Raw genomic sequence first — 115343 nt, 5'->3', positions numbered from 1 at the left:
AGGAGATCCCAGGATTGCGTACCGAGGAGCTCAAGCGCTTCAATCGCTGAAACAACGCATCTTAGATGATACGACTCTGTAGATAGGATGCCGGCCAAAACTCTCAGGTTAATAGGGTCGTCATCAACAACCAGAATACTCACGGGATGTTCGGTCGACAGTGATCTTGTTTGCATCCTCACCGAGACAGGTCTTTGCTTGTAGTCGGCGCTGGCTGCAATTTCGTTTAAGGTATCTCTCCCGACAAGAGGAAGGAAAACCGACTGTATACTGTTTTCTACGTCCATATCGGCAGACGGAAGTGTGAATTCAAACGTCGTTCCTATATGTTTCTCCGATATAACGGTGAGCTCTCCGCCATGAAGTTCAACGAGCTCCTTGCTAATGCTCAGCCCAAGTCCGATCCCCCTGGCGTCATTTAATCCTTGCTCACCCTGTTCATATGGAAGAAATATACGCTTGATGGTTTCTTGATCCATTCCAATGCCCGTATCCGTTACTTGGATAGTTACTCCGCTTCCCTCAGGATAAGCGGTTACCGTAATTTCCCCATTCTCCGTGTATTTGATCGCATTATGAACCAAGTTCAGTACAATTTGAAACAGCCGCTTTTCATCTGCGTGAACGGCAGGGAGCGAATTGGGAATATCAGCTTTTAACTGTACAGATGAACCTTCCATCATAAATTTTAATAGATCAAACACTCCGTTTACGACAGATATGAAAGAAGTTCTACTCGGATACAGCTGAATTCGCTTCTCTTTAAGGTGAGTGATATCCAAGAGATCATTTAACAAATGGGACATCTGGTAACTGACCTTAACCAGAAGATCTAGGTCTTCATTACTCTGTTTACTGAGTGTTTCTTTCTCACGTTCTGCAAGGCTTATCGCAATATTCGTGATTCCATGCAGTGGTGTACGCAGTTCATGAGAGGTATTGGCAAGAAATCGATTTTTCATCTGATCCGCCAGCTGCAGCTTATCGTTTAATTCACTGATTCGTTGGTTGTTACGAACATACCGCTTAAACCAATAGGCAGAAAACCCGATAATGGCCGCAAGTACATCGATTGGATAATAAACAGCAGGAAGTGCCGTATATCTACTAATAGCTCCCCAGATTGAGCTGGCCAACACGCCGCTGGCCGACAGGAGTAAGAAAATAGAATCTTCCTTGTTCTTTATAACCATTTGAATAAAGAGAAAAAGGGACGTTATCATCGGCAGTAAGTAAAAAACACTAAACACTTTGTACTCTACAATAAAATGAACCCATTGCACCGGTATGATAAAGATCAGAACGGTATACAACGCCAAAAGCACACTGAATGCGGTAAATAAGCCACTGTGTTTGGGAGAGGCAAAACGTCGACTCATTTTCAAGATAAAATAGGAAAGCCATGAATAAGAAAGTACGGATACTTTAACTTCCCATGTATAGTTTAATGGGAACACCTTCAGCAGAAGGGTATCGTTTGATGCTGCTACGGTTAAAGCAGCAGAGACAAGCAGCAGAAAAAAGTCAAGCAGGGACCACTGCCTCGGGTTGAATGAGTATATAATACAGCAATATAATCCGTGCAATATAAGGATGACAATCATGATGAGCTGGAAATCAACGGATGCCCCGTTTTCTTTCTGGATCGCCAAGTGGGACCCCAACTTGATCGGCTTAACGATTCCCCCAGCGTATGGGTGATCATAATTAGCCACTCGGATGAGTATATCCAGTTCATGGGTGTTTCGATCAGGCATATAATCGACGATAAACGAGCTTCGGTTTGGCAGGTAAGTCTGACCGGACTCACCAGTATTCCCCATGGATGCGATCGTTTCACCGTTGATATCCAAAGTGGCTGCAGATTGGATTTCTTGAACCCAGAGTGATATAGGGGCTGAGAGTGGACGATCCAGCAAAATGCGAAGCTGGTATGTTCCGAAGCCATATGAAGTTTTTGTTTCATCTCCCCATGCGTTTTTCCAGTCTCCCGGAACAGGCAAAAGGAGAGGCTTATCCGATTTCGCCATTTCGTGTTGTTTTGCAAACGTATCTGAATGGAAAATCCATTCTCCGTTGAGATTGATGGGTTTGGAACCCAATAAATCCCAGTCCCTCAAATCGAGAATACCATTAGATACTTGCGGCTGATCTGTTGGAGGGGCATAAGTCACAAGCCAATGCCAACGGATCCCAAGGAGTAACGACAAAAAAACAATAAATGTAACAACATACTGAATTAGCTTAGAAATTTGAGTTTTATCGAGTAGGGTTCTCACGTTCACGTTCCTTTAATAAATTCTTACTTTCCAATATAAGCAATATGGAAACGTCAGTACAGCCGTATATTGGTAATTTTAGAAGAGACAGAACTTTTACCTATGGAATCGTATGAATGATTCTAGCCTAATTGATCCAAATCTGAATGTTTAAATCATAGCGTAGCATATTGTAAGCAGGGCGGTAATACCTTAAATTTGATACATTATCACTGAAAAAAAGAAGTGATAGATCAAGTACATATTGTCGAGAGACAAGAACATAGTCCAATCGACGATTAGGCAAATATCTAATCATCATTTTAGCCGTTAATTCATTAAGCTAACGGGCAGAATACTTTAATACATTTTTAATGAGATGATGTAACTAATACGGCAAAATCACGTTTATTGTTTTAGAGTTAGGGGGCTTGTGATGCATCATAAAAAGATATTTATTATATTTGTTACGGGATTTGTAGCTTTACTAGTGGTGCTCATTTATTTAACTCCTTTTGTAGGAAAACTCGTAGCAAATACAAGATTTGAAGGATACGCTACGAGCGTAGGTATTAGAATTACAAAGAAATCGCCACCTCTTCCCAGTGTTACTTCGGGGCAAACCCAAATTCCAGTTATCCAGAGTAGTTATTGTTGGAGCAATTTAGGATGTGCAGATTATGCAGGGGGAAGAACAATGTTACAAGGGGTTACTCCTACTGTTATAACTCCTGAAGGAGACATTGCAGTTTCTTTTGCTTATAAACCGGCACCTAAACGTTTGAACATTCAGCAATTTTTCGACGATAAAACATTACAAATTCCTTTGAAAAATGACTCTTTTAATGCACCAAATGAACAAGGTACGTATTACTACGAGATTTCAGCCTTCTGGACAACCGATGATGGGAAATTTTCGCTGGGGGATACATCAGCAGTTTTTGTTATTGAAGTTAGATGATTAAACTAACGGGAAACGATAGCTCAATAAAAAACCAACAAAGCAGCTGACCAACGTGATCAGCTGCTTTTGTTCAACTACGGGTAAGATAGTTGAAGATTATTCGCGGTGAAACTTATCTCAAGTAGCGCGAACCATATTATTGCGATTTCACTACTAGGTTTGGTTCTTCCAAACCTAAAATATCCACAACAGTAGCTCCATCTCCTCTGTACAATGAGGAAGTAATCTGAAAGAAAAATGCTCAGTACCTTTTTTAGCTACAGGGATAATGGTCACAGACGTACAACCGTCGTCATGGACATACAGATATAGCACTGCTATAATGGACGTATGAACACATATGATAAAATATTGGCAGCTGCTCTTAAGGTACTCGAAGAGGAGGGCGGAGCCCAATTTTCGACGCGAGCTGTAACTTCGATCGCGCAGGTTACGGCTCCTACACTCTACCACCATTTCGGTAATGCCGATGGACTCCTGAGTGCAGCTATAGTGGAAGCGTTCAAGCAGTTATTTGAAAGCAAAATTGCCGCAGTGGAGTCCCCTATTCCAGAGATGGCACTTCGTCAGGGGTGGGATGACTATGTTCGCTTCGCGGCAGCCCGTCCTCGGATTTATGCGGCAATGATGGGGCGGTTACTCGAGGGCGCCCATATCGAGGCGGCAGATCAGTCGTACCAAGCACTGGTGCAAAATGTTCAAAGAGTTGCCGCCGAAGGAAAACTAGCTGTTTCAGCCGAAGCTGCGGCAGATCTGGTCTGGGCTTCTGCCAATACGGCCTCTTGGCTGTATGTGACGTCCCGAATTCGCAAGGTACCTCCCCCCCAGCCCGACGTCGTTGATCTCATTCGGGAAAGCGTAATGCAGATCATTTTGATCCAAAAGCCGGACGCCGGTTCAAAATGAGGGATCGATGACAGAGCCTGGAGACTCCAGACAAAGCCCCAATGTGGGCTTTGTTTTGTTTCATGGTAAAGATGAAGGACCACAAATCGTGGCACATAAGAGATCGCCTATCCAAGCAGGATGGCGATCTTTTTCATTTTCAGAGGAATTCGATGATCTCATTCCTCACGCCACGGTATCTCGTGAGCGTCGAAGTAAATCACGCTGCCCCCGCCATAAATGATGTTCAGGTCGCATGAGGACAACACTATACAAAAATATATAGCACCGCTATAGACAGTTTTGTATAGCGGTGCTATAATGGGCGTATAACAGTGCTATACAGTGATTCATAACTAATCAAACTCAGGAGGTTTACAATGCCATATAAAACTCAAGAATTGGTTGTCGTCACAGGTACTTCAAGTGGAATCGGCAGGGCTACCGCGGAGCAGCTCGCCGCTGAAGGATTTCATGTTTTGGCAGGGGTTCGTCGTCAGGAAGACGCCGACAAAATCAGACGCAAAAATATCGAGCCAGTAATCGTTGATGTTACCAATATAGACACACTAAGGGAGCTGGCCGAACGAGTGGAGCAAGATCCGCTAGGTCGCCCTTTGCGCGCCGTGGTCAACAATGCCGGCATAGCCGTTAATGCACCTCTAGAGATGGTTCCGCTCAATGAATTTCGCCGTCAGATCGAAGTCAGCGTGATCGGGCAGGTCGCGGTTATTCAGGCGCTTACTCCGGCCTTGCTGAATAGCGGCGGACGCATAGTCAATATCGGATCCGTTGGCGGCAAAATCTCTATGCCCGGTTTCGGAATTTATTCGGCTGCAAAGTACGCGATGGAAGCGATCAATGACAGTCTCCGCAGAGAGATGTCCTCGTTCGGACTCAAGGTCATCATGATTACTCCGGGTGGTGTCAGCACCAGCCTATCGGAGAAAGGGGTTACGACAGCCGATCGACTGTCCAAGTTGATGACGCCCGATCAGCACAGACGCCATGATCGTCTTTTTGATGCCGTGAAGGCTCAGGCTGAATCGTGGGCAGCGGTCGGAATCCCTCCTAAGAAAGTGGCAGATGTGGTTTCACGAGCCATCCACGCAAGTAAGCCACGCACCCGCTATACGGTCGGTCGCGATTCGGCACTGCTGACCCGACTGGTCCGTATTCTCCCAGACAAAGTCCTCGACCGGATGCTCCGCAGCCAGATGAAACTGCAGTAAAGGAAGAATGAAATATGCCACAAAACAAGTTTGAACATGCCATTATTGTAGGTGGATCTTTAGGTGGTCTAATGATGGGGTTTGCGTTATCTCGTTCTGGTTATACAGTTACCATTCTTGAACGTGCAGATTCATCCTTAAGAAATGGTGCTTTTATTCGTCTGCAAACAAAGCCTTATAGTAATAGTAAAATTGAACGAGAATTAAGACACTTGGCATCCAATGGTAACAACAATGTTGAAGCCTGGTCAGCCATTCAAGAACGTTTGCGCAATGCGGTTGCTAAAGAACCTGGTATTACCCTTCTGCACCATACACGTATTGTTAGTGTTGGGCAAAATGAATCATCTGCTTGGGCTACCAGTGAAGAGGAGCAGACCTTTAAAGGTGACTTTTTGATTGGCGCAGATGGATATCGCAGTATTGTCCGCCGCTATTTAAGCCCTGACAAACCATTTGCAGATTATGCTGGCTATTTGGTTTGGGTAGGGAAGGTGGACGAAGAACTGCTGCCAAAGAAAGACTGGAAAAAACGGCAACTTTCGAGCGCTTATTTCAACGATAGTGCTGCCGGTACATTGACAACTGCAGTGATGCCAGGGATAAAAGGGGGAATCAATCCTGGCCAGCGATGGATTGGCTTTTGCTGGTTTGATCATTCACATAATCATTTGCTGTCTGAATTAGGTGTATTAAAGGGCGGGATTGCCCAGCATTCCTTATACGGTGAAGCAATTCCGGATTCGCTACTAGAAGAACTATCACAAACCAGCCAAGCAAATTGGAATAAAGAAGATGATGCAATTTTGCAAATCGCGATTAAGGACCGCAGTTTAATCGGGGCACCTGTTAATGAATACATCCCTAATATATTGTCAAAAGGAAGAATAGCCATGATCGGCGATGCAGCTCATACCATGTCACCAATGACTGGCGCAGGCTTTAATGACTCACTTGATGATACAGTTGCCATTATGGACTCCATTAAACAGTATCCGAATTCGATAACACAAGCTTTGGGTGAATACCAAACACGTCGTTTAGATGTGGTTCGTCAAGATGTTCTTGGGGGCCAAGGCTTTAATCGTTCTTTTGGACGATTTTAACAGCATTTAACTAAGCCATTAATACACTGGAATTTCAAGCATAAACGGCGAATCCCCCATTTGAGAAAACGGTAAAGCAAAAAAATACGAAGTGTTTATAACTTAGGAGGAATTAGTATGAACGATACAAAGAACCCTTACGTTACTGTACTCTGGGAGGCGAGAGCTAAGGCAGGGAGAGAAGCCGAGATGAAGGCATTCATGACTGCTGCTGTCACCCCGTCGCGCAACGACCTTGGCAACATTGACTACGAGGCTCACGAGGTAGAAGGCCAGCCTGGTACATTCATCATCTACGAGCGCTGGGAAAACCGGGATGCCCTCAATCGGCACCTGAGCGCCCCCCGGATGCAGGAACTGGTGCCCCAGCTCTTAGAACTGATGGAGGGATCCATTGAGGAAGGGATTCGACTCCTGCAGCCGTTCCGCCCAGCGCAGTAAAACGCAGTACCGAGCGGAACTCATTAAGTTCTGCCGGAAAGCGTGAGAGGTATTTTCGTGAGCGGTTAAAGACTTTAGTGGAGGAGGCAAAACGTTGGCAACGATTGATGATTTTGCAGCACTAGATATTCGTGTCGGTACGATTAAGGAAGCGGAGTTTTTTGAAGAAGCTAAGATCCCTGCGATAAAGCTTAAGATTGATTTTGGACCGGAGATCGGGATGAAATCCTCAAGTGCACAAATAACTAAGCGTTACAAGGTTGAGGAAATTATAGGAAGGCAAATTATAGGAATCGTCAATTTTCCTCCTCGGCGTATTGCCGGATTCAAATCGGATGTATTAGTTTTGGGAGGAGTCCCTGAAAAAGGAGATGTTATTCTACTAAAGCCGGATACTGAAATAGCCAATGGCACTCCTATTGCGTAAAAATAAGGCTCTAAAAACGGCTCAACCTTAAAATCAGTGCTTGACGATTAGAGCAACAGGCGGTGCTATTTGCATTTCCAGAAGAATGCCGTTTTTGTAGCGGTTACGATTGTAGCCCAACAAGATGCTCAGACGTTTTCTGCTCTCACCATTTAGTGCATCCGCTGGAGGATTTAGCAAAAGATGTTGCCATTTCAAATGAGCTTTCGCCCATGATAATAGCGAATGCAGAACGTTTTTCGCACTGCCTGGCAGATCTCATTTATGGATCTGCCGCCATTCTACTATCAGGCAAGTTAGTTCAATCGTATCGAGAGTACCTCAAAATTGTTATTTGCCCATCAATTCGCTAAACTAACGGGCAGATTAGTGGAAAATACATTCAAATGAAATTACATACATACTAGTTGAATAGGAAAATATATATCCTGAATAAGGATATTTTTGACAATTATTAATCGCGAATGTCATGGAAAAGTGAGATAGTCAGAACTATTGTTGATAAGACACCTGCTGCAACAAAAGTATTATTCTCCTTTTATTATTCTCCTTTTATTATTCTCTTTGTTTTCTTCTGAAGATTTAATAATTTCTTGTGATAACACACTCCATATGACAATAGAGACGAAAGCCACGATTACAATCCACATATTATCACTTCCTGCTTAATACACAGAGCACTCCATACTTAATTTTTTGAAAGTAGAAAAACTATATCATAGGTTTCATATTCCAAATTAAATTTCATGTTTTCTTCATTTTTTGTCCATATGGATTCATTACGCTGATGGAGGATTTATTAGTATTTGCATACTAACGGACAGGATAGTTCCAATTTAATCCGTTAGCCATCTTAGATCCATAGATTAATCTCCCCCAGGTGAGGAGATGTAATTTAACAGGGTATTTCCTGAAAGGGAATTTATGGTACATTAAAAGTGGTTAAAATTTGAATTGTAGGAGACATGGTTAGTATGGAACATTTAGTAAAACCACCGAAAGCTGCTGTTTTTGGAGCTGCAAACGGGGTAATGTTCATGACTTTTTTTGGAGCGCTTTGGTCTGCAATTGGTATTATTGGTTCAAATAAACTGGGAGCTCCTTGGCTGCTTGTTCTTTCAGGTATTGTGACATTAACATTGCTAATCGGAGCTATTTCACTATTTGGGAAAGCACGTAACATGAACAATGTCACTGCAGAGAAAGAGAGGGAAAAGTGGAATAAAATTAATCGGAAATTCGGTATGATCTTTAGTTTAGAAGGTCTGGCAATATTGATTGCAAGTGTGCTTTGTAACTTATTCGATCACTTTGAAGTCTTTTTCCCGATCATGGCTATCATTGTTGGTATTCATTTTTTTCCTTTAGCTCGATTGTTTCGACAGAATTTTTATTATGGTACAGGTATAGTGCTCAGTATTCTAGGCATCATTTCTTTGTTTATACCACTGAATACCACTTTTGGCGATGTATCTCTAATTGCGAGGTCTACTTTTATCGGTTTCGGTTCTGCTTTGACGCTGTGGGTGACAGGTATCAGGATCTGGATAACCACGCTCAAGCAATTGAAGAATTAGAATAAGGATTTGCTCTACTGGATCAATTCTTTTCATGGAGTCCGCGAGACTCTTTCAGGGTACTTATCAAAATCCAAATCACAACGATTTCCATTCAATCAAAAGGGAATATTGCATAGAGCTTATTTGGCTAGAAGCTTTGGTTAAAAATCCAAATCTCGTCGTACCTGCCCCTGTAAGAAATCTTCAAGGTGATAGAGTGGTCTTGGACACCGATGCAGTAGATGTCAATATTGAGCAACTATCGTCTGATTGAGGAATTGATCAGATAATTACATTCGTATACAGACTGAAGCGATATCACAATTGGTAAACATTAGTTACGTACCAACCACCTAATCAATTAGGTGGTTTTTCTTTTGAATCTTCAATAAAAGATGGAATATTAATTTTAATAAAGACGGCTGGCAATAAATAGTTTTCCTTTTGTTGAGGTAATCGGTAGGATACTTTAATGCTAATCTGGATGTTTAGCATATTTATTGTACTAATGAATACCACGATGTTTTATGTAGCTATTCCTGGGATTACTGAAAGAACTTCAACACTCGTTTGTGGAGAAAAGACTGAATAAGAACAATGGCAGCAAGGAAGGTGCTCGTGCAAGGTTGTAATCATATAAATTTCAGTTGGAAATGATGATTTCACCCTGATGTAATGATTTGTAAAATAAGGATATTGAATAGAACAAGGAGAGGTTCCCATGACAAAACCAGATGTACCGCTTTATCCACAGACACCAGGGTATAGCCATAAAATCAATGATCCATTCTGGTCACATTATATAGAACTGGTCCGCAACGTGGTTGTTCCCTACCAATGGGAAGCGCTCAATGACCGTATCGAAGGAGCTGAACCAAGCCGGGCCATTCGGAATTTCCGCATCGCTGCAGGGGAAGAAGAGGGCGTTCATTATGGGATGGTATTTCAGGACAGCGATGTTGCAAAATGGATTGAAGCAGCAGCGTACCTGCTCTCTGCGAAGCCCGATCCGGAACTGGAAGTCCTCGTGGACTCCGTTGTTGAGACCATAGCACAGGCGCAGCAAGCTGATGGTTACTTGAACACCTACTTTACCTTGCGTGAACCTGGAGCGCGATGGACAAACCTCGCCGAATGCCATGAACTTTACTGTGCAGGACATATGATTGAGGCTGGTGTGGCGTACTATCATGCCACTGGCAAGCGCATGCTTCTGGATGTGGTTATTCGTCTGGCAGATCATATAGGCACCGTGTTTGGTACAGAGCCGGGACAATTGCCTGGTTATGATGGGCATCAGGAGATTGAACTTGCACTCTTTAAGCTGTATGAGACGACAAAGGAAGAGAAATATCTCGAACTAAGCCGTTATTTTCTGGATCAGCGGGGAGCGAGTCCGCATTTTTTTGTAGAGGAATGGGAACAAAGGGGCCGTACCGTACATTTTGGCGAGTTGGACATGGTGCATAAGCACAGCTACTCCCAGTCTCATCTCCCCATTAGGGAGCAGTCGACAGCTGAAGGCCATGCGGTTCGATTGGTGTACATGTGTGCGGCTATGGCAGATGTAGCTGCAAAGACGGGGGAAACATCACTGAAAGAAGCCTGTGAACGATTGTGGTGCAACACCGTGAGCAAGCGAATGTACATTACGGGAAGCATTGGCTCATCAGCAAAAGAAGAAGCATTTACAGGCGATTATGACCTGCCGGGAGATACGGCCTACGCAGAGACTTGTGCCTCGATTGGCCTGATCTTTTGGGCGAAGCGCATGCTTCAGATGAAGCCGGATAGCCGGTATGCGGACGTTATGGAGCGGGCTCTGTACAATACGGTGATTAGTGGAATGTCCTTGGATGGTCAACGCTTCTTCTATGTGAATCCGCTTGAAGTCGATCCGGAGATTCAACGTGTGAATCCTAATTATGCCCACGTGCGAACACGTAGGCAAGGGTGGTTTGGCTGTGCCTGCTGTCCGCCGAACATTGCACGATTACTGGCCTCATTGGATCAATACGTGTATACCCCAGTTGTGGAACAGGCTACGTTGTATGTGCAATTGTATATCGGCGGGGAAGGGGAATTCACACTGAAGGATAGAAAAGCAGCGCTAACTATGGCGTCTGACTATATCTCCACCGGAGAAGTGAAGCTGATCGTTCGGCCTGATTCCCTAGAGGGTATGGAGTTTACGATAGCTCTGAGAAAGCCGGACTGGTGCGAAATTCCCGAGCTGTGGATTAATGGGGAGAAGAAAGAACAGGATGGGTTTACTTTTGAATGCGGTTACATGAAGGTGACCCGTACGTGGAAAGCCGGTGATGAAATCAGGCTTCGCTTCCCTATGGAGTTGCTGCGGATGAAAGGACATGATCACATCAGAGCCACTTTCGGAAAAGTAGCCATACAGCGGGGACCGTTTATGTACTGTCTCGAAGAAGTCGACAATGGCCGAGGATTGCATCGCATTCAGCTGCCCCGGGACGCCCAGTTTCATATCGGTAGCGGGGATCAGATGCCTCTGGGGGTTCCGGCATTTACAACCATTGGGCAGCGAATAGTATCCTATGATGACTGGGGAACACAACTGTACCGCAGTGATGTTCACTGGGATGCCCAGCCTGCCAATCTTCGCTTCATTCCCTACTTCACTTGGGCCAATCGGGATGAAGGAGAAATGAGCGTTTGGATTCGGGAGTGCGAATAAGGGGATGACTACGAGGAATTTACCGTTCGAGGAACAGTAAAGCTGGCCACAGTAGATTACCAGTACTGCGGAACAGGAACCAGAAGCAGGGCAAGGTGAAGCTTAGGTTGAAAGGTACTTATTCATATAGGATAGACAAAAAAGGGAAAGCGTCCGATAGACCCAGAAGGCGTGTTACGGGATAACGCGATCTCTGGGGATCGGACGTTTTTTAATGTTCAGGGTATCCGTTCTGAATGAGTTGGTTTATTTTCTCTATTGGTGAACTTGCTGCGGAAGTTGGAAGGAGAGATGCCCTCTTTTTTGGAGAAACAGGAAGAGAAATAGGATACATGATTGAAGCCGATCTCTTCGGCGATACGAGCAACGGACCAGGCGGTTTGCAGCAGCAGCTTTTTGGCCTGTTCGATTCTGTAATGCAGCAGATATTCCATGGGTGTCATGCCATACACTTTCAGCATGCTGCGAGCGAGATAGTTTGGATGATAGTTGAGTTCCTTTTGCAGCAATGGATTGGAGATCGGTAGAGGGTAATTGTGGCGGATGTAGAGTTCAATTTTCTCGGCAATCCGAATGGCGGCAACGTCGGACAGTGAGGACAGCCCAAGGTCCAGATGCTGCATAAATTGCTGGAAAGTCGCCTGTCGTTTCCAGTTGCGCATGGACTGAGGCTCCTGATCAAGTTGAGAGAAATGCTCCAGCAGTTCCATGTCTTTGGTTGCAATGTGTATATGTTTGGGGATGAAGATGGAACAGACATCACAGTGGTTCAGATACGCGCTTACCTTATGTGTCTCGATTAGTTCGGCCTGATTGGCGAGGCATTCGTCCATGTTCGCAGACTCTCTCCAGCTGCCATAGGTTTGAAAATGAATCCAGATCATTTCCGTTTCCGCCTTACAGGCAGCGCTGCCGTAATGGTGTCCATCCGGCTTAAGGATCAATGCTTCTCCGTGCTTTAGAAGCCATTCTGTCCCGTTCTCGCTAATAGCGAGTGAACCACGTGTAACAACAATCAGGTCGAAGACACCGATGTCACTACGGCTGATGTGGTATTCACCGGCTTCGTAATAAGCACGTCCGCAATCAATAAAATAGGGAATGGGCGGGGTGATGAAATGTAGGATGGGCGAGTCCAAACCGGCACCTCCGAACAGGTTGAAATATTTAAAATTCATGTTGGCATCGAGCATTTATTTTTTATGATACAACAAGTAACATACTAAATAAAGCGCTTACGAAATTGGCAAGGGACAATTGCCATCTTGCAGGCCATGAACAGCTGGAAAAACTTTCTTTGGCCGCTCATTGTGCTGCGGACAACGGAGCAATTTACCTTGCCGATTGGGCTGGCTTCCTTCGTATCCCCACTGGGCAATCATTATGAGGAACTGATCTCAGGAGCCGTGCTTGCCATTGTACCCATCTTGATTCTGTTTCTGTTCTTTCAGCGCTACTTTATCTCAGGTCTCACGGTTGGCGGGGTGAAAGGTTAAAGTAAACTTCCTCTATATGACGAAATGGTTGCCCCAAGCTTCATTCATGTTTTTTGCCTCTGTCCTCGAACTAGGAGGTGGGGCATTCAATGATCATCTGAAGGGATGCTAAACGATGGTGGAGTAACGGTTACAGGATTCGATTATCCTAACAAACTACTTAGAGATTCTACTTTAAACGAAAGCATGAACGTCATTTTCAATTGATCGGTCAAAGGTATTTTGTAGAAGAGCTATACTTACCGGTTTAAGAGAATTAATCCCCTAATTGATATGATCACATGTATACAGGAGGTTATAATGACAATGATTTCGAAGAAGTGGAAGCCACTGATGATCGCGCTGCTGCTGACTTTTCCAAGTCTGCCGTTGCAGGTTAGCGCTTTGCCTGAGGTTGCGCCGTCTGCAGTAAAGACCGGTATCTCCAATGCCAGCCTGTCGGCCAAAGTCGGCGATTTAGGCCAGATTGAAGAGCTCTACATCAACAACAATCCTGCCAATAAACAGGGGGAGCCGATCAATTTCGTCCTCCCTAACACGACGTCACCGCAGAATGGTACCCAGCACCAGTGGATGGGTGAAATGATCTTCTCTTACCGTGTGGGTGCCGATGGACAATTCCCTGACAACAGGGAGGGCTTTGTAGAAGTTGATACCAATAAAACATTGGCTGCCGGGGGATCCACACAATATTCGACCATTAATCCTGATAACCCCTACATTAACAAGACAGCATCAGCAGACGGCAAGAAGGTAGAAGTCAACTTTATTGGACAGGACCTGAACTCTACAGACCAGCGGGTAATGAAGGGCTTCGATGTGAAATCCGTTTTTGATATGGAGACTAATGACGGTTCAATGCTTTGGGAAATTACGCTGAAGAACAAGAGCAATCAATATATTGAATTCGGGGATATCGGCTTGCCGATGCCTTGGAATAACAAATACCAGACCTTATCCGATACCTATGATGACCGTGTGACGGTGCATAATTTCGCAGGTGCTGACAGCGGGTACTCTTATGCTATCCGCACCAGTGGCGAGGGGAACTTTATGCTCTTCACCCCGGTACCGGAAAGCGGAGCTCGAATCGAGTATGTGGATTATTGGATGCATGAAGCGGGAGAGCGGCGTGCTGCAGATACCTTTAAGAACTGGACAGGGGACAGTGGCGGTTGGTATCCGGGGCTGAATGTGCTCTATATCCACTCCAAAGATATTCAAAAAACGGGACGCGGATACTTTACCGATGCTTCCAGCCTCGTCCTAGGACCGGATGAGTCCAAGACGTATAAGTTCAAATTCTCTGCCGTCCGTGGAGGCGACAATACGCCGCAGGAAAGCGCAAAAAGCCCAAATAACAGTTCGACCTCGATGGAGGATCGTGAAGCCAATCTCCGGTCCATCTTATATAAATCAGGCATGATTGATGCCGTAGCGGTGCCGGGCTTCCAGACAGCGATCAATATGCCTGTAAAGCTAGACCTGCACTATGACGACAGTATCGTTGATATACAGTCCATCGATATTCAGAATGTGGCAGAGAATGATCCGTTTGACGAAGCGCATATTCCGGATATCAAGCCTGGAAAGAGCAGAAAGGAAATGGTTGACAACTCGCGGAGCGGACGTGGACTCCCTGACGGGAACCCGGGTTACAACGAGTCGGTAGAGTTTGTAGAGACTACGATCGTCAATGGTGAACAGCATCATATCTATTCACTTCAGTTTGATTCGGTCGGCAACAACAGCGTGCGTATCGAATATAAGCTGAAGGACGGTAACGAATCGGTGGATAAATTCACACAATTTGAATTCAATGTTCTAGCCGAGCTGGATGCCATCTCGGATGCCCATTCCGAATTCATGGTTCAGCGAACACAGGATAAGAACCCGGAAAGTCCGACTTACGGTAACTATTTCGACTGGTATCTTTCAAGCGGCATCGATCTCAACATAAGTCATTGGGGAGATGACTGGAGCCATGACAACATCAACTTCATGACGATGAAGAACTATTTGGCCCCCAATCCCGATGAAATTCGCTCTATCGAGACATACCTGATCGACTTCATGTGGGAACGATACATGAAGAATACTCAGGATAGCTACATCGTTGCGAACTGGCTGAAAGATTCAGGAGCGTACACCGACAAAGATAAGCCTTATACACGTACGTTCTCCGAAATCATGGAAGCTACCGGATTCTTCAACATGTATCGGATTCAGAAGGCATATCCCAATCTGATCGAGTACCGGGAATCGCCTCAGTTTTATCTGGAGAAAGCTTATAACATCTACTATAAGCGTGTTTCCACCGGGGCCATCGGCTTCTATGGCGAGCAGCAAATCCCGGATATGATTGAAGCACTGAAGGAAGAGGGGATGCAGACCGAGTCAGCCAATCTGCAGAAGAAGTTCGCCCTCGACAAGGGACGGAATATGACGAGAGCCACTTATCCTTACGGCTCGGAATTTGAATATGATAATACTGGCGAAGAAGGGGCTTATGCAGCAGCGAAGGCGCTGCGCATGTACTATCCTGCAGACGCGCTTACAGGTGCAGCTGAGAGAAGTATGGAAATGGCCGACTGGAAAACACGTGCTATGCGCGGGATTCAACCTACATGGTTCCATTATTCCGTGCCCGTTTTCCGCGGCGGTGAAGGCTGGTGGAATTTCCAATATACTGCGTCTTTAGCAGGATACATTATGGATGACTGGCTAAGGTATGAGAATGATGGCAGATCGGTGGAGCAGAAGGCAACTGCGCAGCAGCGCAATTATGCCGCGAAGATTTCGAACTTTAACGCCGTCAATATGGGACAGATTTCGGCTAATTCAGTTGGCAGCACCTCCTGGAGATATTCGATGTATAAAGGAGGCACGGGTACTAAGGACGTATACGATGGCGGCTCACGCGTCATGAGTAACGGCTGGAATGATTTTTCGGGCGAATCGGAAGAAGGTCTCTATGGTTCCCTTCTCAGCATCAGCTCCGATATTGTTACAGATCCGATATTCGGGCTATTCGGTTATGGAGCGCTGGTGAGTGACGAAGGAGACAGCTACAACATTACGCCAAAAGACGGTTTCGGCAAGCGGATCAATCTGATCGATGAGAAAATCTATTTGGAGCTGGAAAGCGATAAAGTGGAAAGCGCGCAAATTCAAAAAGATGGTAAGGGTTTTACTCTCCAGCTCCTGAATCCCTCAGGGAAAGAGCATACTTCACGGATTTTGTTCGATGGAGTGGGGATGGAGAATGGATACTATTCCATGAAGCTGAATGGTGCAGCTGCCGGACAGTTCTATGTTCAGAATAATGAAGGCGTTGCCATGTTTCAGCTGGGTAGCGTGCAGCGTGCTGAATTGATTATTGAAAAGTCAGCCGGCGGTGAAAATGAAGCTCCGCAAATCACTGTAGATCTGGCGACACAACATCCACAGGCGTTACTTCCATTTATGCTGAATGGGATTGTAACCGATGATGGCGCGCCGGAAGGAACTCTGTCTTATCAATGGGAAGTGGTCAGCGCCCCGGAAGGCGGCAAGCTAACCTTTACTCATCCGAAAGCAAGCATTACACAGGCTACGGGTACCAAAGCAGGCTCTTATACGGTTAAGCTTAGCGCAAGTGATGGACAACTGACTGGATCCAGCCAGTTAATCTTCGAACTGGCTTCTCCGCCGGATAAACAGCCTCCATCAATTGGCCAAGTGACCGCGGTTCAGGATGTTGCCAATAACAGTATCGTAGTATTGTCCGGGGAGGCCATTCCTGACCCTGTGCATAGCGAGGCAGAAGAACCCCAGTTGAAGTACTCTTGGACCGTCAAGCAAAAGCCTGAAGGTTCAGCCGACATTTCATTTGTTGATGGTGACAAAGCAGCGGCCTATGCGCGTGTAAGCATGGCAGGCACCTACTCGTTTACGTTCAGTGCGGCAGACGGAGACAAGAAGGCCAGTAAGGATGTAACGATAGAGATCAAGGAAGATACAGTTGATGTTTACCGGGCACTCAGCGTAGTGACCAAAAAGGATACTGAACCAGAACTCCCCAGACAAATCTATATTCTGTCAGAGGACGGGTATCTTGAGCAGGAAATCGCTTGGGATGCTATTGATCCGGACCGCTATGCTAGTGCAGGCCAATTTGAAGCCAGGGGAAACGTCATTGGTAGTGTACTGGAGGTTCGGGCTACCGTATATGTCGTGAATACAGGACTGCAGAATGCAGCGCTGACGGCCAAAGCGTCCGCTAGCTTCTCTGGTGGCGACGGATATCCGGAAGCAATGAATAACGGCATTGAACCTAAGAGCTCTTCAGATTTCTCGCCGAACCGCGGTGCAACCAACAGTGCATGGCATAACTGGGGTAGAGAAGGAGATCCGGCATGGGTGACGTATGAATGGGATCAGCCATTCCTGGCTTCTTCCATGGATGTATATGTTTTTCAGGACAACGGCGGGAACTTCCGACCGAAGGATATGCAGCTTATGCTTCGCGGCGAAGATGGGAAATGGTACACCCCGCGGGCCATAAAGGGACTTGGCAATGAGCTTAATCGTTACAATACAACGACCTTTGAGCCTGCATATATCACAGGTGTCCGTATGGACATGAAGCCTTCGGTTAATGGCTCCGGTATTCTGGAGTGGAAGGTAAACGGCTATACCGGGGCGGTAGATAAGTCGGAACTGATCAAGGTCTATAATTATGTAAATACATTAAATGCCTTGAACTTTGCAGATCCTGGCCTTGCGCCAATTGAAGCGGCGAAGGCAGAAGCTTCTGCTGTGATCAAGAATATGAATGCCACAGACGGAGAAATAACCCTGGCGCTTGAGAAGCTGCTGACGGATTTGCGTCTACTCAATCCGAGAGACGGCAATATGGCCTTCCTCGCAAATGCTTCTTCCAGCTACACCTCCCCTTGGGAGAGTCTGGCGGCAGTGAATGACGGAAAGAAAGATGGCAACAACATCCCCCATTGGGGAACCTGGGGCCATGAAGGCGCAGAGGAGTGGGTGCAATATGAATGGCCGCAGGGTGCCTCTATCCGGAGTTCGAATCTGGTGATGTGGTCAGATGCCGGCGGGATCAAGCCTCCTACCCAAATGGTGTATTCCTACATCCCGGCGGATAGCGCTACTGATGAATGGGTAACAGCGGGAACGGTTACGGAAGGAATCAAAGTAGTTGAACATTCACCGGCAGAATCCTTCAATCCGTACACGTTTGATCCGGTGCTGAATGTAAAGGCAGTGCGGGTGACCCTGACCAAGCAATCACAGGCAGGCGATACCGGTGTCGGCCTATGGGAATGGGAAGTTCTCCGGGTAGGATCCACTCAAGATCGCGAGGCTCCAGTAACACCGGCCGGGGTGGCACCGTCCGTTCTCCATGGAGATGACGGCAAACTGATTGGTGTGACAACAGAAATGGAGTATAAGAAGGAAGGCGAAGAAGAATATACAGCAATTGCAGGAACTGAGGTTACAGGTCTCACCACCGGTAAATATTATGTCCGGTATATGAAGACCGGTTCGCTGAGTGCCAGCCTGGATAAGGAAGTCGTTATACCGGAAAGGCAGACACAGGAGCAGGCTGCACCAGATGCGAGTGGGTGGGTAATCTCACACGCCAATTCGGATACCGACATAAAAGGCAAAATTGAGGGTTTGAATGATACGATGGAATACCGGAAGCTGGGCGAAGAGGATTACACGCCTGTTAAAGGTTCAAGTATTAGCGATCTGGAGCCTGGCAGCTATCAGATCCGGTATGCAGCGACAGATAGCCTAAAGGCAAGTCCGCCCGTAACCGTGGACATTCACAATGAAGCCAAGGAAGACAGAGAGGCACCAACAGCGGAAGGACTCATCATTACACCGCCTACAACAGCAGGCGGAAATGATGGCAGAATCGAAAATGTGACTGCCGATATGGAGTACCGGATGGTGGATCAAGGTGGTTTCATGACGGTCAGTGGAACCAGCATTGAAGGCCTGAAGGCTGGCAGCTATGAGCTCCGGTACGCCGGAACGGATATGAGCAATCCAAGCCCTGCGATCCTGATCGTTGTGCCTGACGGAACCAAGCAGGAGCAGAATCCGCCGTCCAGTGCAGAGGTCAAGGGTGTAAATGTCAGTGCTGCTGGGGCCAAGGATGGTAAGATCACTGGTGTAAGTCCTGTAATGGAATACCGACAAGAGGGAGGAGACGCTGGCAGCTGGAATGCGATCACAGGCACAGAGGTTACAGGTCTTGGTAACGGAATCTACGAAGTGAGATATAAAGAAACGGCAACTCATTATGCGAGCCAATCCCTTACTGTCGTTATCAGTAATCCAGTCATCAATCCGAAGCCTACGGAAACACCGCCGTCAACGAATGCACCTGTGTCAGTCACTGCACCTTCACCGACTCCTGAAAACATTAAAGTCGAAGGGAATTTGATTAAGATTTTGGCAACAAAGGCGGATAACAAAACCGGTATAGCTAAAGGAGCACCCATCCAGCAGGAAGATCTTAATAAGGCTCTGGAGCATGCAAAGGCGAATAGCAGCAATGTTAGAACGCTCTTGGTGGAAATAACAAAAGCAGAGGGAGCAAATGCCTATGCAGTTGAGCTTCCTGCAGCTGCACTAACCTCAGATCATGGCAACATCAAGATAGAGATTAATACGGAATTTGGTACCATTACCGTACCTTCTAATTTGCTGAAGCATGCATCAGGTGCCAAAAGTGTGGAACTGGCACTTAGCCGACTAGATACTGCAAAGCTTCATTCAGAAGTAAAGTCCGTAACAATCAGCAGACCTGTTATTGCATTAACTGTCCACTTAGATGGAGTAGAAACGGTAGCCTTGAATGCACCGGCTGAAATCAGACTGCCCTATGCTCCAGGTGTTGAAGAATTGACCAATTCGAGTTACCTTACAGTTTCGTATGTGGCTGTAAACAGTACGTTTGTTCAGCTACTGAATGGCAAATACGACAGTGCTCTACAAGCCATGGTTTTTCCAGTGACAAACACAGGTGAATATGCAGTTGTTTATACGAAGAAGTTCTTCAATGATGTCATCAAGGATTCGTGGTACGCACCAGCGGTTGAAATAATGGCGTCCAAAGGATTCATCGACGGGACATCAGCAACAAGCTTTAGTCCCGGCCAAAAGGTCACAAGAGGTGAGTATCTAGCCTGGTTGGTAAGGACACTGGATCTCACAGCAGAGTTCAACACCACCTTCAGTGATATTGAGCGAACAGACCTCTATTATGAGGAAATCGGAATTGCCAAAGCACTCGGGATCGCCTTGGGCTCATACGGCAGCTTCCATCCGGAAAAGGAAATTGCTAGACAAGATTTGGCTGTGCTGACCATGCGTGCCTTGCGTGCAGTGGGAAAAACCGAGCAGAACGGTACAGCTGAGGATCTCAAGAGATTCACAGATGCCGTAAATGTAGCAAAATACGCTGTTGATGACATGGCAGCAATGGTTAAAATGGGTTTCATAAACGGGCGAAGCAATGTCACCTTGAGTCCTGCTGGGACAACAACCAGAGCAGAAGCTGCTCAGGTTCTGTATAAGATTTTCTCACAGCTATAATAAAAGAAAGCGGCCCTGATCCTGTATGAAACAGAATCAGGGCCATTTTCATATTGGAAAGTTGGTCACAGGTGAAAGCCATTAAACAGGTTTTTCACTTAACTTATTTAAAAAATTGAAAATAAACAGCGTAGATACCCAGTAACGATCTTTTTTGTCCTGGAATTTAAACTTCAGCTACATTTCTTTATCGATTTATATCTAGGCTCACACAATTTCAAAACAAAAAAATAGAGAACACGAAAGTATAAAAAGAAGGCAACTGAACATGGAATAAGCAAGAAATTCACAGCGGATTGAACTATAATGGGCGTGTTTACAATACATTCGCTGGAGGAGAGCTGACATTGAGAACATTTCAAAACCCCGTAATTTCAGGATTTTACCCTGATCCATCAGTCATACGGGTGGGAGAGGATTATTATCTGGTAACTTCAAGCTTTGAATATTTCCCTGGTGTACCTCTGTTTCACAGTAAGGATATGGTCAACTGGCGTCAACTTGGCCACATCCTGGATCGTCCTTCTCAATTGAATCTGGATCATATTGCTCCATCTATGGGAATCTGGGCACCTACCATCCGATATCATAAAGGGATCTTTTATATGATTACAACTTACGTTGATAATGATAAACAACAGCATAATTTCTATGTTACGGCTACTGATCCTGCCGGAGACTGGTCAGACCCTGTTTGGTTGAAAGATGCTCCTGGTATTGATCCATCCCTGTTCTTCGATGATGGCCCCGTTTATTATTCAGGCAACCGAGTACCCCCAAGCGGGCAGGAATATCCGAAACACATGGACATCTGGTTGCAGGAAATCGATCTGAGTGAAGGAAAGCTCATTGGAGAAAAGTATAGTATTTGGCAGGGTGCACTTAAGGTCGCACATGCGCAGGAAGGTGCTCATATATACAAGATTGGCGAATGGTATTACGTAACGGTTGCAGAAGGAGGAACCGGGCACACCCATGCGATTACTATAGCAAGGAGCCGGAACGTCAAGGGGCCTTACGAGGGGTACAAAGCTAATCCTATTTTGACACACAGGCATCTTGGAAGAGAGTTTCCAATTGTAAACGTGGGCCACGGGGAACTGGTGGAGACTCAGAATGGGGAATGGTGGATGTTTTGTCTTGCTTCCCGAACCGCTGGAGGTTATTACCGTAATCTTGGTCGGGAGACATTTCTTGCACCTGTGATTTGGGAAAATGAGTGGCCAGTAGTTAGTCCTGGTAAAGGAATGCTGGAGTTTGAGACGGTTGCCCCGAACCTACCGGAACATAAGTGGGATCTCCCCTCTGTAAGAGAGGATTTTAATGGCACAGAACTATCTCCTGTTTGGAATTTTCTTCGTACACCCCGTGGAGAGTTCTGGAGTCTAACTGAACGTCCAGGATATCTGCGTATGAAACTGAAGTCGGAACAGCTGTCTGAACAAGCTAATCCCGCCTTTATTGGACGACGCCAACAGCATTTAAGTTTTAAAGCTGCGGTAAGTCTTGTATTTGAGCCCCAAGCTGATGGTGAAGTGGCTGGCTTAGTGCTGCTGCACAACGCGAACTTTCATTTCCGCTTTGTGTTAGCGCGTGAAGGAGATAAGTATATTCTTCGGCTGATTGAGCGTTTTAAGGGAGAAGAAAGAGAGCTTGGTTTAGAAATATGTAATGGAGGCAGAGTTCAGCTGAAAGTGGAAGCCCACCATCAGGATCATAGCTTCTACTTCAGAACAGAAGAGTCAGATGGGTGGAAGGTGTTCTGCATGAATGTAGATGGAAGGCTGTTAAGCACTGATCTGGCTGGCGGTTTTACGGGGACTTACATTGGACTGTACGCTAGCTCTCAGGGTACTCATAGTACAGCGGTTGCCGACTTTGAATGGTTTGATTATGAGGGCTTAACTTAGGGTTCTTGATTGGTTTGAAACAGGCTTGCCTCCCTGACGAAATTTGATTTCTTTTCGATAATGTGAAGGGTTGTAACCCGTAACCCTCTTGAAGGTTTTGTTGAAGTGGGACAGATACTCGAACCCGACAATTGAGGCAATTTCCTGGATTTTGCTGTTCGATTGGGTAATGAGTCGTTTGGCCTGTAAAATTCGAATATGCACGACATACTCACGAAAATGAAAGCCTGTCAGTCTGTAAAATATGCGGCTCAAGTAGGATGGGCTGATGAAGAATTGTCTAGCCGTTTCTTCCAAAGTCAGTGGTTTCTGATAATGCTCGCGAATGTAAGTAGCTACATCGGTAACCAGGTGGTGCAGTGGGTGCTTAGTTCTGTCACTCTGTGTGCGAGGTTCTATACGTTGAAGCAGAATCATTAATTCAGCAAATAAGGTAAGAACGCTTGTTTCATAAAAAGGCCGACATTCCTTACATTCCTCAAGCATACGTAGCAAGAGGGTTTCTGCTTCATTCTGCTCGCGCAGCATTAACCGAAAAAGATGAAAGCCGCGCTGATTAAACCATTGCCTATCATCTTGAAGCGGGGTGGGCAGCAGTGCTGGATTATAGTTAACTAGAATTCGTTCAAATTCAGCAATTTCGGAGCTTGCGGTAGCGTGCATCTCATCAGATTGAATAAGAATGAGCTCTCCTTTTTGAAGGGTGACCACTTGACTATCTACAAAATAAATGCGTTCACCTTCTCTAAGGTAATACAGTTCAATGAAGGGATGACTGTGGGCACGAGGCATAGATGTCATGCCGGCACGTTTCATATGCTGGATGCTGAATTGTTCGTTAGCCACATGAAATTTCGGGTGGGAAGCGTTTACAATTTCCATAGCTACTCCTTCTCACTTCGTAGTTATCACCATTATAGTTTATTTCCAAAGCAAGTTGAAAGGAGTAATGTATGTTGATTACCGTGTCTGCAGAAAAAGATGGAGATTTCACCCGTCTCCAGGCTGCCCTGGATTCGATCTCTCAGAAGGATTACTCGGATGTGACGATTCGAATCAAGCCGGGCGTCTATCGAGAGAAAATTGTCATACCATCTGATGCGCCACCCATTCTATTGCTCGGCGAAGATCCAGAAGCCACCATTATAAGCTGGTCGGATAATGCCCACACATTGGATGAAGACGGGAAACCACTGGGAACATTCCGCTCGGGGACGATGAATATATTTTCCAAACAATTTACAGCCGAGAATATAACGATCCAAAATGCATCTGGACCAGGGACGGGGCAGGCTGTGGCAGCTTTTGTCGATGGAGACCAAGCTGTCTTTCGCAGAGTGCGCTTTCTTGGAGATCAGGATACGTTATATACGGGGCAAGGGAAGCAATATTATAACGATTGTTATATTGAGGGTGATGTTGACTATATATTTGGTCCGGCAACAGCCCTTTTTGACCGATGTCATCTTCATAACAAAAGATCAAGAGGATACATTACGGCAGCCTCCACGCCGGAAGGTACGTCATTTGGTTATGTTTTTCTGGATTGCCGGATTACAAGTGGAGAAGGAGTTCGTGATATGTATCTTGGACGGCCTTGGCGTCCTTATGGGCATGTTGCCTTCCTGCGAACCGTTATGGATGGTTCCATTACAGGGGAAGGCTGGCATAATTGGGGGGCACCGGATAGAGAGAAAACTTGCCGCTATGAGGAATACGAAAGTAGTGGTGCAGGCGCCAATCCTTCGGAACGAGTTTCTTGGTCGCGGCAACTGACATCCACTGAGGCGAGTAAGTATCAGATTTTGACCATTCTGGGCGGCTGGCATCCCGAAGGTTACTGAGGAGCGTTACCATTGAATTGGATGACAGGAGGATCACGAATATGACCAAGATGCACGAGGAAGTTGTAAGCATTTCCAGGAAAATTGCGGATACTATTTTAGGGCAGTGTAATGAAAAGGGAGAGCATGATTACGTATTGAAACGGTGGGCTTATGTACCCGGAATGCTGCTGATGGCAATGATGCGCACTGGGATTCAGTTTAACGAGCCTGCATATGCCGCGTTTGTAGAGCGCCACATGGACACCTTTATTCGGGAGGACGGTTCCATTCGCACCTACTCACTCGAAGAATACAATCTGGATCAGATCAATCAGGGAAAGAATCTGTTCTGGTTGCTCCAAGAAACAGGAGATGAGCGGTACGCCAAGGCTTCTCATTTGCTCGCCGCACAGCTTCTTAGTCAACCTCGAACGTCTGAAGGCGGATTCTGGCACAAAAAGGTTTATCCGTTTCAAATTTGGCTGGATGGTCTGTATATGGCATCCCCCTTTTTGGCGGAATATGCTAAGGTATTTGGACGTCCCGAGCTACTGGACGAGGTGGCTCATCAATTATTGCTCATTGAGCGTAAAACACGTGATCCGCTGACCGGTCTGCTCTACCACGGATGGGACGAATCCCGCGAACAGGAATGGGCAGACAGCCGCACGGGCTTGTCATCACAATTCTGGAGTCGGGCAGTGGGCTGGTACATGATGTCACTTGTAGACTGTCTTGATCATTTTCCGGTAACTCATCCGAAGCGTGGGACCATAATTGGTATCTTCCATCGTTTGTCCCTTGCCCTTCTTCAGGTTCAGGATAAAGAAACCGGGCTGTGGTATCAAGTACTGGATAAAGCCAACCGGAAGGGCAATTACATAGAGGCGTCCGGTTCATGCATGTTTGTGTATTCTCTGGCAAAAGGGCTTGGGCGTGGTTATCTGGAGAAAGGATTTGAAGATGCGACGCTTAGGGGGTATCAGGGCATCGAAGAATATCTAACAGAAGAAGATGCGCATGGTATACATCTGAAGCAAATATGCCACGGAGCGGGACTAAGCAAGGAGAGAAATGGCTCCTATGACTATTATATTTCAGAAGAAGTAGTTGAAGATGTACCTATGGGATTGGCTCCCTTTTTACTTGCTTCCCTTGAAGTGGAACGTTACGTCAACAGGAGGGAACTATGATACCAGAGCAAAAAATACAGTTTAATTTTTCGTCCACTCCGAAGGAAGGATACGTGTCTATGATCCCGGGAGAGAACGATACCATTCCGCGATATGATCATGTCAGAGGATTTGGATTTGTAGATCAAACATGTGCTATGCCTCCGCGTCAGGTCCATCTCGATTCCATTGTTGCTGCACAGGAAGGATACTTAATTCGCGAGGCTGAATTTAGGGAAGACGATGGAGAGCCGGTTGAACATCATAACCGTTACGGCCTCTGTTTTCGAGTGAAGGTTCCTCCGGGTGCATACAATGTTCAAGTGAGAACAACCTCTGACCAGGCTGATATGGTGATTGCGATTTCCGGAATGAATACTCAAGCGCTTCTGCAAACCGAATTCTGGGATGCAGCCAAGCTGATTACTAACCAAACGCGCATTCAAATAGATGATAGGCAGTGGAGCTATAATTACGTCAATGGGCGAGAATATATAGATATTGAAATAGAACCGAAGCGACTCAACTGTATTGTAGGCATTTCAGAAATTGTAATAACGAGAATTCCTCAGAAAGATCGCCCGGAGCATCAGCTGCCCACTGTTTTTACTTTAGGTGACTCCACAGTTAAATCATATATTTTCGAAGAAGCACCGATGAGTGGATGGGGTCAAGTATTTGATAACTTGTTTGATCCGTTACAAGTTCGCGTGATCAACTATTCTATGGGAGGACGTTCCTTTAAAAGCGCTTATACGGAGGGGCGGTTTAATGATATTCTGATGACTGCTGCGCACAAGATTACGTCTTAATCCAGTTCGGTCATAATGACGAGTCGATGGATGAAAACAGACGTTTTGGCAGAGGATCTACTGAGTCGATGTATCGAACATATTTACAGGAGATTTATATTCCTGCTATACGAGCACGAGGAATGATACCAATTCTGGTTACCCCGATGTCCCGTGTAGATGCAGCAGCTAAGTCCAGACATATTTACACGAATTCATTTAACAATCGAAAGTTCCCCCAAGTCATGCGTGAGATGGCTGCAAAGCTTGGGGTAACGCTCATTGACCTAAATAAGGAAAGCCTGCGTTATTACAATGAGATCGGTGTGGAAGCAACCACCGCGATATTTATGTCCATTGAAGAAGGGGAAACACCGGCAGCTAAAGTTCTCTATTATATGTGGGTGTTAGCACATCCTATAAACATGGAGAACGATATTTCGTGTCTTAAGACTCTGAAATCATGATGATCATATTTCCTAATATTTCCTAATAAAGAGGCTTTCCCAATGGGAGAAGCCTCTTTTTGGGTTATCTGCATACTTTAAGGTTTGCTTTGAGCAGTTGTGGTATCACTCTTCTTGAAATCAGGTGCCTGAGCGCGATTTCGATATTCTCCGGGAGTCATACCGTTTAGTTGTTTGAAGCGCCGGATGAAGCTTGACACGTTGTAATACCCCACTTCCTCTGCTACGGATGATAGCGGTTTCATAGTTGTCATCAGCAAATGCTGAGCTTTTTTCATACGTAATTCGGTCACGTATTCAAGTGGAGTTTGTCCAGTCTGTTCCTTAAACAATTGACTAAGATTGGGTAAAGCCATACCAAATGACTCAGACATTCCCTGAAGAGAAAATTCACATTGGTCAAAATGCCCCTCAATATATTGGGTGATCAAGTCGATGGATCGCGATGTTGGCTCTTTTGAGGGCGTTTCCTTATTTTGATTTTTAAATGCGACGGACAAATCCTGACTGATGGAATGAATCAATTTCTCGAATTCATCGATCGTTTCCAGGCGCTCCAGTACAAATATATCGGGATATTGGGCTGAATGTTGCTCGCTCATCCCCAGTCCAGTCCACATATCATTAACGGAACGAATAACATCGTAGCAGAGACTACGGGCTATGATTAAAGGTACCTGTTTTTGTCGGATAAAATCAGTAATGTTCGAGAGAGAACTTTGGATTTTATCCATCCTGCTTTTGCGTACAGCCCGCTGCAGGCTCTCCATCTCGGAGTGGGGGTAGGATTCCTGATGATTAAAGTTCATTGGTATTTCGTCATACCGAATGACCCGGTTAACACCTTGAATAAATCGATAATCCATGGCTGTCTGTGCTTCAAGGTAGGAACGGGGACTATCCGAAACCAAGGTTCGGGTACCGACTCCAAGAGTGACCGTCCCGCCTAATAATGCACGCAATCGATCTTGGTATTGATCCCAACAGGCATGCGTGTCTTCAGTAAGAGAATCCTGAATGAGCAGGAGAAATACATAACGACCCGAGTCAAAATGCTCAATCCCAAAAATGGGATGGGGACCAGGATAGCTTCGTTCCATTTCCTGAATGGTATGATTATTCATGGAATGTACATACTCGGCAGTTTCGATGATGATAACCTGGGTTTGTGCCTCATCTGTCAGATCTACAAAGTTGGCATCATATTTAGCGATTTCCGAAAAGGATTCAATCTCTCCCTTTAACAGCGCGAAAACCATTTGTTTTTTGACAGCAGGGGAGTGATTTTTCACACGGTTATCGAGATCTTTATTTTGATTAGCCAGGCTGGTTAGCGTATAACGTACGGTTTCAAGTTCATTCAGTGATTTCATCTTGTGGGGGAATAGGCGATGACTTTCCTTACGCAACATATGGATTGGTCTATAATTGGAACGCATGCTTATATAAATGATCCCCCCTCCGACAATCAAAATCGCTATAATTCCGTAGGTCAGCCAGTTTTGGGCATGATTCACTTTATCCATTACGACATCAATCGGAAGCAAAGTTGCATATTTCCATCCAGACTGTTCGGATTGCATGAGAAAAAGATAGTAGTTGGTCCCCTCCAATGTGATTTCCTGATAAGGGGCGTGAGTACCTTCCGTTATGAGCTTCGAAAAGGCTAGACGGGTGGGGCTGCCTTCTTTTGCCACAGACGTAACGAGTTGATTGTTCTGGTCAAAGATCCACATGGATCCTTCAGCTTTTTCATAGGTGGACATTAACTGATGAATGGATTTCTCATTTATCAAATAGACTATGGTTCCATAGGGTTTAGCTTGATTTGGAAACATGGGTTGAATCATTCTCAGATAACGTTCATGCGATTTTTCATCATAACCTGGCGAGAGCAGGGAAGCTGTTCTGGATTCCTGTAAATCTGTAATCATGGTTGATGCAGACCAATCTTCAAATTGATAAATTTGTTTGGAGATCATTGGCAATGAATACACACCACTGCTTGTAAAAACAGCAGGGTCCGACTTGAAATATACCCAGATTTCGTGAATAAACGGGCTCATCCGTTGATAACGTTTTAACTCACGCGTAATTCCCCAAGCTTTATATCCCCATTGGTCTGAAATCCGGTAAGGGTACAGGCTGTTATCTTCAATCAGCATTTGCCTCGTTGTATCTTCGATTCTACTTAATTGCTCGTCCATGGATTCCCGCATGTTATCCAGCGTATTCAGATTGCCGGCGATCACTTCCTCCTCCAGTTGGTTCACAAAGAAACTATAGACCAGCACCGCAATCAGCGTGATGGGAAGCAGAAGAAGGATGATGTAGGACAACAGGTATTTTATGAAGATTTTATAGGGATGGTTGTCGTTCATCTCGTTCAAGCCCCCTTGAAAGTGTATTGGTTCACTTGTTCAATGCTTTGCAAATTTTCGTGGCGAAGCTCGTAGCGGGCGAGCATGTTAGTGACAAGCAAGGTGATTAGCATTATTTTAGATGATTCTATTCCATACATCTACCTTTTTTTCCTTTTTCATTCAGACTGGTGATGGCAATAATGGTTGACAGGCAAATATTTCGGCTGTAATTAAACCAATTAGCTTGATTATAGAAACTGAAAAGCCTTATTTAGGCGATATCAAATAAGCTGCTTATAAATAAAGCACATAAATTTTGTGCATTGTAAGCCTTTTCAAGACTATGATAAGGTCGTTTTGCACTAAAGGTTTGAGCGGATTGAGCAGGGAAACCTGCTTCAATTCAATTTGCAAGTTTCCCTTTGCTAAATAAAAAAGAAAGAGGAGAAGTGAATGAAATTAAGATCTGAATCCATGATGTGGTATGATGCTCCTGCTCGTAACTGGGAGGAAGCGCTGCCCATTGGGAACGGACGGCTAGGTGGAATGGTCTTCGGAAACATCAAGCAGGAACAGATCCAGTTTAATGAAGACTCGATATGGTCTGGTGGACCAAGAAATCGGAATAATCCGGATGCCAAGGAACATCTGTCCCACATACGGCAGCTCTTGTTCGAAGGCAAGTTAAATGAGGCCCATGCACTCGTGGAGGCGGCTCTTTCTGGTACGCCCTGCAGCCAAAGGCACTATATGACAGCCGGTGACTTGATGATTCGTATGAATCATCCTGTAGACCAAGTGGAGTCCGCAGATTACAGGCGAGAACTAAATCTGGAGGAAGCGATCGTTTTAACGGAATATGTTTATGAAGGCGTCAGGTTCCGCAGAGAAATATTTTGCAGCTACCCTGCGCAGGTCATGGTGATTCGGCTAGAAGCGGATCGTCCGGGGACTTTGAGCTTCACGGCAAGGTTTGAACGTAAAAAGGGTCGACATATGGAACTGTCCTATCGGAGAGGTGAAGATACCATCGTTATGTCCAATCCATGTGGAGGAGTTAACGAAGGGTCATATACGGCGGTGGTAAAAGCCGTTTCCTCTGGGGGAACAGTTCAGGCAATCGGGGAGCATTTGAATGTACAAGGAGCGAACCAAGTAACATTATTTCTGTCCGTTGCCTCCGGCTTCCGGCACGATAAACCGGAGCAGCAAGCGTGCGAATGGATTGAAAGAGCCGCTGCCCAATCCTATGAAAAGCTAAAAAATGAACATGTACTTGATTACCAGCAGTTGTTTAAACGGGTAAAGCTGGAGCTTGCGGACCTTTCAGGAAATGATCCTCATCTATTGCCTGTTTCGAAGCGGCTGGAGCTTGTACAAAAAGGGGCCGAAGATACCGGACTAAATACGCTATACTTCCACTTTGGAAGGTATTTACTTATTTCATCCAGCAGGCCTGGTGCTCTTCCGGCTAATTTGCAAGGGATCTGGAACGACTCCATGACCCCGCCGTGGGACAGCAAATACACGATTAACATCAATACCCAGATGAATTACTGGCCCGCTGAGACTTGTAACCTGGCAGAATGCCATGAGCCGTTGATCGAATTGGTCGAACGGATGAAGGTCAATGGGAAAGTGACGGCACAGATGATGTACGGTTGCAGAGGTTTCGTCGCTCACCACAATACGGATCTCTGGGCAGATACGGCTCCTCAGGATATTTATGCTGCAGCAACACAGTGGGTCATGGGCGGGGCTTGGCTTACGCTCCATCTTTGGGAGCATTACCAATTTTATCCAGACAAAGTTTACCTGGAACGAGCATATGACACAATGAGGGAAGCGGCTTTGTTTTTTGTGGACTTTCTCGTTAAAAGTCCTGAAGGCTATCTGGTTACCAATCCTTCTGTTTCACCAGAGAACCGATATAAGTTACCGAATGGAGAAGCAGGAACATTATGTTATGGACCTACGATGGACACGCAAATTATAGAGGAATTATTCAGGGCATGCTTGGAAGCGAGTCAGGTGTTAAATGTTGATCAAGAGTTACGGGAGCAATGGGGAAAAATGATTAAACAATTACCACCAATGCAAATTGGCAAGCATGGACAGCTGCAAGAATGGCTTGTGGATTATGACGAAACAGATGCGGGTCACCGTCATATTTCACACTTGTTTGGGCTTCATCCTGGTTCCACCATCAGTCCGGACCTGACACCGGAGTTGGCAGAAGGTGCGAAAACTACACTGATTCGACGACTGGAAAATGGAGGAGGGCATACGGGCTGGAGCAGAGCCTGGATTATTAATTTCTGGGCAAGGCTGCTGAATGGAGAGCAGGCGTATGAGCATACACAACAACTTCTTCGGCAATCAACCTTGCCCAATTTATTCGATAACCACCCCCCGTTCCAGATCGATGGTAATTTCGGTGGTATAGCGGGTATTGCGGAAATGCTGCTGCAAAGTCATTTGAATTACATTCGGTTTCTTCCGGCCCTTCCATCTGTATGGAAGGCGGGTAGTGTGACCGGCTTGCGGGCCAGAGGAGGATTCGTCATTGACATGACATGGGCTGACCAACAAATGAAGACAGCGTCAGTACACTCTGAGATTGGAGGAAGTATCCGTTTATTTTCACAGCACCCGATCCATGTGACCACCATTGACGGTCTGCCGGTACCTACAGATCGAAAAGGGAATATTACCGAATTCAATACAACCGCAGGTACTGTATATTCATTGGTCCCTACAGGTAAGTATAAAAATCGCACATAATTATTGAATATTGTAACCGCTTTCTTATTGGTGGTATATTCGGCGTGCACCATCAAACACCACCCAAAGGAGGTGAGACTTTGAAGCTGGCTATGAGACAGAATAGAAAGGTACGGCATTCAGGGCTGAGCCAATACTTTAATATGCTGGGTAAGGACTTCCAGAAGCATAAGGTTGTTTATTTTCTGGGATTGTTCGGGATTAGTTACTACATCATTTTCAGCTATATACCGATGTATGGCGTGACCATCGCCTTCAAGAATTATTCACCGGTCAAGGGTATCTTGGGAAGCGAGTGGATCGGCTTCCAGAACTTTGTAGATTTCTTCCAAAGCTTTTATTTTTGGAGGTTACTCCGGAATACACTGATCATCAGCATTTACGAGCTGCTCATTGCTTTTCCTGCGCCCATTATTTTAGCACTGCTGTTAAATGAGGTAAGGCACACCTTTTTCAAACGGTTGACACAGACGATCACGTATCTGCCGCACTTTGTTTCGATCGTTGTTATTAGCGGCATGATTGTAGACTTCTCAAGAAAAGCGGGACTGTTTAACATTATATTGAGCTGGTTTGGCGTTGAGGCGCAAAATTTATTGCTTGATCCATCCCTTTTTAGAACCATATTTGTGGGTTCGGGAATTTGGCAAGGTATCGGTTGGGGATCGATTATTTATCTGGCGGCATTATCGGCCATTGATACTCAGCTATACGATGCAGCCACAGTGGACGGAGCGAACCGCTGGAAGCAAATGTTGCATGTCACGTTACCCGGTATTATGCCAACTATTGTTATCCTGCTGATTCTACGGATTGGCGGCATCATGGATGTCGGTTTTGAGAAGGTAATCCTGCTGTATAATCCTCAAACCTACGAAACGGCAGATGTCATCTCCAGTTTTGTATATCGGCGTGGACTTCTTGAGGCTAACTACAGCTACAGCACTGCTGTCAGCTTGTTTAATTCCGTCATTAACTTCATTCTTCTGATTCTGGCAAACCGGATTAGCCGGAAAATCAATGATACGAGTCTATGGTAGAGGAGGCATCCGGCATGATAAGACGCAGCTTGGGAGATAAAATATTTGACACGTTAAACATTGTGTTTTTGACAGGGCTGATGATCATAACTCTTTATCCTTTTCTCTATGTGATCTTCGCATCGCTTAGTGTGCCGTCAGAATTGGTCAAACACTCCGGCATTCTGCTGTGGCCAAAGGGTTTCTATCCGGAAGCCTATAAATTAGTGCTCCAAAACCCGATGATTATCTCCGGATATAAAAACACTTTGTTTTACGTGGTGGTGGGGACCTCGCTGAACGTATTTTTTACGGCGTTGTTTGCTTTCGTTCTATCACGAAGAGAAATGTATTGGAAAAAGTATATGATGATGATGGTTGTCTTCACCATGTTTTTCAGCGGTGGTCTCATTCCCGGCTATATTTTGGTGAAAAACCTGGGGATGTTGGATACGCGTTGGGCTCTCATCATTCCTGGTTTGATTGCCACCTGGAATCTGATTATTATGAGAACGTCGTTTCAAGCTATTCCTGTTGAGCTTGAAGAGGCGGCTAAGATTGATGGTGCATCGGATTTCCGAATTTTTGCCCAGATCATCTTACCTCTATCGGTTCCAGTACTTGCTGTGATGGCACTTTTCTACGGAGTAGGTCATTGGAACTCATGGACTGGGGCGCTGATTTATCTGCGGGACAGAGAGCTGTTTCCACTGCAGCTGGTGCTGCGGGAAATACTTATTGAGAACAGCACAACGGACACAACCAACCTGTCCACTACGACGGGAGATCCATTTCTGGGAGAAGTGGTCAAGTACGCTACTATAATCGTGGCCACTTTACCTATTCTAGTGCTGTATCCGTTTATCCAGAAATATTTCACGAAAGGTGTCATGATAGGGGCCCTGAAGGGCTGAGAACCTTATATAAGCTGAATAATGGGGGATGAGTATGAAGGTTATAAAGGTTGGAAAAATGTCCTTAAGCATCCTGATGGCCGCATCGTTAATAGCAGGTTGCGGTGATGACAAATCGGGTGATCAGGCAGGTGCAGCTGACGAAAACAACCAAGCGGTCAGCTTTCTCTGGAACGGTAAATTCAGCAGCAAAATCCCTGAACTTAAGGGCTACGGGGACGTGGAAGCCTATAAAGAGATTCAGAAGCGAACCGGGATAACGATTAATTTTCAGGAAAATGACACGAGCAATCTCTCCCAATTTAATATTATGCTGGCCTCAGGTACCTATCCCGACATTATTTATGTACCGAGCAACTACCCTGGGGGCGTAGCCAAGCTTATTGAAGACGGTGTAGCCATACCGTTGAACGATTTAATTGATCAATATGCGCCAAACTACAAGAAACTGCTGGATGAGAATCCTGAAATCAAAAAGCAGGTCATGCTGGATGACGGTACAATTGCTAAATTCCCACAGGTCAATCTCGATCTTAGACGCAACGCATGGGCGGGAACAATGATCCGTCAGGATTGGCTGGATCAGGTGGGGCTTCCGATGCCAAAGACCATTGATGAATGGTATACAGCACTAAAAGCTTTTAAAGAAAATGATATGAACGGAAACGGCGATAAGAATGACGAAATTCCGCTCGGCGATCAAAACCGAATGGGCAGCATTACATCATTCAGCACCGCATATGGTTTACTCGTCACCTTCCAGATGAATCCGCAGACTGGTAAAATCACCTACGGTCCCTATGAATCAGCATTCAAAGATTATCTTGAAATGATGAACAAATGGTACAAAGAAGGGCTGATTGATAGCGAGTTCGCGGCTACGGATAAAAAGGGCTTTGAAGCGAAGTTTTCAAATAATATTGTAGGCGCTTACGGTGGTACCATTTCCGGCATAAATACGTACAAAAACCAAATGCAGGCGGCCATTCCCGATTTTAAACTGGTAGGCGTGTCGCCTCCGGTAGGGCCTGCAGGTCAATCGTTCAGTGCTGCAGAACAACTGGCTCAATATGTACCTCTCGAGGGAGCTGTTGTCAGCTCACAGGCCAAAGATCCAGAGAAGGTAATGAAGTTGCTTGATTTCATGATTAGTGAGGAAGGAAGCGACCTACAGAACTGGGGTCTGGAAGGGGAAAGCTATGTTATTGAGAATGGCAAGAAGAAATTCACGGATGCCATATGGAACGACCCGAATTATGAAGCGCGAGTGGCGGTTTCGCGTTATGCCTATCCGACGTCGGGGATGGTAAAGGTGATGAGTTATGATGCCTGGGCTTCGTTTGAGTTGGAGCATCCCGAAGCCAGGGAAGCCAATGAACGATGGTTCAATGCGGATCGCACACTGTTGCTGCCACCGCTCTTGTTCAGTGGAAGTGAAAGTCAGGAAATCAGCAGGATTATGAGTGAAGTGGATACTTACATGAAGGAAATGCTTTTGAAGTTCGTTATGGGTAACGAACCGCTGGAGAACTTCGACACATACAGAGATACTCTACAGAAAATGAATATTGAAAAAGCGATCGAAATTTATCAAGTAGCGTATGACCGCTACCAGCAAAGATAAAAGTCAAATACAACACTAGCCAGAAACAATTACTGCTTCCGGCTAGTGTTATTCATGAAAGGAATGAAGCTAACGGGTAGAGCGTTTACCTGCCGGGAATTCCATTTTGCGAGTTTTCATGTTCCTCCAGCAATCGTTTCAGCTTTTGGCGCTGCCATTTTTCTTTCTGGCGGCGCTCTCTGTCCTCAGCCTGCAGAGCCTTGAGTAGTGAGACACACATACCGATAAGGACAACAGCGAACGGTAGTGCGGCCACAATGGAGGCCGTCTGAAGGCCATTCAACCCCCCACTTATCAGCAGTACTACCGCGATGGCGGACTGCATGATTCCCCAGGTTAATTTCACTCTTGTACTCGGGTCCAGCTTGCCATCTGAAGACAGCATGCCCAGCACAAAGGTAGCAGAATCAGCCGACGTAATAAAGAAGGTCATGATCAGGAGTGTAGCGATGAATGCTATGATCGTGCCCAAAGGAAGTTGCTCCAGCGTAAGGAATAAAGCGGTTGTCGTATCTTCTTTGACGGCTTCCGCCAGATGGGCGGCATTGAACAATTCCAGGTGAAGTCCTGTTCCACCGAAGACTGAGAACCAGATAAATCCGAACAGGCTTGGAATAACCATGACGTAAATTACAAATTCCTTTATGGTTCTTCCTCTGGATACCCTTGCGATAAAAGTGCCGACAAAGGGAGCCCACGCGATCCACCATGCCCAGTAAAATAACGTCCATGCTCCAATCCAGGTTTCTCTTGAGAACGGCGTCAGTCTCAAACTCATGTTAATAATATTCTGCATGTAACTGCCCAAGGTTGTCGTAAATGTCTCAAATATAAAAGAAGTCGGTCCAGTCACCAATACAAACACCATCAATAGCACAGCTATTATGAGGTTGGTGTTGCTCAGAATTTTAATACCTTTATCCAGACCGGTGGTTGCCGAGATTAAAAACAGTACGGTTACAATTGAGATAATGACAATCTGGGACATCGTCGAGTTGGGAATACCGAATAAGTAATTCAGACCCCCACCGATCTGAAGTGCACCCAGTCCAAGCGAGGTCGCAACACCGAAGATGGTGGCAAGGACCGCGAGAATATCAATGACCTTGCCAAGCCAGCCTGCCGCAAGACGCTCACCTATTAGCGGAATAAAGGTGGAACTGATCAGCCCTTTGTAGCCTTTCCGGAACTGGAAGTAAGCAAGCGATAAACCGATGACGGTATAGATAGCCCAAGGATGCAGCCCCCAGTGGAAAAAAGAATAACGCATTGCAAGTCTTGCTGCTTGCGTTGTTTCGGGTACCGCCCCCTCCGGTGCAGATAAATAGTGGGACAGCGGTTCAGCCACTCCCCAGAAAACCAGTCCAATGCCCATACCAGCGCTAAACAGCATGGACAGCCAGGAGATCGTAGAATATTCCGGTTCATCATCGTCATCTCCCAGCCTGATACCGCCAAATCGGCTGAACGCCAGATAAAAAGCGAAGATCAGGAAGAACAGTGTCGCTAGCAAATAAAACCAGCCAAAATTCTGAATGGAGAAGTTGTAGGCAACGTTAGCCACATCAGCCAGCTGATCAGGAGCGACGGCTCCCCATATTGCAAACAGTGCAACGATGATAATTGTGATTGTAAATACCATGAAGAGACCTCCGTTATGTAAGCTTCAGCCAACTGTTTCTTAGTATGTGCTAGTCCAGCTTGTAATATTTCGAAAAGCCAGCTGTTGATAAAATAAAACAAACCGACGTGTAATGAAACACCCGTCGGTTTGATTTGATCTTGCCAGAATAATATATATTGCCTATAATCACTTGTTAATCTGAGATTTTGAATGGAGAAGTTGTTTGCCGATCCCCAATTTCTTAAGTAGCGGTTTGATCGTGAGTCCTTGTACGAGAAGAGAGAAGAGTACGACACTGAAGGTGAGTACAAGTATATCGTCACGGCCTTCAAAGGTCGTGGGCAAGCTTAATGCCAGAGCGATGGACAAACTGCCCTTTAGTCCGCCCCAATTCAAAATCACTTTCCAGGAAGAAGGAAAGGATTTCAGGAAAATCATACTGATGTAAACGGCAAATGATCTTCCGATCAGAACAATAAGAACCGAGGCACCAATAAGAGCCCATTTGTCAGTGAAATAGATGTGCTTGATTTCAAGACCGATCATCAGGAAAATCAAAGAGTTTGCAACTAAAGTAATAACGTCCCAAAACGAATTGATGTTCATCTTTGTCGTATCAGACATGCCAATATGTGCACCGTAGCTGCCGAAAATTATACCCCCAACGACTACGGCAATGACACCCGAGACGTGAAAATGTTCAGCGATAAAATAACTTCCGAAAAACAGGAGCATGGAGAAAGCGATTTCGAGTGGGTAGTCGTCATAAAAGCGAATTAATTGCGAGAAGAGGAATCCCAGAACCGCCCCAACTGCAATTCCGCCCAAACTAAACTTTAGGAAGAGCAATACACCGCTTCCGATCCCTATCCACCCCATTTCAATATAGGTGAGTAAATATACGGAAGAGATTTTAAACAAGACAACGGCAATCCCATCATTAAACAAAGACTCCCCTTCAATGATGGTTACGATGTTCTTGGGAACGCCAAGGGATTTGAAGATGGATATGACACTGATCGGATCTGTGGCGCTCATAAGTGCGGCAAAAGTAAATGCAACAACTAACGGTAATCCCATCAATCCGTACATCGCCAAAGCGATGAGAAGGAATGACAGCAACGTCCCACCGAACGCCAAAGCGAGCACCGGCTTGCTTTGTTTACGAAGATGCGAGAACGGAAGCTTTAAGGTTGCGTCTCCAAGAAGGATAGGTAGGAACAAGGAGATGATGATCGCCTGAAATACATTCGATTGTGTTATGAACGTTGCGGCTTCTTCCAATACTGGCACATGGATTAATCCCAGGAGCAAACCGACCAGAACGAGAGCAATCGAATAAGGCTGATTAACTTTTTTGGCTATGGCGATAACCCCTATCGATATGGCGAGTAAAATTAACAATTGAACAAAAATCTCATTAAAATGATGCATAAGGCAACCCTCCATCAAATGATAACTTCACCAATCATCGTTCCGAAAGCCCGCTCAACTCCAAATCGAGAGCCATTCGATTATAGTAAGTCGACCCGTGTGTATAAAAATGAATTTATTCATACGTCCATTATTAACCGGAATATGTATCGATATGCTCAGCAAATCTACTGTCGATGAAGAACGGTGTTAAACGCCCGTAAACGAACGCACGAAACCAATTCAAAAACAATACAAGCTTGAAGAACACCATTCAACATCCTGCTGCATGTGCATACTCGCTCCGAATAATAAACATATTAATAAGAACTAATGGAAAACTTCCCTTTTGCTCCCGCTGATTGGATCAGTGGATCAGATCATGTTCATGGCAGAAAGGATTGGTTAATGTAACTTAGAACAGATCAGTCAATGGATACAGGAGGTTAGCAGGGATGTATCAGGATCTTCAAGGACAGACAGTTGTCATTACTGGTGCTGCCACCGGCCTGGGAGAGGCGATGGCACGACGTTTTGGTCAGGAAAAAGCAAACGTTGTGATTAATTACTACAGTAACAACCAGAATGTACAGCCCATCATTGAAGAAATCAAATTACAAGGTGGACAGGCCATTGGGGTACAGGGTGATGTCTCCAAAGAAGAGGACGTAAAGAAGCTCGTTCAGGCGGCGCATGAGCACTTTGGCTCCCTGGATATTATGATCAACAATGCTGGGATAGAGAATGAGGTTCCGTCAGAAAAGCTGAGTTTGGCAGACTGGAAGCGGGTCATTGATGTAAATCTAACCGGAGCATTTCTCGGTTGCAGAGAGGCCGTGGAATATATGCTTGAGCATCATATCAAAGGCCGCATCATTAATATTTCCAGTGTGCATGAAGTGATCCCGTGGCCGCATTTTCTTCATTACGCTGCGAGCAAGGGTGGGGTCAAGATGATGACCGAGACGCTGGCTCTGGAGTTTGCTCCAAAGGGAATCCGTGTAAATAGCATCGCTCCAGGTGCGATCAACACCCCCATTAACGCAGTCAAATTTGCCAATCCCGTGCTGCGAGCATCGGTTGAGGATTTGGTTCCGCTCGGATACATCGGTAAGCCTGAAGAAATTGCGGCGGCGGCCGTTTGGCTCTCGTCTTCGGAATCCAGCTATGTCACGGGGATTACACTATTCGCAGATGGAGGGATGACAAAGTATCCTTCATTTCAAGGCGGACGTGGGTAATAGACAGTAGGAATACATGATTCACTAAGCCATCTAAAATGCTCGTTGCCAAAATTATCTAAACGTGTTAAATTTACATGAATACTTAAATGGATGAATTGAAAATGGTTGTAAATGGAGGAGCCTGCACACAGCGGGCTCCTTTTGTCTTTTTTTGCCTTAATACTGACGTTAATTCAAGAGGAGATGATGAGTTTATATGAAGGACTGATCAAATGAACATCTTCATATTCTAGTTGTGGATCTATCGGCCTTTGGAGTGTTGCGAAGCACATTGAACCAGTGTTGAAAGACGGGGAGGAGGATTGGGTGTGATTGATGTACGGAACCTTAAATTTACGTATCCGGGACAGACAGAGCCTGCGATTCATCGTATGGATTTCCATATTCCAAAGGGAGAGATTTTTGGTTTTCTTGGTCCATCAGGAGCTGGCAAAAGTACAACGCAAAAAATACTGATAGGTGTTCTTAAGGGGTATCAAGGCAATGTTAAGGTAATGGATAAAGAGATCAAGGATATCGGACCAGACTACTATGAACGAATTGGAGTCGCCTTTGAATTTCCAAACTTTTACTCCAAGTTTTCTGTGTTGGAGAACTTAAAATTATTCCGGTCACTTTATGCTGGGCGAACAGAGGACCCGAAAGGGTTATTGGATCAAGTGGGTTTGGATCAAGCAGCTAATTTGAGGGTGTCTCAACTTTCAAAAGGGATGAAAATGCGTTTGAATTTTTGCCGTGCACTTTTGAATGATCCTGATATTCTCTTCCTGGATGAACCGACCTCAGGTTTGGATCCGGTTAATGCCAAACAAATGAAGGATCTCATTCTGGAGAAAAAAGAAGAAGGTAAAACGGTTCTAATAACAACACACAACATGCAAGCCGCAGAGGAGATATGCGATCGTGTAGCTTTTATCGTGGATGGACAAATCAAACTGATCGATTCCCCTCGGGAACTAAAACTTCGTAAGGGTCAAAAAAGAGTCAGGGTTGAATATCGTCAAGAAGGGGAATTAATTAGCGCAGCTTTTCCCCAGCAGGGATTAGGGGATAATGAATTATTTTTAAGTCTTATACGAAATTATTCAATTGAGACGATTCATTCCCAGGAGGCTTCACTGGAGCAAATATTCATTGAAGTTACAGGGAGAGAGCTCGCATGAGATTCATTTCTGCCTTTGCCTTTGATATCAGATTCCAGTGGCGCCATGGATTTTATATTGTGTATGCCTTTGTGTGTGCCTGTTATTGGACATTGCTGAATTTTGTCCCTGATAAGTACTCGGAAAAGACCGTCATTCTGTTAACTTTTAGCGATCCGAGTGCACTTGGATTGATATTAGCTGGAGGAATCGTGCTTCTAGAGCGAGATCAGGGCGTTCACGATCCCCTTTTTGTTACCCCTATTCGTATTCGTGATTATTTATTCGCCAAAGTAGCTTCGTTATCTGTGTTATCTCTGATCGCGGCGTGGGTGATTCATACAACATCAATTGGAGTTCCGGAATCCCCTTTTTTGTTTTCAGCGGGTGTGGTGTTAACTTCGAGTCTTATGACGTTATTATCGATCGGGGTTGTCGTTCGGTACCAGACGATTAACGGTTTTATCCTGATGTCTCAAGTCTATGCGTTGCCATTATTACTTCCTTTGCTTGCTTTTTTTGATGTATGGAATACTAGACTATTTCAGATTCTTCCAACGGAGGGTACATTACTTCTTTTAAAATCAGCATTCTCTCCCTTGTCAACTGAAGAGATTCTTTACGCCTTTTTTATTTTGATCATTTGGAATTATGCGATCTATAGCTGGGCTAAACTTTCTTATAAGAAGTATGTTTTAGGAATAATTGGGGAAAGGGGAGCTGGAAAGTGAATCGGTACCAAGTACTTTTAATGAACGATATTCGTTCCGCAGGAACGGATCCGGTATTACTGGTTGGCTTTTTGGGCCCGGTGATCTTGATCTTACTCACTCGGTTTGGATTTCCGGTGGCAGCTCAATGGCTGCAGGTAAGTTACTCTTTCGATTTAACCGAGTTCAGAGACTTTACTGCAGTTCTCCTGATTGTAACGATCCCCATGCTATTAGGTATGATGACTGGATTATTAATGTTGGATGAACGAGATGAAAACCTCATCTCCTATTTTGCAGTAACCCCGCTCATGAAAAGAGGTTATCTGTCTTACAGATTAACTTTGCCTTCAATCTTAAGTGCCGTGCTAACCGTGATGTTTATAATATGCTCAGGACTAATCGAGTTCCGTGCGGAGATTTTGCTTATGCTAATGTTATTGGCCATAGAAGCGCCCTGGTTTGCACTACTGGTGGCGGCTTTCTCTGCTAACAAAGTAGAGGGATTAGCTTTATACAAGATAGGTGCGCTTTTATTTATCGCTGGTCCTATTGTTATTTTTTTGTGCCAGATCCATGGCAATGGGTAGGCATGTGGATTCCAACCTACTGGCCTGCAATGGTTTTTATAACAGGAATATCGGGTGAATCACTCACTGCATTGACTTATTTTAGTGTAGGATTTATTTTTCATATTACTATACTGATGATGATGATCCGGGTATTTGTTAAAAGAGCAGACTAGATATATTCCACGAAAAAGGGAGGGAAGTACATATGAAGTCGAATCGCCACTTGCTGCCCAGATTACTTTTGCTGCTAGTTAGTGCGGGGTACTGGAGCAGCAAGGAGATCGTGGACCTTAGTGTATATGTTGGACTTGGAATTGACCTGGAGAATGAATCTCCGTTTGAAAAAAAGTGTGAGCATAAATTCTCAGGGGCAGGTGTCTACAGTAGGAAGATCAATCGGTGGATCGGTAGTTTGACTCAAATCCATATGGAGGGGCTATCCTGGATTCAAGGCAGGGCACATAGAGGTGTAATTAAAACGTATCGGAAAAATCGGGGAGTACCGTGACGTATGAGATCAAACACACCAAAAGTAAAATCATCCCTAGGATTAAAGGAGAGGTCATATCATTTCATGTTCAGGTGGAGTCGGATGGCTGGTTTATGGAAGACTGGACTTCACCGGAGGAAAAAGGTACGGAAAATACTTTGGAAAAAGAGTTTAGCGACCAGGCTGAACAACAGATTCAGCAGCTCTTATACAAAATGCAGCATGTATATAAGGTAGACGTTGGAGGATTTGGAGAACGGCTTCGCATTAAGCACCACAAAGTATGGAAAAAGGTTAAACCGGCTTGGGATAAAACTGATTATGATGTTATATCAAGTCCCTGTTTTGAATGTAAAAATATGCAGATCATTCAAAAAGTCCAATACCAAGGGATTAAATAAATGTGGTTGGCACAAATGAGTAGGATACATCTCATCCTGTAAGGGATTAGTCTGCTAAAAAAAGTGTTCATACCAAATTACTCAACACTTTAAAATAGAGTTGAAGTAGAATTACATGCACTAGTGCACCAACTAAAGTTAGGTAGTGATCTAAGAGCCAACAGATTAGAAAAGTAAAACAAAGGCACCTTGTTGCGTGCCCTTGCTTTAACTTGAAGAGGCCAGTGTCGTAGAAAAATAACATTGTATTATTTCAGAGGCGTGGTTGTTAACGCACCTCTCATCGATTAAGTCCTTTGATGTGGATCTATGATTGAAGTGCTGCACAAGCGAGAATCTCGTCGGTCGTGCGGATTCGGCCGATACGTGGAAAGATGACTTTGCTTACGTGCTCATGTTCTGCCTCACTGAATCCGGTCATGGCGTCGATCGCGAAAATTACCTGGTACCCATGAGCAAATGCTTCTCGAGCCGTGGTATCAACCCCGATCCCTGAGGCAATTCCGCAGAGTACAATCGTTGTAATGCCTCTCCTGCGCAACTGCTGATCCAGATCCGTCCCGTAAAATGCACCCCACTGACGCTTAGTAATTAGATGGTCGTTAGCAGTGACTCCAATTTCAGGCACAATTTCATCCCAACCAGGCACCAGATTGATCGCTGGAGGTTCTTGATCCAGCAGGGGACGAGGCATGTCTTTGAAATCTTTCGAAGAAACGCGTACGAGTCCAACGAAGGCACCTGCCTCACGGAAAGATTGAACCATGGCAGAGGCACGTTCGACAACTTGTTCTGCCGTATGAGGGGCGTATTGGTTTCCGATCCATTTCTGTAAGTCGATTACGATTAAGGCCGTTTTAGAAAATTGATATAAATGCTCTTTCATGTTAATCACACTCCAGTTTCAGTTTATTCATTCTTGACTGTTAGTTCAAATTTTTGAACTCCAGTTATTTGACTGCATGTTCATAATTTTGTACTATGGGTTTAACGTTGTCAAGAGGGGATGCATGAGCATGAGCGTAACGAAGCAAGATATCATTTATTCGGCTTCTAAGATGTTTAAAGAAAAAGGTTATCTGGCCACATCCATTCAGGAAATTGCCCAGGACTGTTCCATAGCAAAGGGCTCCGTGTACAAATATTTCCCATCTAAAGAGGATTTGTTGTGTGAGGTTTTCGACCAATGCCAATTGGCTTACTTTGATCAGGCTGAACGTTTAAAAGATATCGGAACGGGAAGCCCTCAGGAGCGACTTGTGGATCAGATCGTATTTCGTTTTCAGTATTTCATGGAATATCGTCATATTATGGTGGATTTCATTGATCTACCGATTACGCAATACGAAACATTCCGCAAATTAAGGAACCACGTTCGCGAGCGAATGATGGAGTGGCACAGATCATGGCTTGTGGAAGTCTATGGTCATAGAATTAAACCGTTTCTCTGGGATTTGATCTTTATTTACCGGGCAATTCTTAAAGATTATCTGCAGCGCGTCATCTCCGAAGAGAATCTATTGTCCGTTGAGGATACGGCTTGGTTTATCGTTGATAAAATGGATGCGTTAGTCAACCACATGTCCAAGTCAGGTTCGAACGGACTGCTTGGGAAAAGCGCATATGATACATTTATTCATTCAGGCTCAAACGACTGGAATAGTGAAAAAGAACGGATTACCGAAGAGCTGCTCGGCAGAGTGATTGCTATCATTGAGGCATGGAAGGGTGGGGCAGAACGGCGTAAGGAATTGCAAGAGATTGTTCAATTGTTGAATAGCGAGATTGCACAGACCGAGCCAAAGAGGTCGGTTATTCAAGCGTTGTGTGCTTACCTGGAACAAGAAAAAGAACTAAGAAGTTCAGTTATTCAGTTAAAGCAAACCGTCCTTTCATAGGTTAGAAATATTGGTTTAGGTAAGAGAAAATGTTTGCGTGACGATTGTTCCAATGATGATAACTAGAATTTATTTCAGAACTAACTGTAACCTCTTGAATTTATTGTCAGTGACAAGATATATTCTTGTATTTAAACGGTTTCTTTACTTTAGCGATAAATTATATCCGTATGATATTCACCCTGTAATCATTAAGCTAACGGGAAACGATAGCTCAATAATACAAAGAAAGCAGCTGATCAAAGTGATCGGCTGCTTTTGTTCAACTAACGGGCAGGTTAGTTTAATTTTAATCACTCAGAGTCGTAGTAGGGAGGGGGAATTTTAGTGTAAGAGGGCCAGCAGCCAAAAAGATCAAATTATAAGTAATTCTAGCCTTCCAATTGACTCAGACTTTTTCTTTTATTCAAAAAATAAAGATGATTCCCATCTGTGGTATGATTTCACTATTAGCGAATATGTTCCGTTATGAATTTTAAGGAACAAAAATATACTAGGAGAGTGACATAGGCTATACAACCATACAACATTCTTTCTGAGCTCCTGTCTCGAATAGAAGAAAGTGTTTCTGGTACGAGCGAGACAGATTATCTAAACGATCTCCCGATTTCCATTGTTCACTTACGTCGACTTTTCAAGTTCGCTTTTGGCGTACCGCTACAAAGCTATATCCGCTCTCGAAAGCTAGCCTTCAGCTTAGAAGATTTGATGCAGACTGAGAAACGGGTTCTAGATATTGCCATCGACTGCGGTTATGAACATGAGCAAACCTACATACGTGCATTTAAACGCGAATATGGAATAACGCCTGGTGAATGTAGGGAATCTGGCAAAAATATTCACGTAACAGCCCCAATTCATCTATTTCCAAAGAACGATGTTTGCGGAAATTTAATATATGGACCGGAAATGGTTATGATCCCGTCCTTTCATGTCATGGGGCGAATGTATCAAATTGAGATTGCTGAATCGCCGACCGAAGCGCCCGAAGCGGCCAAACAGTTTTGGTGGGGCAAGCGGCATGAAGTGCCTAATCCGATAGAACCCAATATCTATTACGGTCTAACGAGGACACCTGATCCATCGCTTAGTTGGACGTACTATCTACCATCTATGCGTGTAACGGATCTGAATAACATTCCTGACGGCTTTGTAGGAGATACAGTCCCTGCGTCACTGTGTGTCAGTTTTCGCTATGTTGGAAATCATCATTACGAGGAGATCAACCAACTACGCGCAGAGGCGCTGTATGCTGCCATTGATAGGCTTGCCAAAGAGCACAATGGGAAATTCAACCTTCTGGATGGCGAATTCTTCTTTGAAAAAGTGGATTTGGATGCATATGATGGGGAGTATTGTCAAATGGAATGGTTTGCGCCCATCAGAGTGAACCGTTTCTTAAAATGATCAAAAAAGTCCATTGCGCGTGCCGATACGATGGTACGCTTTTTTAGTACATTAATCACAAATAGATGTTTGTAAGAAGAGGAGAGATAGTTATACATTATAACGAAGTCGTTGCAATTGGAGATGCCTATTTACTTGCAGTTGTATCAGAGACGTTCGGATTAGAAGGCTATGAAATCCAGCGGATTCCGGCACATGATGGCGGGCGGAATGTCGTTTACACATGTGAAAAAGAGGGCGAGAGTGCTAAAATACTCAGAATCGCTTTCTTACCAGACAGGAGCCGAGAAGACTTCCTAGGCGAAGTGGAATTTGTTAGGTATCTATTTGAGCACGGAGGCAGTGTCTCGAATGTAATAAGCTCCCGAAAGGGGAATCTGCTGGAGGAGATCACCTACAATAACCACATCTTTTTTGTCTGCCTGTTTGAAAAGGCTAAGGGGAAATTACTTGTAGAAAATAATTATCGATACAGAGAAGGAGTGCCAATTACCGAATATTATTATAATTGCGGCAAAACCCTGGGGAGACTGCACCAAATATCGAAGGGGTATACGCCTGTCCATCACCGGTATAGCTTTTTTGACAAATATAATACCGAATATATCGATAAACTGATACCGAATTCCTTGTCTTTGCTTAAAGAGAAAATGGTAGGACTCCTTGATACCTTACAAGGATTGGATAGGGACCAGGAGACTTTTGGTATGCTCCATTTTGATTACAACGATGGGAATTATTCAATAGATTTTAATACCGGACAAATAAGTGTATATGATTTCGATAATTCATGTTTCGGTTGGTATATGTTCGACTTGGCCAGCATCTGGGGAAACGGAGTCGGCTGGATACAATTTGAACCTGACTCTAGTAAACGCAAGGAATTTATGGATGATTATTTTGAAAAAGTCCTTGAAGGGTACAGATCCGAGACCAATCTCGAAGAGTCTATGCTGGAAAAGTTGCCTTTATTTATCCAAGTGAACCTTATGGAAAATATCTTAGGCAGATTCGAGGATATGGGCAACAATTGGAAAGAGTCTGAATGTTACGAGGAACTGTCATATCTCATAAAATGTTTGGAAGAAGATATCCCGTATATAGGTTTTTTTCATGAGATTTACTCCAGTGAAGACCCGTTTGAGTATGAGAAACGAAATATTTAGTCTTTTTTCTACAGTTTTATCCTTCCGACCTACAACCAAGATCTCAATGCCACCGAACGGTTCGGGAATATTGTTTATTGTTTAAGTTAATTAATTGGACCCTAGGAGCTGTCACGCCGCGACAAGCTCCTTCTTATTTTTCGCCAGTATTGTCATTAAGTTGACGCGTATCACAATTAGAACTGCCGCTGCGATCTTTGATTGTTGTAATAAACACGAGGAAATTTTGTTCGCATATATTGAGGTAACATGCCTTATGAATCAGAAGAAAATAAAGAATTTGTCCTATCCAATCAAATAGTTATGAGTGATGAGTGGATTTTCCCTGGAGAAAACATAGGCTTCGTTGGGGAGATCATTTGGTTTCAAACGAAAACAAAGACGTGCGATGAATATGGAAAGTTTCTTTAGATGCATTATTCTTTCTAAAGACGCAAATCTGTCCCAGTTTAATTATCTCTTCTATATGATAGAAGATGATGATTCGCCAGTTTTAGTTGTTTACGAATAGAAAACAGACTTTAAGGATGTACTTCTACCTAAGGTAAAGCACTATCTAACGGCATCCGATAAACAATTATGAGTTTGGTTTGAGGACGTTTATCTTACCAAGAGTAGTTTAGTACAGTAATTAACGTTAAAATGCTTGATCGATTAATGATCTAGATCCCATTTACTGGTGTTGAAATTAACGCTAAAATCAATTTATGGATCGATTACAATTGGATCTAAAAAGCGTTTGTGTCATTCAACTAACCTAGAAACGATAGCTCAATAAAACCAAAAAAGCTGCTTATCCATGGGTTGCTTTTATTCAACTAATGGGCAGGTTAACTGAGTGCTATTTTGTAAATAAAGATGTAACTTTTATTGATTATTAGGCGTTATGAATAACGAGAAACATTTTATAGGTTTTACAATAACTAATTAAGGGATACGAGGGATTAAGCTGTGAATAAAAAAGGTCTTATTTTTGCCGTTTTATCTTTAACTTTAATGATAGCGATCGTAACTGCCTGTGATTCAACAAGTCCAGCTCAAGAGAATACGTCTAATCCAAAGTTTGGTGAACTATTAAGCAAGTCGGCAAGTACAACCCTTGCTAATTCTTTAAGCGAAGAAGAGAATAAACCCTCGCACTACATTGCTTCTGGAGGCGCAACTGTACAGCAACCTTTTTCAGTAGATCCTGGATTTGTACATATAAGACTTCTAATGAAGAACAATAGTAGCCATGAAGTCAATGTTAGTTTAACGCACTTAGATACTAGTAAACTGTATTTCGCTAGAACAATTGCTGCCGAGGAATCTCTTGATTGGATAAATTTTAATGAAGGTTTCGAACAAGGCATGCTTAATGGAGGCTATGTACTCCAATGGAGTGGTGGTGGTTATAGTGTAGATGGAGACGTATGGGGATCTGCTGGTTCAGAACCGGAATTTGTTCATCTATCTTATTGAACTAACGGGCAGGTTAACACAACAATCTCTTTTGAAATGAGTCCAGGAGCTTGCCTATAGACCAGCTCTCCGACGAGTTCAACAATAGTTCGCGTTAAGATAATAGTAGCAACTATTGAACTCCATTCATTAGGTAAGTAGAGAGCAAGGGGAAGCACAACTAAAGAATTTCGGGTACCAACAATTAAGCTTTCTGATAAAATTGGGTAGAATAATGGAAAAATTAAAGTAAGTATAAATGATGATATTATAGGGATATGGGATCAAGGGATAAGTGAGCTAAAAAAAATAGAACGAATTGATACAGAACTATATAGAAATGGCGAATATCACCATAAAGTTGCCTACCTGTCGAGGGACACGAACATGGTCCCATTATAGTCGCTATCTTAGCGGCTATTTTGTTTTATCGGTACAAGTTCGTGTCCCAAGCCACGGACAAGAACTTGTACCGATTACCGTAAGGACACAAACATGTTCCTATTACCGATTAGTTGACTATCTAAATGAAAAGCGATGTAATGAAAACCTCAAGAAGCAGCATTATGCAGGACAGTTTTCGCTTTTCGATTAGATGAAGATCTGAGAAGAAGTGTTGTATCTCTTTTTAGTGACTGAAACGCTGAATGCAAATTGAAAATACCGAGATCAGACAACTGTTTGAAAAATTTTCATCTCTTTTGGTAAACGGTGAGACTGACTTTATTGAAGAGGAGTATACAATAACATTTGATTTTAATAATACATAGTATCAAGCTAACGGGAAACGATAGCTCAACAAAACCAACAAAGCAGCTGACCAACGTGATCAGCTGCTTTTGTTAAACTAACGGGCAACTAGGAATCGAGGCTTTCTAGGACCCCTAGTCCTTTCTCAAATTGGTCTCTCAGGTGACATCAAATGCCTAAACATAAGTCCCATCTTTAAGAGCAGCAGATGATCGGTATTCTTCAAATCCAGATTCAGCAGCCCCGAAATTTTCTCCAGCCTGTACAGCACCGTGTTTCGATGGATGAATAGCTCACGTGCGGTCTCATTCACTTGGCCATTGTTGGCGAAATAGGCTTCAAGCGTGTGCATCATCTCGCTGGTGTACTCCTCTTCTTTGTCCAGCAGTGGACGGAATAAATAAGAGCAATACCTGAACATAACCTCCTGTGGAATATGCTTGAAGAGATAAATAAACTCCAGGTCAGCAAACATGACAATCGGTTCGCTTAAACCAAGCTCTGTACTGATTCGCTCAGCCTCCCCGCACTCCCGGAAGCCGTCGATGAACTCCTCCATGCCCGTTCTCACTTTACTGATAAAACATGTCCTTGTTCCGTGGTCCCATGAATGCATCAAATCCGCATACAAACGTACCGAATTCTCATACTTCCTTCGATCCTTGGCCTCTTCATCTAGAAGGGGGAAGAGTGAATATATGCGGTTCATCACATAAAAATGATGGGATTCCAAGGGGGACGTTTTGGGATGGTCCTGAAGCTTATTCTGAATCTCCCTCAGTTTGCGCCTCTGACTTTCATGGTCCCAAGCATCCGCTCTTGTGGAAGATACCATGCATACGTAGGGAGTACTCCAAAATGTGCTTCCCAATGCTTCGGCAAATTCGAGCACCGTTTTCAGAGAGGCGTTCCCCTTTAAGTAACGTTCCATGGCCGTGCCAAGACGACTGCCTGCCGCAGCAGCCTCCTGATTCTGGATGACCTCCAGATGATAGGAAAGAATAACGGCAGCTTGGTGAAAAATGCCCTCCATTTCATGTGCTTCCAGCAGATTTTCAGTTTGTATCAGCAAGTAACCGTATGACTTTCCATTTTTCAGCAGGGGTACCCGATACAGCAGGTTATTGGCTGACTTGTAAAACCGATTGTCCTGATTCCAGGGCCAATCGCTCAACAGCTCCATTTCGGAACAGCGTGTCATGTTATACAAGGTCTGTCCGTCAGAGGTAACGATGGCTAAAGGAATCCCTAAAATGCTTGTGATACTTTGAAAATAATTGGTGTACTCATCCGCCTGCATCGCAAAATCAACCAGCTTCTTCTGCGTTTCAAGCAATTCATTCAGCCGGCGGGTATCGCGTTGGAACTCGGATTGGTAGAGAGCGGTGATCTGCTCGGAGAAGGTGAATTGAAAAGGCAGCTCAATTAGGGGCAAGCCCAGCCGATCGGCTTCCAGCAGGGCTATCTCTGGTATTTCCGCCCAGTATCGACCAAGCTTGATGCCCAGCCCGGAGGCCCCACGTTCATTCAGCTTTTGCAGCAAATTAACAAATTCCTCAGGTGAATCCCTAATCGCATAAGCTGTAGTCAACAAGAGTTCCCCTTCTTTCATCCAGTTGATCACATCCGGGGCATCCATCAAGTTGATGGAGCTAATCGTTCGAGAAATTCCTTTTTTACCGGCTGCCAATTTCCCTTCCGATAACGGGTACACCGCCAACGCATCTTCTATAGTTAAATGCATGTCAATCCATCCTCCTAATGATACATATCTGAATCAGGTACCGGACACGACGTAACTTTTTAAGCAATTATATAGGCTCTTGTCGAATTCCTGCAATCATTTTTGTGATGTATATGTTATATAAGTTGACTCAATATATGAGTTTCACCGTTTTTGAACCAATGTAAAGCGTATACCGTTAGATAAAAAACCAAAATTGTGTCAGGAATATTTACACACATATTTTTTGGCTTTATGATAGGACCAACTTCAAAGAGAAGAGGGGATTCAGATGCAGCTCACCCAAAATCAACAGGCAGCGGCCCAAAAGGACAGCCGTTCCATGCTTGTAATCGATGATGTCGGCAAAATCTACCCCAATGGCACTGTAGCTGTGCAGCATGCGAATCTGCATGTGGGGGAAGGGGAATTTCTGTGTTTTGTCGGCCCTTCCGGTTGCGGGAAATCTACCATCTTTAATATGATTGCCGGTTTGACGGAACCGACCTCCGGTCATTTGACCGTGCTGGGCACTTCCCCAAAGGAAGCACGTAAACAGAATGAAATTGCCTTTGTATTTCAGGAGCATACCCTGCTACCGTGGGCCAAGCTGATTGATAATGTCACCATGCCTCTGACTTTGCGTGGCGTATCCAAAAAGGAGCGAATTACCGAAGGGGAACGGGTTCTAGAGCTGGTAGGCCTGAAGGATTATATGAAGGTGCTGCCCCGTGAGTTGTCAGGCGGAATGAAGATGAGAGTATCTATTGCACGAGCGTTAATATCCCGTCCCAAGTTGCTGTTAATGGACGAACCGTTTGGCGCCCTTGATGAAATTACCAGGCAGACGCTTCAGAATGAACTGCTAAATATCTGGGAACAGGACAAGAAGATGTCGGTTCTGTTCATTACGCATAACGTGTTTGAAAGTGTGTTCCTATCAACAAAAGTTGTGGTGATGACGCCTCGTCCCGGTAAAATTTCGGATTTCATTGATATTCCGTTTGCCTATCCGAGGGATGATGAATTCCGGACCCAGCCTGAATTCGGTGAATATGTACGCAGCGTGTCCAATGTACTGAAACATTAATAGCCAGAAATGAGAGGAGAGGGAAGCAACATGGAAGAGATGGTAGCTAATCCAGCCGTTGAAACGACACCAGGTATCCGAGCTTCTGGGAAGGACAATGCCCGCAGCCATCATCCCGCAGAAGAGAGCCCAGTCAGTGGACTGCTGAAAAAAATTCTGCCGCCAATAGTCGTGTTTGTCCTGTTTATCGGTGGATGGGAATTAATCGTGCGGATACTCGGAATGCCCCCATATATCTTGCCCAAGCCATCCGATATTGCCGCAGCCGCTGCTGAGAACAGCGCGAATCTGATTACGTCGGTAAGCACAACCATTGTTGAGGCGTTGATCGGTTTTACAATCAGTGTAGTGCTCGGTATTTCATTGGCCATTCTGCTGGCTCTGTCCAAAACAGTGGAAAAAAGCGTATATCCTTACGCTATTATCCTACAGACTATTCCGGTCGTTGCGGTAGCGCCAATCATTGTAATCTGGTTCGGAGCGGGAATAAATGCCATTGTGATCATTTCATTCTTAATTAGCTTTTTCCCGATTTTATCGAATACGCTGATCGGATTGAACTCAACGGATCAGAACATGAAGAATTTATTCTATTTGTATAATGCAAGCAAGCTGCAAACCATTTGGAGGCTTAGATTTCCGGCGGCACTCCCGTACATTATGGCAGGGCTGAAAATTTCATGCTCCAGTTCGGTTGTCGGAGCGATCGTGGGTGAATACATTGCAGGCATTGGTGGCGGACAAGGCGGACTCGGTTACGGGATTACCGTTGCGGCTACACGCCTGCAAACTCCTTACCTGTTCGCCTGCGGTTTAGCTGCATCCGCCCTAGGAATCGCATTTTTCCTGATCATCAACATGGTGTCGAACAAACTTTTGAAGTCCTGGCATGAATCAGCAATGAAATGATACCAGAACCGGGGGAGAGAACCAACATGTCCAAACATCATATGAACTTTCGTTACAAGAAATGGCTGCTGTCGGCTGCTTCTTTGATCATACTGCTTCTGAGCGCATGCTCCAATTCCTCCGCTCTAGAATCCGCCGCCCCGGCGGGAGGAGAAGCCGGAACAGATTTGAAGCAGGTGAAACTGATCGAAGGCTGGTACGCCAAAGGGGAAGATGGAGGCTATTTTGCGGCATTGCAGCAGAATTATTATAAGGACAAGGGAATCGACATGACGATTCAGCCTGGAGGCCCCGAGGTGTCAACCATGCAGCTTGTCGCTGCAGGCAAAGCTGAATTCGGTATCTCTTATGCGGATGAAATTTTGAAGGCGCGGGAACAGGGAATCCCTGTTGTCGGTATCCTTGCCGGTTTTCAAAGCACACCGCAGGTTCTGATGTACCACAAGGGGGAGAACATTCAGGATTTCACAGACCTGAACGGCAAAACCGTATACATCGGTACAGCGGTGCCTTACTGGGAATATATCAAGAGCCAGTACAATCTGACAGATGTAAAAGAAATGAAGTATAACGGGCAGCTTGTCAATTTTATCAATGATCCCAGTTCGCTCAATCAGGGTTACATCACGAATGAGCCTTACGCACTTTCTCAGCAGGGGGTTGAGGTGGACTATCTGAAAATCGCCGATTCCGGTTATGCGAACTATGCAGACGTTCTTTTTACGACTGAAGATTACCTCAAAGAGCACCCTGATGTCGTCGAAGCTGTGGTGCAGGCAAGTCAGAAAGGTTGGAGCTATTATCTAGACAACTATGAAAAGGTAAACCCGTTTATTCAGACCTACAATCCCGATATGACGGTAGAAGCAATGAATTACGAGGCAGTGCAGGAAAAACCCTTTATTCTTAACAAGGATTCCGAGGCAAATGGTATTGGTTACATGACAAAGGAACGCTGGAGCACCCTGCAGGATCAGATGATCAAGGGCGGAGGATTAACGAAGGCACTAGATGTTACCCAGGCGTTTACAACCGAGTATCTGATGAAGCCATAAACCTGGACCAGAAGTATTTGATGCCTCAAATCAGAAATTTCAGAAAAATGAGGGGACTTTATATGTTCAAACTTGGAAATCGAAAGAGCTATTGGCAAGTGTCCGAAACGTTGGTGGATCTAAGGCGAACGCAAAAGTACGGCAAGTCAGTAACCCTCCCTGCACAGCCGCAGGAAGTCATATTTGATCTGGAGCATACGGCGGTTATTGTCATCGATATGCAGAATGATTTCTGTACGCCGGGTGGATGGCTGGATTCCATTGGGGTCGATACCTCGCCGCTTCTAAACCCGGTCAGCCGGCTGAACCGACTCATGCCAGAGTTACGTCAAGCGGGAGTGCCTGTTATTTGGGTGAATTGGGGCAACCGGGAAGACCGAATGAACGTGCCACCATCCGTGCTCCATGTGTACAATTCGGATGGGCGGGGCAACGGCATCGGGGACCCGCTGCCGGGGAACGGCTCCAAGGTGCTGGAGAAAGGCAGTTGGGGAACGGCAATTGTCGATGGCCTGGATTCATCCCCCGATGATATCTATGTGGATAAATACCGCATGAGTGGGTTTTGGGATACACCACTGGACAGTATCCTACGCAACCTCAATATTCAGACGGTGTTGTTTGCCGGGGTAAATCTCGATCAGTGTGTCATGCATACACTGCAGGACGCGGCTTGTCTCGGATATGACGGCATACTTCTGGAGGATTGCTCGGCAACAAGCTCCCCGGATTTCTGCATAGAAGCGACATTGTACAATATCAAGCAATGTTATGGCTTCGTTACGGATTCCACCTGGTTGGTACAAGAGCTGAGCGGGGCAGCGACTCCTATAGAGAGAAACACCTCGGAAGAGCTGGCATCGTTAGAAGGCTGAACGGAAGGATGGGATGAAGCAATGAAGGACCAATGGAACGCCATTGTCAACCAGGTGATCGTTGAACCGACAGGACAGGGTAGGTTGAACGGACTCAGCTTTATGGTCAAGGATGTGTTTGCCGTACGTGACATTACTAATGGCGCGGGTAATCCTTGTTGGCTCCAGAAGCATGAGCCGGCGAAGGAACACGCGGAAACGCTCAACCTGCTATTGCAGCAAGGAGCTCGACTAACGGGCATGACGCATACGGATGAGCTGATGTTCAGCTTGAATGGTGAAAATGTTCATTATGGAACACCAGTGAATCCGAGGGCTCCCGATCGTATCCCTGGCGGTTCATCTAGCGGATCGGCGGTTGCTGTCGCCGCTGGGCTTGCTGACTTCTCCCTTGGAACGGATACGGGAGGATCGGTACGTGTGCCATCTTCGTACTGCGGAATTTATGGAATGCGTCCATCGCATGGCATTGTCTCCGAGAAAGGCGTTATCCCACTCGCTCCCAGCTTCGACACCGTTGGCTGGATGGCACGCGATCTCGAGACACTGTGCCAGGTAGGTGGAGTGCTTCTGCCGCAGACAGACTCTGGTATCGGATTTAGCCGGGTGCTCATCGGTGAGGATGCGTGGGAGCTTGCTGACACGGAGAGCAAAGAGGCGCTTACCCCTTACCTGAAGATGCTGAGCGGCCTGGCAGCGAGCCATGAAACTGTTCGCATCGCCCCGCAGGGTCTGCCTGAATGGATGACCACGTTCAGGACGATCCAGGGCTATGAAATATGGCAGGAGCACAGGGCGTGGATTGAACGTGAGCAGCCGACCTTCGGACCAGATACAGCCGGGCGATTCTCCTGGGCAAGTACCGTTGAACGTGCCGATCAGGAGAAGGCAGCCAAACGCCGAATTGAGGTATGCAAGCACATGGCTGACCTGCTCAGAACAGATACGGTGCTTGTGATTCCGACGACGACTGGAGCGGCCCCGAAGCTGGGATTGGGCGGGCCTTTAATTGAAGAACGAAGAGTGAAAACGATGCGATTAACCTGCATTGCCGGTTTGTCGGGTCTGCCACAGCTTACGATCCCCGCTGCCAAGGTACTGGGCTGCCCGGTCGGTATTTCCCTTATCGCTGGCCCGGGACAGGATCAACGTCTGCTGGAATGGGCCACATCCTTTTTTTCAGCAGTAAATTCAGCAGTAAAAGGATAAGAGCATCATTCGATAATGGACGTTAAGCTACGCGAAAAACATTAAAGCCGTAGGAGAAAGGGTGTCAGTTATGTTTCAACGATACGAAGGAACAGCGTGGGAGGAACGATTTTTGCCCCGTCTGACAAGCAAACAGGTCAAAGAGCTGCCGAAGGATAAGGCGCTGGTTATTCTCCCAGTCGGAGCTGTGGAGCAGCATGGCCCCCATCTGCCCGTATATACGGACACTTTGATTGGGGAAGCGACATTATCACAAACGCTGGAGCGGGTGCGGGCGGATAAGGAGATCTGGCTGCTGCCTCCGGTCTCGTATGGCAAAAGCAATGAACATATCGGACTTCCGGGCACCATTTCCTTATCGGCGAGCACACTGCATGCCATCATGCTGGACATTGCAGAAAGTCTGAAGGCCAGTGGTTTTCGCAAGTTATTGTTGTTTAACACCCATGGTGGCAACGTGGATTTGCTGAATACGGTATCACGAGAAATACGGATCAGAACGGGGATGATGGTTTTCTATCTCAGTCCCAGCAGTCTGAATGTGGCAGAGGATCTCCTGTCTTCCGAGGAGTTGGAATACGGTATTCATGGTGGCGATTATGAGACCTCTCTCGTGATGTCCATTAAACCGGACTGGGTGAAGAAGGAGTTCCTCGTCAAAGAGCTTCCTGATATGTCCTCTTACCGCTTTCTTACATTAGAAGGGAAAATCCGCTTCGCCTGGAAGATGGCTGATATTTCCGCTACCGGTATTGCTGGTGATGCAACGACGGCCACGCCTGAGAAAGGCAGGATTATTCAGGATAGGATCTCAACGATTTTGTCGGAGGCGCTGGAGGAACTGTGTGATTTTGAAATCACCGATGTCCGCGGGACTGAACCGGTTCAGCAGCCAGCAGGAAGCACCCCGTGAAGCTCGTCAGTCTGAAACACGGCGATGGTGAACAAGCAGCGATTGAACATGGGGAACGATTCTTCCTTCTGGAGGAGATCAACAGGGCGGAAGGAAGCACATGGGGTACCTCCGTTATGGAGATCTTGCAGCAAGGCCAGCTAGAGGAGCTTGTCCAGTGGTATAAGAAGCACGGCGACAGAACAATTTCATCAATCCCTTTCATACCTTCAGAGGGAGCCATACCTGCTCCTCTCTTCCGACACCCTCGAAAAATATGGGGAATTGGCATGAATTATGTGCAAAAAGCGATTGATCTCGCATCCACTCCTCCAGAACTTGAGCCGGTCTGCTTCATGAAGCCGGACTCAAGCCTGATTGGGCCGGAAGAGTATATCCAGCTGACGGCTCAGGATGTGAATGTGACATCAGAAGCTGAGCTTGGCATTATCATCGGCCGAATCTGCAAAAATGTGCCGGAAGAACGTGCGCAGGAGGTCATTGCCGGTTTTGCCGCAACGCTGGATATGACTAACCAGGACATCCACGCACGGAACCCTAGATTCCTGCAGCGATCCAAGGTATCCGATACATTTTTCAGTCTTGGACCACAACTAATAACACCTGATGAAATAAATGATCTGCAGAGCCTTGTCGTTGAAACTGTGTTGAATGATGAGATTATTCATAGCAATACGGTGTCTCGCATGATTTATCATCCATGGTTCATTGTCTCGTATTTTTCACAGATGATGACTCTCTATCCGGGAGATGTGATCATGACAGGCACACCCGGGTCCGTCCAGATTCAGCAAGGAGATGTCGCTAAGTGTAGAATCAGTGGTTTTATGACACTTCGAAATCCGGTAGGGGAAGTAGAATAGATCATCAGTAATTTTCCTTGGGGAGTGGTAATGAGATGAAGAAGTACAGACAAAAGGGAACTGTAGTTTTACTCGCAGCAATATTTTCCTTATCCACATTGCTGGCGGCTTGCGGGAATCAGCCAACTGCTCAGAATGCCTCTGCTACGGGGGGAAGCGAGGAACTCACGGCAATTACACAGGTGACCAACTGGTTTGCACAAGCGGAGCACGGGGGTCTGTATGCGGCAAAGGAACAAGGATATTACAATGAGGCTGGTCTCGATATGACTATCCAGGCGGGTGGGCCGCAGGTGTCTCCAACACAGATCGTGGCTTCCGGCAAGGCACAGTTCGGACTTGCTACAGCGGACCAATTGCTGGTCGCTCGTGAAGAAGGAATCCCTCTTGTAGCAATTGCGACGATATTCCAGAAAAGCCCGCAGGGACTTATGGTTCATGCCAATCAGAACATTTCCTCCCTGGCCGATTTGAACAACCGCTCCGTATACGTGGGGACAGGCTCGGTGTTCTGGGATTTTGTGAAGAGTAAATACCAATTGGGTAACGTGAAGGAATTGGCTTATACCGGTTCTCTGGCTCCTTTTGTAGCCGATGAAACGGTTGCCATTCAGGGATATGTAACCAGTGAGCCGTACGAGATGAAGCAGCAGAATGTAGACATTAATTTCCTACTACTGGCGGATGCCGGTTATAACCCGTATTCCAATGTGCTGTTCACCACAGAACAGTATATACAGGATCATCCTGATATTGTGCGTGGTTATGTCGAGGCTTCGATGAAGGGCTGGGATTACTACAAGACCAATTATGATACCGTGAATGACGTTATCTTAAAGGAAAACCCTGATTTTACGAAAGAAAAGCTGAACTATGCCGCTGAAACGCTTATCCCGTTCGTATACGAAGATGATGCGGCGGAACACGGTGTTGGTTACATGACAGAGGAACGCTGGACGGAGCTCGGAAAGCAGCTAAAGGAGATTGGGGCATTGAAAGAGGAGCCTGATGTCAGCAAAGTATTTACGGATGAGTTCTTGCCGAATTCCTAAGAGATTCCTTTAGGAGATCAGTATTACAACATACGGGAGGGGAACCGAATGAATGAACATTGGATAGTCGTATTGAAAGAACGCATGGACCCGCAATTGCTGCAGTGGGAGGAGGCAGCCCTTGCCAAATATTCGATGGATTATCATCACTTCTCTCCTGTGCTGGCCAGTCAGCTGCAGGGTAAGGTCGCCGAGTGCATCGCCAGTCCGCGCACCGAGGAAGAGCTTGACGATCTGCTCTCCATTGCAGCAGAGCTGGGAGTTCCGCTGACGATCAGGGGGAACGGCACCGGCAACTACGGTCAATGCGTTCCGGTCACAGGCGGAATCGTCCTGAATCTGGCCAAATACAACAAGGTGCTCGAAATGGGAGAAGGCACGATGCGGATCCAGGCCGGGGCTAGACTCGGCAAAATGGAATCCACTGCCCGCAAGGCTGGTTATGAGCTGCGTACGATGCCTTCCACCTTTCAATCAGCGACGATCGGAGGTTTTTTATGCGGCGGTTTTGGCGGTATCGGTTCGATCAGCTGGGGGACGATCTGGGATGGGCTGGTACGTTCTCTAAAAATCAAAACGCTTGAGGTTCATCCCCGTACCATTGAGCTCCAGGGGGACGAGGTGCTGCCTTACCTGCATACTTACGGTACAATCGGCATTTTATCCGAAGTGGAAATCAATCTGGCTCCCCGGGTGGAATGGATGCAGTGGGCAGTAACCTTTGACAGGTTTGAACAGGCTTTTCGCTTCGGGCAGTCGGTTGCTGAGGACACTTCCTTGGTGAAAAGGCTAATTTCCATCCATGAATGGCCGGTTCCGTCCTATTTTCTTCCGCTTGATCTCCCCGCTGGTCGTGCTGTTGTATTGCTTGAAGTGGATACAACCAACGAATCCCAACTTGAACGTATCCTATCGGAATATGAAGGTCATATGGCTATGAAGGTCTCTGCCGAGCAGTATCACAAAGGTGTAGGGGTCTCCGATTTCACATGGAATCATACGACTTTGTGGGCGCGCAAGGCAGACCCCGGCTTAACCTACCTGCAGCTGAATTTTGATCCATCCTGTGCCCTTGAGCAAATCTCATCTATGAAAAAGGAATATCCGGAAGTAATGAATCATATCGAGTTTGCCCGGCAAAATGAAAATTTGCTGATCTCCGGCCTGCCGCTGGTTCCCTTCACTACGGAGGAAAACCTGAATCAGCTAATGGAACGTTACGAGGAAAACCGGGTTAGAGTAAATAATCCGCATACTTGGGATTTGAAGGAGGGCGGGCGATCATACGCCCATGATCGTTTATGGGAAATCAAACATCGCAACGATCCGAAGGGGATTTTGAATCAGGAGAAATTAAAGCGTTCGGCTGTTAGCGGTGTCTGATCAACGGGTGATGGAAGAATGGCGCAACCTGCAGCAGTTTACGTGCCATGCGGATTTTTATAGTCAATCCGTATCTACAGCAAAGGAGTGAGTTGCATGAAATTTGGAAATGTAGTCATCCGCCGAAAGGTTCCTTGCACGATGCGCGACGGCATAACGTTGTATTCAGATATATACCTGCCGGACGAGACAGGAGAATATCCTGTGCTGCTGATGCGCCAGCCTTACGGCCGGTCGATTGCCTCTACCGTTACGCATGCCCACCCCGTCTGGTATGCCAGTAAGGGATATATCGTGGTAATCCAGGACGTCAGGGGGCGGGGAGAGTCGGAAGGCGAATTTAATCCGTTTGTTCAGGAATCAGAGGACGGATTTGATACCATCGAATGGGCAGCCGGTCTGTCCGGCTCGACCGGGAAAGTAGGCATGTACGGTTTCTCTTATCAAGGCCTAACACAATGGGCAGCAGCTTCCCTTCACCCCCCTGCGCTCAAGGCGATTGCACCGAGCATGTGTCCGGCAGACATGTATCATGGCTTATTTTACCCGCATGGCTCCTTCGCACTTGGCAATCATCTGCCGTGGGCTTTCCAGCTGGCTCGTGACACGGCACAAAGAGCGGGTGACTTCGAAACGGCAGAGCAATGCTCCAGATTGATGCGCAGCCCCGAGGAGATGCTTTGGAAAATGCCATTGAATGAAAAACATCCGATTCTGGAGCAATACTTTCCCGCATTTTATGATTGGATTGGTCATCAAACGTACGATGAGTACTGGGAGCGGATGAACTGGATCGACGAGATCGCCCGGGAGCCGGTGCCGGCGTTGCATATTGGGGGCTGGTATGACGGTTTCCTAATGGGCACATTACAGTCGTTCGAGGCTCTGCAAGCTACGGCCACGCCGGATTGCTTCCATCGGCTCATTGTCGGCCCGTGGGCTCACATTCCATGGGGTCGCAGAGCGGGCGGAATCGATCATGGCGAGCAGGCAGATGGTGGTCATCATCTGGAGCAGCTGCGCTGGTTTGATTATTGGCTGAAGGGCAAGGAAGACATGGAATTGCCTGGTGAACTGCCGATCCGATATTTTGACCCATTGAGTCATGAATGGCATACGGCGGAACAGCTGCCTCCTGTATTTGAGGATGGACACTCTCCGTCCGAATGGTTTTATCTGTCCGGGTCACAGACCCCGGCGAACGGTGCGGCAGGAGGGGGGAGACTGGAAAAGCATAAGGAAGATGTGGAGGAAGCTGTGCCGGATGTATTCGTATACGACTCACGTCTGCCGATGCGTCTGGACTCTTACCTGCCGTCCGACCGAGCTGCCATTCAGGAACGGCAAGAGATTCTGGTATATACGGGAGGACCGCTTGCAGAGGATATCCCGATTTTTGGGTCCCCGGAGTTATCCGTTCAGTACCAAACATTGGGAGGTCCGACGGATCTGGTGGCCATCCTCACGACCGTATCGGAGAAAGGGACGGCCCGGCTACTGAGTGTGGGTCGCACGGAAATCTGCAGTGAAGGAGCAGATGCCCCCAATGTATGGAGAACAGCGCAGATCCGGCTGCGTCCCTTGGCGGCCACCCTGCCGGCTGGCTCGTATATCCGGCTTGAGTTGACAGGCAGCGCCTTCCCGTTATTCGCCCGGCATCCGAACGGTGTCTGGGATGAGACGAACAGCACGGGAACAGGTGGGTTGAAGATTGCCACCACGGCTGTTCGCAGTACGGAACAGGACATATCCTGTTTGAAGCTGCCGTTGAAAAGATGAAAAGCAAAGTATAAATTAAATCAATCAAAGTGAGGTTGAATGTATATGGTGAACATTCCAGGTCTGGTTGCTGGTAACTTTGAGAATTGTCCCGTCCACAAAATTTCCGCACAGGATACGAACAAGTTCATTTTACTGTGCGACAGGGAGCAGGTTCCTTTCACTTCATTTGTGGAGATCTTCGAGGTTGGAGGCAGAACTCCATCCAATGAACACCGGGAAGCTTATGAATATTTTTATGTGTTAAAAGGAGAGGGGCTTGCCAAAGTTGGCAACGAATATGAGACTCCGATCCGCCAAGGCTCATTCATTATTATTCCACCGGGCAACCATCACGATATTATCAACACGGGCAGCACACGTCTGTATTGTCTGACGACGATGGTACCGGACGAAATGTTCTCGGATATGATCAAAGCGGGTCCTGCCACCGAGCTGGATGAGGAGGATCTGGCCGTGCTTCAGGCACTGGCTACAGCGCAATGAGTGCAGGGCTGCATTTCATTAATGTACGCCTACCGCATCGGGAAGACCTCTGCCTTTATGAACTAAAGGCGGAGGTTGGAAAATGGGTTAGTGTCCATCGGCAGGATCGTTTCCTTGATGCATGGGAAAGCGGTGCTTCCCGTCTGATGGTCCCGCACCAGGCTGGATCGGATCTGAAACGGCTCGCAGACGCGGATTGCATCGATCTGCAGGGCGGGATGATGCTTCCTGGCCTGGTTGACTGTCATATGCATCTGGATAAAGCTTTTTCGCTTGAGCAGGTGTCGAACCGATCCGGCACACTTCATGAAGCCATTCTTAGTTACAGCCAGGCTGTACAGACATTCAGCAAGGAGCAGCTGGCGGAACGCATGCTGACGGCCGCCAGAATGGCACTGAGCTACGGGACCACGACCATAAGAAGCCACCTTGACTTCCCTGTTCATTTGGGGAGAGAGGTGGCCTTTCGGACGATTGAGGCAGCCTTGGAAGTACGGGAGAAGTTGAAGGGCAGTATGTCTATCCAATATGCGCTCATGGTTCCGTTCCGCGGCAATCATGAAGCAGCAGATGAGGCAATCGAGGAAGCACTGCGGATGGGAATTGATGTACTGGGTGGAGCCCCTCACCTGGCAGACGACCCTGAACGGGAGATTGGCAGGATTTTTCGGTTAGCGGAACGTTTCGGCGTACCCATTGATCTGCATGCAGATGAAAGTGATAATCCCGAAAAAAAAACCGTGCTGAGCATCGCAGAGCATACAATTCGCTACGGTTATCAGGGCAGAGTGACGGCAGATCATCTGTGCTCGTTGTCCGCAATGACGGAAAATGATGCACAGCTTGTGATGGCGAAGATGAAGGAAGCAGGTCTGAACGCCGTAACGCTGCCTGCGGTGAACATGTATCTTCAGGGACGGGAAGATCGCGGCCTGGTAAGACGGGGCACAACACGCATTCGCGAGCTGCTTGCAGAAGGCATTCCGCTTGCTGCGGCCTCCGACAATATTCAGGACCCGTTCCATCCGTTCGGCCGGGGGGATCTGATACAGATCGCCCAAATCACATCGTATGCGGCCCATATGGGCAGTGAACAGGATTTAGTACAGCTGCTGCGGATGATCACGGATACACCTGCTGAAATTACGGGCTGCGACGAGTATGGAATAGAAGAAGGGCATGACTGCAACTTTGTTGTCACGGATGCTTCGGATGTCACGCAGCTGCTATCGGGTACAAAAATGAGTCGCTGGGTGTATGCCTCCGGCAAATGGCAGTCTGCTTTGCATACAGCTCAGACATTCGCGTCTGAATTGGTAACATAATAAGCAACAAACAGGAATTACCGTCAGTTGAACATAGAAGAGAAAGAAGGTGGCAAGATGGTTCCACAAGTCACAGGCACACAGACGATGGTAGTCAGTCCTCATTCTTTGGCCAGCGCGGCAGGAGCGCGTATTTTGCAGCAAGGAGGTAACGCCTTTGATGCCGCCGTGGCGGTGAGCGCCTGTCTTGCCGTCGTATACCCCCATATGACGGGACTGGGAGGCGATTCCTTCTGGTTAACCTATAGCAACGAAGATAGAAAAGTCAGGGCATATAACGCGAGTGGACGTTCGGGCAGCCGGATTACCGCCAGCTGCTTTGCCGGCGAATCAGCCATCCCGCAGCGGGGACCCCGAAGTGTCATTACTGTGCCGGGTATGGTGGACGGCTGGGATGCCATATTGCAGGAATATGGCTCGAAGACGCTGGCAGAGGTGCTTGAGCCCGCGATCCAATATGCACTGGAAGGCTTCCCACTGTCGCCGGACCAGCATGTCAATACGGCCGAGCGTTTCGAGGTGCTGGCTGCTTATCCACAGACAGCCGCCATCTATCTGCCCGGAGGCAAGATCCCGGAGCAAGGCAGCCGCTTTGTGCAGTCTGCTTTGGGAAGCAGCCTGCTGCAGGTTGCGGACTACGGCCGAGACGAATTTTATTCAGGCAGTGTAGGTCAGGAGATTGTTCGCTCACTTGTGGAGCAGGGCGGTCTGCTGACAATGGAGGATTTTGCGAGGCACAGAGGTGAATGGGTGGAGCCGGTCAAAGGGAGTTACCGTGGTCTTGATCTTTATCAGGTCCCGCCGAACTCACAGGGCTTTACCGGTATAATGGCGCTTCAAATTCTAGAACAGTTTGATTTGGAGAGTATAGAGCATGGTTCCTATGAGTACTATCACCTACTCGTGGAAGCGCTGAAGCTGAGCTTCCGCGACCGCAACCGATATTTAACAGACCCACAATTCTCCTCCATCCCTCTGGACCGGCTGCTGTCCAAATCCTACGCCGCGAAGCTGGCGGACTGCATCGATATGGAGCGCGCCCTGCCGATGGATACCCAGCCGGTAGGCCATGATACGGCTTATGCGGCAGTAGTAGACAGTGAGGGCAATGCCGTTTCATTTATCCAAAGCCTCTATTTTGAGTTCGGTTCGGCCGTGGTTGGGGGAGACACCGGTATATTGCTGCAGAACCGAGGCTCGTTCTTCTCCCTTGATCCGTCGCATGTGAACAGGCTTGAACCGGACAAAAGAACCTTTCATACTCTGATGCCGGCAATGGCTTGCCGCGATGGGAAGCCGTATATTTTGTACGGGACCCAGGGAGGTGAAGGTCAACCGCAGACACAGACCGCGCTGCTGACCCGCATGGTGGATTATGGCATGGCCCCGCAAACCGCAGTGCATGAACCCCGCTGGGTGTGGGGAAGAACATGGGGAGAGGCAACGCAAGAATTGAGAGTGGAGGGCCGGATCGCCACAGAAGTGCAGCAGCGTTTACGGCTGGCCGGACACGCGGTATACACAGTTGAAGATTTTGCTAGAGTCATGGGACATGCGCATGCCATTATGATAGATGATAATGGCTTCCTGTTCGGGGGCACGGACCCCCGCTGCGATGGAGCGGCTATTGGATGGTAAACCAAAACAGGGGCGAAAGGACTGGATGCTGCTAGCATCTCGAGGCGTTTGCAGGTCTTGATCCTGGAATTTTTAGTTCAGGGAAGTTTACGGCGACAAGCACACGAATAACGAAACGAGGCTCGAAGAGGCTTAGACATTCTTTATATCTAGCTGTGCAATGCGGAGAATTTGAATTTTGCCGACGTACAATTCATTTCTCCGATTTTCAACATGCTGGGCATTACAGGAAAGATTTCTCCCGAAAGAGCGATTATATGCTGGATTTCTTCGATATACAATTGTCGAGGGACAGGGGCAATTAAATAGAAAGATGAATCCCGAATGGGAATCAAAAGTTAGAGAGTTTACCTTGAATGAATCGCAAATGGACTTTGTGTTTTTGCCCAGTAAAGCTCTTGATTTCTTCCGAAATGAAGATTGTGTACCTGTTGTTTTTCTATTAGGAGAAGAACCTGTAGGTTTCTTTGTCTTGCACAATAGTGAAGAAGTTTACGATTTTACAGATAGTGATAAATTAATCTTTTTACGGGCATTTTCTATCGACAGAAAAAACCAGAGAAAAGGGTATGCTACATTAGCAGATAGCTCAATAATATCAAAAAGCTGATCCATGTAATCAGCAACTTTTGTTCAAGCTTGTCGTCATATTTTTGGTAACGAACCGAAGGATTCGGAAGTTTTAGAGTTCGTTAGCGAGAAAATGATGGAATTGATGAGCCTCACGGAATTAAACTAAGACATCATAAATCATAACTAGAGGAGTATTTGTTAGGGAAAGTGACGATTTTTCCGGACTTCAAAATTACACGAGAGAAGTGTTCGGACCTGAAGGGGCTTCAATCATGTCTCAACGACGGAATCGATGTCAGAGGTTATTTACATTGGACCACGTGTTTGATAACTTCGAGTGGCAGGCAGGATACAGCATGACATTCGGTCTGATTGAGGTTGATCGTGCAACGCAGGAGACGGAAGCCTAAAGAGAGCGCACAATATTTAGGTATCATCGCTCAATCGACAATCGGATGAACTAATGCTCGTTTTAAACAATAGAATGATAAAAAAAACGTAAGCTGTTGATCAGTATAGACACCACTGTGGTAGTGAACTATGAGAGAACAGTGCAAGATTGAACTTCAAACGATTAAGAAGATCATACCAAAAGTAGCACAATCCAATATACTATCATATTGGACTTTACTGATGATTATATAGGATCTTCACTATCAACGACTGTCCCCTCAGCGTGGGAGGGGCAGTCTGATTATGTGATTGATACTGACTTGATTTATATACGCTAATATCAAATTAACGGGCAAGTTAACGTAGGATAAGAAGAATAAGAAAGAAAAGCTTTGGCTTTTACAAGAAAGTCATTGCATCCAATGGTTCAGACTTGGACTAGAATCATCAGACACGATATAATTATTAATATGTATCATTACAATAACCTCTTGGATTTTGGATCCAGGAGGTTTTTTAGAAATATTCAGGAGGGATATATCTATGAACCGTCACTATACCCAACTCAGGAATGGAGTGCAGATGCCATGGATCGGACTTGGCGTCTGGACGCCCGAACGTGATGATGCTACGGAAGCTATTAAACAGGCTTTGGAAATGGGTTACAGGAGTATTGACACAGCATCGGCTTATGAAAATGAGACACAGGTGGGCAGGGCTGTAGCTGAGTCAGGAATTCCAAGAGAAGATATGTTCATAACCACAAAAGTGGCTAACGGGGACCAAGGGTACGACTCGACGCTGCATGCATTCGAATCCAGCATGGAGAAGTTGCAATTGGACTATTTGGATTTATACTTGATTCATTGGCCGGTCGAGGGGAAGTCCCTTGATACTTGGAGAGCGCTAGAGCATCTGTACAGACAAAAAAGAGTCAGAGCCATCGGCGTAAGCAATTTTCAAATCAATGATCTGGAAGGTCTGTTGTCTGTGGCGGAAGTTGTTCCCATGGTCAATCAAATCGAATTCCATCCTAATTTGACTCATATGGAATTAAGAGTTTTCTGCAAACAACATCAAATTCAGATGGAAGCCTGGTCCCCATTGATGAAGGGTCAGCTGTCTGGCAATGAAACGCTGGAGAGTATCGCAAGTAAACACGGCAAAACGGTAGCGCAGGTCATCCTGCGTTGGGATATACAGAGTGGTTTTGTAACTATTCCCAAATCATTTAATGCAACCCGGCTGTTGGAGAATATTTCGATTTTTGATTTCACGTTGACCGAAGAAGAGATGAGCAGTATTGATTTGTTAAATAAAAATGAGAAGCTCCCCAAGCCTGATATGAGCAAGTTCCGATCCCGATCATAAGTAACCTAAATCCTGGTGATGTATGAAGTAGGGTGTAATTTTGCAGTTGTTTTTTCTTTGTAACTTTCTTAATATACATCTGACCTAAAGCGCACTAAAATTTTCTAAGAAGCTGTGATACATAAAGAAAGGGGAAATTGGACGGCACCACAATACTTGGATAACTCTTTGCGCGTACTGACAAAAGGAAATTGCATCAGACAGTCCGCTTTCTAGCTTATTATTTAAATATCGAAGGATAGGAGCTCCAAGTCGGAGCCAATAAGCTGATTGAACAAAAGCTGTCTGGACAAATTAGTGAGAAAAATTTCCTGAGAATGCAAAAGGCTTAGCTAAACTTGAAAAATGATCCGTCCATAATAGTGTGAAACTTTACGTACAATTATTTAAGGAGGGTATCTTCACATGAAACGTATGTCAATTTCTGAATTGAATGAAATTTTAGTAAAAGCAACATTCTCGGCCAGACAAGAGGCCAAAAGCAATGGTGTGCCCATTGTATATGAAGAAAATGAAAAAATGATCAAGGAGTATCCGGATGGCAGAAAAACAGAGATCATATATGAAGAAAATGGTAACAAAAAGGAAATTGAATACCCATGAGCAAACCCGTCATGACTGTTTTTGCTGGAACAAATGGAGCAGGGAAAAGCACACTAACCAGGAACTTTAACGATCAGTTAGGAGAGGTTATTGATCCGGATGCCAGCGAGTAGAAATGCGAGTAAGGAATGGTGGACATCATATTCCAGAAGAGGATATCCGAAAACGCTATGACCGATCGATCGGTAACTTACCTGTAGCATTAACGTTATCCGATCGCTCTTTTATTTTTGATAACACCTCAAAATTTAGATTAGTAATGGAGGTAGAAAGGTTCAAACTTTATCCAAAGATATTCCCCAGTGGGTTAAAGGTGCCTTTTTAAAAGGATCGGAGAAAGAACAAGATCACACTCATGCGGAAGTGAAGCAGCGGTTGTGCCGAAAAAGACGGATTTGTACCAATTATCTTACCTATTAAATGACTATATCGGTATTAGGTACAAAGAAGAAAGAGGCCAGGGTAAAGTTATAAGCACATTCATTATTTCAAATATTGTCCTTTAAAGTCGCTATTATAGCGACTTTTTCTTTTATCGCTTTAGCCAGTTGAGCAGGCGCAACAAAACTGGAAATATTTGAGTGTAAGAACCTACTACATAAACGAAGAGATTAGTCATGGAATAATCAAAGCTAAAGTCGCAAAAAAATGTGGAAGTAAAATCCAAAATAACGATTGCTTAATCAGTCATTGTAAGGTAAGATTCAACTATCAAATTTCTATCTAAACGTTTAAACAGCTACTGAACGATGGTTCGTATGCTTAGACAGGAGAGACCTATGAGAAAAACCAGCATAAAGGACATCGCACTTAGGGCTAATGTTTCTATCGCTACAGTCTCCTATGTACTTAACGGCACTCGTAATGTCCGTCCCGAAACGCGCAGAAGGGTCCAGGAGGCCATCGAAGCATTGAATTATCAACCGAACGAGATTGCTAAAAGTCTCAAACGTAATCGTACCAACACCATTGGTGTTATTACGGAGGATGTGACTGTATTTAACGCTCCGGATATTATCGATGGTATAAACGACTTTGGAGACCATCATGACCTTCATATCCTGCTAGTCAACTTAAGGCTCGACAAACGAATTGGCCGCAATTTTCAAGACGTCGAAGCATACCGTAAATATGCAACCAATGCTGTATCTGAGCTGCTTGGTAAACAGGTAGACGGAATCATCTACATCGGAGTTCACACTCGCGACTTAACAGGTCTGATCAATGTTGAAGGTAAGCCAATTATATACACCTACGGATATACACAAGATGATATTTCAATTCAGTATAATGATGAACAGGCATCCTATGAAGCGATGTCATACTTGGTAAGAATGGGACACAGTCGCATCGCCATTATTAGTGGCTTAATGGATTCAATCCCTTCAAGACGCCGATTAAACGGTTATTACAAGGCAGTCACCGATTTTGAATTGCCGTTTGACCCTTCCTTAATAAAGATGGGGGATTGGGAAAGAGATTCTGGCTATAGGTACGCTAACGAGCTACTCGACATGGATAATCCACCCACTGCAATCCTGTCAATGAACGATGTTATGTGCGTCGGGGTTCTTCAGGCCGCGAAGGAAAAGGGACTTAGCGTTCCTGAAGATATTTCTATAGTTGGTTTTGATGATAGGGAATTCAGTGATTACCTGAGCCCACGTCTGACAACAATGGGATTACCGCTTCATGAGATGGGATATTTAGCGATAGAAACCCTTTACCGCCTAATCAATGGAGAAGATGTTCAAAACCTAACCATGCCGGAATGCCGCTTGATTGAGCGCGATTCTGTTCGGATGCTGGAAGCTTAAAAGCTAAAAAGGAGCATGCGAGTTTCCATACATAAAATGCACGTAGGCTTCGCAATATCATAGAGGAATTTAAGTTTCTCTATTCAGTAAAATTTAAACGTTTAACTTAATTTTGATCGGTGAAAGGGTGATCTGGATGACCATTCTCAGCAATGAAAAATTTAAGATCGAGTTTGGTGAACGTGGTACCGTTCAGTCATTGGTGATGAAAGATGATCCCCATGAGATGAATTGGGTAGTAGATCCTCATTATTTGCGAGAGATTGGATTTCAAGAGGATGAGGATAAGCTCTTTGGAGAATGGAGTTTGCAGTTGAATGACAGGCTTGTTCAAAGTCCGATGATTGAGCCCAATATTACGAAACATAGCACACACCATGTTACCGTTGAGTTCCAAGACGTACAGGTCAAAATCTTGTTTTCATATTTGCTCGAAGGCGATCAATTCCGCTGGGGTATCAAACTGACCAATGAATCGGATGAGAGTATTAAAATTCAAGGGTTTCATGTTTGGTTTTCACTCGCCTATATTATGTTTAGAACGCAAGATGTGTACCGTAACATGCAGGAATCCTGCGCCGTGTTTACGCACATCGGTGGGAACTTTGCCAAGTTTGCTGCTGTACGGCGTAGTAACGTAGGGCCTCATCTCGGAATCTACACGCTCAGAGGAATTACATCCACATTAGGTTCTCTTTGTCGGTATTGTAACCGCTTTCTAGAACAAGTTTCTCCATCTTTGGACGGCTTGTTATACCACAGACTTTCTTTGGTGGAGGATGGGTCCTCATTAAAAGATTTGGTACTTACCGATTGGATATATAATGACGCTTACAACTCTTTATCGTTAAAGCCTGGGCAATCGGAGAATTGGGAGTACGGATTTGTGTCATTCCAGAACCTGGATGATTTCTACCACCAAGGCAAGGTTCTCGGACATCCTCACTGGAGCTTTACACCCGTTGTGCCTGAAGGCGGACAATTCACAGCCTCAGTCCGTCTGCCTAGGGATCTTGAAATAAGGTCGTTAAAGCTATACAGTGCGCCTGGACACGCGAATGGCATCGAAGAGCAGGATATCTCGACACTACTGGTTTCTTCAGAAAAGTCTATGTTACTAGACTTGGGCTCTAATCAAATTAGTAACCCTGTCGTTGAAAAGGAGTTCATGGTAACCCTACCTGCTGACGTACCGGGAGAACGTAAACTGGAGTTGATACTCAAGGACGGACGTCGTGACATGCTGGTTTGGAATGTCCTTGAACCTGTTCATACCTTACTTGAAAAGCGAGCAGAATGGCTAGCATTACATAGCTATGAAGGTGGGGAGGCAGCGGATCGGCCCCATGCGTTCCGTCCGTTATCTAACCAAGGTGAGTCACTGGGAAAATTGGCATTCTTATTGATGAAAAATGGGATGTCTTCACCTGTTCCCGAGCAGGTTGCGAAGGCGGAAGCAGCTGCAGTGTTGGATATGAAAGTGCACTGGTTCATTGAAGGTGATTTGTCTCGTCCGAAACCGTTGTACGGTAATTTTTATCGTATCTACGATTTCGATTATATCGCACATGTTTTTTATCTATTATCACAAATGGATGAAGAGCTACTTCATCTGCATTCTCCTTCCGAGTATTTGAAATGGGCCGCCGAAGTCATGTGTTTGCGACTTGATCCAGATTGCCATTCAGGTCAGCGAGAAAAGGATGAATCGCGTCTAAATGGTGTGTTTATTTTTTACATACGTGAACTAATACAAGCATTAAAAGACAAAGGATATGCTGAATTACATAATCAACTACGACAGTTATGGGATCGCTTTGGTCGGGAAATGGAAATTGGTGTTCGGCACTATGGCGGAGCCGTTACAGAGCACTTTTATGATAATGCCGGGTTTGGTCCAACGTGCACAGCATTATGTTTTATTGGGCATATTGACGAGGCTTCACAATATGGTCAGCTTATTTTGGCGAATATCGGATTCAGCAACGACTATAGGCTGCAGAATCCGGATCGATGGTGGGAAGCACTGTCTCCAATGATTCATTCCTTATGGGGCGGGTTAGCCGCATCATCGGCACTTGTTGCATATGAACATCTCGGTGACCCGAAATATCTGGAAGCAGCTTATCGCTCTACGATGGCAATCTTTCATTGCTATGACTGGAACGTAAGATCCACCCCGCGAAGGCTGGAGCAAGGTGAAGCCGCATCGACGTATAGTGTATCTGCACCCAACTTGAACATGCCGGAGTTGTCGCGTAATCGTTTCGGACAATCGGTGTTCGTGGGAGCAGACGATCCGCTGTTTGCCGCTTTGTTCTCCGATGTATCGGGAGATGACTGGGATATGGGTGAAGAATTAGTAGCTTATTTGCTGGGGTTTGGAACTACGACGTACCTCTATCGGGATGGAGAAGGCATTTTAAAATGTGTCAACGGATTCGTCACAGAAGAGCATGATGGCTGGACCGTGAAAAGTTATGCGGCGTACCCATCTAGGTACGTATTCCGTGAAGAAGACTTAGATTTCAGAGCTCCTCAAGGAACTTTGCAAAAGAGCATTCGACTGGAACATGGAAAGTTTTCCGCTTGCCTATGACCATTCTATAAACTCGGCAGTACCATTCGTTCTAAAACAGAGATTATACAGGCTTTGGCCCACGAGAAGTATCATATAAACGTCCGGATTGAAACAAGACCATGTTTTTAAGTTAAACGATTAAATTCGTTGACTTGAAATAAATAGCATTGAAAAAGGGAGGAAACAAACATGAGGTTCGGTAAGCGCAAGTTGATTCTGTCTCTCGCATTAACCTTGGCTTTCTCCACGCTAGCAGGTTGTTCTGGCAATTCGGACACTTCTGGCAATGCCAAAAATGCAGCAGCGGGTAACGGGGATACATCCGCTGGGGGCATCACCCTTGAGTTATTGTATTGGGGCGATGACGTACAGAAACAACTGGTAGAATCCGCTGCAGAAAAATATACGGCGGACACCGGGGTGAAAATTAATGCGCAGGTGTTGCCGGCAGACGGCACATTCGACACCTTCATCCAGACGAGGCTTCAGTCCGGAGAATTGCCGGACATCAGTTACATGGGGGAAGCTGACATTCAAAAGTATAATGAGATGGGCATTTTAGAAGACATTTCCGACCTGCTTGCGGATGGAAGCATTCCGGAGAAGCTTCCTGCAATCACTATCCATACACCTGAACAGAAAGTTATTGGTGTAGGCTTGTCCAACCAAATGGAACTGTTGTTCTATAGCAAATCGAAATTTGATGAGGCGGGCGTTTCATATCCACCTACCAAGGTTGAAGACGCCTGGGATTGGGATACCTTTGTTGCCAATGCTAAGAAGCTAACCAAGGATTCGAGTGGTAAGACAGCCGCCGATGCTGGCTTTAATGCTGAATTGACTGAAAACTACGGTCTTGGTTTTACGGCAGGGCGTGAATTTCATCATTTCTGGGCAGCGAACGCCAATGGAGGAGGCATTGTATCCCCGGATGGAAAAGAGTTTCAATGGGATTCGCCACAAACGACAGAAGGTATTCAAAAACTGGCTGATCTTGTGAACAAAGACAAAGTTGCTTCTGCCTTTAGCTACACTTGGAGTACTGGAATAGGCTCCGCTGTGGATGCCTTAAGTGGGGGATATGCTATGGCTGTGAGCGGATCCTGGGATTTAGCAAATATCAAAGGCAATGAAGATATTGGCGTAGGCGTGCTCCCGAAAATGGAGAAAGCAGTGACCATGAATGCTGGAGCTCCACTCGTAGTGTACAATACTTCCAAACATATCGAGGAAGCCAAAAAATTCTACGCTTATATGGTTAACCCAGAAAATAGCCTAGATTTGCTGAAAAGCGGAGCATGGCTGCCCAATCAGGCGGACTGGTATACAGACCAAGCTTTAATTGATAAATGGACCGCCGAACTACCAGCAAGTGCGAAGGAAACCATCCTTAGTTATGCTACGACCGAGGGTGCCATTATCCAATGGCCAGCGTATTATGTTCCGGCTTATTTAAAAATGAACACAGAATACGAAAAGTCGATTGACCAGGCATTATCTGGCCAGAAAAGTGTCAAAGAAATTTATGATGCAATTATGCCGGCAATCAAGTCGCTGTGGGAAAGCGGCAAGGTTTCCTAACCAGAGGAAGGAAGTTTGAATTCGAAAAGAGAGGCTATGCTTATGAATCCAGAACGCAAAATCGGTTCAGAAACCGTTCCTGGCAGAAGAATTGCCAAAGGTGCCACCAAAGAGGCCATTGCCGGATATCTTTTTGCTGCCCCAGCCATCATCGGATTTTTGGTGCTGACGATGTACCCAATGCTAGCCAGTTTATATTACAGTTTTCATAAAATTACGATTATGAGCGGCAGTCAGGTCATGGAATGGATTGGGCTAGATAACTTCAGGTATATTTTCAGCAATCCGAGCTCTGAATTTAAAAAGTCGATTACGGTTACGCTGGTTTATGCTTTTGTAAACGTTGCACTCGTTATCGTGTTCTGCCTGACCGTTGCTTTGCTGTTGAACCGTAAGTTTATTGGGAGAAATTTGCTAAGAGCTATCTTCTTTCTCCCATCCGTCATACCGATGCTAGCGACAACGATCGTTTGGCAGATGCTATTGCAAAATCAGGCCAAAGGCGGGCTCGTCAACTGGATTCTACTTCAAATGGGCATTCCGCCTTGGGATTTTCTCAACGATCCACTTCAGATTTTCTACACTTTGTTTATTATGAGTCTGTGGACATGCGGCGGGACAATTGTTGTATTTATCGCCACGTTACAAGACGTCCCTGGTGAATTGCTGGAAGCCGTTGAGATGGACGGAGGCAACGCCTGGCATAAGTTTTTGAAGGTAACTTATCCAACGATTAAACCCGTACTCTTTTTTCAGCTCATCATGTGTATGATGACGTCAATCCAGATTTACACCCAAAGTGTGGTGTTATCGAGAAATGGCGCGCCTGACCGAATGACATACTTTATCAACGTCATGATCTACGACCATTCTTTTGTACAAGTGGGCATGCGAGGTTTAGCATCGGCCGAAGCTTGGATCGTATTTCTGATTACTTTGGTGATTACGGGCGTGTTGTTTTACTTTCAAGGCGCGCTCAAACGTGATGATGCTATGGGCAAACGAAAGTGGGTGAGATAATGGAGACGGCACCTGCACCGATGAAATATACGAGCATCAAGAAGGCTAAAAACCGAAGAAGAGCGATTCATTTTGGCTTGATTGTGTTATCTCTCCTGCTTGCATTAATTTTTGCTTTTCCATTGTACTGGCTGTTACGTGGCGCAATGGTAAGTCATTCGGAAATATTGGCCAGACCGCCTGTATTTTTCCCAAAGGAGCTTGGGTTTGAGAATTTCAGGCTAGGACTGGAACGGATTCAGTTCTGGCGGCAGCTATGGAATTCGGTCTCCATCGTTGTTCCGTATGTCATTGGCACCGTCATCACAACCAGCTTTGCAGCATACGCATTTGCCAAATTACGATTTCCCATGCGCGGCGCCTGGTTTGTGCTGGTTATCAGCAGTATGATGCTGCCTAGTGCAGTTACATTGCTTCCACAATTTTCGTTATATACATCGCTCGGGCTTGCAGGCAAACCTGCTCTTATTATTCCAGCCTTTTTCTGCGCAGGCGGCAATGCATATTTCGTTTTTCTGCTCAGACAATTTTTTATGACAATCCCTGCCGAACTGAGTGAGGCGGCTAAAATCGACGGCGCGGGTTATTTCCGCATCTATTACCGGATCATGCTGCCGCTCATTCGTCCTGCCATGATCGTTGTTGCATTGTTCAGTTTTATTAACTGTTGGAATGAATTTTTCTACACCATGATTTATCTGAAAACCGAGGCTGATTATACCTTGCCTATGGGCTTGTACATGGTGAACGGAATGCGTATTCCAAACTATGAGCAGGTCATGGCGCTTGCACTCATCGTAACACTTCCCTGCCTGGTGTTTTTCCTGATCGGCAACAAATATTTCGTTGAAGGCATTACGTTGACGGGAATTAAAGGTTAATAAGGAGGAGACGAAGCAATGGCGAAAAAGAAGAGGAAATGGGCAACAAAAATGTGGGTGGCCGCTTTGGCCACCGTCGTAACCTTGAATACAGGCATCATACCTGCATCGGCGAACTATACGACAGACTTTATTCATGAAGGCGTAGGTACCGATTATGGTGATGCAACGTGGAAGAATAATCAGATCGTAAGCGAGCCCGTGGATTTCAGTCAGGAAACTGTCGGTCAAATGATGAATGCCATTGAAGATTTTGATTTTGACCAATTCGCTGCAGATCATGCAGACTTACCATGGCTCGATAAGTTGCTGGTTAACGAGGGTGTCATCCCAGACGATAACAATGATGATGGCAGTGCCAACACTCTCTTCAGCCGGGGAAGCGCGCTGTATATGAAAACGCAGAATAACCGGCAACTCGGTTTTGTCGGGACCGTACATTATGCGGATACCCTGAACAAAGATACGATGTACAACATTACACTTTCTACGGGAGCCGTTGTCGAAGACAAGGCTGCTCGTAAAAACTACCCTAGCCATGCTGACCAAACCTACAAAAGTGGCGGGCTCGACATTAGCCAGCGCAAATTTATCACCTCCTCTAACAGTGCAGTTACGCTACTGAAGTTAACCAATAACGGTAATGCGCCAATTACGTTAACGATGACTGTCAAATCTCCATTTGTAACCGAAGCTGAGGGAGATGAATTGATCGGCAAACGGGTGGCTGCCCCAATTATGGTTGGACGTGCCGGAGAAAAATATGTGGAAGCGATGTCCCATGTTGACGTTCATCTCAGCGGAAATGGCATGATGCCTGTTGGCAATGATTTGGTGAAAGAGATTACGGTCCCTGCAGGCACATCGGTGGATGAGAAAGTGGTCATGGGCTGGTTGGCGGAAGAAATCCCAGCATCGAAAACACAGTATGCTGAATTTAAAGCTAGTAATAATGAAAAGGCTTTCAATGATCAGGTGAAGGAATACAACGAATGGTGGGCACAAAATATCCCCTACATCGATATTCCAGACGAAAATGTGAAGAAGGTTCTGTATTACCGTTGGTGGTCCAATCGCTTCAACTTGCTGGAAGCAAACATTCCCGGAAACGACTGGCAATTCCCGATGAACATGGAAGGGGTGCTGGGTTATAACAACGGCATCACAGTTAGTGTTCCGTGGGTGTTGCAAGATTTGAAGTGGCTGCGAGATCCATCTTATGCCTACGGGACTTGGCTAGCCCAAGGCGAGTATTCTGAAAATGCCAATTACAAAAACAATCCGGGGCGACCAAATATCTGGACATGGGACATGATGCAAAATACCTCGCAAGTCGGTTGGGAAGCGTACAAGATTTATGGTGGCGGAGAAAAGGTGTTGAAAAAATTCGCTGATTTCTCAGCAAGTGATGTGACGGGCACACTGAATCATTTCCGGGGAACCAATCCTGATTTGGTTTATTACAATCACGGACCAATTACCGGCAATGATGGTGACACGGTGTCCATGCACTGGAAAGGAAACGGAAACTATGCGCGTTTGGACGGTTCCTCGACAGCATATGCAAACGCAGTAGCCACGAAGCAAATGTACGAACAACTTGGGGATGACACAAACGCGAAGCGCATGGAAGAGGTGGCACAGCGAATTCGGACCGCCATTCTGAACAACATGTGGTACGACGAAGCAGATTTTGATGGTGACGGCGAAGCTGACACGAACGGTGAAGGCAGCTTTTTGCACAAAAAAGTCATCAACCAACAAGACGTATTCAATCCATGGCGTGACAACAATATGTTTGTGTTTAACTTCGGTGTAGTGCCGAAAGAAGGGGAGGCAGGATACGAATCCAAGTACTTGACCCAATTATCCGATTACGGTGATCCGAACTATTACCCGATTTTCCCATTCTTCACGGCAGATCAACACAGTATCATGAAACGTGTGGAAGCATTCCAGAATGGAGAGACCAGCGCGTTTGGAACGGACCAGTTCGCTTGGTGCAACTTTGGGAATTACATCAATACGATTCGTGCTTCCTTGCGCCATTACCCCGTGGAGAATATCAACAGCGATACGTACAAAACGTTGTTTGACTGGGGTGCTTGGTTACACACGGTTGAACCAGGCAATACCGATCACCTGGATTCCAATGAGTTTTTCTGGTTGGAGGATTATTTCTTTGGTACGCCTTGGACACCGCAAAATCCGCCAAACCCAAGTGGGAAGATGGTTCGTGCCTGGATTCACCACGATACGCTGGGCATGATGAATTATTCCGTCATGGAAGATATGGCAGGCATTCAGCCAAGAGCGGACGATAAAATCGAGCTATGGCCACTGGATATACAATATGACCATTTCGCCGTGGACAATGTGCGTTACCATGATGCCAATCTGTCCATTGTGTGGCAAGACCCGGCCAAGTATAGCGATAGCGATCCATATTACAAAGATATCCCTGTGGGATACTCATTGTTCATCAATGGCGAACGTGTCATGACTACGGACGAAATGTCGCATATCATTTTTGATACAGCCACGGGCAAGGTAGAAAAACCGGACGGTGACGTGCCAGGTGCTGTCGGAGACAACACAAACACCAACGTCATTTATGAAATTGGTAGCGCTGTTAATCTAGCTTCGGCAGACGATACTTCACTTGTAGGCAATGAAAAAGCAGTTGACATGTTCAATAAAGCAGGAGTTGATGTGGAGCACAACGGCGTAAACCTGGCAACGGCAGCTGGTACTACGGTTGAATCCAGCTATATCCATAGCAATTCCAACGTGAACAGACTGGCAGATGGATCTACGATTGCGTCCATTACCCATACCTCGAATACTGCGTTATTCGGCGGATCGCCGAATCCATCGGATTCAGTTACGTTTCAATTTGATGGAGCCCAAACGGTGGATAACGTAAAAGTGTACTACTATAATGACCGGCGGCCAAACGGCTATGCAGCTCCGCAAACGTTTGGTGTGGAATACTTGGATGCGGACGGCACAACATGGAAGCCTGTAGAAGGACAATTCCGTTATCCAAATTATGTGGCCGAAAATTACAATAATGTTGAATTCAGTGCGGTGAATACATCGGCTATCCGAGTCCATTTTACGCATGCGTCGGGCTATTCAACAGGAATTAAGGAAATTCAAATCTACAATAACGATCTGAACGTTACACCTTCGGAGAATCTTGCACCAAAAGTGCAACTAGACCTGCCGGTGAACGTAGAGCAAGGAGCTCCATTGAAGTTGGCACCAGTAATTACAGATGATGGTCTGCCAAGCGGGCGTTTGACGTATGCATGGAATCTAGTATCAGGTGATGCTGGTGCAGTGCAGGCAGAGACACTGGATCAGGCGGCATTGAATGTGACATTTGGCGCGGTAGGTGAATACGTCTACGAGTTGAGCGTTAGTGACGGGGAAGAAGTCACGAAGGTAGAAGTGCCCATCACGGTATATGTAGCGACGGCCCAATTGTCTAATGTCATTGCTAAGTTTGCAGATCGGATATCGCCGCAGGGCAAACTTGTCCGCAATGCCGATGACTTCACGCCGGAGTCGTGGCAGGCATTGCAGGCAGCATTGACAGAAGCCAAGGAACTGCTTGCGCGAGATGATTATACGCTTGATGAAGTGCAGTCCATGACGAATCGAGTTCGCCTTGCTGAGGAGAGTCTTCGTTACCGTAATGCTGCCCTATTGGCTACGCCAAGTGCTTCTTATACATCGGCATGGGAATCTTTGAACTCGGTGAATGACGGGTATATTCCTTTAGTCCCTGGAAGCATCGGCAACCCAGAGATTGAAACGCAATATGGAAACTGGGGATCGCCTAATCAAAGTCATTGGGTGGAGTATACTTGGAAAACACCTGTGACCCTGTCTGGCAGTTCAATGTACTTTTATGATGATGGAGGCGGTGTACAGGTACCAGCCGATTACGACTTTGAGTATTGGGATCAGGAGATAGGCGAGTATGTGGCGGTTAGCGGACTTAGTGAGAAGAAAATGGAAAAGGGAAAATTCAACCAAGTCACCTTTAATGAAGTCACGACCGACAAATTACGATTTACGATGAAAAACCAAAGCAGTTCGGTGTACACCGGTTTAAAAGAATGGCGTGCTATATCGGCCAAACCTGAAGGGGAAGAACCACCTCAAACGGACCATGGAGCGATAACAGCCATTGAGCCAGCATCAGTTAATACGACCATCAACGTCATGCCTGAGTTGCCTTCACAAGTCACCGTGACCTATGAAGACAAAACGAAAGGGCTGGCTCATGTAGTATGGGATGAGATTCCTGAAAACAAGCTATCCATTGCAACTGATTTTGTTGTGCTTGGCAGTGTGGAAGGAACCGACCTAAGAGCAAGCCTTCGTATTTATGTCAAATACGATAAGTCCCGCCTGAAAGCGGCCATTGATGCTGCATCAGATCCTTCCGTGAACGAAGAAAACTATGTTGGCACACCAGAACAATGGCAAACGTTGCAAACAGCTTTGCAGTTAGCTAGTGATGTGTACAATAATGACGCTTCGACCGAAGGAGATATCGATTCAGCGTACAAAGCGTTGCTGGAAGCTTTTGAAGCCCTAGAGCCCATAGAAGAACATAATGTAACGATTATCGGGATAAACATTCCAGGCGGTTCTGTGGATCAGTTGGCCAAGGAAATTGTTGTTCCGGAATCAACTACGCTGGATGAACTTAAAACTGGTTTAAACGTTCCTGCAAGTGTGACATTTGCGGTTTACGAATCTGATGGGTTGACGTCGGCCATTGATTTGAAGACAGGATACAAAGTGACGTTAACAGGTTCTGATCAAATCACAACGAAGACGTATACTGTCCTGAAGGTTACAGAAAATCCGCCAGTAAACACAGCTGCGCTTCAAGCAAAGCTGAATGAAGTAAGGGCATTGAAACAAGAACGCTATACGGCGGCAAGCTGGCAGAACTTAGCGGAAAAGATTTCCACTGCCGAACAATTGTTGACGAGCGGATCGGCTTCACAGGCTGACATTGATGCTGCGGTTCTCGCGCTGGATTCTGCCATTGCTGAATTGAAACTGCTGCCGACACCAACACCGACTCCAAGCCCATCACCATCGGCTCCAACACCAGTTCCAGTACCAGCCCCTACACCTACGGATCCGAAAGAGCTTACGCCTGTTACCGTGAGCCAAGGCAGAATCGAAGTGAAAGCAGCTGCCACCGGCAAAGATGGTAAGGTCAAAGTTCAACTCAAAGACAGCGATATTAAAGCAGCGCTGGAGGATATGAAGGACGGAAAGTTAACCATTGTCATCCAAAAGGATTTGGAAATACAACAAGTCGAAGCCTTGCTTCCGTGGAAGACGCTTAGTACTACGAAGTCTTTAACCAGTGTAAAAATTGAAATGGGATCAACCGTGTTGACGATACCTCATCAATTCCTAACTGCGATTAGGGACATCACTAATCTGGGAGTGGTCTTTGAAGCCGTCGAACCAAGCCAGTTGCCAAAACAAGCTGGAAAACTTCTTGAAGCAGACTTAGTCAGCAACATCACGGTGAAAGCAGATGGGAAAAGTATTTCTTCTAAAGTACTACATGGAAAAGGACTTAGACTAGCCATGCCTTATCAGTTGAAGGAAGCGATGAAAGGGCATCAAGTGGTTGCATTTACACTGAATGATGCCGGTATAGCCCAAGCTATTGTTGGCGGTAAATATGATGCATCCACAAAAATGTTTGAGTTTAACATGGAGCAGAACGGCATGTTCGGAGTAATTGGCGTAAACGTTGCCTTCAAGGACTTGATCAATGTGAACTGGGCTGTGGAAGGCATTGAAGCCCTTGCTGCAAGAGGAGCTGTTGAGGGAACGGGAGCTGGAGATTTCAATCCGGCATCTCTAGTAACCCGTGCAGAATTTCTTAAAACGTTGATGACCACATTCGATTTATTGGATGAATCCACTAAAACCGCATTTAGCGATATCAAAGAAGGCACATGGTATAGCACTTCAATCGCAAGTGCGCATAAGCTGGGCATTGTTAGAGGGAAAGCAGATGGTAGCTTTGGTCCTAATGAGCCAATTACCCGCGAGGAAATGGCCGTAATGATTTATCGGCTTGCAGGCAATTTGAATGTTACGCTGCCATCTGAAGGGGAAGAGGTTTCTACGAAATTTGCTGATTTGAAGAATCTTTCATTGGAATCCTTGGCAGCAATAGAGGCTGTTCGCAAGGGTGGTTTTATTACAGGCATGCCAAATGGTAGGTTTGACCCGAAAGGTCAGACCACACGTGCGCAAGCGGTGACAGTCATTTACCGATTGCTGACTAACCTAGAAAAGTAGAATCTGGCCAACTCTATAATCTGCTTTGTGATCGGCTGTTTTGTTAAAGGCAGCTTAGCCTGGGATTTGTAGTAGATATTTAACGCCAAAGCTTTTTTTTATAAACCAAACAGAATTGATGAATTAAGGTTCTCTCGTATTTCACCCTATAAAGGTTCATACGGCTTATGCTGGTGGAGCATTATTAACCGATGAAGTTTAATCAGGTGAATTGTACAACAAGTGAGACAAGATTTTTCCTAATCGGTAAAATTAGATGATTTTACATGCTAAAGCGTAAATTTTGAAAACTTCCTCGTAAAGAGCGGAGTCTTTTTCTTTTATCTTAGGCTTAGGTCTAATGTTAAATAAAACCAGATTTATACTTCCTAGTGGGTTACAACTTGTTAGACAAGTATAATATTGAGCTTGCGTTAAACCCAAAAGAAACAGACTCATTTCATTTCTATGGAGTAACGCCCTAAAGAAGGTAATAAACACTTTCTTAATGATGATTTCAAAGATTCGGATAAAACAGACGGATCTGCAAAACAAAATTGAAGTTTTCTATTGATGAAATAGATGAAACTTCAGTACATATTATTGGGGAAGGCAAGATTAAAGTTAAATCGATTGTAAAATTTATGTTTTTAATGGATGGAGAACTTACGAAGTATACCGTAAATGATCAAACTCTCTTTTGGTCCTGTTATTGCTGAGGCTAGTATTAAAGCTGTAATGACAGCCCAATCAATGCTCCATGACTTATAACTTTTGTTCTAGTTTTCAGTAAGAAGTTTATCTACAGAGGCACGGAAGGCTCCATAGTCAAATGAGTTAGCTACTTCGTATCTTTGATAACCTTTGCTATTACCAATTGTAATTTGTTTACTATTATCAATCCCAAAGCTCACTACTTCCGAATTATCACTCTTGTTTCGAATGTAGATGGTATAGGTATAGGCCGAATTACTATCATTAATGGGTCTATCTACTTTCTTTAGCTCCAGACCTGATAGTTGATTTGAAATTTCCTGGAAACCATTCATATCCATAATATGTGTTAAAACATCTTCGTTTGTCTCGGTTGATTTAGGGACACGAACGATCTGCAGATAAGCATTGTCAACATTGTCGACCTCGTCAAGAACAGCCTTTTGAAAGGTCGTATTTAAGGAAACAACATAATAAATAGCCAATGCAGCGATAGCAATTACGATTCCTATAATTCCACCAATTAAAACACGTTTCTGTTCTCTCATAAGTCACTTCCTTAATTAGTAATTCTAAACCAACTGTTTAATAGTTATTTTCCGAAAATTCACCTCCGTGAGAGGGATCTAATGATGTAATGTATCTTTTAATTATACATAAAATAGGAATTGATTTTTTTCATTTAACTAAGCACAACGTTTTATCAATTGAAGATCTTTATCCCGTAAATTATCATTTTGTGTCGAGGGACAAGAACATGGTTCCTTTGAAGTCGCTATTTTAGCGGCTTTTTTATTTTATCGGTACAAGTTCGTTTCCCGAGCCAAGGACAAGACTTGTACCGATTAGGCATATAACTAGACGGTTCTTTTCCTCGGTAACTCATTAAATTAATGGGCAGGATAGTCTAAGATAATCCGAGGTTAACCGTATCATAAATGACGCAAATTTTGTGCAAGAGTTGAACGATTTCTTTTTAACAGGACTAGAATAACAATAAGGCCATCCTGGATCGGATAGCCTCATTGTTATTGCGATAGAATTATCTAGATAGGTAGATGTTAGCGAACAAAGTCTGCCTGGCTTACATCTTAGCGGCAATCGACGCCTTCAGGATGTCATGCACGGAAAGCGGCGAGCGATGGAGCAGGTTGGTGAGCGTCGGATCAATGTGAGCGAATTCGCCTTCCCGACTGGCGCGGAAGATGCCAAGCAGCATGTTAGCCTGTGCTTCAGGGACACCATGCGACACAAGTGTGTCGCAATATTGGTCGTCGGAAACGAACACGCGCTGGATGGGGCGGCCAGACAATTCCGAAGCAATGGCTGCGACACCGGTGAGGTCAATGGCCTCGGTCGCGGTCAGGCCGGGTGTCAAGCCTTCAAAGCGTTGCTCGCTCAAGGCGATTGCAGCAGCTTCGGCAAGGTCAGTGTGTGTAGTCCAAGAGACTGGACCGTCCTCTGGAGCGGCAAGCACGCCTGTCGAGATAGCGTCCCCGAGAAACATTAGCGCTGATGCCATGTAAAAGCCGTTGCGCAGTGATACAAATGGGACGCCTGAGGCTTGGAGTGCATCTTCGGTAGCGGCGTGATCCTTCATCGGGGCGAAATGTGACGAAGGAGACGAGCCCATGTGGCTCGTATAGACAATTCGGTTTGCGCCAGCTTTTTTGGCAGCTTCGATCGCCGTAAGATGACTTTGAACGATAGCTTCACCGAAGCCGTCAGCGGAGACGATCAACACTTGTGTCGCGCCTTCGAAGGCGTAAGCCAGACTGTCGAAATCGTTGAAGTCACCTTGGCGTACGCGTACGCCCCTTCCTTGCAATTCCAGTACTTTCTGTGGATCGCGCACGCTGACGCCGATCTGTTCAGCTGGCATGCGTTCTAGTAATTTCTCTACCGTCATCCGTCCAAGTTGTCCGCTTGCTCCTGTTACGATAATCATCTCAATCACCTTTCTTTTCCTTTTATAGATAGTGTTGGTTAACCATCAATATTAGATTTGTTATACTGTATAAATGGTAATAGGATTGTGGTATCCGAACAACCAGCATTTAGCCGATTATGTTCCTTAAACGACATGAATGCCGATTTGTCGGTTTGGAACGCGGGAAGGAGCAACATCAAATATGCCAGTCAACTTGGACGATCCCCGAGTGAAGCGGACGCGTGAGCTGATGCTTCAATCCTTTATGGGCCTGCTCGAACAGAGGAAAAATATCTACTCTATTTCGATACAAGACATTACATCACATGCAACGGTTAATCGTTCTACCTTCTATGCTCATTTCCAAGACAAGTACGAGTTCCTGGAATGCTGGATGAGTGACAAGTTTCGCAGAATCGTGGAGTTGCGCTTGACGGATTACAACCTTACGGGAACGGACGATTTGCGAACGCTGATTCAGGTCACTTTCGAATTTCTGGCTCGTCTACGCCAGTATATGACGCCAGGTGACGTCCAATTCGAGCCGATATTCGAGGTTGCGATCCAGAAAGAGGTTGAACGACTGCTGCTCCGATGGCTCCATGAGAAGGTGCGGGAGCAGGCTTCTATTGCAGAGGGGATGATCGAGCCGATAGCGAAAGTGATTAGTTGGGGGATATTTGGATCGGCTGTACAGTGGAGCCGCAACCCTGAGCAGCGTACGGTGGAGGCAATGACGCGGGACTTGCTGGCCGTAGCCATAACGGTGTTGGAGCCAGTAAATTAACTCTGATACACCCATTACTCCGGTAATCCTTAACTTATCCGTGTTTTATGATAGAACTAACGTAGAAACGAACGATAACTCAATGTTACAAATAAAGCAGCTGATCAATGTGATCGGCTGCTTTATTCAACTAACGGGCAGTTATGTTTAATGAGGCGCTGTGATAAGATTGAAATAGGGGTGATACCATTGATGAGAAATATTATATTATTATCCTTACTTGTGGTTGGAGCGATTCTTATTTTAATTACTGCAATTCCGCTTTTTTCTTTTTATCCATATAGTGATGGCCCCAATTCAGGTCCTTTGAACACATGGGAGTTTGTTCGAATGTTTGCATATGACTCTTGGCCATCGTTTTTTATAATTGGCATATTCCTGTTGGTAGGTTCTGTTTACGGACTTCGGCGAAGATTTCACATAAGTCGACGCTAAACTAACGGGAAACTTTAGTTAATAGCCCCAGTCTAAAACCTTTTATTTGAAGCAAACTAGAATTATTTGCTCTTATAGGAGGTTTTATTATGATTTTAAGTGAACTTTGGAATCAATATGAAGCAGATAAACGAATTCAAGGGTTTAGCCCAAATACATTGCGTTCGTATGCTTTACAACTCAAGATGTTGGTTTCGGAACTAGGGAATGTAGATATTTCGGGAGTAACTTTATATCTTCTAAAGGAATACTTAGCAAAGCAATCAGAACGTTTAAAACCAAGCAGCCTAGGGCACCGTATCCGTTTTGTACGTTCCTTATTTCGCTTTGCATGTGAAGAAACCTATCTATCTAGCAATCCTTATATTAAACTTCGTGAGCCAAAAATGGAGAAGCGGGTACCTAAGTTTTTGATGGAAGAAGATGTGGTTCATTTAAAGATCTAATACTACTCTCCCTTTATTTAGCGGAACGATAGTTCCACAAAAGAGAAGTTCTATTCAAAATCCCACTCGGCAATGAAGTGGGGTTTTGTTTATATTGATATGTATATCTTGTGATCAAAAGATACTTTATGTTTTGATTCATTACGGTGATCCGTATCACTAGCAGTGGTAAGGCGAAGAATCGAGTTGAAGGTTGACGTATAATGATACGTTTGGAATTGGGTGCTTAAACTAAGCATTTAAACACTTATTGAAACGGCTGGCCATAGTTCGGTGAAAATACCGAACTATGGCCGTCTATGCTCGTATTTTTTTTATCTCCACCTTGTCATATCTACTCCAAAAATGGCCAAATGTTCTATAGTGCCTAATGTATTAATTCACAGTACCTCTACCTTGGCTGACTACAAAAAAGACACCGATAAGCGCAACCAGAGATCCTACCACCATACGCAGAGTGAATGATTCTTTTAAGAAGAGTCGCGCTAGCAAAGCGGTGAATACAGGAGAGAGCGATAAAATAAGCGAAGCTGTCGTTGCATCTATCGTCTGCATTCCAGTAAAGAAAGATACCTGATGTAGTAACATCCCAATAAGAGCGAGCGGAATTAAGTAGATGATATCCTGTGAAGTCAATCGAATCATACGTCTGGTCAAGATGAGATGCCAATTAGGAACACGGAGGAGACGGCAAGTCGGTATGCGGAAAGAAGCATTGCAGGAAACTCCTGCAGCAAGAGTGAGCCGAATATGAAATTGCTTCCATAAAGAGTCGCACAAAGTAAGAGAAGCAGGTAAGTTCGCAAGCCGATGCGCCTTCTTTCAAAATTTGACTAATCCAATAGCCTTATTGGTTAAGCTGTCGTTTGATGGCAACCAGTTCGATCTCGATTTCAGCGCTACGTGGTAGCTTAGCTACCTGTACGGTAGTTCTTGCGGGATGATGATTACCAAAATAGTGACAATAACCGTCATTCATTTGCCCGAAGTGATCTAGATTCGTCATAAAAACGGAGGTTTTTACAACGTCTTCTAGGGTGAAACCAGTTTCAGATAACACATTCTGAAGGTTCATCAGGATCTGTTGGGTTTGTGCAATGATGCCTTCCCCGCTGGTGTGTAATTCTCGTCTAGAAATGATTGAACAGCTTGGAACGCTTGAACTCTATTTTTTTCGAGCAGTACCATATGAGTACCTTCCCCGATTTCCACCCAACGGCGATAAGCAGCTCCAGTTAAGGAAGTAAAGAAGTTTTGTGCCAAATCTAATGGTACATCGATATCCCACTCCGCATGAATGAGGAGTACAGGTACGGTGATATCTTTAGGTTCATAGAAGGCTTTGCCAACCGTCCAATATTCACGTATGTCTAGAATCGGTCCGTTGGTAGCGCGAATATGCTCAGGGTGTACGGTCTTGTTATGAGGATCGGAGGCCAGCGTTGCTTCAACCCATTTTTCAAACCAACCCTCAGGGAGCAAGCTATCACGTTTTCCTTCAGGAGCAGCACTTAACCAGCGTTCTTTAGTAGTACCTGCGGGCACAAGGCGATAAGAGCCAAGCGGGCCGCCTGTATCAATAGGGATTGGTTTGTTGCTCAGCCACTGAGGAGCAATAAGGGTTAACTTGTTCACTTTGTTATTATTACAGCTTGTATATGCCCCAGCCACCGTACCGCCCCAAGACATCCCAAGTACATTGACCTTCGATAGATTTCGATGCTTTAGGACGAAGTCTACGGCCGAGCCAAAGTCACGAACCCCGGTTTCTGTACGGACGAGCGGAGGATTCTGATCAGCAGGTTGCTCCATTTCTGGCGGTCTTGTGGATCCACCATAGCCACGAACATCTACTGCATAGACGTCATAACCGTGACTTGCGAGGTAATCAAGGAAGGTGAAACCGTCTAGCTCCACATCGTATAGGCTGCCAATTGGATAAGTAGCACCGTGGACCATGACGATCGTTTTCTCATTAGAGAAAACAGTCATAGATGCAGGACGTTTATTAAGGAGCGATAGCTCAATACCAGGCGTATCGCTAGCTATGTTAAAGTTCTCAGATACGATGGAGATAGATTTGTTGAATGTATTGTTAAACATTATATTTTTCGCCTCTCTTCAATGTATTAGATAAAGCGCCAGTTGAAGCCGTCTTCGCTTCGGGTGACGTATCCCGCTGAACTCTCTGGGAAGTGCGTACTGAAATAGATAATTGGACGATCGGCAACATATTCCAAAGCCCAGCGGCGTGAAATTCGGGCCTGATCGCCAAATTCACAGTACATAGAATTCCAATCCGGTCGTATAACTTGGAATGGGTGATGCATGATATCGGCGCCGAACAAAGCTTCTTCACCACCCGATGAAAGACGAATAGACATTTGTCCGATACTGTGACCTGGAGTCGGAATGAATGTAAATATATCTAGAAACTTTCCGCCTTCTGGACCGATAGTTTCCGTCAAACCTGCCTCAACGATAGGAAGTACACTCTCTTCATAAACATTGAAATTTGCTTCATTTTCTTTGTTATGGCTCGCTTCGCTGGAATAATACTCTTGTTCTTTAATAGGGAATACGTACTTGGCATTGGGAAATGTAGGTACCCATTTGCCGTCAACTAGCCTCGTATTCCAACCGACGTGATCCACATGCAAATGAGTTAGTAATACGTAATCGACTTCTTCTGGAGTAACCCCTGCCTCTTGAAGTCGCTCGAGATAAGGTAGCTGCAGATTGGCAAGATCCGGATTTAGTGGCAGGTTTTTATCGTTACCTGTAGCTGTATCAATAAGAATCGTATGATGGGGTGTCTTCACGACCCAGGTGCCAATACTCACGATGAGTTGCGAATTTTCGTCAAGCAAGCCCTCAGGGAAGGAGTGTTGATTCTCTTCTAATAAAGAGGGGTCCCACGTACCTGGGAAATAAACTTCTGGTGGAACACCACTGATTACCATTTCGGTGACTCGGGTAATAGTAGTATCGCCTACGTTGTAAATCTTAGGTAGCTTAGTCATATAGCTCATCGCCCTCCTTCAAAATTTCGCTGGAAATGAAATTCTATATTTAAAAAGAATTATGTGTACATGTCCCGGGAACGTATTTGCACATCAGCCTTGTTAAAATCTTAATCCAATAATGTCCTTTATTCAACGTTTTTACACCGAAATTGAACGACCGTAAGAAAGCTTGCTATTGCTAGATATTTTAATTATTATCAAAATATAAATTTCGCTGAGAGCGAAAAAAATCAAATGTGAAGGAGTCATGAAAGATGAATTCTATAGGCGAGGTCATTAGAAATACCCGCAAAAAGCAGAAATTAACTCTTAAAGAAGTGGCAAAAGCAGGATCTATCTCAGTATCTTTTCTCAGCGAAATTGAACGGAACAAAGCGAATCCGTCGATAAGTGTCCTAAAAAGGGTTGCCAATGCGTTGAACGTGAATTTTACTGATCTATTTGGAGAGAAAGAACAAAGCATCGTTGTGAGAAAAGACGAACGTAAACCGTTGGTACATTCTGAAGGCTCACGTATTACATGGTATTCCCTTAGCGAGGGAAGTAAAAATAAGATGGGACCAATCTGGGGGGTGCTTGAAGAAGGTGCGACTTCTGGTGATGTTGGCGTAGGACACAGCGAAGGAGAGGAGTTTCTGTATGTCCATTCTGGTTGCCTGGAGTTTATGCTTGGGAATGATAGATATACGTTAGAAGAGGGAGATAGTATATATTTCGATGCCAAGACACCGCATAGCTATAAAAATGTATATAAAGGTGAGACCTTGGTGATTGCCGTGTCGACGCCTCCAACTTTTTAAGTCCAAACCGAATTATACCTTCATATAAAATGAGCTTATGATTTGAAATAAATAGTATTAATAATGATTTGTTTCTTCTTTTCGCAACCCACTTTGACCTTAGCATTCAAATTATCGGTGCAACTAGATATTACAGTTGACCAATTATTTACTTGCGAGGAGGATTCAAAATGAAATTGCAAAGAGCTGATGAAATGGAACAATTTCAAAATGATAAATCTGCTAAAAACACTTACATATTTTTTACTTTAGCGTTTTTGCTTTGGTCAGCAATCAATTTAATCTCGAAAGGTAAAACGGGCTGGGAGTTTACTATTTTGATGATAGGAAATGCAATTTTCTTTTGGTCAAGAGTCTTCTGCAAAAGGAAAATGAAATAAAAGAGTGAACCTTAGACGGATGTCTAAGTAGGAGTGGAAGGTCTTTTTTAAACGCTGAGGCTGGATTTTTGTAAAAGAGAGCAGGCCCATTTGAAGAGAATCATTTGAGACGATCTATTCTTATTCTAGGCTTCATCGACTTTAGGTTTCACACCGTATTCTTTACCGAAATACTCCATCTTTTCAAGGATCGGAAGTAATTTCATTCCCTTGTCTGTTAATGAATACTCGACTCGTGGAGGAACCCTGGATAAACATCACGTTGAATAACGCCATCATTCTCTAATTCCTTCAGCTGCTTGGTAAGAGAGCCTTGAGATAGACCTCTAAGGAATTTTTTGATATCCGAATAACGACGTGTTTCAGGCTATCGCGTACATATCACTTTTTTCATCCATGAACTCTTGTTCAAATTCTTCATTGCAAGCCCTCATCCATATCACTCCTAATCTATAGGTACAAAAAGATGTACTATGTTCATTTGAATTGCCCTCTTTGCAAAAGAATTGAATACACTTATGATTGGCACAACAACCTAAACAAAATGATTTATTTACTAAAATATAAAAGAATAAAAACTTGTTTTGGTTTTATAGTTAGTAGCCTAAGTAATCATTATATTTTTCAACCCTATAGTTAGCAAGCTAAATAATAAATATAACATAGAAAGGAGTGACTGATGTGAATACAGCAAACGAACTAAGGCTTTCGATTTTGGATTTTGTTCATATCTATAACGGAACCGAGGCTGCGGAAAGTCTTCAGAATGTGACGGAAATGGTTCAACTAGCTGAACATTGGGGGTACAACAGGTATTGGTTTACAGAACACCATAACACAACAACCTTGATGAGTACTTCACCAGACTTGCTGAGCATGCATGCAGCAGCTCACACAAAAACTATTCGAGTAGGTTCCGGAGGGGTTATGTTGCCCAATCACAGTCCCTTGAAAGTGATGGAGAACTTTACGCTTCTCGAAGGATTGTATCCAGGGCGTGTTGACCTCGGAATTGGCCGAGCATCAGGTACGGATGGCAGAACCATGTGGGCATTATTAAGATCCCAGGCATTAATGGAGGTTAATGATTTTCCTGAGCAATTAGATAACCTACTTTCCTTCTTTGCCCGTGACTTTAAAGAAAACCACCCGTTTAGTCACATCCATCCTCCCGGAGATCGTTCAATGGTTCCAGATATGTTTATGCTGGGATCTAGCGAGGGTGGGTTACATTTCGCCTTGGAAAAAGGATTAGGGTTTGTATTCGCAGCTCATTTGGCACCGCAACGGGCTATTCCTATGTTGAGAGCTTACCGTTCGAATTTTAAACCTTCGTCCTATTTATCTGAGCCCCAAAGTATGTTAGCGACGATCGTTATTACAGCTGAGACGAAAGAAGAGGCTAAATATATCGCAGGACCGGCGGAATTAATGTGGGCACAGATGAGCACAGGGACGATAAACCTTACTTTCCCTACACCGGAAGAAGCTAAAAATCACATTTACACGCCTCATGAAGAGCTGGCTAGGGAACGTAATAAGGACCGCTTTGTGATTGGAAGTGTTGGACAGGTTGCGGAGCAACTTAGGCAAATTGCAAAAGCAAGTTTAGTGGATGAAATCATGATTGCAGACTTCTATCCTAATCAAGAGAGTCGTAAGAAAGGGCATGAATTGTTGGCTAAGGAATTAGGTTTATCTTAAGGAAATAAGTGAACTCGTGAAAAGGAGATCATTCAACCATGGAAGAAAGAAAGCTAAAATTAGGAGGAATTATTGATGGCGTGGGTTGGAATTACACGGGTTGGAGACACCCCGATATTCCAGCAGATGCCAGTGAAAATATTGAGTATTACGTACAGAAAGCCAAACAACTTGAACAGGGAAAGTTCGATCTCATCTTTTTGGCAGACGTAAGTCATATTGGACCGGGCATGATTCCACACTATCTAAGCATGTTTGAGGGCGTATCTATTTTGTCTGCACTAAGCATGGTAACACACTCCATTGGCTTGGCCGCAACGATAGCGACTTCATATGCTGATCCCTTTACCGTCGCTAGGCAAATTGCTTCCCTCGACAAGATTAGCAAGGGCAGAGCAGGGTGGAATGCAATTACCTCCAATCCCGGAGGATTAGCCAATTACAGTCGTTCCCATTTAAAGAAAGCAGATCTTTACCCCATGAAAAAAGAGTTCTTGGAGATTGTTGAAGGCCTTTGGGACTCGTATGAAGACGATGCCTTTATACGTGATAAGGAACGTGGGTTATTTTATGACCCGCGTAAAATGCATCCGCTACATTATACCGGGAATTACTTTTCCGTGGAGGGGCCCTTAAATATCAGTCGATCGAGGCAAGGCAGACCGGTCGTCTTTCAAGCGGGTACTTCCCCAGCATTCATGGATGTTGCCGCGCAGCATGCTGAAGTCATCATGGCACCTGGACATGATTTGGAATATCTTAAGGCATTCACTGAGGAACTTAAACGTAAAGTGCAAAATCAAGGGCGTTCACCACATGACCTTTTGATGATGCCTTCTCACAATCCCATCGTTGGTGAAACAGAAAAAGATGCATTGGAAAAGTTAAGAGAAATCGAATCATGGATGCCTCAAGGTTATCGAATGCCGAAACCTGGATTAATGGGATCTGCGGAGCATGTTGCCGAACAAATCGAACACTGGTATCGAGAAGGGGTTATGGATATCTTGCTGATTAGACAAGATCATCCAGCGGGATTTAAGGACTTTATCGAATTGGTTGTTCCTATCTTACAAGATAGAGGCATATTCCGTAAGGAATATGAGGACGACACACTTCGGGGGAATTTAGGTCTACCTTACCCAGAAAATAAATACACGAAGTAACAATAGAAAAACTCGTTTAACAAGAGGAGAACAGATAAAATGACTAACAGAGTTTCTGAAATATTAAATATTAAAAAGCCAATTATACAGGGCCCGATGTCATGGGTTACGAATGCCGAATTTGTTGCAGCAGTAAGCAATGCGGGTGGATTAGGATTTCTAGGTCCAAATGCCGGTCAGGTTGATATAACTCGCTCACCCGAAATAAGTGCGGAAAGAATGAGAACTGAAATACAAAAAACAAAATCTTTAACGAATAATCCATTTGGAATTCCAGTGATCGTGAATCGTGATTTAGCTTACACATGGCCACTTATAGAAACAGTTATTGACGAGAAAGTTCCTGTTGTTCTGGTGAATGATACACTGGATGAAAGAATCTTTAAACCATTAAAAGAAAACAATATTAAAATTGTTTATAGACCCCTTACTCCTACTATTGAAAATGCAAAAGCTGCAGAAAAATTCGGAGTAGATGTTTATGTAGCGACTGGATTTGATGAAGGTGGTACGGTTCCAGAACGAGTTATTGGAACATTTTCGATTGTTCCAATGATTGTAGATGCTATAGATATTCCTGTAATGGCAGCTGGTGGTATTGGAGACGTTAGAGGAGTGCGTGCCGCATTCGCTTTAGGTGCTGAAGGTGTGTTTGCTGGCAGTGTCTTTATTCCAACAAAAGAAAATCCAGCAGCAGAAAAGGTGAAACACATGATTGTAGATGCTACAGCAGAAGATTTACTATTGTTCCGTACTTTACCAGCATACTATCGTTCTTTACCTACTAAATTGGCGAATAAACTAGTCGAAATGGATAAACAAGGTGCCAGCCGTGAAGAAACAGCACAATTGATGCGTGGATCAATTGGAATGCGTATCGGAATGTTAGAAGGAAATACAGACGATGGCTATATTTCTATTGGTACTGGAATTACTCCGATTAAAGAAATCAGAACAGTAAAAGAAGTGGTCGATACTTTAATGCAAGATTTTAATTAAAATATTTGGAACTTATAAAGTGGAATTACCTTTTACGTATTCAACTAACGGGCATTGATAGCTTAATAATTGTCCATGAAATCTCATTGCTGTCTAACTGGACATAAGTAAAGCTTCATTTTCATTTGTTGGATTGACATATTGCAAATCTTTAATATATACTAATTGACATGACCAATCCAATTGACATTTTTAAAGCACTTTCCAATGAAGCACGTATTCAAATTTTAGAATGGCTAAAAGATCCAAAGACCCATTTTTCGCCCCAAGAAGGGATTGATCTTATAGAGGTTGGGGTATGTGTAAGTCAAATCACAGAAAAATTGAACATGAATCAATCGACTGCCTCGCAGTATCTTTCAATGTTGCAAAGAGCAGGATTAGTTCATGCTACACGTTTAGGGAAGTGGACATATTATAGAAGGAATGAGGAGGCCATTAATCAAATTGGTCAGTTCCTTCAAAAATGAACATGTTGGAAGCTGAATTCGGGAAATAGAATTCAGTTTTTCTTAAGGTGAACAAATTGATAATTTGCAATATATAAATTTTTTTTGATTTTCATATTGACATATTGCAATATGTTTATACATTTTAAGGAGGTGATTCTACGCTTGTTCTTACCGTGTAGGTTGTAAATATTAAATTTAAAAACTTAAATGAAAGAAGGAGATTATTAAAATGAAAGCATGGCTAAAACAAGGACTTGGTTTGGAGAACATTAAACTGGTTGATATTGAAACTCCGAAGCCAGGCCCAAGACAAATTTTAATGAAGGTAAATGCTGTTTCCCTAAATTTCCGCGACAAAGCAATTGTTGATGGAGTATACATTCCAGACCTAATGAATAACAAAACGTTTGTACCTGTTTCTGATGCTTCTGGTGAAGTTGTAAGTGTCGGTTCAGAAGTGACAAAATTTAAAGTGGGCGATCGTGTCACATCCCATATGTTCACGAAATGGATTCAAGGAAAACCTAGTCCTGACGACTCTTTGTATGCGGTCGGTGGACCGAATGACGGCGGACTTGCAGAGTATATGTTACTTGACGAAGATACTGCAGTATTTACGCCTAACAATTTGACAGATGAAGAAGCTTCAACTCTTCCAATTGCCGCACTAACCGTATGGTTTTCTTTAGTTGAATATGGAAATATCAAAGCTGGTGAAACGGTTCTTGTACTGGGAACTGGTGGTGTATCTGTTTATGCTGTTCAAATCGCATCGGCTCTAGGGGCAAGAGTTATTGTAACTTCGAGTAGTGATGAGAAATTAACACAAGTTAAGTCATTAGGTGCAGATGAAGTTATCAATTATGCTAAAACTCCAGATTGGGAAAAGGAGGTACTTAAGCTCACCAACGGAAAAGGGGTAGATCATATTCTTGAGGTTGTTGGTGGTGAAAGTATTAATCGTTCGATTGAAGCAGCAGCATTACAAGGGAACATTTATATTATTGGATTCCTAGGTGGTATGATGGCAGAGGTTAACTTGTTTTCATTGCTTGCAAAACAAGTGAAAATCCATGGAATCAACGTAGGGCACAAAAAAGCTTTCGATGATATGCAGCGGGCATTTAATCAATTAAATATTAAACCTGTAATTGATACTGTTTATCCATTCGAACAAGCAATTGAAGCATACAAACATCTTCAACGTGGTGCATTTGGTAAAATTGTAATCCGTATTTCCGAATAGTCGTATTTAAACTAACGGGAAACGTTAGTTAAATATAAATAATAAGAAGGCAGCAGGTCTTTGTGACGGCTGCCTTTTGTCGCGGGACAAGAACATGGTCTCATTGAAGTCGCTATTTTAGCGGCTTTTTTATTTTATCGGTACAAGTTCTTGTCCTTGGCCTTGGACAAGAACTTGACCGATTGCCGAAATGGACAAGAACATGCTCTTATTACTGATTAGACGTATATATAATCGGTATTTTGCAGTATTTCATTAAGCTAACGGGCAGGTTAGTTGAACAAAATTTATTAGTGATATAAGATAAAATGAATTATCTAAAAAATCAGGAGAATAAAATGGAACAGGTAAATTTTAAGGAAAACAACTTAATAAATGAAAAAGCTCATAAATTATTTAGGGTACATAGTGAAAAACTTGCTCAACTTCTTCCTTAAGCTGATATCCAGCAATCGGGAAAGTATTCAATTGGAAATGTATTTAATTACATGTAATTACAGGAGGGGAACATTAAGCGTGTATTCTGGAGATATCGCTGGAGTAAAAGGTCCGATGGATAGTTTGTTCCAATTACAAAGTCAGAAATTTCACTGAGTGAAGTGCTGAAAATACTCATCTTATTCCTTGATATCATAATTCATTCTTGTACATGTTGGCAGGAAAAATGGAGTTAGGAATACGATGATAGAAATCGACTGCTTTAAAAAAATTGATGGGAGAGACTGACATGATATTAATCATTATTCAAATACTTTTGGCTCTTATGTTTCTTGTTGCAGGAATACCGAAGTTTTCTTCATATCAGCACGTTGAAGGCTTTAAAACCTATGGGTATCCACAATGGTTTCGTATTTTCACAGGCGTAGTGCAAGTTATAACAGCACTCCTATTAATCATTGGAATATTTAGTGATGGACTAGCTGCAGTTGCTGGAGCTCTAGTTGTTGCGACAATGCTTGGCGCTATTTTTACGCATATAAAAATGAAAGATCGTTTCAAAAATATGGTATTACCAATTATGCTGCTCCTATTGGGGGGGATTGTAGTTTGGCAGAATTTAATTTAGGGAGAAAATTTATTAGGAGTGTATAATTATGGGGCATATCTTTAGTCACCGATGCTGATAGACGATCGGGCGGCCTAGCTATTCGGCATCTGATGAGCCTCGAGATTGAAGCTGATAGTTTGGGTATTTGAATGATTACCACTTGAACTTTTAGAGTCGAGACTTTTACTGATTTGAGACGTTTAGAATGTATGAGTCAGTCTCGCCATTTATTCTAGAAATTTCAATTACAATATGATCGTAAATTGTTGTATTTGAGAATTGCTACTCTAATCTCCATCCATCTGTACCATTATCATCAATACCTAATAAGGCTTTAAATTTCCAAGTAGAAGTTCCCATTGGGACAAGCCAAAAGCTAACTTTTTCTATTTCATTCTTTGTAATTAATTGCACGTTCAAGGATCCGGTTTTTGTTGGGAGTTTGATCCATTTGTGATCCATATTGTAATTGGTCTTGATCTCATAATCGCTTGTGCGATTTACTAAAAACGTCCCCATTATATTTAATGTAAATAGAACTATTAAGAACATTTTACTCATGTCTAACACCTCATTTTAGTTATTACCTGATGTTACACTTAATATGTAGGGGCAATTAAATAGAAAAATATAAACATTAGCATCGTTAAGCTAACGGGAAACGTTAGTGCAGCAATAGAGAAGTTCTACGCAAAGAAACCACTCCTTAAAAATCGGGAGTGGTTTTTGTCTATATACTAATGTATATTTTGTGGTCAAACTGTACTTTTTGCTTAGATGCATTACGGTGAACCATATCATAAATAAGCGCAAGTTTTTTTGCGGGGTTCCTTGCGGGGAATGGATTTGTATGCGTGCAGGTTTCAGGCCATGGTAACGCTGAAAAGGTACATAGGGCTATCACTTTTTGAGTGGAGCATCCTCGTCACATCCCACGGAGGGAAGAGGGCTTCGTGAATGGAGGAGACTCCCCGAGGCTGGCAACGAACGTGCTTTTGACGGCACTTTCGCTTTTTCGCTAATCTTGGTCTATGACGTTTCCCAGCGCTGTTGGAAGAAAGGGTCATTGAGTTCCTTCAGTGTTCGAAAGTTGTCATCGATCTGAATGAGGATTGCCGTCGGAAGTGCTTTTGCACGGTGAAGTATGTCCAATCTTGTTGTGTTTTGATTATTCTCACTTATACTCGCCTCGAATGTAAAGACCCGTAATAACCTTAGACAACAGATTGGCGTGTTGTTGTGGCGAGAAACTAGAGCGAACGGCCATCCTTCCCGCAACAGCTCCGCCATTCGTTTGGACCATTCATGACCGTTATGCTCTGAGATTCCTTAGCATTCGCGTAGGAGATGCGCATTGTAAGGGGCATGACCAAATTGGTAGTGAGTCTTAAAATAACTGGGCAGACAATCATGAACAACATCGCCGGTAAAACCAATCAATATGCCCAGTTCATCTATCACCTGGCTGCAACGTTTGTCGTGTCAAGGGAAGATGAGTTGCACGGGAATGACGACGTTCTTAGGAGAATAAATATCTTCCATTTGTTCACGTAACAGCTTTACGGCTGTTCGTGCCATTTCCTGTTCATCCTGCTGCACATAAGCTACGCCTGAAAGATGTGGATTATCGAAAGATAGCAAATCGATATTTGAGTGATCGTTCAGACGACTGATAGCGGCCGATGTAAGGCGTGCGGTTTCTTCAGTCAAGGAGAAGGCAGCCGAAATTCCACTGTGGTCCTGCAAGAAGTCGCTTACATAGTCCAATGCTTGCTCGCCACGTAGAATGTCGAGAGGAATGTGACACCACAAGCTCTTGTCAATCGAGATGCCTTGATCTGTGTACGCCTGCTCGAAGCCGAGCGTGCGATCCTCGACGGCTGTATTGGCATTTTCAGGTGAGATGAGCGCAATCTGCTGATGACTCTTGGATAGCAAATGGGAGACCGCATTGTACGCACCGCCGTAATTGTCGGATGTAATGGTGTACGTCTCAATGTTGCGCAGATAGCGGTCGATGAACACGCACGGGAATTTATCGAGCGACAGACGCAGTAATGATTCGTTGTACTTCTCATCTTCTGTCGGAAAAACGATCAGCCCCTTTACACCGAGTTCCGTTAGTGTACGAATGACGTTTGATTCAATAGAGGAGGACTCGCGCGTGATGCTTAGTATCATGCTGAGGCCGGCTTCTTGCAGGAATTGTTCCGTGTAGTCAACGAGCTTCTGGATGACACGGGTCCTCATCGTCGGAATGATGAAGCCGATGAGCGGTATGGAGGACGCGCTGCATGGAGATAGCGGAAAATTGATGCTAGAAACAACAAGACTAGAAGAGACGAATGAGCCTTTGCCTTGTACGCGTATAATTAATCCTTCGTCAGCTAGTAGGGTTAGGGCGTTCCTGACGGTTATTTTACTTACTCTGAATTCGTCCATTAGTTCTTGCTCAGAAGGAATGCGATCCGTTGGCCGAAGCTGCCCTGATTTAATTTTCTGAAGAATATCTTCTCGAATTTGTTTGTAGAGCGCCAGCTTTTTCAAAAAGTTGCATCTCCCCATAAACTTTATGATTTTATAATCAATTGGTTATATAAAGCATATTTCATCTATATTATAATACGGCATGTAAAGCGCTTACAATATGGAATCTGAGAATTTGTTGCGAAGGGGTCTTTTCTTTGAACGGTTAGATTTTATGTTAAGGATGGTGGTGCCAAGGTAGATTGAACCGCTTAATTTAACTGAACTAACTAGTCAGCCGACTTTTCAAATGCATAACAAAAAAAGAGAGGATGACGAACAAATGAAAAAACGCAGAACTTTAATCTCCATCGTTACAGTCCTTATTATGTCACTTGTTTTTACAGCATGTGGTAATCCTTCTGATTCAAAAACGGAAACACAGCAATTAGGCGCTGATGCCGGTGAGAATGCAACAGAATTGTCATTTTGGACATTCGTAGATTTGCACGGCAAGCATTTGGATAAAATGCTGGGTTTATGGAATCAACAGAACCCAGACAAACAGATTAAGTTGAATGTAACGGTTATGCCTTACGATGATATGCACAACAAGCTCTTATTGGCAGTTACAAGCGGAAAAGGTGCTCCTGATATCGCGGATATCGAGCTTGGTCAATTCCCTAAATTCTTGGAAGGTGACAACGTTCCACTGGAATCTTTGAATGATGTATTTGCACCATACAAAGACGTTGTTGTTCCTTCACGTGTCGAGATTTACTCCAAAGCCGAACAGGTTTATGGCTTTGATTATCACGTAGGTGCTACGCTTGCTTTCTACAACACTGAAATTCTCGAACAAGCAGGTGTTGACTACAAGACAATCAAAACTTGGGAAGATTACAAACAAGCAGGTATCCAGGTTTATGAAAAGACTGGCAAGTACTTAGGTACTGCTGATACATCAGCTACGTGGCAAGCATCGCTTCTGCTAGCTCAGCAAAACGCTGATTTTACAGATGAAAATGGTAATCCAAAAGTTAACTCGCCTGAAATGATTAAAGCGTATGAAATGTTAGTCGATCTGCAGAAGAACAATGTTATTCATACGATCCCTGGCGGACAACCCGACACAGAAGAAGCAAAAGGTGAATACAACAAAGGCAACTACGCAAGCGCATTGATGCCTGAGTGGTACATGTCCCGCTTTGTAAACGAAATGAAGGACCTCAAAGGGAAGTATGCAATTGCTCCATTGCCTGTATTTGAAGAAGGTAATCCTCGTTCCGTTGGCTTAGGCGGTACTGGCACAGTTGTTACTAAGAATGGTAAAGACGTTCAGTTGGCCAAAGAATTTGTAGCCTTTGCTAAGCTTTCGAAAGAAGCTACTACTGAAATCTGGAATACACTTGGATTTGACCCAATCAACATGGAAGTATGGAAAGATGATGCAGTAACGAAAAACCCTGATAATGAATACGTCCAATACTTTAAAACAAATGCATTTGATACTTTGAATGAAATCAAGGACGAAATTAGAGCGATCAAGTCCGTTAAAGCTTCACCGACCATCGGCAATATATTCAATACGGTTACCTTGAATGCTATCTTTGAAGATGGCCAAGACGTGAAGGAAGCGCTGGATGAAGCACAAGAAGCAATTGAACAAGAATTGAAATAAATATAATAAGTAAATGATTTGATTAAACCTGTCGGCAGGTATAGTAGTCGGCAGGTTTAACCATAGTCAAGGGAGATTGAGAATATGATCAAGAAATTTGTATACTCTCAAAAAGTTGCGCCTTATGTTTTTGTATTGCCATTTATACTTATATTTTTGATATTCTGGTTTTTCCCGCTTGTAAATTCATTCGTAATGAGCTTTCAAGATAGGATGTTGGGACAGGATCCTAAATGGATTGGTGAAGCGAATTATTCGAAATTATTTACAGATAAAGTGTTTTTGACGTCGATTAAAAATAGCGTTGTGTACATGTTAGGAACCTTAGTGCTATTAATTCCTTTTCCCATGTTATTCGCCGTTATGATCAACAGTAAGTTAATGATGGGAAGAGAGTTTTTTAAATCTTCGTTCTTTCTCCCTGCATTGACATCTGTCGCAGTTGCGGGTACCATCTTCCGCCTTACATTCGGTGAAATGGAAGGTTCATTAATGAACAGTCTCCTGGGTCTATTTGGTGTAGAGCCTATTAAATTCTTGAAAGACGGAGACTGGAGTATGGCAGCACTGCTAATCCTCGCATGTTGGAGATGGACAGGTGTTAATATGCTTTACTATCTATCCGGTTTGAAAAGCATTGATAATGAATATTATGAGGCTGCTTCAATTGACGGGGCATCTGCTTGGCAGAAGTTTAGAACGATCACAATGCCATTATTGAAGCCGACCACGGTGTATGTTACGACAATTAGTGTTTATGCAGGTTTAGCAATGTTTACCGAGAGCCTGATGATGTTTAACGGTAACAATTCACCCAAAAATATTGGCTTAACCATTGTTGGATATCTGTATAGACAAGGGATTGAGAAGAATAAGCTGGGTTACGCAGCTGCAGTTGGTATCGTTCTGTTAGTCATTGCTATGGTTATCAATTTAACGCAGTTGAAATTTAGTGGAATGTTCAAAAAGGAGGAGGATTAAAGTGGGCAAAAGTCAGACGAGGAGTGACTTCATTTCGAGAATAGTAATTATTTGTTTATTCATTATACTATTCGTTATCATTATGATTCCATTCTATGCAGTGGCCCTATCTTCCTTTAAACCAGGTGAATCATTAGTTAGATATGGTCTTAACCTAAGTTTGGATTTTAATATCATGAGTTTTGACAATTTCATCTACCTGTTTACTGGAGAACATGATTACTTTGTATGGTTTTGGAACAGTATGACTTTAACTATCGTTCAAGTGATTTTAACACTTTTTGTAAGCGCATTTGTTGCATATGGTTTTGCAGCATATGATTTTAAAGGGAAGAACTTCCTCTTTATATGTGTTTTGCTCATTATGATGGTGCCTTTCGAAATACTGCTGGTTCCTTTATACAGCCTAATTAATGATTTGAAAATGGTGAATAGCTATTCGGCAATCATTCTGCCGGGTATAGCCAATGCCGCGACAATATTTTTCTTCAGGCAATATCTAAGAAGCATACCCAAAGAGATTATTCAATCTGGACGGGTTGATGGCGCAAACGAGTATGCAATTTATTTCAGACTAATTATGCCGATTATGAAGCCATCCTTTGCGGCAATGGCCATTCTCAATGGTATGAATAGCTGGAATAATCTGTTGTGGCCATTCATGGTGCTCGGAGATCAGAGTAAATTTACACTTCCAATCGGTTTGAAAACGTTGTTAACTCCTTATGGCAATAACTATGACCTATTGATCGTGGGTTCCTTCTTCTCCATCATTCCAATTTTCATATTGTTTATTGCTTTCCAGAAATATTTCATAGACGGTATGACTGCAGGTGCTGTTAAAGGGTAGTATATATTATGATGAAACAGGTGATAAAATGGAAGGCCAAAAAAGAGCGTTACACGACATTCAACCATTGATTGAGCAGAGAGCTGATCCTTTTATTTACCGACATTTGGACGGTTATTATTACTTCGTAGCATCCGTTCCCGAGTATGATCGGATTGAAATCCGTAGAGCCCAGAACCTTGAGGGGCTTGTTACATCAACTCCAGTGGTGATCTGGAGAAAACGCGAGACTGGTATCCTTAGTGCCAATATTTGGGCGCCTGAACTTCATTTTATTGATGACAAATGGTACGTGTATTTCGCTGCCGCACGCACGACGGAAACGATTGAAGGCTTGTTCGACCATCGGATGTACGTTCTGGAGAATGAACATGCCAATCCGCTCGAAGGCAGTTGGACGGAAAGAGGACAGGTTCGTACCGCGTGGGAAAGCTTCGCCCTCGATGCCACTACCTTTGAGCATAATGGCAGCCGTTATTACGTATGGGCACAAAAGGATCCGCATATCGAAGGCAACTCTAATCTGTATATATCTAAAATGAGTAATCCGTGGACGCTGACTGGGCCGCAAACGATGATTTCGATGCCGGAATATGACTGGGAGATCATTGGTTATAAAGTGAACGAAGGCGCGGCATTTCTCCGCAAGGGTAATCGGGTATTCCTCTCTTACTCGGCTAGCGCCACAGATTTCAATTATTGCATGGGCCTGCTTGAAGCCGATGCGGATGCTGATTTGCTCGATGCCGCTTCATGGCGCAAGTCGCAAGCAGCGGTTTTCTCGACAGATGAGAGCATCTCGATGTATGGTCCCGGTCATAATTCCTTCACGGTGTCAGAGGACGACGAAAAGACGCTATTTGTGTTTCACGCAAGAACATACAAGAATATTATAGGAGATCCGCTGTACGATCCGAATCGCCATACATTTGTGACGGAGCTTTTGTGGACGGCAGACGGCAGACCCGATTTCTGCGGCTCTGTTGCAGCACTTGCACGTTCTGTACAGTGAACGAGTGTCCCAACAAGGTTGGTTGATGGATTTGAGTTCGTTTATCCAACTTGCCAAAGAGAGACAGTAAGAACAACGAAGGCACCCTACTGGGTGCCTTCGATTTCGCACTACAGATAAATTTGAAAGCACTCGTATTTAATAAATTCGGGGGACCGGAAGTGCTAGAATATCTTGAAATTTCGGATCCGGTTATCGGGCCTGACGAAATATTAGTAGGATGAAAGCAATTGGACTGAATTTTGCAGATATTTATAGAAGTAAAGGAAACTATATTCATGCGGCAGCAGGGGGCGTTGGACAGTTGCTTGTCCAAATTGCAAAGCTCTTCGGTGGGAGGGGCATTGGTTTAACCTTCTCTATGTAGAAGGCGACGGCAGTTAAGAATGATGGAGGGAATCAGGTTTTTTGACACGATGAAAGGTTAAACACTCTTGAAATAGGAAATGTAGTCTTCATAAGCGTTTGTTTACGTTCCTAGTGGACAATTGTAGTATTTACACAAAACCCAGAAATGTCTATGAGTAATGATTGCTTCATACCCAGATTAAATTACCATTAATTGGACATTAAAACATACACTTATATGTGATAAGTTTAATAAGCTAAATTTACATATTGGAGAGTGCTAAAGATATGCCTAAAAGAATACTTATTTTGATTTGCTGCTTTAGCAAAAGGGAATGACAAGTATAATATTGAGCTTGCATTAAACCCAAAAGAAACAGACTCATTTTTATGGAGTAATGCCCTAAAAGAAGGTAATGAACATTTTCTTAATGATGATTTCAAAAATTCGGATAAAACAGACGGATCTGCAAAGTTAAAATTTTCTATTGATGAAATAGATGAAACTTCAGTACATATTGCTGGGGAAGGTAAGATTAAAGTTAAATCGATTGAAAAATTTAAGTTTTTGATGGATGGAGAGCTTACGAAATATACCGTAAATAATCAAACTGTCTATTTTGGTCCTGTTATTGCAGAGGCTAAAAATGAAAAAAACATAGATATTGATACGGTGCATACTCTGTTCATTGATCCTCAGACCGAGGAAGTTTATGTTACGGAGACCTATGGAACATTACAAAGTGACAACGGGGTTGGCATCTTGGCTTTTGGAGAGGTACCCTCAAGTTATTTGGAATTGAAAGATCAAATTATTTCAGATATGGAAAATGCTGATGAACAAAAGGTAGCTTCATCTACACCATCGAAATTCAACAGCAATTTTTGGGCAGGAGTGGCTAATGCCGAAACTCTTAAAATAGACTCGGCGAGTACGTTCAACTATAAAACATCATTTATGACTCAGGCGATAGGTAAAACTGGAACAGCTACAGGGACACCAAGTAGTTTTCCGGCAGCAAAATATGCTACTCTTGGCGTCAATATTTATACTAGAGAGAGACTCCAAGCTGGAAATGGTTCTTCTATGATCGAAACAAGACTGTGGAGTAACACACCTGCTGTAGAAGAGTATCTTAAAGCCACAGAGGATAATATGTATGGAACAGAAGTGATGACGGCGTACTTAGACATGTTCGTTGTCGGTGCAGGTAACCCATCATTACTAATCAATTATCGAAAAGATCTAAGTTATCCCCTTGATAGCACACCAGTTAAAGCTATACAAATTCCAATCTTAAAGGGCTACTTGAAAAAAGCCTATAACCTTCTGGCTACCACTTGGGCTGCTTATCAAAACGCTACATTAGGGGTAACTACAACGACAATAGATTCGAATGTCATGAGTAGTTGGAAAGCGTATGCTGAACGCAAAATAAGGAGTACAACAGGGAACGGCGCTATTGCTAAGAAAGCCGATCTTCCAAGTAAAACTGCAGGAGTGACCTCTTCCGCAGACTTAGATGGAGGTACTGCGGCATACTTCTACTTTGAGGAGCAAACGGATGGGACGAATAAAATGTTTATTAAAGCTAAGGCAGTATACCTATGTAATATTGGAAAGTCACTAGCTTTCTTTGTAACGCCAAAAATAGAGACATATTATAGTCATGAATTTTAGTTACTATCACTTATTGGAGGCATTTCATTATATTTAACCAAAATTTTAACGGGGTGTTCACTTGAAAAGAAAGATCATATATATCATAAGCATTTTGATCATTATCTGTGGCTTAGCATACGTGTACGAAGAAAAATCACAGGATAAACAAAACGATAACCCACATACTTTATATTTATTGAACGGAGTAATATGGCAAACTCAATTGCGAATAAGTGATACGTTGACCTACGCGGTGGAAAATAATAAACTTGAAACTGAATTTGTACGTTCATTGCTGACACTTTACGGTTATGAATCCGATGCCTTGCATGTTGCTCTTGATAAAAAGTATCAACATCTGCTAAATGGCTCCAATACAAGTGACTATATTTACGTGAAAATCAAAAAAAATAACCCTACTGTGCAACAAATGGATCTTTTAAAAAAATTATCTATTCTCTATAAAGACCTTTCATTACAGCAGAGTCAATTAATCAATGAAGATGGAATATTTAATGAGAAGATCTGGGGAAATATTTTGGCGATAGATAATGAAATAAATACGCTAGTTTCGCTTATTAAATAAAGTTAATCGCTTATAATATTTACTAAATAGCATCTAAGGTTCTGGGTGTTTTTCAAATAATGCACTTAGGCAAGTTACTTACAACCTATAACCAGTAGGAGTAAAAGGTGATAAAGTAATGTAATTAGTTAAGTATATGTCCGACAACGACAGCACAATCAGAACAAGAAAGCAGCAGATCAATGTGATCTGCTGTTTTTGTTTAATCAACTGGCAGTTGCAACAAGAGAGACTTCTAGAAAGCTGGGGAGTTAATGTCGAGGGACAAGAACATGTTCCTATTGCCGGATAGGCGTATATCTAATCGTCATCTTGCCTTTAATTCATTGAACTAGCGGGCAGGATAGTTGAATTTAACAGCCCGTCGCTCATGTGGAACGTATTTCCGCTACATCCGTTCATTGATACCGGTAAGAATCGGACGCCTATGCGAGAGGAAATTAACTGGGGAATAACGATTCTACAACTGGTTGTCGATCTTTTTCAAGGCCTTAAAGTAATCTCCGTGCATTAATCCGGTGATTTATAAGATCCTGCACGATCAATCATTACCTTCCAATCCTCTGCTTCATAAGGCATGCTGTCCTCATTCTCCGGTACGCCAAGCTGGACCTCAAGAATTACCATCCTGGTTTCGGCTAGAATAGAAAAGAGGCTATTCAAGGTAATCGCAAACTGATTGCCTGTGGTCACCTGCCTGATCTGCCCGTTAATAAGCACCTGCCCACTGCCTGAAATTACAGTCCATGCTCGGCACCCTAATCGATGCTGGCGTAATCCGATATGTTTGCCAGGCAAAAGCGTCATATTCAATGTGGTTACGGTTGTATTTTCGTCTCCTACCGATCTCTCCATGATGCGATAGCTGCCCCAAGTTGCCTCGACGTACATCGGTTGCAGTGGAATACTGCCCAATTGCTCTTTAATTTCGTTTGAATCTTTTTTGTTGGCTATGAGAATTCCATCCGGACTTGCGACAGTGATAATACCTGGGACTCCGATGACGTGGATCGGGTAGGGGAGCTCGTTAACGATGTAGGAATCCGGGGAGGATTCGGATATTCTGCCGTGTCCCAATACATTGGAATCCAACTGATTACACAGAGCATCCCAGCTCCCGATATCCTGCCATACACCCTCATATGGCAGTACAACAGCCCGTTGCGATTGTTCAGCAACTTGTTTGTCAAAACTGCGTTCAGGCAACTGTTCATACAGGGTTAACAATTGTTCGTAATGAACCGGAAGGCCATTTTTTTCAATATGGGACAACATAAACGCAAGAGAGAAGGCATACACCCCGCAATTCCACAATGCGCCATGCTGTAGCAGGGTTTCAGCGACATCCAATACAGGTTTCTCTATGAATTGTATAACTGGTGCATAACCATTAGGTTCTTTTCTTCCTGGCAGGATGTATCCATATTGTTCTGAAGCGTATGTGGGCCTTGTCCCAATTAAAGTGATATCAGCATGAGTCTGTTTCAATATATCCGGAAGTAATTTGAAGCTCCTGAAAAAGTCCTCATCTGCGAACACATCCGCTGGCGCGATACAAATCATATCGTCAGGTTCAGCCGCTCCAGAGGATTGCAGATACAAGGTCGCCAAGGCAGCTGCAGTAAAAGTACCACGCTTAAATGGTTCTCCAATGACAGGTATCTTGCCTTTGGTATGACGGGCTGTAATGTCGGTCTGGTCCTGATGTGAAATGATGAGCGTTGAGTCCAGTAGGCCTGAGCTGTCAAGCTGGCGGCATACTCTGCTGATCATGGATTCTCTTCCGCCTGCAGGTGACGGAAGTATATCCACGAACAGCTTGGAGCGAAGCTCATTGGACAGCGGCCAAAGCCTTTTGCCTGCGCCGCCACTTAGCAGTACGATATGCATTGGCTTCCTCCTTAAGTTCGGGGAGTTTTACTATAAATTTTACGTTTGTGAAAGGAAAGAGACCGGTATTTAAGTGCAAAATTGCGAATTTGTTGTTCTTTTAACGAAGAAGCGTTCATGTTCAGACTTTTATTCATGGAACTCTTTAGGGTCATGCTGGCCGGGTTTTTCGAATACATAAAATTGGCATAGGTTTCATACTCAGAGAACCCAAACTGCTTCTTCTTATTGATATTTGAGATAATCGCTTTGTACCATGGCAGCTGATGGATCGTTTCGATTTTCTTTTTCAAAGCAGAGAGTTTCGATTTTTCGAACAGCATATAATGGGTGACAAAAGAGCGTGGGCGCGGCGCTTTCATGTTTAACAGCTTGCGGTAGGTGTTGAAATATTCTGGCTGACTCCAGTCGCGACAGTAAAATACCGTCTTATTTTCAACAATAAATGAATGAGGTTTAATGAGCACCGTATCCGCATCCATCACCAGAAAGTGCTTCGCTCTCACAATGTGATCCCCGTTCATTTTAAGCAGTTGTTGGTATAACCAGCCTGAGCGGTCCCAGCGGGATGATTGATAGTGTATATCGTTTTTGGTGATAGGCAGGACTGACCGCTCGTTAACAAAAATGCAGTGTTTGCGGGAACAAAGGTTTCTGATTTTGTTGCTGGTCGGGGAAACAATATAAATCTGTCCAATCGGATGCCGGACATAAAGGCGAATACTATCGATAACTTGAGGAAGGGTGCTCAAATCTTTTTCGATCGCAGGTATAAGAACATCGATCATAGGCGCACGATTTAACTGTACTCCATGCTGAACTGGCATCGTCTCAACTCCTTGGACAAATGGTTACATCTCGTTCATGATATGTGTGCAAAATTGGTTTGGTCAGGGCATGTGCGAATATACCATTTTTACGAACAAGGGCATTTGTTTAGGGTTGTTTTATCGGTATTACATATAATGCATGATCTTGATGAAACATCAGGATTTGATTCATTTGTTGAAGGGAGAAGTGTTATATGGGGGTTGATAAATTGAAGCCGTTAAGAAGCAAATGGTTGAAAACAAAAGTGATCCTCAATAATGGTTCTATCAAACCATTTATACCTGATACGCAGCGATATAACAAAGCCAACCTGTGGTCCATGATCAGCAGATACGGTATGGTTTATATTAAACCCGAGATTGGCACTTACGGAATGGGTGTCATAAAGGCAGAGATGCTGAGTCATCAGAATTTTGCCTATCAGATTGAACAAAAACGACTGTCGTTTGATAACTTTGACTCGTTCCATTCAAGTCTTGTACGTCTGGTGCATAAAAGAAGCTATCTCATTCAGAGAGGAATCAATCTGCTTAAGCACAACAAGAGGCGTTTTGATATCAGAGTCATGATACAGTTAAGTCCCGACAATCAGTGGGAGGCTACGGGAATCATCGGCCGACTCGGTCATCCGAAAAAAATTGTGACCAATTATCACAGCGGTGGTAAACCAATGGATGTTCACAGACTGCTGGAATCTCATGCATCCCTGAAACGCAGAAATGAACTCATCCAGGAGATGAATGAGCTTGGATTACGTATTGCACGCCACATGAAGAAAAAATACCCGTACCTTAAGCAAATCGGCGTTGATATTGGGCTGGACCGGAGTTTGAAACCCTGGATTATTGAGGTGAACGTCAAACCGGACCCTTATATTTTCAACCAATTAAAGGACAAGACAATGTATCGAAGGGTGATAAAATATTTCCGCCATGCTGCTAAAAAAACAAAATAACGTTTCTCTTTTAAGCATAACAATACCACCCCCCCCGCAGTCCGTTCTTATTCTGTAATCTATGCAGGGACCGAGCTGTTCTTTTAGAGAGATACCCTTACTTGGCAGCCGTCTTGTCGTCAAAGAATTATGCAAAAAAAGTGAATCTTTCCCGAAAATTACTCTTAGCAGAAATCCAGAAATGGCAGCATGAAACTAAGCCCAGCTTTAGTGGTTTTTAAAAACTGTGCTTCTTAGGATGTATGGAGTGGGCGACTTCAATCTGTGCCGCTCAGAGATATTTGTTGCCTTTGCGCGTTTTCGAGGATTCTCGTTTTCCGGCACTTTCATTCTGCCCATGAACTAGGCTAGCCCACGATGCTTCCAAGAAGGAGCGTCATACCGTGGTGCACCATGGCCGTTGTAGTCAGACTAACGGATGGGTTCGCGACACCACAGCTTAACGACCTTCCTCACCAGCCGTAAGAATAGTCTAAAACGCAGCATCAAAATTTTCATTACGCTGTGGTGCCCCGAGAGGGGCATGGATGGCTAACGGGCAGGTTAGTTTGAAAATAGAAGATCCGTCTTGTAATGTGTAAGTTGCCTTTAAGTAATACAACAATTTCCTTTCCTCGTGATATAATTCAGAAAAATTCATCGTCTGTAAATTAGATGTACATATGGAGTGCTACTTAAGATGAACGATATTTTAGAAGATATAATTAACAGGTTAAAGATAAGCTTGAAAGAGGATACAAATGGAATAATAATTGGCGAGTTCAATGATATGTGAACTCTAGTATGAGTTCAATTCTCTTCATCTAACTCAGTACAAATCATTTCTAGAAAAATCAAATGGTGCACAGTGTGGGGCGATTGATTTTTGGTCCTATGAGGAATTACCTGATAATAATCAATTTAATCAGAACAGAGACATCTGCTTTTTTACTGATATGGTGTATCCAATCAAGGTGTTAAAATAGGTAAGACATGGTATCAATATGAACTAAAAGATAAATCATGTAGTTACCACAATTAGAATGCACTACAAAGATTCGTATGCTGCATTGTATCAAATGATATTTAATTTGTCTGGAGAAGTGGAGGACAATCACTTGTCTCTATAAGGTTTTAAGTCAATCCGTGAAGATACAGTGAATCACATGTGAAAGAAGCCGTTCGATAAATGTCGAGGGACAAGAACATAGTCCGATTGACGATTAGATGTAAATCTAAACAGTGAGTACATCACTTCAAACAATCCATATATACACTGCTACACATCCGCTGAATCCAATGGAAAGAAATAAAGGACCCGAATATGGAAAGCCAGTAAACATCAGTAATAGTGTATGGGTTGGTGGTAGAGCTATATCAATCCAGGTGTGACGATTGGTAATAATGTCGTAGTTGCTTCCGGAGCAGTTGTAACTAAGGACGTTCCAGACAACATGGTAGTTGGTGGCAACCCAGCGAGAGTAATTAAACAAATCGAGCAAAATTGAATATCGGTTTTGCTTTGATGGTGTAAGAGATGTGATGCATATTTGAAAGACTAAGAACATCTAATGAGTTAGCTCTCTATTTTAGGGAAGATTTATTGGCGGTATAAAATTTAAATGGACGCTATTATTCCAACAATGTCTCCTTTGGATGTGTTCTTTATTAAGCAGAGCTACAGTCTCAAGATATGCTGAGAAGTAATTATTTTTATAACCTGCACACCTATCACGAGCCTGAAAACGTATGTTCAGCTCAGTGTTATTTGTTACTTCCCCTCAACAGTTAAACTGGTTTACTTTTTTTTCTTCAATTCTCCCTGAACGGATCTTCGTACTCTTTCTTTTACACTCAGTTTGTCTATGGCTTGGTCGTACGCTTCTTGTTCACGATTATAGTTAACCTGACTATTCTCTCTGTCTACAGTCACGTCTTATAGCAGGGAAGTAAAACAAGCAGTAATTGTAATTTTATTCAAATTTGCTCGCCCCACTAATTTAATTCAGCGTCTTTCAACGACATCATTAATGTGCATTTGTAAACAAATTAGTTTTCCGATACAGAAGTAAGACTGAAAAAACTTAATGAAAAGCTCTTTACTTCGCTTATTTCAACAATAAAAATGTTCAAATGTAAAATTTATGTGCAGAAATAACAAAAAAATATGTGCAAATAAGATAATATATTTTGACAAATGCACTTCATTGGATTATTTTGTTAATAGGAGTTGAGTTAGCTCCTCTAAGCAATTATCTTCCAATATAGTTGTCAAGCTAGTTGCTTACTTCTAATTAAGATTTTAAATCGAATTAAAGGAGAGTGAGTAACATCAAAGAATTACATTTATCAGGAGAAATGAGTAGTAGTAAAGAATCTGAGAATATATTTTTCAAAAACAGATTCAGGCCCCAATTACATTATTCACCTAAGAAAAATTGGATGAATGATCCTAACGGTATGGTTTACTATGAAGGAGAATATCACCTTTTCTACCAACATACGCCTCATGATACTGAACCTGATTTTGACAACATGCATTGGGGGCATGCGGTAAGCAATGATTTAGTACATTGGGAGGAACTTCCTCCGGCGATTCTTCCTGGGGAAGATGGAGCGATCTTCTCGGGAAGCGCGGTGGTGGATAATAACAATACAAGCGGATTTTTTAACGAGAATGGATCTGGATTGGTTGCAATTTATACTAATAATAGCAACAGTGCACAGTATGGAAAACCACAGGTGCAAAGCATTGCTTATAGCAGAGATAAAGGCCGAACTTGGACAAAATATAAAGGTAACCCTGTTTTATTCCCAATGAAAACGCTAGATTTCCGTGATCCGAAGGTATTCTGGCATGATGAATCCTCAATGTGGGTAATGGCTCTTGCTGTGAGAGACCGTATCGAATTTTACATCTCACCAAATCTTAAGGAATGGTCTTTTGCAAGCGAATTCGGTTCAGACATTGCTGGTATTCACCGAGGAGTATTTGAGTGTCCTGACTTATTACAAATCCAAGTAGATGAGGAACCTGATATTACTAAGTGGATTCTGATACTAAGCGTTGGGGATAGAAATGGTGTGAATCCAAAGGATCCAGAACCACCAGCTGGCGGTTCCGGTATGATGTATTTCATAGGGAACTTTGATGGTAGGTCATTCACACTAGATGATACGTTGGAATCTTTAGATGCTATCAGATGGATAGATTACGGATCTGACTTTTACGCCGCCGTGACATGGAATGGCATTCCGAAAGAAGACGGACGGAAGATTTGGGTCGGCTGGTTGAACAACTGGCGTTATGCCACCGCTCTTCCTTCAAAGGAATGGCGTGGCCAAATGTCAATCCCCCGAGAGATTCAGCTTAAGACATATCCGGAAGGAATTCGCTTAATTCAAGTACCTGTAAGTGAGCTAAGTCAACTCAGAAAACCGATTATGTCTCTGCAAGACTTAACGATTAAGCCAGGTAGCAACATCTTATCTGATATTTCTACTGAAAAGGCAGAAATTATTGCTGAATTTGAAATCGGTACTGCAATAGAAGTTGGGTTTAAGGTGAGAATGTCTGCCAATCAGGAGACGATCATCGGATATAATATCTTGAAAGAGGAGTTGTTTATCGATCGGACAAAGTCGAATGACATTGATTTCCATCCTGACTTTGCTGCAAAACACAAGGCC

At 44.3% G+C, this 115343-nt stretch carries 87 protein-coding genes and 8 pseudogenes (2 of these 95 cut by a window edge); 74 read left to right on the top strand and 21 right to left on the bottom strand.

What is annotated here, in order from left to right:
* Window positions 1–2102, bottom strand: partial view of a hybrid sensor histidine kinase/response regulator gene (locus AAIH57_RS06140; RefSeq protein ID WP_430020942.1) — the 5' portion only. 859 nt of this gene lie to the left of the window's left edge; the window shows 2102 of its 2961 coding nt (coding positions 1–2102); it begins with the start codon at window positions 2100–2102; its stop codon lies off the left edge, out of view.
* 592 nt (window positions 2103–2694) lie between these two features.
* On the opposite strand from AAIH57_RS06140, the gene AAIH57_RS06135 reads away from it, so the two are divergent.
* From AAIH57_RS06135 to AAIH57_RS06100, 8 genes are all read left to right on the top strand, one after another.
* A complete protein-coding gene (locus AAIH57_RS06135; RefSeq protein ID WP_430020941.1) occupies window positions 2695–3219 on the top strand; it encodes a hypothetical protein in 525 nt (174 codons plus the stop codon).
* Window positions 3220–3552: 333 nt separating this feature from the next.
* Entirely contained in the window at window positions 3553–4128 is a 576-nt protein-coding gene (locus AAIH57_RS06130; protein ID WP_175398650.1) for a TetR/AcrR family transcriptional regulator, read from the top strand.
* A gap of 359 nt (window positions 4129–4487) precedes the next feature.
* On the top strand, window positions 4488–5339 hold the full coding sequence (locus AAIH57_RS06125; RefSeq protein ID WP_430020940.1) for an SDR family NAD(P)-dependent oxidoreductase: 852 nt from the start codon (window positions 4488–4490) through the stop codon (window positions 5337–5339).
* Window positions 5340–5353: 14 nt separating this feature from the next.
* Complete coding sequence (locus tag AAIH57_RS06120) at window positions 5354–6445, top strand: FAD-dependent monooxygenase (protein ID WP_430020939.1); 1092 nt, start codon at window positions 5354–5356, stop codon at window positions 6443–6445.
* A gap of 117 nt (window positions 6446–6562) precedes the next feature.
* Window positions 6563–6886 (top strand): putative quinol monooxygenase, encoded by a 324-nt coding sequence (locus AAIH57_RS06115; RefSeq protein ID WP_062327794.1) that lies wholly within the window; start codon window positions 6563–6565, stop codon window positions 6884–6886.
* 94 nt (window positions 6887–6980) lie between these two features.
* On the top strand, window positions 6981–7313 hold the full coding sequence (csaA, locus tag AAIH57_RS06110) for a chaperone CsaA (protein ID WP_430020938.1): 333 nt from the start codon (window positions 6981–6983) through the stop codon (window positions 7311–7313).
* 974 nt (window positions 7314–8287) lie between these two features.
* The gene (locus AAIH57_RS06105; RefSeq protein WP_430020937.1) at window positions 8288–8890 is read left to right on the top strand and encodes a DUF7010 family protein; all 603 of its coding nucleotides are present in this window, start codon (window positions 8288–8290) and stop codon (window positions 8888–8890) included.
* A gap of 703 nt (window positions 8891–9593) precedes the next feature.
* Window positions 9594–11579, top strand: coding sequence for a glycoside hydrolase family 127 protein (locus tag AAIH57_RS06100; protein ID WP_430020936.1), 1986 nt, complete (start codon window positions 9594–9596; stop codon window positions 11577–11579).
* Window positions 11580–11797: 218 nt separating this feature from the next.
* Here AAIH57_RS06100 and AAIH57_RS06095 read toward each other — a convergent pair whose 3' ends face one another.
* Entirely contained in the window at window positions 11798–12718 is a 921-nt protein-coding gene (locus AAIH57_RS06095) for a helix-turn-helix domain-containing protein (RefSeq protein ID WP_430020935.1), read from the bottom strand.
* Window positions 12719–12829: 111 nt separating this feature from the next.
* Between AAIH57_RS06095 and AAIH57_RS06090 the strand changes: the two are divergent.
* From AAIH57_RS06090 to AAIH57_RS06080, 3 genes and pseudogenes are all read left to right on the top strand, one after another.
* Window positions 12830–13075 (top strand): annotated as a pseudogene (locus AAIH57_RS06090) (arabinose transporter permease); the annotation flags it as partial.
* Window positions 13076–13375: 300 nt separating this feature from the next.
* A complete protein-coding gene (locus AAIH57_RS06085; RefSeq protein WP_430020934.1) occupies window positions 13376–20692 on the top strand; it encodes a DUF5695 domain-containing protein in 7317 nt (2438 codons plus the stop codon).
* 347 nt (window positions 20693–21039) lie between these two features.
* Window positions 21040–22602: a glycoside hydrolase family 43 protein gene (locus AAIH57_RS06080; protein ID WP_430020933.1), complete on the top strand. Its 1563-nt coding sequence runs from the start codon at window positions 21040–21042 to the stop codon at window positions 22600–22602.
* Here the strand turns inward: AAIH57_RS06080 and AAIH57_RS06075 are convergent.
* Window positions 22594–23484: an AraC family transcriptional regulator gene (locus AAIH57_RS06075; RefSeq protein WP_430020932.1), complete on the bottom strand. Its 891-nt coding sequence runs from the start codon at window positions 23482–23484 to the stop codon at window positions 22594–22596. The two genes, AAIH57_RS06080 and AAIH57_RS06075, sit on opposite strands and share 9 nt — an antisense overlap.
* A 71-nt stretch (window positions 23485–23555) precedes the next feature.
* Between AAIH57_RS06075 and AAIH57_RS06070 the strand changes: the two genes are divergently transcribed.
* The 4 genes from AAIH57_RS06070 (at window position 23556) to AAIH57_RS06055 (ending at window position 26858) form a co-directional block, all read left to right on the top strand.
* On the top strand, window positions 23556–24446 hold the full coding sequence (locus tag AAIH57_RS06070) for a pectinesterase family protein (RefSeq protein WP_430020931.1): 891 nt from the start codon (window positions 23556–23558) through the stop codon (window positions 24444–24446).
* 41 nt (window positions 24447–24487) lie between these two features.
* Window positions 24488–25621: a glycoside hydrolase family 88/105 protein gene (locus AAIH57_RS06065; protein WP_246311089.1), complete on the top strand. Its 1134-nt coding sequence runs from the start codon at window positions 24488–24490 to the stop codon at window positions 25619–25621.
* Window positions 25618–26412, top strand: a complete 795-nt coding sequence (locus AAIH57_RS06060) for a hypothetical protein (RefSeq protein ID WP_430020930.1) — start codon at window positions 25618–25620, stop codon at window positions 26410–26412. Before AAIH57_RS06065 ends, AAIH57_RS06060 begins: the two co-directional genes overlap by 4 nt.
* 122 nt (window positions 26413–26534) lie before the next feature.
* Entirely contained in the window at window positions 26535–26858 is a 324-nt protein-coding gene (locus AAIH57_RS06055) for a hypothetical protein (RefSeq protein WP_430020929.1), read from the top strand.
* Window positions 26859–26935: 77 nt separating this feature from the next.
* On the opposite strand, the gene AAIH57_RS06050 is transcribed toward AAIH57_RS06055, so the two are convergent.
* Window positions 26936–29239 (bottom strand): helix-turn-helix domain-containing protein, encoded by a 2304-nt coding sequence (locus tag AAIH57_RS06050; RefSeq protein WP_430020928.1) that lies wholly within the window; start codon window positions 29237–29239, stop codon window positions 26936–26938.
* A 435-nt stretch (window positions 29240–29674) separates the two neighbouring features.
* On the opposite strand from AAIH57_RS06050, the gene AAIH57_RS06045 reads away from it, so the two are divergent.
* From AAIH57_RS06045 to AAIH57_RS06030, 4 genes are all read left to right on the top strand, one after another.
* A complete protein-coding gene (locus AAIH57_RS06045; RefSeq protein ID WP_430020927.1) occupies window positions 29675–32005 on the top strand; it encodes a glycoside hydrolase family 95 protein in 2331 nt (776 codons plus the stop codon).
* A 92-nt stretch (window positions 32006–32097) separates the two neighbouring features.
* A complete protein-coding gene (locus AAIH57_RS06040; RefSeq protein ID WP_430021343.1) occupies window positions 32098–33045 on the top strand; it encodes an ABC transporter permease in 948 nt (315 codons plus the stop codon).
* Window positions 33046–33059: 14 nt separating this feature from the next.
* Window positions 33060–33938 (top strand): carbohydrate ABC transporter permease, encoded by an 879-nt coding sequence (locus AAIH57_RS06035; RefSeq protein ID WP_175398637.1) that lies wholly within the window; start codon window positions 33060–33062, stop codon window positions 33936–33938.
* A 34-nt stretch (window positions 33939–33972) separates the two neighbouring features.
* Window positions 33973–35562, top strand: a complete 1590-nt coding sequence (locus AAIH57_RS06030) for an extracellular solute-binding protein (protein ID WP_430020926.1) — start codon at window positions 33973–33975, stop codon at window positions 35560–35562.
* A gap of 85 nt (window positions 35563–35647) precedes the next feature.
* Here AAIH57_RS06030 and AAIH57_RS06025 read toward each other — a convergent pair whose 3' ends face one another.
* Window positions 35648–37204: a glycine betaine uptake BCCT transporter gene (locus AAIH57_RS06025; protein WP_430020925.1), complete on the bottom strand. Its 1557-nt coding sequence runs from the start codon at window positions 37202–37204 to the stop codon at window positions 35648–35650.
* A gap of 168 nt (window positions 37205–37372) precedes the next feature.
* Window positions 37373–38620, bottom strand: coding sequence for a cation:proton antiporter (locus tag AAIH57_RS06020; RefSeq protein ID WP_430020924.1), 1248 nt, complete (start codon window positions 38618–38620; stop codon window positions 37373–37375).
* A gap of 434 nt (window positions 38621–39054) precedes the next feature.
* Between AAIH57_RS06020 and AAIH57_RS06015 the strand changes: the two genes are divergently transcribed.
* The 6 genes from AAIH57_RS06015 (at window position 39055) to AAIH57_RS05990 (ending at window position 43158) form a co-directional block, all read left to right on the top strand.
* Entirely contained in the window at window positions 39055–39840 is a 786-nt protein-coding gene (locus AAIH57_RS06015) for a glucose-1-dehydrogenase (protein WP_430020923.1), read from the top strand.
* 311 nt (window positions 39841–40151) lie between these two features.
* Window positions 40152–41006 (top strand): ABC transporter ATP-binding protein, encoded by an 855-nt coding sequence (locus AAIH57_RS06010; protein ID WP_430021342.1) that lies wholly within the window; start codon window positions 40152–40154, stop codon window positions 41004–41006.
* A complete protein-coding gene (locus tag AAIH57_RS06005) occupies window positions 41003–41716 on the top strand; it encodes an ABC transporter permease (RefSeq protein ID WP_430020922.1) in 714 nt (237 codons plus the stop codon). The genes AAIH57_RS06010 and AAIH57_RS06005 overlap by 4 nt, the downstream gene beginning before the upstream one ends.
* Complete coding sequence (locus AAIH57_RS06000) at window positions 41713–42285, top strand: hypothetical protein (RefSeq protein WP_430020921.1); 573 nt, start codon at window positions 41713–41715, stop codon at window positions 42283–42285. Before AAIH57_RS06005 ends, AAIH57_RS06000 begins: the two co-directional genes overlap by 4 nt.
* Window positions 42286–42472: 187 nt before the next feature.
* Entirely contained in the window at window positions 42473–42775 is a 303-nt protein-coding gene (locus AAIH57_RS05995; RefSeq protein ID WP_430020920.1) for a hypothetical protein, read from the top strand.
* Entirely contained in the window at window positions 42772–43158 is a 387-nt protein-coding gene (locus AAIH57_RS05990; RefSeq protein WP_430020919.1) for a Ger(x)C family spore germination C-terminal domain-containing protein, read from the top strand. Before AAIH57_RS05995 ends, AAIH57_RS05990 begins: the two co-directional genes overlap by 4 nt.
* A gap of 307 nt (window positions 43159–43465) precedes the next feature.
* Here AAIH57_RS05990 and AAIH57_RS05985 read toward each other — a convergent pair whose 3' ends face one another.
* A complete protein-coding gene (locus tag AAIH57_RS05985; RefSeq protein WP_430020918.1) occupies window positions 43466–44044 on the bottom strand; it encodes an isochorismatase family protein in 579 nt (192 codons plus the stop codon).
* Window positions 44045–44174: 130 nt separating this feature from the next.
* Here AAIH57_RS05985 and AAIH57_RS05980 point away from each other — a divergent pair, with 130 nt between their 5' ends.
* The 4 genes from AAIH57_RS05980 (at window position 44175) to AAIH57_RS05965 (ending at window position 49090) form a co-directional block, all read left to right on the top strand.
* The gene (locus AAIH57_RS05980) at window positions 44175–45056 is read left to right on the top strand and encodes a TetR/AcrR family transcriptional regulator (protein WP_430020917.1); all 882 of its coding nucleotides are present in this window, start codon (window positions 44175–44177) and stop codon (window positions 45054–45056) included.
* 513 nt (window positions 45057–45569) lie between these two features.
* Window positions 45570–46463 (top strand): AraC family transcriptional regulator, encoded by an 894-nt coding sequence (locus tag AAIH57_RS05975; protein WP_430021341.1) that lies wholly within the window; start codon window positions 45570–45572, stop codon window positions 46461–46463.
* 65 nt (window positions 46464–46528) lie between these two features.
* Window positions 46529–47629, top strand: a complete 1101-nt coding sequence (locus tag AAIH57_RS05970; RefSeq protein ID WP_430020916.1) for a phosphotransferase enzyme family protein — start codon at window positions 46529–46531, stop codon at window positions 47627–47629.
* Between the two features lie 951 nt (window positions 47630–48580).
* Window positions 48581–49090 carry a pilus assembly protein gene (locus AAIH57_RS05965; RefSeq protein ID WP_175398626.1) on the top strand — a complete coding sequence of 170 codons (510 nt, stop codon included), beginning with the start codon at window positions 48581–48583 and terminating at the stop codon, window positions 49088–49090.
* Here AAIH57_RS05965 and AAIH57_RS05960 read toward each other — a convergent pair.
* Together AAIH57_RS05960 and AAIH57_RS05955 are read right to left on the bottom strand one after the other, a co-directional pair.
* Window positions 49084–49269: pseudogene (locus AAIH57_RS05960) on the bottom strand (hypothetical protein); the annotation flags it as partial. The gene AAIH57_RS05965 and the pseudogene AAIH57_RS05960 sit on opposite strands and share 7 nt — an antisense overlap.
* 695 nt (window positions 49270–49964) lie before the next feature.
* A complete protein-coding gene (locus AAIH57_RS05955; RefSeq protein ID WP_430020915.1) occupies window positions 49965–51563 on the bottom strand; it encodes a PucR family transcriptional regulator in 1599 nt (532 codons plus the stop codon).
* 271 nt (window positions 51564–51834) lie between these two features.
* Between AAIH57_RS05955 and AAIH57_RS05950 the strand changes: the two genes are divergently transcribed.
* From AAIH57_RS05950 to AAIH57_RS05830, 25 genes and pseudogenes are all read left to right on the top strand, one after another.
* The gene (locus tag AAIH57_RS05950) at window positions 51835–52632 is read left to right on the top strand and encodes an ABC transporter ATP-binding protein (protein WP_175398624.1); all 798 of its coding nucleotides are present in this window, start codon (window positions 51835–51837) and stop codon (window positions 52630–52632) included.
* A gap of 30 nt (window positions 52633–52662) precedes the next feature.
* Window positions 52663–53541, top strand: a complete 879-nt coding sequence (locus AAIH57_RS05945) for an ABC transporter permease (RefSeq protein ID WP_430020914.1) — start codon at window positions 52663–52665, stop codon at window positions 53539–53541.
* Between the two features lie 26 nt (window positions 53542–53567).
* Window positions 53568–54596, top strand: a complete 1029-nt coding sequence (locus AAIH57_RS05940; RefSeq protein ID WP_175398622.1) for an ABC transporter substrate-binding protein — start codon at window positions 53568–53570, stop codon at window positions 54594–54596.
* 62 nt (window positions 54597–54658) lie between these two features.
* Window positions 54659–55471, top strand: coding sequence for a cysteine hydrolase family protein (locus AAIH57_RS05935; RefSeq protein WP_175398621.1), 813 nt, complete (start codon window positions 54659–54661; stop codon window positions 55469–55471).
* Window positions 55472–55492: 21 nt separating this feature from the next.
* Complete coding sequence (locus AAIH57_RS05930; protein WP_430020913.1) at window positions 55493–56680, top strand: amidase; 1188 nt, start codon at window positions 55493–55495, stop codon at window positions 56678–56680.
* Between the two features lie 70 nt (window positions 56681–56750).
* Window positions 56751–57593, top strand: coding sequence for a creatininase family protein (locus AAIH57_RS05925; protein WP_175398619.1), 843 nt, complete (start codon window positions 56751–56753; stop codon window positions 57591–57593).
* On the top strand, window positions 57590–58456 hold the full coding sequence (locus tag AAIH57_RS05920; RefSeq protein WP_430020912.1) for a fumarylacetoacetate hydrolase family protein: 867 nt from the start codon (window positions 57590–57592) through the stop codon (window positions 58454–58456). The genes AAIH57_RS05925 and AAIH57_RS05920 overlap by 4 nt, the downstream gene beginning before the upstream one ends.
* 35 nt (window positions 58457–58491) lie before the next feature.
* Window positions 58492–59508 carry an ABC transporter substrate-binding protein gene (locus tag AAIH57_RS05915; protein WP_430020911.1) on the top strand — a complete coding sequence of 339 codons (1017 nt, stop codon included), beginning with the start codon at window positions 58492–58494 and terminating at the stop codon, window positions 59506–59508.
* Window positions 59509–59556: 48 nt separating this feature from the next.
* Window positions 59557–60891, top strand: a complete 1335-nt coding sequence (locus AAIH57_RS05910) for an FAD-binding oxidoreductase (protein WP_175398616.1) — start codon at window positions 59557–59559, stop codon at window positions 60889–60891.
* A 96-nt stretch (window positions 60892–60987) separates the two neighbouring features.
* Window positions 60988–62670, top strand: a complete 1683-nt coding sequence (locus tag AAIH57_RS05905) for a CocE/NonD family hydrolase (protein WP_430020910.1) — start codon at window positions 60988–60990, stop codon at window positions 62668–62670.
* A 45-nt stretch (window positions 62671–62715) separates the two neighbouring features.
* Entirely contained in the window at window positions 62716–63156 is a 441-nt protein-coding gene (locus tag AAIH57_RS05900; RefSeq protein WP_090898515.1) for a cupin domain-containing protein, read from the top strand.
* Window positions 63153–64481 carry an amidohydrolase family protein gene (locus tag AAIH57_RS05895; RefSeq protein WP_430020909.1) on the top strand — a complete coding sequence of 443 codons (1329 nt, stop codon included), beginning with the start codon at window positions 63153–63155 and terminating at the stop codon, window positions 64479–64481. The genes AAIH57_RS05900 and AAIH57_RS05895 overlap by 4 nt, the downstream gene beginning before the upstream one ends.
* 57 nt (window positions 64482–64538) lie before the next feature.
* The gene (gene ggt / locus AAIH57_RS05890) at window positions 64539–66119 is read left to right on the top strand and encodes a gamma-glutamyltransferase (RefSeq protein ID WP_430021340.1); all 1581 of its coding nucleotides are present in this window, start codon (window positions 64539–64541) and stop codon (window positions 66117–66119) included.
* Window positions 66120–66157: 38 nt separating this feature from the next.
* Window positions 66158–66307: pseudogene (locus tag AAIH57_RS05885) on the top strand (transposase); the annotation flags it as partial.
* A gap of 125 nt (window positions 66308–66432) precedes the next feature.
* Window positions 66433–66729, top strand: a complete 297-nt coding sequence (locus AAIH57_RS05880; RefSeq protein WP_430020908.1) for a hypothetical protein — start codon at window positions 66433–66435, stop codon at window positions 66727–66729.
* A 27-nt stretch (window positions 66730–66756) separates the two neighbouring features.
* Window positions 66757–66858, top strand: a pseudogene (locus AAIH57_RS05875) (DUF2992 family protein); the annotation flags it as partial.
* A 106-nt stretch (window positions 66859–66964) separates the two neighbouring features.
* Complete coding sequence (locus AAIH57_RS05870; RefSeq protein ID WP_430020907.1) at window positions 66965–67102, top strand: family 1 glycosylhydrolase; 138 nt, start codon at window positions 66965–66967, stop codon at window positions 67100–67102.
* Window positions 67103–67628: 526 nt separating this feature from the next.
* Window positions 67629–68456 (top strand): aldo/keto reductase, encoded by an 828-nt coding sequence (locus AAIH57_RS05865; protein WP_175398612.1) that lies wholly within the window; start codon window positions 67629–67631, stop codon window positions 68454–68456.
* A 405-nt stretch (window positions 68457–68861) separates the two neighbouring features.
* The gene (locus AAIH57_RS05860) at window positions 68862–69059 is read left to right on the top strand and encodes a hypothetical protein (protein WP_175398611.1); all 198 of its coding nucleotides are present in this window, start codon (window positions 68862–68864) and stop codon (window positions 69057–69059) included.
* 779 nt (window positions 69060–69838) lie between these two features.
* Window positions 69839–70876, top strand: a complete 1038-nt coding sequence (locus AAIH57_RS05855) for a LacI family DNA-binding transcriptional regulator (protein ID WP_430020906.1) — start codon at window positions 69839–69841, stop codon at window positions 70874–70876.
* Between the two features lie 136 nt (window positions 70877–71012).
* Complete coding sequence (locus AAIH57_RS05850; protein WP_430020905.1) at window positions 71013–73475, top strand: hypothetical protein; 2463 nt, start codon at window positions 71013–71015, stop codon at window positions 73473–73475.
* 171 nt (window positions 73476–73646) lie between these two features.
* The gene (locus tag AAIH57_RS05845) at window positions 73647–75038 is read left to right on the top strand and encodes an extracellular solute-binding protein (protein ID WP_430020904.1); all 1392 of its coding nucleotides are present in this window, start codon (window positions 73647–73649) and stop codon (window positions 75036–75038) included.
* 42 nt (window positions 75039–75080) lie between these two features.
* Window positions 75081–76058 carry a carbohydrate ABC transporter permease gene (locus AAIH57_RS05840; RefSeq protein ID WP_430020903.1) on the top strand — a complete coding sequence of 326 codons (978 nt, stop codon included), beginning with the start codon at window positions 75081–75083 and terminating at the stop codon, window positions 76056–76058.
* Window positions 76058–76939: a carbohydrate ABC transporter permease gene (locus AAIH57_RS05835; protein WP_175398606.1), complete on the top strand. Its 882-nt coding sequence runs from the start codon at window positions 76058–76060 to the stop codon at window positions 76937–76939. The genes AAIH57_RS05840 and AAIH57_RS05835 overlap by 1 nt, the downstream gene beginning before the upstream one ends.
* An 18-nt stretch (window positions 76940–76957) precedes the next feature.
* Window positions 76958–83299, top strand: a complete 6342-nt coding sequence (locus AAIH57_RS05830) for an S-layer homology domain-containing protein (RefSeq protein ID WP_430020902.1) — start codon at window positions 76958–76960, stop codon at window positions 83297–83299.
* Window positions 83300–84057: 758 nt separating this feature from the next.
* Here AAIH57_RS05830 and AAIH57_RS05825 read toward each other — a convergent pair.
* Both AAIH57_RS05825 and AAIH57_RS05820 read right to left on the bottom strand, forming a co-directional pair.
* Window positions 84058–84540 carry a hypothetical protein gene (locus AAIH57_RS05825; RefSeq protein ID WP_430020901.1) on the bottom strand — a complete coding sequence of 161 codons (483 nt, stop codon included), beginning with the start codon at window positions 84538–84540 and terminating at the stop codon, window positions 84058–84060.
* Window positions 84541–85076: 536 nt separating this feature from the next.
* Complete coding sequence (locus AAIH57_RS05820) at window positions 85077–85940, bottom strand: SDR family oxidoreductase (RefSeq protein WP_430020900.1); 864 nt, start codon at window positions 85938–85940, stop codon at window positions 85077–85079.
* Between the two features lie 184 nt (window positions 85941–86124).
* Here AAIH57_RS05820 and AAIH57_RS05815 point away from each other — a divergent pair, with 184 nt between their 5' ends.
* Together AAIH57_RS05815 and AAIH57_RS05810 are read left to right on the top strand one after the other, a co-directional pair.
* Window positions 86125–86709: a TetR/AcrR family transcriptional regulator gene (locus AAIH57_RS05815; protein ID WP_430020899.1), complete on the top strand. Its 585-nt coding sequence runs from the start codon at window positions 86125–86127 to the stop codon at window positions 86707–86709.
* A gap of 524 nt (window positions 86710–87233) precedes the next feature.
* Entirely contained in the window at window positions 87234–87590 is a 357-nt protein-coding gene (locus AAIH57_RS05810) for a tyrosine-type recombinase/integrase (protein ID WP_246311087.1), read from the top strand.
* A gap of 375 nt (window positions 87591–87965) precedes the next feature.
* On the opposite strand, the gene AAIH57_RS05805 is transcribed toward AAIH57_RS05810, so the two are convergent.
* The 4 genes from AAIH57_RS05805 to AAIH57_RS05790 all read right to left on the bottom strand — a co-directional run bounded on the left by AAIH57_RS05805 (window position 87966) and on the right by AAIH57_RS05790 (window position 90613).
* Complete coding sequence (locus tag AAIH57_RS05805; protein WP_430021339.1) at window positions 87966–88235, bottom strand: EamA family transporter; 270 nt, start codon at window positions 88233–88235, stop codon at window positions 87966–87968.
* 202 nt (window positions 88236–88437) lie between these two features.
* Window positions 88438–88665 (bottom strand): Rid family hydrolase, encoded by a 228-nt coding sequence (locus AAIH57_RS05800; RefSeq protein WP_430020898.1) that lies wholly within the window; start codon window positions 88663–88665, stop codon window positions 88438–88440.
* A complete protein-coding gene (locus AAIH57_RS05795; RefSeq protein ID WP_430020897.1) occupies window positions 88665–89693 on the bottom strand; it encodes an alpha/beta hydrolase in 1029 nt (342 codons plus the stop codon). Before AAIH57_RS05795 ends, AAIH57_RS05800 begins: the two co-directional genes overlap by 1 nt.
* Window positions 89694–89719: 26 nt before the next feature.
* A complete protein-coding gene (locus tag AAIH57_RS05790) occupies window positions 89720–90613 on the bottom strand; it encodes an MBL fold metallo-hydrolase (protein ID WP_430020896.1) in 894 nt (297 codons plus the stop codon).
* Window positions 90614–90870: 257 nt separating this feature from the next.
* On the opposite strand from AAIH57_RS05790, the gene AAIH57_RS05785 reads away from it, so the two are divergent.
* Both AAIH57_RS05785 and AAIH57_RS05780 read left to right on the top strand, forming a co-directional pair.
* Window positions 90871–91416 carry a helix-turn-helix domain-containing protein gene (locus AAIH57_RS05785; protein ID WP_430020895.1) on the top strand — a complete coding sequence of 182 codons (546 nt, stop codon included), beginning with the start codon at window positions 90871–90873 and terminating at the stop codon, window positions 91414–91416.
* Window positions 91417–91586: 170 nt separating this feature from the next.
* Entirely contained in the window at window positions 91587–91796 is a 210-nt protein-coding gene (locus tag AAIH57_RS05780; protein WP_430020894.1) for a hypothetical protein, read from the top strand.
* A 125-nt stretch (window positions 91797–91921) separates the two neighbouring features.
* Here the strand turns inward: AAIH57_RS05780 and AAIH57_RS05775 are convergent.
* A pseudogene (locus AAIH57_RS05775) lies at window positions 91922–92194 on the bottom strand (winged helix-turn-helix transcriptional regulator).
* Window positions 92195–92477: 283 nt separating this feature from the next.
* Here AAIH57_RS05775 and AAIH57_RS05770 point away from each other — a divergent pair.
* From AAIH57_RS05770 to AAIH57_RS05745, 6 genes are all read left to right on the top strand, one after another.
* Entirely contained in the window at window positions 92478–93500 is a 1023-nt protein-coding gene (locus tag AAIH57_RS05770; RefSeq protein WP_430020893.1) for an LLM class flavin-dependent oxidoreductase, read from the top strand.
* Between the two features lie 38 nt (window positions 93501–93538).
* Window positions 93539–94666, top strand: coding sequence for an NtaA/DmoA family FMN-dependent monooxygenase (locus AAIH57_RS05765; RefSeq protein ID WP_430020892.1), 1128 nt, complete (start codon window positions 93539–93541; stop codon window positions 94664–94666).
* Window positions 94667–94705: 39 nt separating this feature from the next.
* The gene (locus AAIH57_RS05760; RefSeq protein ID WP_175398594.1) at window positions 94706–95665 is read left to right on the top strand and encodes an NAD(P)H-dependent flavin oxidoreductase; all 960 of its coding nucleotides are present in this window, start codon (window positions 94706–94708) and stop codon (window positions 95663–95665) included.
* Window positions 95666–95835: 170 nt separating this feature from the next.
* Window positions 95836–96135 (top strand): ArsR/SmtB family transcription factor, encoded by a 300-nt coding sequence (locus tag AAIH57_RS05755; protein ID WP_175398593.1) that lies wholly within the window; start codon window positions 95836–95838, stop codon window positions 96133–96135.
* Window positions 96136–96346: 211 nt separating this feature from the next.
* A complete protein-coding gene (locus tag AAIH57_RS05750; protein ID WP_175398592.1) occupies window positions 96347–97363 on the top strand; it encodes a zinc-dependent alcohol dehydrogenase family protein in 1017 nt (338 codons plus the stop codon).
* Window positions 97364–98090: 727 nt separating this feature from the next.
* The gene (locus AAIH57_RS05745; RefSeq protein WP_175398591.1) at window positions 98091–98429 is read left to right on the top strand and encodes a DoxX family protein; all 339 of its coding nucleotides are present in this window, start codon (window positions 98091–98093) and stop codon (window positions 98427–98429) included.
* A gap of 264 nt (window positions 98430–98693) precedes the next feature.
* On the opposite strand, the gene AAIH57_RS05740 is transcribed toward AAIH57_RS05745, so the two are convergent.
* Together AAIH57_RS05740 and AAIH57_RS05735 are read right to left on the bottom strand one after the other, a co-directional pair.
* A complete protein-coding gene (locus AAIH57_RS05740) occupies window positions 98694–98972 on the bottom strand; it encodes a hypothetical protein (RefSeq protein WP_430020891.1) in 279 nt (92 codons plus the stop codon).
* A gap of 921 nt (window positions 98973–99893) precedes the next feature.
* Window positions 99894–100958 (bottom strand): GntR family transcriptional regulator, encoded by a 1065-nt coding sequence (locus tag AAIH57_RS05735; protein ID WP_430020890.1) that lies wholly within the window; start codon window positions 100956–100958, stop codon window positions 99894–99896.
* 262 nt (window positions 100959–101220) lie between these two features.
* Between AAIH57_RS05735 and AAIH57_RS05730 the strand changes: the two genes are divergently transcribed.
* From AAIH57_RS05730 to AAIH57_RS05700, 7 genes and pseudogenes are all read left to right on the top strand, one after another.
* The gene (locus AAIH57_RS05730; RefSeq protein ID WP_430020889.1) at window positions 101221–102558 is read left to right on the top strand and encodes an ABC transporter substrate-binding protein; all 1338 of its coding nucleotides are present in this window, start codon (window positions 101221–101223) and stop codon (window positions 102556–102558) included.
* 84 nt (window positions 102559–102642) lie between these two features.
* On the top strand, window positions 102643–103539 hold the full coding sequence (locus AAIH57_RS05725; RefSeq protein WP_430020888.1) for a carbohydrate ABC transporter permease: 897 nt from the start codon (window positions 102643–102645) through the stop codon (window positions 103537–103539).
* Window positions 103540–103570: 31 nt separating this feature from the next.
* Entirely contained in the window at window positions 103571–104389 is an 819-nt protein-coding gene (locus tag AAIH57_RS05720) for a carbohydrate ABC transporter permease (protein ID WP_376768997.1), read from the top strand.
* A gap of 28 nt (window positions 104390–104417) precedes the next feature.
* Window positions 104418–105401 (top strand): glycoside hydrolase family 43 protein, encoded by a 984-nt coding sequence (locus tag AAIH57_RS05715; RefSeq protein WP_430020887.1) that lies wholly within the window; start codon window positions 104418–104420, stop codon window positions 105399–105401.
* Between the two features lie 122 nt (window positions 105402–105523).
* Window positions 105524–105675 (top strand): annotated as a pseudogene (locus tag AAIH57_RS05710) (quinone oxidoreductase); the annotation flags it as partial.
* A gap of 642 nt (window positions 105676–106317) precedes the next feature.
* Window positions 106318–107430: a hypothetical protein gene (locus AAIH57_RS05705; RefSeq protein WP_430020886.1), complete on the top strand. Its 1113-nt coding sequence runs from the start codon at window positions 106318–106320 to the stop codon at window positions 107428–107430.
* Between the two features lie 61 nt (window positions 107431–107491).
* Complete coding sequence (locus tag AAIH57_RS05700; protein ID WP_430020885.1) at window positions 107492–107998, top strand: hypothetical protein; 507 nt, start codon at window positions 107492–107494, stop codon at window positions 107996–107998.
* Window positions 107999–108508: 510 nt separating this feature from the next.
* Here the strand turns inward: AAIH57_RS05700 and AAIH57_RS05695 are convergent.
* Window positions 108509–109888, bottom strand: coding sequence for a sugar phosphate nucleotidyltransferase (locus AAIH57_RS05695; RefSeq protein ID WP_430020884.1), 1380 nt, complete (start codon window positions 109886–109888; stop codon window positions 108509–108511).
* A gap of 11 nt (window positions 109889–109899) precedes the next feature.
* The gene (locus AAIH57_RS05690; protein ID WP_430020882.1) at window positions 109900–110715 is read right to left on the bottom strand and encodes a DUF6492 family protein; all 816 of its coding nucleotides are present in this window, start codon (window positions 110713–110715) and stop codon (window positions 109900–109902) included.
* A gap of 197 nt (window positions 110716–110912) precedes the next feature.
* Between AAIH57_RS05690 and AAIH57_RS05685 the strand changes: the two genes are divergently transcribed.
* A complete protein-coding gene (locus tag AAIH57_RS05685) occupies window positions 110913–111674 on the top strand; it encodes a YheC/YheD family protein (protein ID WP_430020880.1) in 762 nt (253 codons plus the stop codon).
* A gap of 1242 nt (window positions 111675–112916) precedes the next feature.
* Window positions 112917–113161 (top strand): annotated as a pseudogene (locus tag AAIH57_RS05680) (acetyltransferase); the annotation flags it as partial.
* A gap of 304 nt (window positions 113162–113465) precedes the next feature.
* Here AAIH57_RS05680 and AAIH57_RS05675 read toward each other — a convergent pair.
* A pseudogene (locus tag AAIH57_RS05675) lies at window positions 113466–113553 on the bottom strand (IS200/IS605 family transposase); the annotation flags it as partial.
* A 422-nt stretch (window positions 113554–113975) separates the two neighbouring features.
* On the opposite strand from AAIH57_RS05675, the gene AAIH57_RS05670 reads away from it, so the two are divergent.
* Window positions 113976–115343: the 5' portion of a glycoside hydrolase family 32 protein gene (locus tag AAIH57_RS05670; RefSeq protein ID WP_175398580.1), read on the top strand. It continues 219 nt past the right edge of the window; 1368 of the gene's 1587 nt are visible here — the first part of the coding sequence; its start codon is at window positions 113976–113978; its stop codon lies off the right edge, out of view.

The organism is Paenibacillus sp. MABNR03 (assembly GCF_050455445.1).
GTDB lineage: Bacteria > Bacillota > Bacilli > Paenibacillales > Paenibacillaceae > Paenibacillus > Paenibacillus xylanilyticus.
This window is presented reverse-complemented; position numbering and strand designations above follow the sequence as displayed.

What these genes read in the sequence shown, in the direction of transcription:
- AAIH57_RS06135 (WP_430020941.1), top strand. Translation starts at nt 2,695, where the DNA reads ATGCATCATAAAAAGATATTTATTATATTTGTTACGGGATTTGTAGCT.
- AAIH57_RS06130 (WP_175398650.1), top strand. Translation starts at nt 3,553, where the DNA reads ATGAACACATATGATAAAATATTGGCAGCTGCTCTTAAGGTACTCGAA.
- AAIH57_RS06125 (WP_430020940.1), top strand. Translation starts at nt 4,488, where the DNA reads ATGCCATATAAAACTCAAGAATTGGTTGTCGTCACAGGTACTTCAAGT.
- AAIH57_RS06120 (WP_430020939.1), top strand. Translation starts at nt 5,354, where the DNA reads ATGCCACAAAACAAGTTTGAACATGCCATTATTGTAGGTGGATCTTTA.
- AAIH57_RS06115 (WP_062327794.1), top strand. Translation starts at nt 6,563, where the DNA reads ATGAACGATACAAAGAACCCTTACGTTACTGTACTCTGGGAGGCGAGA.
- AAIH57_RS06105 (WP_430020937.1), top strand. Translation starts at nt 8,288, where the DNA reads ATGGAACATTTAGTAAAACCACCGAAAGCTGCTGTTTTTGGAGCTGCA.
- AAIH57_RS06100 (WP_430020936.1), top strand. Translation starts at nt 9,594, where the DNA reads ATGACAAAACCAGATGTACCGCTTTATCCACAGACACCAGGGTATAGC.
- AAIH57_RS06085 (WP_430020934.1), top strand. Translation starts at nt 13,376, where the DNA reads ATGACAATGATTTCGAAGAAGTGGAAGCCACTGATGATCGCGCTGCTG.
- AAIH57_RS06075 (WP_430020932.1), bottom strand. Translation starts at nt 23,484, where the DNA reads ATGGAAATTGTAAACGCTTCCCACCCGAAATTTCATGTGGCTAACGAA.
- AAIH57_RS06070 (WP_430020931.1), top strand. Translation starts at nt 23,556, where the DNA reads ATGTTGATTACCGTGTCTGCAGAAAAAGATGGAGATTTCACCCGTCTC.
- AAIH57_RS06065 (WP_246311089.1), top strand. Translation starts at nt 24,488, where the DNA reads ATGACCAAGATGCACGAGGAAGTTGTAAGCATTTCCAGGAAAATTGCG.
- AAIH57_RS06060 (WP_430020930.1), top strand. Translation starts at nt 25,618, where the DNA reads ATGATACCAGAGCAAAAAATACAGTTTAATTTTTCGTCCACTCCGAAG.
- AAIH57_RS06055 (WP_430020929.1), top strand. Translation starts at nt 26,535, where the DNA reads ATGATACCAATTCTGGTTACCCCGATGTCCCGTGTAGATGCAGCAGCT.
- AAIH57_RS06050 (WP_430020928.1), bottom strand. Translation starts at nt 29,239, where the DNA reads ATGAACGACAACCATCCCTATAAAATCTTCATAAAATACCTGTTGTCC.
- AAIH57_RS06045 (WP_430020927.1), top strand. Translation starts at nt 29,675, where the DNA reads ATGAAATTAAGATCTGAATCCATGATGTGGTATGATGCTCCTGCTCGT.
- AAIH57_RS06040 (WP_430021343.1), top strand. Translation starts at nt 32,098, where the DNA reads ATGAGACAGAATAGAAAGGTACGGCATTCAGGGCTGAGCCAATACTTT.
- AAIH57_RS06035 (WP_175398637.1), top strand. Translation starts at nt 33,060, where the DNA reads ATGATAAGACGCAGCTTGGGAGATAAAATATTTGACACGTTAAACATT.
- AAIH57_RS06030 (WP_430020926.1), top strand. Translation starts at nt 33,973, where the DNA reads ATGAAGGTTATAAAGGTTGGAAAAATGTCCTTAAGCATCCTGATGGCC.
- AAIH57_RS06025 (WP_430020925.1), bottom strand. Translation starts at nt 37,204, where the DNA reads ATGGTATTTACAATCACAATTATCATCGTTGCACTGTTTGCAATATGG.
- AAIH57_RS06020 (WP_430020924.1), bottom strand. Translation starts at nt 38,620, where the DNA reads ATGCATCATTTTAATGAGATTTTTGTTCAATTGTTAATTTTACTCGCC.
- AAIH57_RS06015 (WP_430020923.1), top strand. Translation starts at nt 39,055, where the DNA reads ATGTATCAGGATCTTCAAGGACAGACAGTTGTCATTACTGGTGCTGCC.
- AAIH57_RS06005 (WP_430020922.1), top strand. Translation starts at nt 41,003, where the DNA reads ATGAGATTCATTTCTGCCTTTGCCTTTGATATCAGATTCCAGTGGCGC.
- AAIH57_RS05995 (WP_430020920.1), top strand. Translation starts at nt 42,473, where the DNA reads ATGAAGTCGAATCGCCACTTGCTGCCCAGATTACTTTTGCTGCTAGTT.
- AAIH57_RS05985 (WP_430020918.1), bottom strand. Translation starts at nt 44,044, where the DNA reads ATGAAAGAGCATTTATATCAATTTTCTAAAACGGCCTTAATCGTAATC.
- AAIH57_RS05980 (WP_430020917.1), top strand. Translation starts at nt 44,175, where the DNA reads ATGAGCGTAACGAAGCAAGATATCATTTATTCGGCTTCTAAGATGTTT.
- AAIH57_RS05970 (WP_430020916.1), top strand. Translation starts at nt 46,529, where the DNA reads ATGTTTGTAAGAAGAGGAGAGATAGTTATACATTATAACGAAGTCGTT.
- AAIH57_RS05955 (WP_430020915.1), bottom strand. Translation starts at nt 51,563, where the DNA reads ATGCATTTAACTATAGAAGATGCGTTGGCGGTGTACCCGTTATCGGAA.
- AAIH57_RS05950 (WP_175398624.1), top strand. Translation starts at nt 51,835, where the DNA reads ATGCAGCTCACCCAAAATCAACAGGCAGCGGCCCAAAAGGACAGCCGT.
- AAIH57_RS05945 (WP_430020914.1), top strand. Translation starts at nt 52,663, where the DNA reads ATGGAAGAGATGGTAGCTAATCCAGCCGTTGAAACGACACCAGGTATC.
- AAIH57_RS05940 (WP_175398622.1), top strand. Translation starts at nt 53,568, where the DNA reads ATGTCCAAACATCATATGAACTTTCGTTACAAGAAATGGCTGCTGTCG.
- AAIH57_RS05935 (WP_175398621.1), top strand. Translation starts at nt 54,659, where the DNA reads ATGTTCAAACTTGGAAATCGAAAGAGCTATTGGCAAGTGTCCGAAACG.
- AAIH57_RS05930 (WP_430020913.1), top strand. Translation starts at nt 55,493, where the DNA reads ATGAAGGACCAATGGAACGCCATTGTCAACCAGGTGATCGTTGAACCG.
- AAIH57_RS05925 (WP_175398619.1), top strand. Translation starts at nt 56,751, where the DNA reads ATGTTTCAACGATACGAAGGAACAGCGTGGGAGGAACGATTTTTGCCC.
- AAIH57_RS05915 (WP_430020911.1), top strand. Translation starts at nt 58,492, where the DNA reads ATGAAGAAGTACAGACAAAAGGGAACTGTAGTTTTACTCGCAGCAATA.
- AAIH57_RS05910 (WP_175398616.1), top strand. Translation starts at nt 59,557, where the DNA reads ATGAATGAACATTGGATAGTCGTATTGAAAGAACGCATGGACCCGCAA.
- AAIH57_RS05905 (WP_430020910.1), top strand. Translation starts at nt 60,988, where the DNA reads ATGAAATTTGGAAATGTAGTCATCCGCCGAAAGGTTCCTTGCACGATG.
- AAIH57_RS05900 (WP_090898515.1), top strand. Translation starts at nt 62,716, where the DNA reads ATGGTGAACATTCCAGGTCTGGTTGCTGGTAACTTTGAGAATTGTCCC.
- AAIH57_RS05895 (WP_430020909.1), top strand. Translation starts at nt 63,153, where the DNA reads ATGAGTGCAGGGCTGCATTTCATTAATGTACGCCTACCGCATCGGGAA.
- ggt (WP_430021340.1), top strand. Translation starts at nt 64,539, where the DNA reads ATGGTTCCACAAGTCACAGGCACACAGACGATGGTAGTCAGTCCTCAT.
- AAIH57_RS05880 (WP_430020908.1), top strand. Translation starts at nt 66,433, where the DNA reads ATGAATCCCGAATGGGAATCAAAAGTTAGAGAGTTTACCTTGAATGAA.
- AAIH57_RS05870 (WP_430020907.1), top strand. Translation starts at nt 66,965, where the DNA reads ATGTCTCAACGACGGAATCGATGTCAGAGGTTATTTACATTGGACCAC.
- AAIH57_RS05865 (WP_175398612.1), top strand. Translation starts at nt 67,629, where the DNA reads ATGAACCGTCACTATACCCAACTCAGGAATGGAGTGCAGATGCCATGG.
- AAIH57_RS05860 (WP_175398611.1), top strand. Translation starts at nt 68,862, where the DNA reads ATGAAACGTATGTCAATTTCTGAATTGAATGAAATTTTAGTAAAAGCA.
- AAIH57_RS05855 (WP_430020906.1), top strand. Translation starts at nt 69,839, where the DNA reads ATGAGAAAAACCAGCATAAAGGACATCGCACTTAGGGCTAATGTTTCT.
- AAIH57_RS05850 (WP_430020905.1), top strand. Translation starts at nt 71,013, where the DNA reads ATGACCATTCTCAGCAATGAAAAATTTAAGATCGAGTTTGGTGAACGT.
- AAIH57_RS05845 (WP_430020904.1), top strand. Translation starts at nt 73,647, where the DNA reads ATGAGGTTCGGTAAGCGCAAGTTGATTCTGTCTCTCGCATTAACCTTG.
- AAIH57_RS05840 (WP_430020903.1), top strand. Translation starts at nt 75,081, where the DNA reads ATGAATCCAGAACGCAAAATCGGTTCAGAAACCGTTCCTGGCAGAAGA.
- AAIH57_RS05835 (WP_175398606.1), top strand. Translation starts at nt 76,058, where the DNA reads ATGGAGACGGCACCTGCACCGATGAAATATACGAGCATCAAGAAGGCT.
- AAIH57_RS05830 (WP_430020902.1), top strand. Translation starts at nt 76,958, where the DNA reads ATGGCGAAAAAGAAGAGGAAATGGGCAACAAAAATGTGGGTGGCCGCT.
- AAIH57_RS05825 (WP_430020901.1), bottom strand. Translation starts at nt 84,540, where the DNA reads ATGAGAGAACAGAAACGTGTTTTAATTGGTGGAATTATAGGAATCGTA.
- AAIH57_RS05820 (WP_430020900.1), bottom strand. Translation starts at nt 85,940, where the DNA reads ATGATTATCGTAACAGGAGCAAGCGGACAACTTGGACGGATGACGGTA.
- AAIH57_RS05815 (WP_430020899.1), top strand. Translation starts at nt 86,125, where the DNA reads ATGCCAGTCAACTTGGACGATCCCCGAGTGAAGCGGACGCGTGAGCTG.
- AAIH57_RS05810 (WP_246311087.1), top strand. Translation starts at nt 87,234, where the DNA reads ATGATTTTAAGTGAACTTTGGAATCAATATGAAGCAGATAAACGAATT.
- AAIH57_RS05805 (WP_430021339.1), bottom strand. Translation starts at nt 88,235, where the DNA reads ATGATTCGATTGACTTCACAGGATATCATCTACTTAATTCCGCTCGCT.
- AAIH57_RS05800 (WP_430020898.1), bottom strand. Translation starts at nt 88,665, where the DNA reads ATGAACCTTCAGAATGTGTTATCTGAAACTGGTTTCACCCTAGAAGAC.
- AAIH57_RS05795 (WP_430020897.1), bottom strand. Translation starts at nt 89,693, where the DNA reads ATGTTTAACAATACATTCAACAAATCTATCTCCATCGTATCTGAGAAC.
- AAIH57_RS05790 (WP_430020896.1), bottom strand. Translation starts at nt 90,613, where the DNA reads ATGACTAAGCTACCTAAGATTTACAACGTAGGCGATACTACTATTACC.
- AAIH57_RS05785 (WP_430020895.1), top strand. Translation starts at nt 90,871, where the DNA reads ATGAATTCTATAGGCGAGGTCATTAGAAATACCCGCAAAAAGCAGAAA.
- AAIH57_RS05780 (WP_430020894.1), top strand. Translation starts at nt 91,587, where the DNA reads ATGAAATTGCAAAGAGCTGATGAAATGGAACAATTTCAAAATGATAAA.
- AAIH57_RS05765 (WP_430020892.1), top strand. Translation starts at nt 93,539, where the DNA reads ATGGAAGAAAGAAAGCTAAAATTAGGAGGAATTATTGATGGCGTGGGT.
- AAIH57_RS05760 (WP_175398594.1), top strand. Translation starts at nt 94,706, where the DNA reads ATGACTAACAGAGTTTCTGAAATATTAAATATTAAAAAGCCAATTATA.
- AAIH57_RS05755 (WP_175398593.1), top strand. Translation starts at nt 95,836, where the DNA reads ATGACCAATCCAATTGACATTTTTAAAGCACTTTCCAATGAAGCACGT.
- AAIH57_RS05750 (WP_175398592.1), top strand. Translation starts at nt 96,347, where the DNA reads ATGAAAGCATGGCTAAAACAAGGACTTGGTTTGGAGAACATTAAACTG.
- AAIH57_RS05745 (WP_175398591.1), top strand. Translation starts at nt 98,091, where the DNA reads ATGATATTAATCATTATTCAAATACTTTTGGCTCTTATGTTTCTTGTT.
- AAIH57_RS05740 (WP_430020891.1), bottom strand. Translation starts at nt 98,972, where the DNA reads ATGAGTAAAATGTTCTTAATAGTTCTATTTACATTAAATATAATGGGG.
- AAIH57_RS05730 (WP_430020889.1), top strand. Translation starts at nt 101,221, where the DNA reads ATGAAAAAACGCAGAACTTTAATCTCCATCGTTACAGTCCTTATTATG.
- AAIH57_RS05725 (WP_430020888.1), top strand. Translation starts at nt 102,643, where the DNA reads ATGATCAAGAAATTTGTATACTCTCAAAAAGTTGCGCCTTATGTTTTT.
- AAIH57_RS05715 (WP_430020887.1), top strand. Translation starts at nt 104,418, where the DNA reads ATGGAAGGCCAAAAAAGAGCGTTACACGACATTCAACCATTGATTGAG.
- AAIH57_RS05695 (WP_430020884.1), bottom strand. Translation starts at nt 109,888, where the DNA reads ATGCATATCGTACTGCTAAGTGGCGGCGCAGGCAAAAGGCTTTGGCCG.
- AAIH57_RS05690 (WP_430020882.1), bottom strand. Translation starts at nt 110,715, where the DNA reads ATGCCAGTTCAGCATGGAGTACAGTTAAATCGTGCGCCTATGATCGAT.
- AAIH57_RS05685 (WP_430020880.1), top strand. Translation starts at nt 110,913, where the DNA reads ATGGGGGTTGATAAATTGAAGCCGTTAAGAAGCAAATGGTTGAAAACA.